A 102,484-nucleotide genomic window follows, 5' to 3' on the forward strand; every position below is an offset into this window, starting at 1 on the left:
TCGTATAAGGAGGTGATCCAGCGCCAGGTTCCCCTAGCGCTACCTTGTTACGACTTCACCCCAGTCATGAACCACAAAGTGGTAAGCGTCCCCCCGAAGGTTAAACTACCTACTTCTTTTGCAGCCCACTCCCATGGTGTGACGGGCGGTGTGTACAAGGCCCGGGAACGTATTCACCGTGGCATTCTGATCCACGATTACTAGCGATTCCGACTTCATGGAGTCGAGTTGCAGACTCCAATCCGGACTACGACGCACTTTTTGGGATTCGCTCACTTTCGCAAGTTGGCCGCCCTCTGTATGCGCCATTGTAGCACGTGTGTAGCCCTACTCGTAAGGGCCATGATGACTTGACGTCGTCCCCACCTTCCTCCGGTTTATCACCGGCAGTCTCCCTGGAGTTCCCGACATTACTCGCTGGCAAACAAGGATAAGGGTTGCGCTCGTTGCGGGACTTAACCCAACATTTCACAACACGAGCTGACGACAGCCATGCAGCACCTGTCTCAGAGTTCCCGAAGGCACTCTAGCGTCTCCGCCAGATTCTCTGGATGTCAAGAGTAGGTAAGGTTCTTCGCGTTGCATCGAATTAAACCACATGCTCCACCGCTTGTGCGGGCCCCCGTCAATTCATTTGAGTTTTAATCTTGCGACCGTACTCCCCAGGCGGTCTACTTAACGCGTTAGCTCCGAAAGCCACGGCTCAAGGCCACAACCTCCAAGTAGACATCGTTTACGGCGTGGACTACCAGGGTATCTAATCCTGTTTGCTCCCCACGCTTTCGCATCTGAGTGTCAGTATCTGTCCAGGGGGCCGCCTTCGCCACCGGTATTCCTTCAGATCTCTACGCATTTCACCGCTACACCTGAAATTCTACCCCCCTCTACAGTACTCTAGTCTGCCAGTTTCAAATGCTATTCCGAGGTTGAGCCCCGGGCTTTCACATCTGACTTAACAAACCACCTGCATGCGCTTTACGCCCAGTAATTCCGATTAACGCTCGCACCCTCCGTATTACCGCGGCTGCTGGCACGGAGTTAGCCGGTGCTTCTTCTGTCGCTAACGTCAAATAATGCATCTATTAAACACACTACCTTCCTCACGACTGAAAGTGCTTTACAACCCGAAGGCCTTCTTCACACACGCGGCATGGCTGCATCAGGCTTGCGCCCATTGTGCAATATTCCCCACTGCTGCCTCCCGTAGGAGTCTGGACCGTGTCTCAGTTCCAGTGTGGCTGATCATCCTCTCAGACCAGCTAGGGATCGTCGCCTTGGTGAGCCCTTACCTCACCAACTAGCTAATCCCACCTAGGCATATCCTGACGCGAGAGGCCCGAAGGTCCCCCTCTTTGGCCCGAAGGCATCATGCGGTATTAGCCATCGTTTCCAATGGTTATCCCCCACATCAGGGCAATTTCCTAGGCATTACTCACCCGTCCGCCGCTCGCCGCCCAACAAATCCCCCGAAGGTTCAATGTTGTCGCTGCCGCTCGACTTGCATGTGTTAGGCCTGCCGCCAGCGTTCAATCTGAGCCATGATCAAACTCTTCAATTTAAGATTTTGTCGGCTCAATGAATACTGAACATTACATAAGTAATGTTTGAATTGACTGTGCTGAATCTTGCGATTCAATGGTCACTTCGTATCATTGAAACCTAATTTGAAACCGAAGTTTCTAATTGGATTATCATCAACGAGTGCCCACACAGATTGATAGGTTTATATTGTTAAAGAGCTTGCTTTTCGAGAAGTTTTCCTCTCAAAGCGGAGGTGCATTCTAGCGATTTGATTGAGAGTGTCAAACACTTTTTTCAACTTATTTGCGTAGAAGCTTTTCACCTCTCCGACCCTGCTGAAGCCTTATCGCGTCTGCCGTGTCGGTGGATGCGCATTATAGGGAGAAGAATTTCTTTGGCAATACTAAAAACGCATTTTTTCTAAAAAAACATGCCAAACGGACAATTTCCATCCAGCCTTAAAATTACCCCAAAATAACACTCAGGATTTCTACATAATACTCACAAAACCCTGTGGATAACTAACCGTCACTCTCAAAAAAATATGATATCCGTGAGCGTGGATTAAGATACTCTTTTATCTTCTCCGGCAATTTGGATGGATGAATTGCATTTATAATCCTTAAGTCTTTCGACTCTAGGTCAATGATTGGAGCTTGAGTTCTCGGTACTGATGGGTCGTAAACCAAAACATTTGGGAATAGTAGATTCGAGGCATTTACAGAAATGACTAATCCAACCATATTGTTGGATAGCTGTACGACCGTCCCTGGAGGAAACACCCCCATAAACTTAATCAAGATATTAAGGTCTTCTTCTTTATATAGGTGTTGGCAGTTTTTATATAGATGAGAGAGCGCTGTATGCGGAATCTTTTGTTCTGCTGCAACTTGCGTATGGCACAAGTTATCAAACGCATTAGCCACAATAATGACTTGTGCAAACTCATTTATCTCATCCCCTTGCAACCCTTTCGGGTAGCCTGACCCGTCTCTTAACTCATGATGTTGAGCAATCACTACCTTAGCCGTTTCAGGGAAGTCCTCTATTTGATTGGCCAGATCCAAGCCATACTTAGTATGTAACTTTAAATAGTTTGCTTCGGGCTCTGTCAGGGGCACTTGTTTTCTTAAAATCGCCGTTGGGATTTTCACCTTCCCCATATCGTGAAAAAGTGCAGCGAAAGATAACTCCTTTAACTGCTCTGCAGAGTAACCTTTTGCACGGCCGATCATCATCGCAATGACAGCAACGTTAAGAGAATGAAAATAGATATCCTCAAATTCGTTTTTGCCATTCATCAAATGCAACGTGACATTGTCGTCACACATTAGTTTATCGACGATATCTTCTGTTAATTGCTTGGCTTCATTTACCGCGGCCGCTGGTCGATTACGAATCTTCATCATCACAGAACGCATACGAGCCAGTGAACGCTCAAACTCTTTTTCACATTGAATGACTCTGCGTCGGTAAGCACTCAGCCTTTCTATACGTTTCTCCTTCTCCTGCCACAACTTTTGCGTTTCTAGATCTAACGTCCCGTCATTCTTGACTGTATCGACATTATCCAAATTGAAAGGAAGCGGAGAAACTTCACTTTGTTCAGGATTATAGTACACAAACTTAACGCCGAGGTGACGAATCATCTCAACCTGTTCTTGGTCTTTAATTTTAAAGCTATTGAGTAGGAAGGGGTGCTCGTTCCACTTTAAGGGTAAGCGAATATGTAACCCCGGCTGGATACGATCCACGGTAAGTTTAATTGCTGCCACAGCTCACTACTAATTGAATTCTAACGACAAACCTCGAATATTAGTAAATTTTGATAACGAATTCATCAATAAGAACAAAAAACTACGAGGCGCGTATCGTCTAGAAGTTATGTATCTGCTTTAGACATTACAGTTTTTGCGTGTAAAGAGAAAAAAGACAAACGGGAATGCCAATAAACGAAGCGTTCAGTCACAGTTCAGCAGTCGATTAAATCGAAATCCCACACAGCCATTTGTCGTTCAGTTTAAGCGATGCATAATTAAATCTGGAATTCTTTCTTACGTTAACTCGGAGACACAAAATGAAAGTGCTTGTTACGGGTGCCAGCAGTGGTATTGGGTTTGAACTGGTAAAACAACTATGTGCTGAGCAGCATGACGTTTTTGCCACTGGCAGAAATCAAAATAAGTTAAGCGAATTACACAACATCACCGGATGTAAGTTTGGCGCTTATGACCTCGCTGACTCACAACAAGTGATAGATATGTTCAACCAAGCGATTGATGAACTCGGCGGATTGGACGTTCTGGTTAATAACGCTGGCCTGAACACTCGTAAGTGTACAGTTGATGAATTCTCTTTAGAAGAGTTCGACCAACAATATGCCATCAATTTAAGAGCTCCAGCGATTCTGTGCAGAGAAGCACTTTCAATTATGAAAGTACAAAAGTCGGGATACATCATTAATGTCACCAGCACAGTTGCCAAGCGCGCGAGTGAAACCATGGCGGTTTACACAGCGATGAAGCAAGGGCTATCTGGTTTTACGGGCGTACTAATGAAAGAAGCCCAACCTCATGGAATAAAAGTGACTAACCTATTACCAGGCGGTACCGACACCAACTTTAGAACCGCCAGTCGTCCTGAGTACATGCAACCCGAAAGCGTGGCTCGCACTATATTAGGGTTGCTAAAGCTGCCTGCAGATGTTGTGGTTCATGAAATGGTGTTTAGACCACCAGTGGAGCTTGAGTAGACAAACTTTTAGGACACAAGCAATAACGTAAAGAATTAAACAGCCAAACCGAGCTGTTAATACTACAAGGTCTACATCCTAGAAAACGACGAGTCAGTCACTTCTGAGCTGACTCACCTTTACTTCATTTCTTATTTCAATAATTTGACCTCTAAACCGACTAGAGAGTCACTTTGCATATTTTCCTAATGCCATAAAATAAAAATACTGATACATGCACTCGACTCAACAATTCAGCAAATACATGCGATATACAACTCCTCAATTTCTTGCGGTGTTGGTTGACGAGGATTACCGCCTAAACAGGGATCGGCTAACACTTTGTCTATCCAGTTTTTGCAATCGTCGTGACTAATTCCTAAGGTTTTGAAGCCCTCAGGGATGCCAACTCGCTTAGATAGTTGTCGAATTAAGTCGACAGCCAATTCAGCTGATTGTTTATCATCTAGACCTTCAATCTTCCCCCCCATGGCCTGTGCAATATCACGGAATCTCTCTGGATGCTCTTCTGCGTTAAAGGCACACACTTCCGGAAGCAAAATCGCGTTACACACACCATGAGGTAGGTTATGTGTCGCACCAGGCTGGTGAGCCATTGCGTGTACTAACCCTAAACCAGCACTATTGAAGGCCATTCCTGCAAGGAACTGTGCGTTGGCTAGCTCTTCGCGTGCTTTGATGTTTTGACCATCTTCAACCGCTACGGGTAGCCACTGGGTAATTAGGCGAATCGCTTCTAAAGCCATTGGTTTAGTCAAAGTGTGAGCGCCTGGCGTCACGTACGCTTCTATTGCGTGAGTCAGCGCATCCATACCCGTAGCTGCCGTGACATGGCTAGGTAAATTAATCATCAGAGTAGGATCATTAACCGCGATATCAGGGATTTGTTTTGAGTCAATAATGACCATCTTCACTTGTCTTTCTTCGTCGGTAATGACTGAGTTTGATGTCATTTCAGCAGCGGTACCCGCTGTGGTATTAATGGCAATGAAAAAATCGCCATCAATCTTCACCTTGCCAATGCCGTCAAAATCGACGATATCTCCGAGGTTTGACGCAACAATTCTAATTGCTTTCGCGCAATCTACCGGACTACCACCTCCAACCGCGATAAAACAATCACACCCCGTATCAACATACGTTTCCAAACCTTCACGCACGAGCGATGCCGTAGGGTTAGGCGTCACTCGATCAAACAACACATAGTCGATAGAAGCTTTATCGAGCAGTGCAAAGAGGTGATCTAAGATTCCCAACTCCACCAGATTTGCGTCGGTTACGATCAATGCCCGTTGAATTGGCTGCTGGCTCAACGTAGAAATAGCGTCATCAACTGCACCAACGCCTGAGTAACTCAGTTTTGGAAGGTTTAATGCAAAGGCCATTTTATTTACTCCTAATTACTTCTCAATTCGTAAGCCATATGACTTGAATTTTTCCAGAACAACTTGCATAGACTCGTCATCCAGCGTAGGAACCTCTGGGTTAACCGCTAAGGCTTTAAGATAAAGCTCTGCCAATACTTCGACTTCATGCGCTAACCAAAGTGCTTTGTCTAAGTTCACTTCTCCGGCGATCAAGCCATGGTGCTGAAGCAAGATTGCCTTGCTTTTTGAGATGCCTTCTTCCACGTACTTCGCTAACTGAGGGCTGCCAAAAGTAGCGTAAGGTACACAAGGAATTTCAGTCGTTCCCGATGCAGCGATCATGTAGTGAATAGCAGGGATTGATTTGTTCATAATAGAGACCGCAGCGCAGTTGATCGCATGATTATGTACCACGGCGTTCATGTCTGGACGATGATGATAGCAAGTCAGGTGGAACAACCATTCAGACGAAGGAAGTTTACCGTCTTCAAAAGTGCCATCTTCCGCAACATAGACAATATGGTCAGGAGTCAGTTGTTCGTAAGGAATACCTGTTGGTGTGATTAGCATGCCGTTATCAAAACGCACACTGACGTTACCAGCAGTGCCTTGATTTAAACCTAAACGGGTCATTTCTAAACAGGTATCAATAATTTGTTGGGAAAGTTCTATTCGGTTCATTTCGTTAATCCTTAAAATTAAATGCTTGTTACGCCCTTTTTGAGAATAATATTGCCGTATTTCGCGGTTTCTCCTGTGAGTACCACGGCGTAGCACTGTTTTACACGCTCATAGAACGCATAACGTTCCAGTCTTTCTATGTGTTTGCTGGTTACTTCTTCAGCCGACATGGCGTGGCAGTATTTCTCTTCTACCGTTGGGTCCAATTCATCCCCGTCAACGGCCTGCATCATCACAAGTGGTTGTGGTACGTATTGGTCTAACTCAAATAGTGGAATGACACCGGTTAATAGCGTGTCCACTCCAACGCCGTCGCATCGAATCACATGGTTGCTGAACGTGTGAGCAGGAAAATGTGCATCAGCAAACAGGATCTCGTCGCCATGCCCCATTTCAGAAAGTGTCGCCAGTAGCGTTGGCGAAATTGCAGGGTGAATACCTTTAAGCATGGCTGTGCTCCTGTTTTATTTGATTTAAGACTGATGTTGCTTCTGGATAGACCACACGCAATTGAGGACGCATGTTTTGTTGAGATTCATCTATAGAGCGGTATAAACCCACGCCGTAAAAGGCGAACATCGCGGCACCGATTACTGTCGCTTCGGCCTGCTCTACGATATGGAGCGGTCGTTGCAACGCGTTGGCGCGCAATTGATTCCAAAGCTGATTTTTAGTGCCACCACCCACAACAACGATTGGATCATCGCTTAATTGACACAATTGATTCAGATACATAAAACGTTGTTTAAGCTGCAGACTTAAACCTTCGAATACCGCTCGTGCGATCTGACCGCGCGAGGTATGAATGGAAAGACCTTCTATTGATCCTTGACCAATACCACCTTCATCAACAGATAGATTTGGCTTAAATACCACACCACCAGCCCCAGACCCGGCTGCTTCAGCTTCATTTATCATGGTGGTGTACAAATCGTTCGAGTGCTTTTCTGCACTGTAAAATTGCGTCACAACCCATTCAACGACCGCACTAGAGAGCCACTGTATAGCTGGGTTGTACAACCCCTTTAATGAGTCGAGCTCTACGGTTACTCCGTTATCCAACGCTTGCTGATTGAGTGCAGGCCGCAGGCTACGCGCCATTAATATTTCCCAGGTGCCTGAGCTCAAAAACGCTTGGTTCTCTTTCGCTCCTGATCCCACTAAGGCAAACTGAGTGTCGTGCCCTGCGGAAATAACTGGTGTTCCACTAACAAGCCCTAATTGTTTGGCGATGTTTTCTGAAACATATCCCACCTTTTCACCGGCCATCACAAGCCTAGGGAAGTGATTCGATGTCAGGCCAAGGTAATGCAACGCTTTATCATTCCAGCCGCAGGTTTCCACACTGGTCAGCATGGATGTGCCAGCCATTGTGTAATCGGCCGTCATTTCGCCAGTAAGCCTGTGGGTGATCATTGACGAAATGAAGACAAATTTATCCATCTTTGCGTACACTTCAGGCTCGTTCTCTTTGAGCCAACGCAATTTGTAAAGCGTGTTAAAGCTGTAGTCTCCAATCCCGTTGTTGCGGTAGAGATCCAGACGATCAACCTCTTCTTCTACCTTTCTCATTACCGGTATGGTTCTCGGGCATTTCCAAGAGATAATTGGGTAAATCTGATTTCCGTCGCTATCAAACGGGGCACCATCAACGCCAAATGTCGTTACAGTTACACCCAGAATATTTTGCGCTCCGACTTGATTCACAACGTACTGACCACACTCAAGGAGTTTTTGCCAGATCTCTTCGAAATCCCACACATAATAACTTGGGTTTTGCGCATCACATTTGGTCGAGTTTTTTATGAAATGAGACGCCACGATCGTGCCTTTTTGGTCAATCGCAATGGCACGTAAGTTGGTCGCACCACAATCTAAAACAATCACTACAGACATGGGGGCTCCTAAAAGGGGCGGAGTAACCCCGCCCGTGAAGATTACTTGTATAAAGGACCAAAGTTTTCGCAAGCGCGGTAGTCTTGCCCTTCTTTATCCTGACCAAATGCAGTCCATGTGTGAGGGCGGAATATGTCTTGCTCTTCGATGTTGTGCATTGCCACTGGAATACGCAACATGGAAGCAAGCGTGATCAAGTCAGCACCAACGTGACCGTAAGAGATAACACAGTGGTTCGCGCCCCAATTTGCCATGACTGAATACACATCTTTAAACGCACCTTCACCCGTCAGGCGTGGAGCAAACCAAGTGGTTGGCCATGTAGGGTTTGTACGCTCATTAAGTGTTTCATGCACCTCGGCAGGTAGCGTCACCGAATGACCTTCTGCGATTTGCAGTACCGGACCAATGCCCTTAATGATGTTGATACGATGCATCGTAAATGGCATACCACCATGAGTCAGGAAGTTAGATGAGAAACCACCGCCACGGAAATATTCAACATCTGCAGGTGGCCATTGGGTCGCAGCCAGACACGCTTCTGCATCCTGTGCATTCATATTCCAATGAGGTTTAAATACAGGTTGACCTTGCTCATCACGAGCTTCCCCACAGCCATCCAGCGCCGCTGAACCTGAGTTAATAAGGTGAATCAATCCAGACTCTGGGCGGAAGCCACTGACACGCTCTACTGAATCTTGAGACCAGTAAGTACGAACATCACAGAATACTTGCGCTTGGCCTGTCAGCATTTTTCCGAACAGCATATTTACGCCGTTTAAGCAGTCGTTTTCTGTCGCAATAGCAAAAGGTTCACGGATTCCGTTCCAGTCAAATGACGAGTTCAGGACAGCCTCGCTAAAGTCTCCATTCGGTAAGTGATCCGTCCAATGACGTTGACCTTGGAAACCGCCTGCAACAGCGTTGTGCCCCATTGCTTCTTCCGCGTAGCCCATTTCTGCTAGTTTTGGGTTACCAATCATCAGATCGCGCATGATCATCGTCATCTTAACCACGGTTTCCCAATCTTCCGTTTTACGCTCTTCGGTCATTGGAACTCGGTTGTAATCTTTACCTTCTTTGCAATGTTCTTTTGTCCACGACAACGCCAGTTCAAACTCTTCTTTATCGAAGATTTCTCGGTCTAGACGACGTTTAATTTCAGTCATGTCAACATACTCGTTGCGCATGCCTAAGTAGTGTTGGAAGAACGGCTGGTCTACGATAGAACCCGCAATCCCCATTGAGACCGAGCCCATAGATAGATAGGATTTACCGCGAATAGAAGCAACAGTTAAACCTGCGCGGCAGAAACGAAGGATCTTATCTTGAACATCGCTAGGAATAGACGTGTCATCTTTATCCTGAACTTCTTCTCCATAGATAGAAAACGCAGGTAAACCAAGTTGAGAGTGACCTGCCATTGCTGCGGCTAGATATACAGCCCCAGGACGTTCGGTACCGTTGAAGCCCCAAATAGCTTTTGGCAGATGTGGATCCATATCCAACGTTTGAGTACCGTAACACCAGCAAGGGGTAACGGTAATAGACACACCAACGTTCTCACGTTTGAATTTTTCTGCGCAAGCTGATGCTTCCGCTACGCCGCCAATTGTCGTATCTGCGATAACACATTCAATAGCTTCACCGCTAACGTGACGTACATTTTCAGTAATAAACTTGGCTAGGTTGTTAGCCATGTTCATAGTTTGATCTTCAAGAGATTCACGAACACCAAGACGACGACCATCGATTGTTGGACGAATACCGATTTTTACTAAGTTTTTCATTTTTCGATTCTCTATTTCACATTAACGTGGGATTAATTTTTAATTTGGTAGCCTTTAAGGCCAAAGAATACTAAGTAGACAAAGCCAATCAGCGGGATAATGAAAGCAGCCTGGATGCCCATCGAGTCAGACAATTGCCCCATGATTGCGGTTAACACAGCGCCGCCAAGAATGGCCATAATCAAGCAACTGCCACCGAATTTAGAATCACTGCCAAGGTCGCGTAGTGATAAGCCGAAGATAGTTGGGAACATCAGTGACATACAGGCAGAGATACCAACCAAAGCGTATGCTCCCGTTGTACCGCCAATGGTCATTAGAACCAGTACTAGCAGCGCGGCAATCAAGGCCAGTGCAGCAAGAAGTTTTTCAGGGGCAATGAATTTCATTAACCCTACACAGATGAAGCGGAAAGCGCTGAAGACGATAATTGAAGCAAGTAGGAAGTTAGAAGCTTCCGCTTCTGTACCACCGACTTGAGTCATCACATAGCGGATAGTCCAAGACCAACAACCAATCTGCGCACCGACGTAGAAGAACTGGCCGATAACACCGAGAACAAAGTGCTTTTTCTTCAGTAAACGACCAAACGTTGCACGTAAAGACTGATCGATGTCAGTTGTTGCTACAACCTCACGAACATTTGGCATTTTGGTAAATGCAATGGCGAGCCATACCACAATGATGACCGCAGCAACGGCGAGATAAGGCATCATAACTGCGTTAAGTTCCGCCGTTTGGATGATGTCGAGTTGCTCACTTGACATTGCCGCGCGTTCCGAATCTGTCGCAGGGTGAAGCTGTGAAAGGATATAAATCTTACCGATAAGTACGCCTGTAATAGAGCCCACCGGGTTAAAAGCTTGGGCGATATTCAAACGGCGAGTCGCAGTTGACTCAGGACCCATTGCAATAATGTATGGGTTAGCACTTGTTTCTAAAATTGACAGACCACCAGCGAGTACAAAAAGCGCCATCAGAAATGGTAAGTACTCCATCGCCTGTGCTGCGGGATAGAAAAGTAGTGCACCAGAGGCGAACAGACCAAGTCCAAGCAATACGCCTGCTTTATAGCTATAGCGCTGAATAAATATCGCAGCAGGTAAAGCCAACACAAAATACGCGCCATAAAAGGCCGTTTGTACTAAACCTGACTGCATGTCTGTTAGAGTAAATACCTTACGAAACTGAGCAATCAGTACATCGGTCATATTATTTGCAAGGCCCCACAGGGAAAAGCAAGCAGTAAGTAATATAAAAGGTATTAGTATTGATTTGGGTATTACTTCAATTGTGTCTTTTTTAGAACTTATTGGATTAGTGGATGATAAAACGTCCGTCATTTTAATTTCCTTCAAGTGCCACTATTCCTTCCATATGACAGGAATAGTTTTTACATTATTTAAAATTAATTAGAACTATGTATTAATATCAGCATTAGATATTAAAATATCTATTTCATCGAAGTCGCAGACCTTTAATAGACTTTTTTTCTTATATTTGCTCTTATCAGCTAAGAGGATTACTTTTTCTGACACATTAATGAACATTTGCTTTATTTCATAGTTGTATTCATTGGAGTCCCATACTCCTGATAACTCATCGAACCCAACACATGATATAACACTGACATCAAGTGACATTTCAGCTAAGGTTTTTCTCGCAATAAGGCCATAGAAAGCTTTGTACTTTTCGGAAAAAGAACCACCCAAACTAATTATTGAAATGTTATTTTTACCACTTAACACATTTATATTGTTAATAGAGTTGGTTACTACCGTACACTTCATATTAGGAAGAGCTTGGGCCACAAGCCAACTAGAGGAACTTGCATCTAGCCCAACAACTGAACCTTCGTAAATATTGGAAATGACTTGATCAACTAAATCCATTTTATCGTTAACATTGCGATTCGCTCTGTTATTGAAAGATGTTCCTTCATCTTTATAGTTTTTACATATCGCGCCTCCATGAACTCGAATCAGCTCTCCTTTCTTACCTAGAACTTTCAGGTCTCTTCGTATCGTCTCTACTGAAACGTCTAAGTCATTAGCCAAATCAGTAACTGACGCCTTTCCAGACTTATTAACAACATTCAAAATATAGTTGGTTCTAGATATAGACTTCATTGTTCATCTTCTGAATTTCCTTTACATGCCGCTGATAATAACTTTTCTATTGCTTTATTTTGCGGGAGTGTTCACGTATTGATTTGGATTTGAAGCATATTGACCGTAATATAGAACGATCACACAAAAAAACGGGCATAATCAACGAAATTCGGTCATGACAAACAATTATTTAAAGAAAGTTTTACAACTAATTAAAATCATCAAAAACAAGAAAACAACCATCTATCAATAAATATATAATGAATTGGTAAAGTATTTATACAAAAAATTTATTTAAAAATAAAATTCATTTAATATCATTATTCCTAGAATTTATTTCTGGATTACATTCGTTTAATTTATTCTAAAATTTACACTTACTTATTATAACGCACTGATTAATAAATTTTTCAAATCTCTATAGAAAGCATTTTGACTCAACTACTTTCCCAGCTTGTCAGCATCCAAGGAAAAAAACTCAGTCTATTAAAGTGGAGGAATCGAGCGGCAAAACCTTCCAGCTACGTTTTTGCTTCGCTAACGGTGGATTTTACACTTGAGGGATTAGTTTTTAAGGTGTTTAGGAAAGTGGAGGTGAGTCGTTGTGATTTACCCGTTGTAACTTCCTGAATGAAAGAGAGCATTCAGGAAGTTAGTAGTGGTTTGATAATCGAGGTTAATACCAAGTTAGCTATTGGTTACCGTTTCAGGTTTACGAGTTTTTTTGCTTGCCCAATACCCCGCTAACAGAGAGCCTGAAATATTGTGCCAAACTGAGAATATTGTGCCTGCAATCGCCGATGCAGGTGAGAAGAACTTCATTGCCAGTGCTGTTGCTAAACCTGAATTCTGCAACCCCACTTCAAATGCAATCGTCCGGCATGTAGATTCATTGAAGCCAAGCAGACGGCAGCAGTAGTAACCCGCAGTCAGCCCTAAGCCATTGTGTAAAATGACCGCCAACGCAACTAAAGGCCCAACCGTATTGAGGTTTTCAGCGTTTAAGGCAACGACAATCGCGATAATAAGTACAATCGCAGCCATTGATACTAAAGGCAAGATAGCGTTTACCTCAACAACCACTTTAGGAATGAATGTGTTGATGATTACGCCAATCGAGACAGGAAGTAAAACGATCTTAACTAGGCTCATCAACATCCCTGAGACAGGAACATCAACACTTTGACCAATCAGTCCCTCGACAAGTAATGGCGTTAAAATTACGCCTAACAAGGTAGATATAGCCGTCATCGAAATGGAAAGTGCAACGTCACCTTTGGCCAGAAATACCATTACGTTCGATGACGTACCACCAGCAACACTGCCAACAAGTACCATACCTACCGTAAGTTCGGTGCTAAAACCTAATAAAAAGCTAATGAGTAGGGCCGTAAGAGGCATAATTAAAAATTGGAGAAATACGCCAACTCCCACGGCTTTTTTATGCTTAAGAACATTGAGAAAATCACTTGGTGATAAGCTTATTCCCATGGCGAGCATAATGATGGTAAGTAGCGGTACTATTTGAGATTTTAAATCGACAAAGAGACTAGGTGAAAAGTAAGCAGTTAAGGCGAATATAACAGCCCAAACAGGGAACAGCTGGGTTAATCTCCCTATCATTTAAATTATCCTTTTCTTTTAATGGTGAAGTTGGCATCCCGTTAAACTTTGCTTTTTCGTAACAAAGTTGAAGGTGCCACAATGTAGATAGTTAAGACGGGCATCTTTTCACATATCTCAGTATCAAAAAAGGCAACCATACAAATACAGTTTGATATTTCATCATTAAACTTAGGGAGCCAATCATCGCACCAAAATAGTGAAAACCATCAGCCTAAAGTAGGCAAACTTCCAAACCATACTAGTGAATAATACTTTCACGACAAAAGACGACCTTGTTTTTCCTCCACCTTCAACATGTTACCGCCAAAAGTCCCCTACTCTTGAAAAAATATATGGCGCACTTATCTCCACACCAAACTAGCGCAAAGAATTGACAATCGATGAACCAAATATGGAGCAACGACTAGGTTTCGAAATCGAAAAAGTGAAAGGGTAAGAAAGAGTAAGGGTGAAGAAGTTATAGATAAAAGCGAGCAAACCTAGAATGTTCAAAGGCTATAAACGACGAAAGGCCGCTATAAAAGCGACCTTTCTATGTATGGTACCGGTGGGCGGACTTGAACCGCCACGCCCGAAGGCAACGGATTTTGAATCCGTCGTGTATACCAATTTCACCACACCGGCATCATTAGGCTTTTGCCCTTTGATGGTTGGCATTATACGTAAGCTTTTGACCTGCGCAAGCAGAAAAACCTTAAATAACTATCGTTTGCTGATAATTTCGCCACAATGTGTGACAAAGGAGAGTTCTAGCACCTATATCTTGTCAACAGCCCTTCGTTTTACAGCCATCTTCCCAATATCAATGGCGTTTATAAACGATTAACCGTGATATCAGAAACGTAGCCATTACCTATGCTCGACAGAGCATCATGAATCATTTGGGCTGCATCTTCAGACTGCATAAAGCTACTAGTATCCAATGACTTTCCACTAGATTCCCAAAACTCTGTCGCCATGCCCCCCGGGTAAACGGCGATTATTTTCATCGGCTTACCTTTTAGCTCTAAACGAACCGATTCAATTAAGCCTTTTACTGCCCATTTAACCGCGCAGTAAGTAGACTCCTGAGCTTTTGGTTGTTGTGCTGCTGTAGACATAATCATAACAACATTTACCGGATGGTCTTTGTATCGCTTAACCAACTCCCTCAACACATTAATCGCAGAATTGAGGTTGTTATTTATTAAGGTTTGAATGTGTTCTGGGTCTTGCTCTTCTAACAACCCAAAATAACCACTTCCCGCACTATGAATCACTGTTCTAGGGGGCTGTTCTAACGATTCAAATAATTGTTCAACGTCTTTATATAATGCGAGATCGCAGGCTTTGTAGCCGACATTATGAGGCAGTTTAGATGTGATTGCGGAGAGCTTACTCTCGCTTCTTCCTGTAAGGTACGTGGGTTTACCTTCCCCATCGTAAAGCTTCGCCAGTTGCGCGCCAAGTCCGCTGCTTGCGCCTGTAATGACAATCATATTCTACCTCTCTTAATTCCTAGGCTCAGTTTAAACGCAAGAGTAACGGAATACTCAACAGTTAACACTTTGCTCAAGCGATTATTTGAAGTTGCCTGCTTAGGCTCCTTTCTGAAGGCTTAATTATCAACGATAAAGTCGCGAAGATTTCACCACAATTAGAGAGTCTGTGCGTTGGGTCTCTTTTCACAAGAGAAGGGAATCTATATTCTGACCCACAATTTTTAAGGTAAGTGATGGAATTATGACTACTTCTACAACTCTTCCTCCAGCAGGACTATTTCGTCGATTAGCTGCTTTGTTCTATGACTCGTTGATTATCATTGCCATAGAAATGATGGCGGCTGGTGTGGTTATAGCAATTATTTTTGCACTCAATGCAGCAGGGTTACTCAGCTATGGGGAATATGTGGATGCAGCGGATATGCTCTCAAAGCATCCGGTAATAAGCCCGATATTTACGCTCTATTTAGCGGTGGTATGGATCTATTTCTTTGTTTTCTTCTGGACCCGTGCTGGTCAAACATTAGGGATGCGTGCCTGGAAGCTTCAAGTGCGTAACGCAGCCGATGGCTCACCGATTACTGTCACTCAAGCGTTGATTCGTCTGGGAACTTCTGGATTTGGTTTAGCTAACCTGACAGTGCCAATCGATCCAAAGAAACGCGGCTTCCACGATATATGGGCAAAAACTCAAGTCGTTGTATTACCTAAAGCGAAATAGGTAATCAGAATTAAAAAAGGAAGGCATTAGCCTTCCTTTTTGGTTTTTGTTTTAAAGCTTTCTTCTGAGCAAAGAAACAGCGATAGCCAAGAACACTAAACTAGGTGCTAACGCGCCAAATACTGGTGGAATACCGTATACCAACGTTAAAGGCCCGAAGAACTCACTTGAGATATAGAAAGTAAAGCCAGCGACCACGCCAGATAACACCCTCGCCCCCATAGTCACACTGCGTAATGGCCCAAATACAAACGACAATGCCATCAGCATCATAACCGCGATAGAAAGAGGCTGGCTCAGCTTGCGCCAAAACGCCAACTCATAACGAGACGCGTCTTGCTCGGATGATTTAAGGTAACTCACGTAATCGTAGAGACCACTTAGAGAAAGCTCTTCAGGCTTAACGGTCACTACTGCAAGCTTGTCCGGAGCCAGCGAGGTGTGCCATTCCATTTGTTCGACATTTTGCTTGGAGACAACGGTTTCGTCTTGCATGTCAGTGATTTGCACATCTCGCATTAACCAGTTGTTATCTTGATCGTAATCCACTTCTTCAGCAAAGATCACTTTCTGTAAGTTTTTATCATCATCAAAGCGCCACATGTTCAAAGCATACAGCTTGTCATCTTCTACTTTGCCGATAAAGATAAAGTCATTCGAATCACGCGCCCAAACTCCAGCTCTAACCGATACAATACTGCCGCCCGACATCGCAAAGGAACGTAAGTCTCGAGCCATCTTTTGAGCTTCGGGTGCACCCCACTGACCCAATGCCATCACAATCAGCATAAGAGGAACCGCTGTTTTCAGCACTGACAAACCGATATCTAATTTAGAGAAACCTGCAGCCTGCATTACCACCAGTTCAGAACTTGATGCCAACATCCCTAAACCAATCAAAGCACCAAGAAGAGCCGCCATCGGGAAAAACATTTCAATATCACGCGGAACGCTCAGCAACACAAAATATAGCGCGTGCGTAAGATCGTAGACTCCACGTCCAACTTTACGCAGCTGCTCTACGTATTTGATGATGCCAGATAGGCCAACGAAGGTTGCCAAAACCAAGGCAGTGGTAGAAATGATGGTTCTACCGATATAAAGGTCTAAGATTTTGAACACAGCTTACGCGAGCCTCTTCTTACGGAATTTTTCTTTCATTCGTCGAGCTGGAACACTGTCCATCATATTGGCCAGAACCGCCACTATCAGCAACATCGCATTAATAGGCCACATGCCAACGGTCGCCGGTATTGACCCATCTTCCAACGCTGATTTTGTCGCGCTGATTGCAAGGAAATAAGCCAAATAAATCAGTATTGCCGGGCCCATTTTAGCGAAACGGCCTTGGCGCGGGTTAACCGCAGACAACGGAATCACCAACATAGTAAGCAGTGGAATACACACAAATAGTGAGATACGCCATTGCAGCTCTGCTTGGGCTTCAGGATCGGGGTGACCAATCAAATCTACCGTTGGATAAGCTTCCCAGTCTCTGCCTTTCTTCTTAACTTCGCGCTGCCCGATGACGCCTTCATATTGATCAAACTTAGTGATCATATACTCAACGCGAGTTGGAATACCTTCGTAACGCGTTCCTTCTTTCATTGTGATGATCTGGCGACCATCCGATAGCTCTTGTACTTCGCCAGAAGAAGAGAACATCACACTAGGAAGAACCGAATCTCGTGGGCGCATCTGTGCGACAAACACATTACTTAATTTGCTGTCTTTTATGTCGTCAATGAATACCACTGAAGAACCATCCGGCGTGCCTTGGAATTGTCCTTTCTGCAATAGGTCTACACTGTTTTCCGCCGCAACTTGTTCGTAAAGCTGTTCTACTTTTTCTTGCGACCACGGGGACAACCACAAAGCGTTAAATGCCGCGACACCAGATGTGATCAGCGCCAAGTAAAGCGCAGCCTGCACCAGAAACTTGTTTCCGATACCTGTTGCGTTCATGACGACAATTTCGCTCTCCGCATACAAACGACCAAAAGTGATCAATATGCCGATATACAAACTTAACGGCAGCATCAATAACCCCATTGCTGGCATGTTCAAACCAACAATAGAGAAGATCAATCCAGCCGGAATATCCCCGTCAGAAGCGTCAGCGAGAACACTGATGAACTTCTGGCTCACAAACACCAAAAAAAGTACGAAAAAGATCGCAAATTGACTCTTGAGTGTTTCGCGGATCAAATATCTAACAATAATCACGCTGAAATTACCTATACAAAACTTGTTTTTTTGGTCGAATCACTATAGTTTCCCGTTGAACCATTTATTTTTTTAAAAATTATAAACTAAATGTTAGTCGCTTAATTAGCTCTGCGTGTAAGCCAAGAGCTAAAATTCAACAAGTAAGCGATCATTATCTAACATTTAGAGCAATTTGTCTTCAGGATGTAGGAGTACGCATGGAGTTCAGTGTAAAAAGTGGCAGTCCAGAGAAACAACGCAGCGCATGTATCGTTGTTGGTGTGTTTGAACCACGTCGCCTTTCTCCAGTAGCCGAACAACTTGATAAAATCAGTGACGGTTACATCAGTTCACTACTTCGCCGTGGTGATCTAGAGGGTAAACCTGGTCAGATGCTACTACTGCATCAAGTACCAGGAGTTTTGTCTGAGCGCGTTTTACTTGTTGGTTGTGGTAAAGAACGTGAGCTTGGCGAGCGCCAGTACAAGGAAATCATTCAAAAGACGATCAGCACACTTAACGAAACTGGCTCTATGGAAGCAGTATGTTTCCTGACTGAACTACACGTTAAAGGCCGTGATACTTACTGGAAAGTTCGCCAGGCAGTAGAAGCGACTAAAGATGGTCTGTACACATTTAACCAATTCAAGAGCGTTAAACCTGAAACTCGCCGCCCACTGCGTAAGCTTGTTTTCAACGTACCTACACGCCGTGAATTAAGCTTGGGTGAAAAAGCGATCACTCATGGTCTTGCTATCTCTTCTGGCGTAAAAGCGTCAAAAGACCTAGGCAACATGCCACCAAACGTAGCAAACCCAGCTTACCTTGCTTCACAAGCTCGTCGCCTGGCAGACGACTACGAGACAGTAACCACCAAGATCATTGGTGAGCAAGAGATGGAAAAACTGGGTATGACCTCATACCTGGCAGTAGGTCGTGGTTCGAAAAACGAATCTATGATGTCTATCATCGAGTACAAAGGTAACCCTGATTCAGAAGCAAAACCTATCGTACTGGTTGGTAAAGGCCTAACCTTCGATTCAGGCGGTATCTCTCTAAAACCTGGTGAAGGTATGGATGAGATGAAGTACGACATGTGTGGTGCAGCGTCTGTATTCGGTACAATGAAAGCGCTGGCGAAGCTAAATCTGCCAATCAACGTAATTGGTGTTCTTGCTGGTTGTGAAAACATGCCTGGCAGCAACGCTTACCGTCCGGGCGACATTCTAACAACGATGTCAGGTCAAACGGTTGAAGTACTAAATACGGATGCAGAAGGCCGATTAGTACTGTGTGACGCGCTGACTTATGTAGAGCGTTTCGAACCAGACTGTGTCGTTGACGTAGCAACACTAACGGGCGCTTGTGTCATTGCACTTGGTCACCACATCAGCGGCGTCCTTTCAAACCATAACCCACTTGCTCATGAGCTTGTAAACGCATCTGAGCAATCGAGTGATCGCGCATGGCGTCTACCAATGGCTGACGAATACCATGAGCAGCTGAAGAGCCCATTTGCTGATATGGCAAACATTGGCGGCCGTCCAGGCGGCACTATCACTGCGGGTTGTTTCTTGTCTAAGTTTGCGAAAAAGTACAACTGGGCACACATTGATATCGCTGGTACAGCATGGAAATCTGGTGCAGCCAAAGGCTCGACAGGTCGTCCTGTCTCAATGCTTGTCCAATTCCTTTTGAACCGCAGCGGCCAAGAGACAGAAGAATAATTTCTGAACAAAATCGAAAAGGGCCGCAAGGCCCTTTTTTATTATCTCCCGACTCTTTATAAAAGAGTTATGAAGATAAAGGTTTCAGCAAGAGACCAAACCAAGTGAGAGAATGATGCAAACAGCGACTTTCTACATCATTAAAGAAGATAGCCCACAAGCTCAAACTGCTGGCTTTGAAGAGTACGTTGTGTTTTTGGCTCAACACTTTGCCCGCCAAGGCGCTAAAGTTTATCTGAACTGCCATGACAAAGCGCATGCCGAACAACTGGCAGAAACCTTCTGGCAAATTGATGCAGACAAGTTCATGGCACATAATCTCGTTGGTGAAGGGCCGAAATACGCTACCAATATTGAAATTGGCCATAATGGGGTAAAACCATCCTGGAACCGTCAATTAGTAATTAATTTGGCGGAAAATGAGACAACCTTTGCGAACAAGTTTGCTCAAGTGGTAGACTTCGTGCCCTGCGAAGAAAAAGCTAAACAGCTCGCAAGAGAAAGATATAAAATTTACCGTCAAGCAGGTTACCAACTGCAAACGATCGAAATTCAGTATCCTTAACGGTCAATCCTTATAGTTAAGCTCTCTCTTTAGAGAGTTCACTTATAGAGATTGACTAAGATTTACCATTAACCAGAATCGAACCTCTAAATAGTTGGGCTTAGAGCAAGGCAACAAACGAGTAAATCCCTATGAACATACACGCGGTATTTGATTAGGGTTTACGAATGCAGTTAACGCCGCTATCAGCCCAAATATGACGAGGAAAAATGAGCGCTATGGAAAAGACATACAACCCAACTTCAATCGAACAAGCTCTGTATCAGACTTGGGAAGAGAAAGGCTACTTTAAGCCACACGGTGACACTACTAAAGAATCATACAGCATCATGATCCCGCCACCGAACGTCACTGGTAGCCTACATATGGGCCACGCGTTCCAAGATACGATCATGGATACGCTTATCCGCTGTGAACGTATGAAGGGTAAAAACACCCTTTGGCAAGTAGGTACTGACCACGCTGGTATCGCAACTCAGATGGTTGTTGAGCGTAAAATCGCTGCAGAAGAAGGCAAAACTAAGAACGATTACGGTCGTGAAGCTTTCATTGACAAAATCTGGGAATGGAAAGGCGAATCTGGCGGCACCATCACTAAGCAGCTACGTCGTCTTGGCGCATCAGTAGACTGGGATCGTGAACGCTTTACGATGGACGATGGTCTGTCTAACGCAGTTCAGGAAGTATTCGTACGTCTATACGAAGATGATCTTATCTACCGTGGCAAGCGTCTTGTTAACTGGGATCCAAAACTACACACTGCGATCTCAGATCTGGAAGTAGAAAACAAAGACACTAAAGGCAACATGTGGCACTTCCGCTACCCACTAGCCGATGGTGTAAAAACTGCTGATGGTAAAGACTACATCGTTGTAGCAACAACGCGTCCAGAGACCGTGCTGGGTGATACTGGTGTTGCTGTGAACCCAGAAGATCCACGTTACAAAGATCTTATTGGTAAAGAAATCATCCTTCCTCTCGTTGACCGTCGCATCCCTATCTTAGGCGATGAACACGCAGATATGGAAAAAGGTACTGGCTGTGTGAAAATCACACCTGCGCACGACTTCAATGACTACGAAGTGGGCAAGCGCCACCAGCTACCAATGATCAACATTCTGACTTTTGACGCGAACATCCGTGATGCGGCTGAAGTATTCAACACAAACGGCGAAGCAAGCGACGCATACAGCGCTGAACTTCCAGCGAAATACCACGGTATGGAGCGTTTTGCTGCACGTAAAGCTATCGTTGCAGATTTCGACGAGCTAGGTCTGCTTGAAGAAGTGAAAGATCACGATCTACAAGTTCCTTACGGCGATCGTGGTGGCGTGGTTATCGAACCAATGCTGACTGACCAATGGTACGTACGTACTGCGCCTTTGGCGAAAACAGCGGTTGAAGCCGTTGAAAACGGTGACATCCAGTTCGTTCCTAAGCAATACGAAAACATGTACTTCTCTTGGATGCGTGACGTTCAAGACTGGTGTATCTCTCGTCAGCTATGGTGGGGTCACCGCATCCCGGCTTGGTACGACAACCAAGGCAACGTTTATGTAGGTCGTAACGAAGAAGAAGTTCGTAACAACAACAACCTAGAATCAGTAATCGAACTGCACCAAGACGAAGACGTGCTGGATACATGGTTCTCTTCTGCTCTGTGGACGTTCGGTACTCAAGGTTGGCCAGAGCAAACTGACGATCTGAAAGTGTTCCACCCTTCAGACGTGCTAGTAACTGGTTTCGACATCATCTTCTTCTGGGTTGCACGCATGATCATGATGACCATGTACTTCGTGAAAGATGAAGACGGCAAGCCACAAGTACCATTCAAGACGGTTTACGTTACTGGTCTAATCCGTGACGAAAACGGCGACAAGATGTCTAAATCGAAAGGTAACGTACTTGATCCTATCGACATGATCGATGGTATCGACCTGGAGTCTCTGGTTGAGAAACGCACTGGCAACATGATGCAGCCTCAGCTAGCGAAGAAGATCGAGAAGAACACACGTAAGACGTTTGAAAACGGTATCGAAGCATACGGTACAGACGCACTGCGTTTCACTCTTGCAGCAATGGCTTCAACAGGTCGCGATATCAACTGGGATATGAAGCGTCTGGAAGGTTACCGTAACTTCTGTAACAAACTATGGAACGCAAGCCGTTACGTAATGATGAATACAGAAGAGCAAGATTGTGGCTTCAACGGTGGTGAGATCGAATACTCCTTAGCGGACAAGTGGATCGAATCTCAGTTTGAACTGGCTGCGAAAGCGTTTAACAACCATATCGACAACTTCCGTCTGGATATGGCGTCTAACACGCTTTATGAGTTCATCTGGAACCAATTCTGTGACTGGTACCTGGAGCTGACTAAACCTGTTCTATGGAAAGGTACTGAAGCGCAGCAACGTGGTACTCGTCGTACGCTAATCACGGTTCTTGAGAAGACGCTACGTCTGGCTCACCCAGTGATTCCTTACATCACTGAAACTATCTGGCAAAGCATCAAGCCTCTGGTTGACGGTGTGGAAGGTGAGACAATCATGCTGCAAGCCCTGCCTCAATTCGACGAAGCGAACTTCCACCAAGAAGCGCTAGACGACATCGAGTGGGTGAAAGCGTTCATCACGAGCATCCGTAACCTACGTGCTGAGTACGACATCAACCCGGGTAAACCGCTTGATGTGATGCTAAAATCAGCAAGCGAAGAAGACGCCGTTCGTCTGGAAGCGAACAAGCAAGTACTAATGTCTCTGGCGAAGCTAGAAGCGGTACGCGTTCTTGAGGCTGGCGAAGAAACTCCGGCATGTGCAACTGCACTGGTTGGTAAATCTGAGCTTATGATCCCGATGGCAGGCCTGATCGACAAAGACGCAGAGCTTGCTCGTCTGGATGGCGAAATTCAGAAAACTCATGGCGAGATCAAGCGTATCGAAGGCAAACTAGGTAACGAAGGCTTCGTAGCGAAAGCACCTGAAGCGGTTGTTGCTAAAGAACGTGAGAAGCTTGATGGCTACAAAGAGACACTGGCTAAGCTAGAAGAGCAAAAGAAAACCATCGCGGCACTTTAATCGCTAGCGTTGAATTAGAAGCCAAAAGCTTCTGCTCTTAAAATCAGAAAGGTTGGTCATTATGGCCAACCTTTTTTGTATCAGCTAATTTGTATCAGTTAGCCCAGCAAAAACCTTTCAATCGATAGCTTTTCCCTATCAAATTAATACTCACCACCCATTAGCGCTAATGAGAATTATTATTGATAATCTATTCATCGAAACAAACACGATTGAGTAATTATCATGAAAAAGACACTAACCTTCGCAGCGCTACATTTTACTATCGCCTTTAGTGTCGCTTATGTGCTTACTGGAGACATTCTAATTGGTAGTTTAATTGCCATGATCGAGCCATCGGTAAACACAGTCGCTTTTTACTTTCATGAAAAAGCTTGGACAAGTGTTCCGGCACTTAAAGCTCGTCAAACAATGACCAAACTAAAAACCGCAAGCTTTGCTACCGTGCACTTTAACGTCGCCTTCACCGTGGTGTATTTGTTAACTGGTGACGCGTTTATCGGTGGTGTAATGGCGATGTTGGAGCCGTCATTGAACACTGTGGTGTACTACTTCCACGAGAAAGTTTGGCTACGTAAATCGGTAAGCCAAACATCATTGCCTCACTTTGGATTGCATCGACATAGCTAACCGCAATATATTGAGCCTCTAAAAATTCATATATTAGGCTCAAAATGGAACAGATTGCAGACTTTACTCTTCGACTTATTTCTCCTCAAGACAATCCATCGATTGCCAACGTCATTCGCCAAGTCTCGGCAGAGTATGGACTCACCGCAGACAAAGGGTATGGAGTGGCAGACCCAACGCTTGATGACATGTACTCCGTATATGACCAACAAGGCGCCTCCTATTGGGTGATTGAATATAACGGCGAAATTGTTGGCGGCGGTGGCTTTGCACCTCTGGCAGGAGAACCCAGTGTCTGCGAACTACAAAAGATGTACTTCCTTCCGCAAACCCGGGGACACGGTTTGGCTAAACGCATTGTGTCTCTTAGTCTTCAACAGGCGAAAGAGCTTGGCTATACCCAATGTTATCTAGAGACGACAGAGTGCTTAAAAGAAGCAATTGGTTTATACGAGAAACTAGGATTTGAGCATCTAGACGCCCCGCTTGGACAAACAGGGCATGATGCGTGTGAAGTAGTGATGCTCAAATCGCTGTAGGGATTAAATCACTCCAAATTTTAAAGTACTAGGTGGGTAACACAGAGCTCTTGGCTTAATGCCACTGAAAAATCCTGACGTTGCCCGTCCAGCTCAACTGCCAATTGATAGAGATCGTTTGGATCAGGATCGTTGAGATCCGCGTATTTGGGCGCTTCAATCTGAAACAGCGCACTGGCATTATCAACACGTACATCAATTGGAATATGGTAAGTCATGCCATTAAATTTAACTGATGCGGAGACCAAACCTGGAGCAAATGTCTGATAATAAAGGTCAACTTTAAACTCACAACCACCACCGTGGTGCCAGATCTGCTCAGTCGCAACTCGCTCCAAACGAACATTGCGAATAAATTGCAGGTAAGGCTCTTGCCATACGCCCATTCGATCGTCGCTTTTCTTGTATTCTCGATTGGTAAGAGTGCACAGTTCCGGTAAATCTTCCTCTAGGAGTAGATCTTCTTCTTCCTCTAGGAATAAAATCTCGAAACGGTTACGTCCCATTTGCATGAATGGACGAATGTCTTTCTTATACACACTCTGGGAGCCATCACAGTCAAACAGCGCGACGCCATTCAAACGAACTTCAGCATGATAGTCCACACCACCTAATACCATTTCTACCGCAGGGAATGCCAACATGGACTCATCCACTTCGATATCATGCATCAGATGCCATTCTTGCTGACGAATCTCCTCTTCGGTCAACTCATTAGGGAGCACCTGACTCAGAGGAGCAGGAAAAGTGATGTCATCTTGAGGGATGGAGAGGTCCGTCAGTGGAGAGACTTGCCATAAGCCGGCGAGTGATTGTTGCATATACACCTTGAGCTAGATCAATTTTCAAGCATTATAGAGAAAGTACTCTCACAAACTCAATGCTAATTGCTTACTAAACTCATGGTTATCATTTTCTGAACATAAAAAAACCAGCGTCATCCGCTGGTTTTCTTAATAATTTATCGACTACTCTTCATCTTCGTCTTCTTCGTCAGGGTAAAGCGCGTCTTCGCCTTCGTAGTATGTACCCCAACCGTCATAAATGATGTCGTACTTCTCAGCAAGGTGAACCAGCTTTTCAACTTGAGCATCAATCGCTTCTGCATCCAGTGCCGATTCCATTGTCGCATCACAGCAAAGTAGTTTGTTGCCGTCTTCGTCTTCTGTTTCTTCTGCTTCAAGCACTTCAAAGCCCATCTTAAATGCTTCAACAACCGCTTTTTCTAGGGTGTCAAAATCTTCCGCAAACAGGTGGTGCTCGATTTCATAGAGTGAATCTGGATCGCTGCCATCTTCGAGTAATGCAGCAATGATATCGCGAGTCTCTTCCTTTTGAATCTCAATTAATTCTTCTACTGATAGATATTCATCTTCATGAGACATGTTTTGGCTCCAGATTAGTTACTTGATGGAAACATTATTGATCCGGTGAAATATGGCATGGATTGCGATGAAAAGCCACTAACAAACGCCAAACCAAGGAGATTGTTGTCAATTATTCCTTGATAAATATTAAACCCCTCTCACAAGGTCACAAAAAGTTAACAAGAAAGTGGATTCTGTAATATTCAGAAGATCCTAATTGGCACAATTGCTGCGTAACACCGCTCTCAATGCGTGTTTATGACCCTTTACTGAATACAGAAACGCCTTATTTAAGGTTATCAACGAATAAAGAAAACCAAAAAATGCATAATTTAGAATATGTATGCACGATTTATGCACTAAGCATGTAATTTACTTAATTCCGGCTAAAAGAATAAAAACTCACTTTATCCAAAAGCACAAAAACAGAATAAAAACCCATCAATATCCAGATGAACTTAGTTAAATGACATTTTTAATTAAATTTAAAACATTTAACAATACTTTATCAAAGTTAACCAACTTGCATCTTATCCATAAGATTGTCATAAATAGCGTCTGGAAAATCTGTAAGGATACAATATGAGTAAGCTGTACGTAGGATCAGAAGTTGGTCAACTTAGACGAGTTCTATTAAATCGCCCTGAGCGCGCCCTAACCCACTTAACACCATCAAACTGTCATGAGCTGTTGTTTGATGATGTTCTTGCGGTAGAAGCGGCAGGAGAAGAGCACGATGCTTTCGCTCGTACTTTACGCGACCAAGATGTAGAAGTACTCCTACTTCACGATTTACTAGTCGAAACCCTAGCAGTTCCAGAAGCGAAGAAGTGGCTATTGGATACTCAGATTTCTGATTTCCGCTACGGGCCAACCTTTGCTCGTGACCTACGCGTTTATTTCTCAGAGATGGACAATGAGCACCTTGCATCTGTGCTGTTAGGAGGCTTGGCCTACTCTGAGTTGCCTATCAAATCATCTTCTATGCTACCGAAGATGAGACGTCCCCTGGACTTTGTGATTGAGCCTCTGCCAAACCATTTATTTACCCGTGATACGTCATGTTGGGTATACGGCGGTGTTTCTCTGAATCCTATGATGATGCCGGCACGTCAACGTGAAACGAACCACCTACGTGCAATTTATCGCTGGCACCCAATATTCGCAGGCCAAGACTTCATTAAATACTTTGGTGATGAAGATCTTCACTACGACAATGCAAACGTTGAAGGTGGTGACGTTCTGGTTATCGGTAAAGGTGCAGTACTGATTGGTATGTCAGAGCGTACTACACCGCAAGGTGTAGAGAACCTGGCAGCCAACCTGTTTAAAGCAGGTCAGGCAACAGAAGTGATTGCGATTGATCTTCCAAAGCACCGTTCATGTATGCACCTTGATACGGTGATGACCCACATGGATGTTGATACCTTCTCTGTCTATCCAGAAATCATGCGCAAAGATCTGGATACATGGCGCCTGACACCAAAAGGCACGAATGGTGAGATGAATGTTGAAGCCTCACATAACTATCTGCATGCCATTGAGTCGGCGCTTGGCTTAGATCAGCTAAAAATCATCACTACCGGTGGTGATAGCTATGAAGCAGAGCGTGAGCAGTGGAACGATGCGAATAACGTACTGACAGTAAAACCAGGTGTGGTAATTGGTTACGAACGTAATGTCTACACCAACGAGAAGTACGATAAAGCGGGTATTAAAGTATTAACCGTACCTGGTAACGAGCTGGGTCGTGGTCGAGGTGGTGCTCGTTGTATGAGCTGTCCAATCGAGCGAGACGATATTTAATCTCTCTTTCCTATCCGGTGAATAAAAACTAAGGTTGATGTGAATACATCAACCTTTTTTAGCTTTTAATTAAAATAATTATTCACAATAAAAGCATTTATATGTTTTAATGCAGTGATTCAAAATCAATCACACGTACAAAGGGACGAGCTATGGCTTTCAATTTACGAAATCGCAACTTTCTGAAGCTGTTGGATTTCTCAACCAAAGAAATCCTGTTCTTGCTCGAACTGTCTGCAGAGCTTAAAAAAGCAAAATATGCAGGAACAGAGCAGAAGAAACTCCAAGGTAAAAATATCGCACTCATCTTTGAAAAATCTTCTACTCGGACTCGATGTGCGTTTGAAGTTGCGGCGTTTGATCAAGGAGCACAAGTCTCATATATCGGCCCTTCTGGCTCTCAAATCGGTCACAAAGAGTCAATGAAAGATACCGCCCGCGTACTGGGACGTATGTATGATGGCATCGAATACCGTGGTTTTGGTCAGGCAATCGTCGAAGATCTCGGCGCTTACGCTGGCGTTCCTGTCTGGAATGGTCTGACCGATGAATTCCATCCAACCCAAATACTTGCTGACTTCCTGACAATGCAGGAGCATGGACGCGGAAAACAGCTGCATGAAATCACCTTTGCATACTTAGGTGACGCTCGTAATAACATGGGGAACTCTCTCATGGTAGGCGCAGCGAAAATGGGCATGGATATTCGTTTAGTCGCCCCTAAAGCATTCTGGCCAGAAGAAGACCTTGTCGCTACATGTCAGGAAATTGCACAACAAACCGGTGCAAAAATCACTTTAACGGAAAGCGTTGAAGAAGGTGTGAAAGGTTGCGACTTCCTGTATACCGACGTTTGGGTATCAATGGGTGAATCAGCCGAAGCCTGGGATGAGCGCGTGGCTCTGATGAAACCTTACCAGGTCAACATGAATGTGATAAAGCAAACTGGCAATCCAAATGTAAAATTTATGCACTGTCTGCCTGCTTTCCATAACGATGAAACCACGGTCGGCAAAGAAGTCGCTGAAAAATACGGTATGAAAGGCCTGGAAGTCACTGGAGACGTCTTTGAGTCTGAATATTCCATTGTCTTTGATGAAGCAGAAAACCGCATGCACACAATTAAAGCGGTGATGGTAGCAACTCTAGGAAGTTAACCACTTTTAGTCGCAAAAACCATGATGTAATCGCTTGCACTAGACAAAGTTAGGCGTATAATGCTCGGCAATTTGTCTGAGGATTACGAAATGACCAAGCTGATTGCTGACGTAAAAACGCGATTTGCTCTAACTAAGCGACTACGCTTATGTGGTGTTATTTTCGTTAATTCTATCGTTTTTTAAACCTCCCCATTTGGGAGGTTTTTTTATGTCCAAAATTCCTCACGGTTAATTTTGGGGATAGTCATCACTGTTATAGGGAAGAAGATCATGGCGAACTCGCTTTACCAGAAGCACATCATCTCTATTCCAGAGCTTTCACGTGAAGAGCTGGAACTTATCGTCGAAACAGCAGGTAACCTGAAGAAGGAACCTCAACCAGAACTGATTAAAAATAAAGTCGTTGCGAGCTGTTTCTTTGAGCCATCAACGCGTACACGCTTGTCGTTTGAAACGGCAATTCAGCGTATTGGCGGAGATGTTATTGGCTTTGATAACGATGGTAATACTTCTCTGGCAAAGAAAGGTGAAACGCTTTCTGATTCTGTGCAAGTTATTTCTTCGTACGTAGACGCATTTGTTATGCGACACCCTCAGGAAGGTGCAGCTCGTCTTGCTTCTGAATTCTCAAACGGCGTTCCAGTGATTAACGCAGGCGACGGTGCAAACCAACATCCAACCCAAACTCTGCTAGACCTTTACACCATCTCAGAAACGCAGGGCCGCTTAGATAACCTCAATGTGGCATTCGTTGGTGATTTAAAATACGGTCGCACCGTTCACTCACTGACTCAAGCTCTGGCGAAATTCAATAATATCCGTTTCTTCTTTATCGCTCCTGAAGCACTGGCAATGCCAGATTACCTCTGTGAAGAACTGGATGAAGCGGGTATTGAGTACAGCCTGCATACAGAAATGGAAGCCGTAATTCCTGAACTTGATATCCTGTACATGACCCGCGTTCAGAAAGAGCGTTTTGATGAATCAGAATACGCACACCTCAAGTCGGCTTACATCCTGACAGCAGCACTGCTAGAAGGTGCACGTGAGAATCTTAAAGTACTGCACCCACTACCACGTGTGGACGAAATCACCACTGACGTTGATAAAACGCCGCACGCTTACTACTTCCAGCAAGCGCAAAATGGCGTGTATGCCCGTCAGGCACTGTTGGCTCTGGTTCTGAACGAAACACTGTAATCGAGGAGAAAAGACATGGCTAAAGAAACTCAATTGCAGGTAGAAGCAATTAAAAATGGTACCGTAATCGACCACATCCCAGCTCAAATCGGCATTAAAGTATTGAAGCTGTTTGATATGCATAACTCGTCTCAGCGTGTGACTATCGGCCTGAATTTACCGTCATCGGCACTCGGCCACAAAGACTTGCTAAAAATTGAGAATGTCTTCATTAATGAAGAACAAGCAAGCAAGCTGGCTCTGTATGCACCACATGCGACCGTGAACCAAATCGAGAACTACGAAGTCGTGAAGAAGCTTGCGCTAGAGCTACCAGAGCAAATTAACAATGTTTTTGAGTGCCCTAACACAAACTGTATCTCTCACAACGAGCCCGTCGAGAGCAGCTTCAAAGTATTTGAGAAGAAAGAAGAGATTCGTCTGAAGTGCAAATACTGCGAAAAAGTATACTCAAGAGAGATCGTTACAGAGAGATAATCAACAGAACATTTCAAACCTCTCATAAGTTCAAATGCCCTGTATTTACAGGGCATTTTGCTCTTTACCTGTTGCAGGTTTAGAGGCACACTGAGACTCTTTATTCGCTAAAACAGATGGAACAAATAAAATGACTAAAGTACTTCACACTGAGTCTGCACCAGCAGCAATCGGCCCTTACGTACAAGGCGTAGACCTAGGCAATATGGTTCTTACTTCTGGCCAAATCCCAGTTAATCCAGCGACAGGTGAAGTATCTGCAGATATCGCAGAACAAGCGCGTCAGTCTCTAGACAACGTAAAAGCTGTCGTAGAAGCTTCAGGTCTTCAAGTATCTGATATCGTGAAAATGACGGTTTTCGTTAAAGATCTGAACGACTTCGGCACAGTAAACGAAGTGTACGGCAAGTTCTTCGACGAGCATCAAGTAGCGAACTACCCTGCTCGCTCTTGTGTAGAAGTGGCTCGCCTACCAAAAGATGTTGGTATCGAAATTGAAGCAATCGCGGTTCGTAAGTAAGATCTCGAACCAGCGAGTTAACAAAAAAAGTAACTCGCCAAATACTACGATGCCACTTGCAGAAAAGCGAAGAGCCTAATCAAACCACTCCGTCATCCTGAACAGCGACGAAGGAGCGTGATTCAGGATCTGCTTACCGAGAGTGGCAATGTTGAAAGTGTTATTTCCAGCAACGAGTTTGATGTTAGTAGATTCCTGATGTCGCTAAGGCTCCTCGGAATGACACAGACAAAAAAATGGGTAGCCTGAGCTACCCATTTTTATTGTTATTAAGTCAGTAATATTACGCGGCGTTGCGCTGTTTTACTTCTTCGTCCAGCGCTTGTAGCTTCTCTTTCATTTGCTCGCGGCAAGTATTCGCCAACTCACGAATACCGTCTTTACTGTAACCTTCGGTACTCACTGGCGGTAGCATCTCGACAATCACATGACCGTTGTTCCAACGATTAAGTTTGAGTTTATCGGTTGAACTACAAACGATAGGAATGATTGGCACTTGAGCACCAATCGCGGCATGAAATGCACCCGTCTTAAATGGCAATAGACCACGACCACGTGAACGAGTGCCTTCCGGGAACATCCAAACCGACACATCACTCTTTTTCATGCTACTTACCACTTGATCGATGGTGCCTTTCGCTTTTGAACGGTTAGCACGGTCAATCAGAATATTGCCCGTCAACCAGTAAAGCTGACCAAACAGTGGCATCCACGCCAGGCTTTTTTTACCAACGGTAACCACCTTTGGTGTTACTGCCGCAGACACGGTGCACATGTCCCAGTTGTTTTGGTGGTTAGCAATATAAATGTGCTGACCACGAGAATACGCATCTTCAGGAAGGCGCAGTTCGAGCTTAATCCCACACACACGAGACATTTTGGCAAACAGGCGGCCAAAGGTGAATACGTGCTTAGGGTTTCGAGGACTTAGCAGACAATAACCACAACCACCAATAAACATCACAATAGCGAATATTGCGATAGCAAATACACGTAACAGTGCAATCATTCTTGTTCTCCAGAAACCGGCTTCTGCCAGATACAGCTATTAATTTCTCTATTTGCTATAGAAAAGAGAGTGATATAAAAAAGCCGAAACCTGAGTTTCGGCTCTTTATATCCAAATCATCTGCCGTGCAGTTTAACTTGCCTAGCTCACTCGCTCAATATTTGCGCCAAGTGCAGCCAGTTTATTTTCAATTTTGTCGTAACCACGGTCGATATGGTAGATACGATCAACGATAGTTTCGCCTTTTGCAATACAGCCTGCGATAACCAGACTTGCCGAAGCACGTAAGTCTGTTGCCATTACCTGTGCTCCGCTTAACGATTCAACATCACCACAGATAACCGTGTTACCTTCGATCTCGGCTTTCGCACCCATACGCATCAGCTCAGGTACGTGCATAAAGCGGTTTTCAAAGATGGTTTCAGTGATCACGCCACCGCCTTTCGCCATCATGTTCAACAGCGTAAATTGCGCTTGCATATCGGTTGGGAAGCCAGGGTGCGGAGCCGTGCGGATGCTGACCGCTTTTAACGGACGATCTGTCATATCAACAGAGATCCAGTCTTCACCGGTTTCCACTGCTGCTCCCGCTTCTTCAAGTTTCGATAACACCGCTTCAAGTAAATGCGCGTTCGTGTTGCGACAAACAACTTTGCCACCAGAGACCGCTGCCGCAACTAAAAATGTTCCGGTTTCGATGCGGTCTGCAACCACACTATGTTTACCGCCACCAAGACGCTCAACACCTTCAATAGTGATCGTGTCAGTGCCAGCACCAGAGATTTTCGCACCCAGCGTGTTCAGGAACTCTGCGGTGTCCACAATCTCAGGCTCACGTGCTGCGTTGTCTAATACTGTTTTGCCTTCAGCCAGTGTTGCTGCACACATCACTGTGATGGTCGCGCCTACACTGACTTTATCCATTACGATATGTGCGCCTTTCAGGCGACCATCAACTGTAGCTTTCACGTAACCATCTTCTAAAGTGATGGTCGCACCTAGTTGTTCCAGGCCAGTGATGTGCAAGTCAACCGGGCGAGCACCTATAGCACAGCCGCCAGGTAAAGAGACCTGACCTTGGCCAAAACGCGCAACTAAAGGACCTAAAGCCCAGATTGAGGCACGCATGGTTTTCACCAAGTCGTATGGAGCACAGTATTCATTGATGCTGCTTGGATCGACATGAACCGAACCGTTACGTTCTACTTTAGCACCTAGGCGCTTTAGCAGTTCCATGGTTGTATCAATATCGCGAAGGTGTGGCACATTCGCCACTTCTACTGGCTCTTCAGCCAAAATAGACGCAAATAAAATAGGCAGTGCTGCGTTTTTTGCACCAGAAATGGTCACTTCACCGACTAACGGCTTGTCAGACCCAATAACTCGAAACTTTTCCATCAATAAACCTTAAAGCGACATCAGTTTCTTATCACGAGCCCACTCTGCTGGTGTGAACGCTTTAATTGATACTGCGTGAATGTCGTTACGCTGGATGTATTCCATCAGAGGACCATAAATTAATTGTTGCTTCTTGACGCGGCTCATTCCATCAAAGCAAGCATCAACAGCAACCACTTCGTAGTGGCTACCTTCACCTTTTACATGCACTTCTTGAAGGTTTAGTGCCTCTTCTAATAACTGTTGTACTTTTGCGCTGTCCACAATTCTACCCCTGATAATTCTGTATGTGTTTGTCCACTAAGGATTCAACGTTGCTCAGTTGAAACAAAGTGCGCAGTTGCGCTGGCACGAAACTGAGCATTATATGACAGTTTTGCTTTTTTGCATGCTCTAATAAGTGAATTAACATCACCATCCCCGCAGAATCGACTCGTTCTACGTCTTGCAAAGAGCACTCAAGCTCAGCTTGAGCGGGTTGCCATTGTTGTGCGTATGCCCATAAAGAAGGCACAGAATCTCTATCTAAAGCGCCTGAAAGCTTTAGAATGTTCGCAGTTAAATTCCACTGAGCATGAGACTGAGCCATTATTTCTTCGCCTCAAAGCGAATAGGTTCCGCTGCCAGTTTTTCAAGATCTTGTGCTACAGACAAAATACCGTCTTGGCGAATCTTTGTATTCCACTCAGACTGCTTGCTTGATAACAGGCTAATACCTTCAGCAATCATATCGAATGCTTCCCACTCACCCGTTTTGTTATCTTTACGCAGTTTGAATTCAAGTTTGATATTGGGACGCGGTGCGTCAATGATATCGACTTTGACACTAGTAATACGATCAGATGGATCAAGTTTAGGTTCCGGACCAAACTCAATTTTTTGATCGCTATACTGTGTCAATACTTGAGCATAAGACGCGATCAGATAACCGCGAAAAGCATCGATAAACTCAAGCACATCCTCACGTTTCGTGCCTTTCAGGTTTGGGCCTAACAGTTTTAACGCAGCGTAGCGGTAGTTGACGTAAGGCATCAACTCGTCTTCCACAACCTCTTTAAGGTGGTTGGGATCTTGTTTAATTTTTGGCTGCTCCGCTTTCAGGCGATCAAATGTAACCTCTGCTACCTGCTTCATCATTTCATAAGGCTGAGATTTATCAACCTCTGCAGCGTTCAAGCCAAAAGCTGTAAAAACTGTGAAAACAGAAAGTAGTAATCTAGAAAACATAGTTATTCCTTACTTGAATCGTCTGAACCACCCACGCTGTAAAGTACCTGACCAATTAAGTCTTCAAGTACTAAAGCAGATTTCGTGTCTTCGATGGTGTCACCGTCGGCTAACATCACTTCGTCATCAAAAACGAAACCAGGTACTAAGCCAATGTATTGCTCGCCAATCAATCCTGATGTCAGAATCTGTACGCTAGAGGTTTCCGGGAACTGGTTGTATTGGCTATTGATCGATAAGCTTACTTCTGGCAACAGGTTGTCTGGGTTTAGAGTAATATTACTTACTCGACCGATAACCACACCACCCACCTTTACAGGAGAGCGAACTTTCAAACTACCAATATTATCAAACTCGGCTTTAAGGGTGTAAGTATCACCAGAGCCCATACTTTTTACGTCAGCAACTTGAAAAATCATCACAAGAATCGCGCAAATTCCCGCTAATACAAAGCTGCCAACCCATAATTCTGTTTTACGTGTTTGTTGCATGATTAATTCCCAAACATCAATGCTGTCAGTACAAAGTCTAGCCCCAGTACTGCTAAAGAAGAATGCACCACAGTGCGTGTAGTTGCTCGGCTGATCCCTTCAGAGGTAGGGATAGCATCATAGCCATTAAACAGAGCGACCCAAGTAACGGTAATAGCAAACGCAAAGCATTTGATCATACTGTTGCCAATGTCCTGCCCTAGCTCGACAGAAGATTGCATCGCAGCCCAAAAACTGCCGTGATCAACCCCTTTCCAATCAACCCCAACGAGCTGAGCTCCCCAGATACCTACCGCCATAAAGATCATAGCGAGCAGAGGCATAGAGATCGCACCAGCCCAAAAACGCGGTGCAATGACTCGCTTCAAAGGATCGACAGCCATCATCTCTAAGCTAGATAGCTGCTCGGTCGCTTTCATCAAACCGATTTCTGCGGTTAAAGCAGAACCCGCACGTCCGGCAAACAGCAGAGCAGTAACCACAGGTCCAAGTTCACGCAACAAAGACAGCGCAACCATCTGACCTAAACTGCCTTCTGCGCCATAATCCACCAATACAACATAGCCTTGCAGGCTAAGTACCATACCGATAAATAAACCAGATACGACGATAATCGCAAGAGATTGAACACCAACGGAATAGAGCTGTTTAACGAGCAAAGGGAAACTTTTGGTCGGTTGAGGCTTTGCTAACAGAGCGCCCAAAAGCATCAAAGTGGCACGGCCAAAAGCTTCACAGATGGATAATGTGCGACTCCCTAATGAAGCGACAAATTTAATAAAGCTATCGACCATCAAATAAATCCTTTTCGATACTTTGAGAAGGGTAGCTAAATGGCACCGGGCCATCCGCATCGCCTTGTAAGAACTGCTGTACACGAGGGTCAGGATTCTGTCTAAGCTCCTCTGGTGTACCAAAAGCGATTATTTTGCCGTTCGCAAGCAAGTAAACCCAGTCAGCAATGCTCATGACTTCCGGCACATCGTGAGAAACGACGATGGAAGTCAAACCAAGAGCCTGGTTTAAATTACTGATAAGTTCGACCAATACCCCCATCGTAATAGGGTCTTGTCCCACAAACGGTTCGTCGTACATGATCAAATCAGGGTCGAGTGCAATTGCCCGAGCCAACGCCGCGCGACGTGCCATTCCTCCAGATAATTCACTCGGCATCAACTGAGCGGCACCACGCAAGCCAACCGCTTCCAGCTTAAGCAGTACCATAGTTCGAATTAAATCTTCTGAAAGCTCAGTGTGTTCACGCAAAGGAAAAGCAACGTTATCAAAAACGTTCAAATCCGTGAACAATGCTCCGGATTGAAACAGCATGCTCATCTTTTTACGAGCATGGTATAGCTTTTTACGCGAGAGGGTTGGAATGTTGTCACCATCAAACCAAATCTCCCCTTGTTCGGGATACAGCTGGCCGCCTATCAAGCGCAACAGCGTCGTCTTACCGATACCCGATGGTCCCATAATCGCGGTCACTTTACCTTCGGGTACGTGCAGATCAATACCATCAAAGATCGTGCGATTTCCTCGTGAAAAAGTGAGATTGTTCACGGTGACTAAATCGTTGTTCGACATATCATCTCTTCTACTGTCGGAGCGTTGGAACTCGCAGTCTCATCAAGCCAACTCACGTCCGAATGTTTTAACCTTAAGCGTTATAGAAACTTTAAAGCGACTTCGGTTCATTAATCAGGGTGCAATCATAAGCACATTAGCAGCGAATTAAAAGCACTGTTCGATTAAATAAGGCCGGCTAAATTCAATCGAATTCTGCATATTAATAGATAAATCTCAACGTACTATTTACACCTTAATGCAGAATCATTGTTTAAATAGTAGTGATTGAACGAACAACAACTAAACACAATTTCGTTACTAACCTTTAATTTATTCGTTGTTTATCTTCCATTTTCCGCAGCAAAAGGTCAAAATTAGCGGTTATTCATTTCGCTCAATTAATAGTTAGGAATTATCATGCTCGAAGCAGTCGCGTTGCTTATCGTCGGTCTTGTTTTACTCGTTTGGAGTGCAGATAAACTTGTTTTTGGCTCTGCTGCCATTGCCCGCAACGTTGGCATTTCACCGCTTGTAATTGGTATGACAATTCTGGCTATGGGTTCATCTGCACCCGAAATGATGGTATCCGCAACAGCGGCATTGGATGGTAAAACTGACACTGCTGTAGGGAACGTTCTGGGTTCTAATATCGCGAATATAGCGTTGATCCTGGGTATCACTGCACTGATCAAGCCTCTTTCGATCAGCTCTGGTGTAATTCGTCGCGAATTGCCATTGATGATAGCAGTCACGTTGCTCGCTGGTGCAATACTTTGGAATAATCACCTTGGTTTCTATGAAGGTACTTTGCTGTTTGTCTTATTCGGCGCATTTTTATTTGTGATGTTACAAATCAGCCGCAAAGAGCAAAAGTCAGGCGATGCCTTTCTTGATGATCAAGAGTCAGAAATCCCTGAAGGCGTGAGTAATATAAAAGCCATCCTGTGGGTGGTATTTGGTTTAATACTCCTTCCTTTAGCAGCAAATATACTGGTTGATAACGCCGTTATCATCGCCAAACATTTCGGTATGAGTGATCTTGTGATCGGTTTGACCATCATCGCTATCGGTACCAGTTTACCAGAGCTCGCTGCGTCACTCGCTGGTGTGCTAAAAGGTGAAGATGACATGGCGGTGGGTAACATTATCGGCTCGAACGTATTTAATATTCTGGCCGTAATGGGGATTCCAGGTATCATCAACCCATCAGTGCTAAGCGAATACGCAATGCAACGTGACTTTTGGGTAATGCTTGGTGTCTCCCTCCTGCTTGTAGCAATGTGTTTAGGTAAATCACGCAGCATTAACCGTCTCGAAGGTGCCATTCTGTTTGTGTGCTTCATAGGATACCAAGTTTACTTGTTTGCAAACATGGCCGCTTAACCCCACTTAATTGGAAATAGAAACACATTGGAGCACTGATATGTCCAACCTATTTGATTTTCGCGCTGCTGCTAAGCAAGTTCTTGATATCGAAGTTGCCGCTCTGCAAGAGCTGGGTAAATACTTTGATGAACAATTTGAGCAAGCTTGCGAATTGATACTCTCCAATAAGGGCAAAGTTGTTGTGATGGGTATGGGTAAATCAGGCCATATTGGTAATAAGATTGCCGCAACCTTAGCAAGCACTGGGACGTCTGCTTTTTTCGTGCATCCAGGAGAAGCAGCACACGGCGACTTGGGAATGATAAGTGCCGGAGACATTGTTATTGCAATTTCCAACTCTGGTGAATCACATGAGATCTTGTCTCTATTTCCAGTATTGAAGCGCCTGAACATTAAAATTATCAGCATGACTGGTAACCCTGAATCAAACATGGCGCAACTTTCGGATTTGCACTTGCAGATCACGGTGCCACAAGAGGCCTGCCCTCTTGGCTTGGCTCCAACCAGCAGTACAACAGCGACCTTGGTCATGGGTGATGCCTTAGCGGTCGCACTGCTTCAGGCCAGAGGTTTCTCTGCTGAAGATTTTGCACTATCACATCCAGGTGGTGCGTTAGGAAGAAAATTGCTGCTTAAGTTGTCTGATATTATGCACTTTGGCAATTCACTTCCAAAAGTCTCGCCAGATGCACTGATTCGCGATGCACTTCTTGAGATCTCTGAAAAAGGTCTGGGAATGACCGCTATTGTGGATGAACACGATGCTATGCTTGGTATATTCACAGATGGCGATTTGCGTCGGACATTAGACAAACGCATTGATATTCATACGACTGCCATCGGCGAAGTGATGACCAAAAGCCCGACAACAGCACAGCCGGAGATGCTTGCCGTTGAAGGCTTGAACTTAATGCAAAGCAAAAACATCAACGCTCTGATTCTATGTAAGAACAATAAAGTTGTTGGTGCACTGAACATGCATGATTTACTAAAAGCTGGTGTGATGTAATATCATCACAGAACCTAAACAACTTAAGATTAAGGCAATGGTCAGGGAAGTACTGAGCTAAACGATAGGCCTTTATTATATGAGTTTTACTCGCCTTTGTTATGTGCTCTTGATTTTCGTAATAGCATGGTGCACCTACTATTTAGTGACACCGAAAAGCAAAGATACGATTCAGGTAGCACCAAATTCCGAACTGCCTATGTTCAGTGGTACTGGACTGGAAAACATCACCTATGGTGAAGATGGTGTCCGCAGTTACATCATCCGCTCCAACAACTTAGATTATTACGCTAAGAGTGGAGAAACGATTTTTAACAACCCGACATTGATGGTTTACCGTGAAGGTAGCGTTGTTGAGTGGAAGGTAACAGCAATAAGAGCTGTGTTAGATAAAAACCATACGCTGACCTTGTATGACAAGGTGTTAATGCAGAACCTATTACCAGAAGCCGGCTTTGATACTATGGCAACTGATAAACTGGTCATTAATCTAACTAATCGTGATTTTAAAGCTGATCAGCAGGTAATGTTGGTCGGGCCACAATTTGAAACTACCGGAGGCGCAATGCAAGGTAACTTGAAACAGCAAACTGCGACTCTGACAGATAAAGTTCAAGGTCGATATGAAACCGTTACACCTTAGCCTACTGGCACTGGTTCTGGCGGCGCCTCACGCGCTGGCACTAAAGTCGGATACTCAACAGCCGGTTTACATTAACTCTGATACCCAACAAGTGGATATGAAGAGTAACCAGGTTATTTTCAGTGGCGACGTATCTCTTAAGCAAGGCAGTATCAATATTGATGCTGATAAAATCGTGGTCACTCGCGATGCAAAGACTGAAACGATCAGCCAAATTCAGGCCTTTGGTAAACCAGCTAAGTTTTCGCAACTGATGGACGATGGTAAAACGTTGAGTGGTCAAGCGACTGAGTTGGATTATCGTATTTCAACTGACGAATTGACCATGAAAGGTCAAGCTCAGCTAGCTCAAGACGGTAACACCATTAAAGGTTCTTCTATTCGTTACCAAATTGGTCAACAAAAACTGGTGGCAGACAGCTCTGAAAACGAACGAGTCACAACCATTTTGCAACCTAATCAGCTAGAGAACTAATATGGCGGTACTAAGTGCAAAAAACCTGGCGAAAAGCTACAAAAAGCGCAAGGTAGTAACCGATGTTAGCTTAGAAGTAGAATCTGGTCAGATTGTAGGTTTATTAGGACCAAACGGTGCGGGTAAAACCACGTCGTTCTATATGATCGTTGGATTAGTGCCTCGTGATGAAGGCGTCATCACTATCGATGATAAAGACATCAGCATATTACCAATGCACAGTCGTTCACGTCTTGGCATTGGTTACCTTCCACAAGAAGCGTCTATCTTCCGTAAACTGTCTGTTGAAGACAACATCATGGCCGTTTTGGAAACTCGTCAGGAAATGACCAGAGAAGAGCGCCAGGACAAATTAGAAGATTTGTTGGAAGAATTCCACATACAGCATATCCGTACCAGCGCAGGCATGGCACTATCGGGTGGCGAGCGACGCCGAGTTGAAATTGCTCGTGCTTTAGCAGCGAATCCTCAGTTCATTTTGCTGGACGAACCTTTTGCGGGCGTTGACCCAATTTCAGTAGGTGATATCAAAAAAATCATTGAACATCTGCGCGATCGTGGCCTTGGTGTCTTGATAACTGACCATAACGTACGCGAAACACTGGACGTATGTGAAAAAGCCTATATCGTAAGTCAAGGACACCTAATTGCATCGGGAACTCCGGACGAAGTTCTCAACAATGAACAGGTGAAACAAGTTTATCTCGGCGAACAATTCCGTCTATGATTATTCATTTCCGTCTATGATTATAGGTAGGAACGGTAAGATTCTGAGCATTACAAGGTAAGTAACACTGAATGAAACCTTCATTACAACTTAAGCTAGGTCAGCAGTTAGCCATGACGCCTCAGCTGCAACAGGCGATTCGTTTATTGCAGTTGTCGACACTCGATCTTCAACAGGAAATTCAAGAAGCATTGGATTCAAATCCACTACTGGAAATTGAAGATGGCCAAGATGAGCCACTAGCTAACAGTGAAGATAAATCAGAGTTGGATGCGTCTGATAATAGCAACAGTGCTAACGAACCTACTGAAGTTGATGTTCCTGACAGTTCCGAAGTGATTGAAAAATCGGAAATCAGCTCTGAACTGGAAATCGACACCACTTGGGATGATGTTTACAGTGCAAACACGGGTAGCACAGGTCTTGCTCTGGATGATGAAATGCCAGTCTACCAAGGTGAAACCACAGAATCGTTATACGATTACCTGATGTGGCAATTGGATTTAACCCCGTTCAGTGAAACAGACCGTACCATCGCAATTGCCATCATAGATGCGATTGACGAGTACGGCTATTTAACCCTTTCTCCGGAAGACATTCACGAAAGCTTCGATAATGAAGATATTGATCTTGAAGAAGTAGAAGCGGTTCGTAAGCGAATTCAACAGTTTGACCCTCTTGGTGTTGCGTCACGAAATCTGCAAGAGTGTTTACTTCTCCAGTTAGCGACGTTTCCAGAGGATACGCCGTGGCTTGCAGAAGCCAGAATGGTTCTAACACATCATATTGATCATCTGGGTAACCGTGATTACAAGCTGATCATTAAAGAAACTAAACTAAAAGAATCCGATCTTCGTGAAATTCTAACGTTAATCCAACAGCTGGATCCTCGTCCGGGTAGTCGCATTACTCCAGACGATACCGAATACGTCATTCCGGACGTATCCGTATTTAAAGACAATGGGAAATGGACGGTTTCCATAAACCCTGACAGCATTCCAAAGTTAAAAGTTAATCAACAGTATGCCCAACTTGGCAAAGGCAATAGTGCTGATAGCCAGTACATTCGTAGCAATTTGCAAGAGGCAAAGTGGTTAATTAAGAGTTTAGAGAGCAGAAACGAGACGCTACTCAAAGTTGCAAGATGTATTGTTGAACATCAACAAGATTTCTTCGAGTATGGTGAGGAAGCCATGAAGCCAATGGTATTAAATGATGTAGCCTTGGCGGTCGATATGCATGAATCCACAATTTCTCGTGTTACAACACAAAAGTTCATGCATACACCACGTGGTATTTTTGAATTGAAGTACTTCTTCTCCAGCCATGTTAGTACAGATAATGGCGGAGAATGTTCGTCAACAGCAATTCGCGCACTCATTAAGAAACTGGTCGCGGCAGAGAATACTGCAAAACCACTTAGTGACAGCAAGATTGCTGCTCTTCTGGCTGACCAAGGGATTCAAGTCGCAAGACGTACGATAGCGAAATATCGTGAATCCTTGGGTATCGCCCCTTCAAGTCAGCGTAAACGCCTACTTTAGGCACTAACTGAAAAGGAAAGTCTATGCAAATCAATATTCAAGGCCATCACGTTGATCTTACCGATTCAATGCAAGACTATGTTCAATCTAAGTTTCAGAAGCTCGAAAGATTCTTCGACCATATAAATCAGGTCCAAGTTGTACTAAAAGTTGAAAAATTAACTCAAATCGCGGAAGCTACGCTCCACGTAAACCACGGCGAAATCCATGCGTCATCCGATGACGAGAATATGTATGCGGCGATCGATTCGCTGGTAGATAAACTGGTTCGTCAACTTAACAAGCATAAAGAAAAACTAAACAGTCATTAATCATGCAACTGAGCGAAATACTGTCATTGGACTGCACAAAAAGTGCAGTCCACTGTACGAGTAAAAAACGCGCCCTGGAATTGATCAGCCGTATTGTTGCGGATCATACGGGCCAAGACTCTAACGAGCTGTTTGAGTGTATGCTCAACAGAGAAAAAATGGGCAGTACTGGCATTGGAAATGGTATTGCTATTCCGCACGCCAGAATGCAATCGAGCGATAAAGCTATCGCTGTGCTTCTTCAATGTGATGAAGCGATTGAATTTGACGCGATCGATAATCGTCCTGTCGACCTTCTTTTTGCGCTCCTCGTACCAGAAGAGCAGTGCAAAGAGCATCTCAAGACTCTAGCCTCTATGGCAGAGCGTCTGAGTGACAAGCAAGTATTAAAACTACTGCGTAATGCTCAAAGTGATCAAGAACTCTACGACATCATGATTCACCAATAAGCAAGGCGAACACCATGCGATTAATCGTTGTTAGCGGGCACTCTGGAGCCGGAAAGAGTATTGCACTGCGTGTACTGGAAGACTTAGGTTACTACTGTGTTGATAACCTGCCAGTAAACCTGCTTGACGCATTTGTTCAGTCCGTCGCTGACAGCAAACAGAACGTTGCCGTAAGCATCGATATTCGCAATATTCCTAAAAAGCTCAAAGAGTTCACAGTGACGCTGGAAAAGCTGAAAAAAGAGCTGGACGTCACCATGCTATTTTTGGATGCGGATAAGGAAACGTTACTTAAACGCTACAGCGAAACCAGACGAATTCACCCGCTATCACTTGGCGGTCAATCCCTGTCTCTTGATCAGGCCATCGAGCGTGAGAGAGAGATTTTGAGACCTCTCAAAGCTCACGCCGACTTAGTACTCAACAGTAGTGGACAATCTCTACATGAGTTGAGTGAGACCGTACGTACGCGAATAGAGGCACGTGACCGCAAAGGACTGGTAATGGTCTTTGAATCATTCGGCTTCAAATACGGACTGCCATCCGATGCAGACTACGTATTTGATGTGCGATTCTTACCAAATCCACACTGGGAACCTGGATTGCGCCCATTTACCGGGCTAGATGCACCAGTTGCTGCATTTTTAGAACAACACCAATCCGTACTCACTCTGAAGTATCAGATTGAGAGTTTTATTGAGACTTGGCTCCCTCTGCTTGAAACAAACAACCGCAGCTACCTCACCGTGGCAATAGGCTGTACTGGTGGTAAACATCGCTCGGTATATCTGACACAAAAAATTGGTGAGTACTTCGCGGAAAAGGGACATCAGGTTCAGATTCGTCATACCTCGCTAGAAAAGAACGCTAAGGATAAGGAGTAACGGTGGAATTAAGTCGTAAGGTATTAATCCAAAACCGTCTAGGTCTTCATGCACGCGCCGCAGTGAAGTTAGTGGAGTTGGCACAAAGCTTTGAGGCCGTCATCACCATAGATAATGAAGAAGATATAACCGCCACAGCAGATAGCGTGATGGGATTACTTATGCTCGAGTCAGCTCAAGGGCAATACGTCACGATTCATGCTACTGGTGACCAAGCCGAACAAGCGCTAGATGCGGTATGCTCGCTCATTGAAGATAAGTTTGAAGAAGGTGAGTAGGGAAAGATCCTAGGTAAAGATCGTTGGGATTACGGATAATTTTTCAACCACCCAATCACACTGTCAAATACTTACTAAGATCCTAGGTTCTAGGATCCTAGGCCCTAGAGGGAGCTGGTTGGGATTACGAATACAAAAATATACTTTTCAGTACTCTGTAATCCGTATTCCAAAACAACAAGCACCTGAGCTTCCATTTTTAACTGAACTTACCACAGACACTCCTAGAACCTAGGATCCTAGCAATCTAGGACCTCCCATCCCCCTCCATAAATAATTTTGTTGAGTTTCACAAGTTGTTATTAAAAGGCGCCTAGAATTAAGTTATTATTCAACGCATTGTAAACATCAGGAATTAGGAGGAACGAATGGCAGAGCAAATAGAATTCGACCAAGCTCACCAAGCCCTCCAAGAAGTCACAGAAGCGTTAGAAAATGGCCGCTTCGTCCATGTTCGTCGTCAACTTCAGGACATGGAACCTGAGGATATCGCTCATCTTTTAGAAGCTGCACCACGCAAAAGCCGTGACGTGCTTTGGCAACTCACCGACCCTGAAGACTACGGTGAGATTCTTGACGAACTGAACGAAGACGTTAAAGACAACCTCGTGTCCAAAATGGCTCCCGAAGCGCTTGCAGAAGCGACTGAAGGCATGGATACCGATGACGTTGCTTACGTACTCCGTAGCTTGCCAGACGATCTCTCACGTGAAGTTCTGTCGCAAATGGACTCTGCAGACCGTGCTCGAGTCGAGACTGCACTGTCCTACCCAGAAGATACCGCGGGTGGAATAATGAACACCGACGTTATCACCATTCGTGGTGACGTCGATGTGGATGTGGTCTTGCGATACTTGCGTATGAAAGGTGAACTGCCAGAAGCCACCGACGCCCTTTATGTGATTGATGATGAAAGTAAATTGATTGGCGAACTGCCGCTCACCACGCTTATTACGGCTCAGCCTGACATCAAAATCATCGATATTATGGAAGATGCCGACGAAGCGATCACGGTGGATACCAGTGATTCTGATGTTGCCAGCCTGTTCGAACGTCGTAACTGGGTATCTGCGCCGGTCGTGGATGAAAACCAACACTTGGTTGGCCGTATCACTATCGATGACGTGGTTGACGTTATCCGTGAAGACGCTGAGCACTCAATGATGAGTATGGCGGGTATGGATGACGACGAAGATACCTTCGCACCTGTGGTCAAATCTGCGCGTAAACGCAGTATCTGGTTAGGCGCGAACGTACTTGCTGCGCTGGCTGCAGCATCCGTCTCAAACATGTTTGAAGCCACATTGGATCAGATGGCGGCTATCGCCGTCTTAATGACTATCGTGCCATCAATGGGCGGGGTTGCCGGAAACCAAACGGTAGCACTGGTCATTCGTGGTCTTGCTCTCGGTCATATCGGTGATGCAAACAAGCGCGAGCTGTTGATGAAAGAAGCGGCGATCGGTTTGCTTAACGGCATCATGTGGGCGCTGATCATCGGTGGTATCGTCGTGGCATGGAAAGGCAGCTGGATGCTGGGGGGAATTATCTCCGCCGCGATGCTCACCAATTTACTAGTTGCTGGGATCGCTGGGGTAAGTATTCCTATCTTCCTAAAAAAGATGAATATCGACCCTGCTCTGGCTGGTGGTATGGCCTTAACAACCGTCACTGATGTGATTGGCCTATCGGTGTTCCTAGGTCTCGCGACTATTATGATTTAAGGAAAAGATCCTAGGTTCTAGGGGGCTAGGGCCTAGGTGTGTATTCGGTAAGTTCAGATGCTTGTTACTTTGGAATACTGATTACGGAATACAGGTAAAGAAAGGTCCTAGGTGGCTAGGATCCTAGGTTCTAGGAGTGTCTGTGGTAAGTTCAGTTAAAAATGGGAGCTCAGGTGCTTGTTGTTTTGGAATACGGATTACAGAGTACTGAAAAGTATATTTTTGTATTCGTAATCCCAACCAGCTCCCTCTAGGGCCTAGGATCCTAGAACCAGCTCCCTCTAGGGCCTAGGATCCTAGAACCTAGGCCCTTCTAACACTACTCGCCAGCGACTTTCATCGTATCAAGTAAAATAGAGCCAGTCTGGATCTGGGAGCGAGTCTCTACGTCACTGCCCACGGCAACGATCTTGTTGAACATATCTTTTAAGTTACCAGCAATAGTAATCTCAGAGACCGGGAACTTAATTTCACCATTTTCAACCCAGAAACCTGCAGCGCCGCGGGAGTAATCACCAGTCACGACATTCACGCCCTGTCCCATCACTTCAGTCACCAGTAAGCCAGTACCAAGCTCTTTCAACATCTGCTCAAAGTTCTGGCCTGTCGATTTCACATACCAGTTATGAATACCACCAGCATGGCCAGTTGGTTCCATTTTCATTTTACGCGCCGCGTAGCTGGTCAAGAGATACGTAGCCAACACGCCATCGGTAATGATTTCACGGTCTTGTGTGTAGACGCCTTCGCTGTCAAACGGACTTGATGCCAATCCGCGCAGCACGTGTGGGCGTTCAGAAATGTTGAACCATTCAGGCAGAATTTGCTTACCAAGATGGTCAAGAAGGAATGAAGATTGACGATAAAGGTTGCCGCCGCTGATAGCCATCACTAAGTGGCCAATTAAGCCTGTCGCAACGTCTGCGGCAAACATAATCGGATATTGACCCGTTTTTAGTCTCTGCGCGTCCAGTCGGTTGATGGTGTTCTCTGCAGCTTTACGACCAACAACCTCAGGCGTCCAAAGATCGTCACGGTGACGTGCAACGGTATAGCTGTAATCCCGCTCCATTTCACCATTTTTACCAAGACCGATCACGCAACAACTGGTGCTGTGGCGACTTGAAGCGTAGCTGGCTAGCAGACCATGACTGTTACCATAGACCTTCACACCGTAATGGCTATCGTAACTTGCGCCGTCACTTTGCTTAATCGCACTATCGTAGCTAAGCGCTTCTTTCTCAGCCGCAATCGCTACTTTCGCTGCATAATCAGGATCAGGGGCATCAGGGTGGAACAGATCCAAATCAGGGATCGATTCAACCATGTACTCTTTCGCGGCAGGACCCGCGTATGGATCTTCGGATGTGTAGTTAGCAATGTCCAATGCAGCCATGACAGTTTGTTCAATCGCGGCCTCGCTCAGATCAGATGTGGACGCACTGCCTTTACGTTGACCTCGGTAAACGGTAATGCCAAGTGCACCATCGCTATTGAATTCAACATTTTCTACATCCCCCATTCGGGTGGAAACACTTAATCCAGTGCTTTTAGTAATTGCGACTTCTGCGGCATCAGATTTCGCTGCGGCAAGCTTTAGCGCTCTCTCCACAGCTTGTTCTAGCTCGGTACGTTGCTCAGCAACCTGCTGTTTAATATCCATTGTCTTTCACATCTTGAATTCGATGTACAATAGAATAACAAGAATTTCGCTTTCTCCCCACGATTCTTGTTAAAATAGTCATAATATTAATCAAAACACAGGCAACTGAAATGGCACGTAAGAATCAAAAAGCGCCATGGGAACCAGAAGAAGAGATCATCTGGGTAAGTAAATCCGAGATGAAGCGAGACATGGAAGAGTTACAAAAGCTCGGCGAGGAACTAGTAAGCCTCAAGCCAGCGGTTCTGGAAAAGTTTCCATTAAGCGATGAAATGCGCAAAGCGATTACCGATGCACAACGTTTTAAAAACGAAGCGCGTCGTCGCCAGCTGCAATACATTGGTAAGATCATGCGTCACGAAGATCCAGAGCCAATCCAAGCGGCACTGGACAAGATACGCAATAAGCACTCACAGGCAACGGCAGCACTGCATAAATTGGAAACTCTGCGTGATCGCGTAGTAGAAGAAGGTGATAAAGCGATTGATGACGTGGTGGAACTTTATCCTGAAGCGGATCGTCAACGCCTTCGCCAGCTTGCTCGTCAGGCAGCGAAAGAGAAAACGTCTGGTAAACCAGCTAAAGCTTACCGTGAGATTTTCCAAATCCTTAAAGCGCTGAGCGAAGAAGAAATCTAATTCGTCGCAAATAAACGATAAAAAGCAGACATCATCGTCTGCTTTTTTATTCTTATTTTTTAGACTAAACGGTTCACGCGTTCTCCACGCTCAAACGCATTAAGATTTTCAATCAAAATTTCGGCCAAGCGCTGTATAGAAGAATCACTACCCCACGCTACGTGAGGCGTAAGCAGGAGATTCGGCATAGTCATATTCGCAATTAGCGGATTAGTTTCATCTGCTGGTTCTTGAGTGAATACATCGAACCCCGCAGCAGAAATTTCTCCATTTTTTAGCGCGTTAACCACAGCCACTTCATCAACCAGACCACCACGTCCCGTATTGATCAGAACGGCGGTAGGTTTCATTTGTTGTAATTCAGTTTGGCCAATAAGATTACGCGTATGCTCGTTCAATGGACAATGCAGTGAAATCGCATCCGATTGCTTAAGAACTTCTTCAAATGGAACATAACCCGGACGGCAGTCTGTCGCACCTTTTCGTTCTGCGAACAATACTGTCATTCCAAGAGCTTGCGCTAATTGAGCGGTCGCCTGCCCTAATGTACCACTGCCAATCACACCTAATGTACTGCCACCAATATCACCAATGGAATGAGTAAAAAAACAGAACTGCTTGTTTCGTTGCCATTCACCTGCCGCGATATCCTGATGATATCCAAATAGGTTGCGGCGCAATGCGAACAACATGGCAATCACATGCTCAGGAACAGAACGCGTCGCATACCCTTGCACATTTGCAACTGCAATATTGTGGTTGGCACAATAATCCACATCGACATTGTTAAAGCCAGTTGCCGCCACAGCCACCATGCGTAGTTTAGGTAATTGACTAAGCACTTGCTGATCAAGAATGACTTTATTACTGATGACAATATCTGCATCAATCAGTCGCTCAACGACTTGCTCAGATGAAGTAAGACCATACTCCACCCACTCATGCGCAAAGTCAGGACGCGGCACCTGAATATGGACAGGAATGGTTGCTCGGTCTAGAAAGACCACTTTAGGCAGTGACATAAAGGCTCCTTTTTCACTGCCTTAGAAGAAATTTATGGGCGTGGCAGTGTTTTGTAATCTGGTAATTTACGCTCTGGGTCGAAATAGTCAAAGATCATCTCTTCCGCTTCAGGGTAAAAGTCACAAGGCACAAAAATACTGCGCAACCAATGACTTTTTGGATGGTAAAAGCTCAGCTCCGCAGCGTGCAATTCGAGACGGTCTGAAAATGCTTTCGCCTCCTCCGCTGCGTAGAACTCATCACCAACAATTGGGTGACCGAGTGCTTGCATGTGAACTCGTAGCTGATGAGAACGACCTGTAATTGGTAACAGACGCACAATCGTCGTCTTTGCACCATTTGCATGCTCTTCTAACTTGGCAACCTGAAAGAGTGTTTTTGATGGTTTGCCATCGTCAAAACAAACTTTCTGCAATGGACGATTCGGCCAGTCACAGATTAAAGGCAAATCTATCTCACCCTCTTGCTGCTCAATATGTCCCCAAACACGGGCATAGTAGATCTTATGCGTTAAACGAAACTGGAACTGCTTTTTTAATGCACTTTCCGCACGCTTATTCTTCGCAAAGACCATCAGGCCCGAAGTAGACATATCTAGGCGATGTACCACTTGAATATCAGGGTATTGTTCTTGTAGACGGCTCCACATACTGTCGTGATGCTCGACAAGACGTCCCGGTACAGATAACAGACCAGATGGCTTGTTCACAGCCAAGATATGCTCATCCTCGAAAACGATGTCAATCCAAGGGTCTGTTGGGGGCGTGTATTCAAGCATAGCCATGATGGGTTCTCTAGAAAATTAAAACGCCGCGATTATAGCGAGGCCTTGTCAAAAACGCATTTTATTTGAAATTTCAACCTAACAAATTAAAAAGAAAACCAAAGTCAATAACCCTACCAAATGTAGGAAACATCAGCATGTAAATATAGTTTGACAAGGCAAGCAATATGTTTATAGAGTGCTAGAGAAGACCTGCTACTCCTGACGCTTCATATCCTTGAAGCCTCATCATTAGACATACAAAAATAAATACATTCAGGTTCAAACACATCATTTTAAAAACATTACCGCTGCGCTTAACGTCATTACTTCTCCGTTCACCCGAAATAATGCTGTGAGGTGCTCACCCAAGATCACTTGGGAACAAATAAAAATACAAGGACAAGAAGCATGGACTCTGCCATAACAACACCACCCCCATCTAAAATATCCGCACTATTTCGATCGCTTGGCCCCGGCATTCTTATGGCTTCGGCAGCCGTGGGAGGTTCTCACCTCGTTGCATCAACCAAAGCTGGTGCGATCTATGGATGGCAACTCGCCGCACTTATCCTGCTTGTAAACTTATTCAAATACCCATTTTTCCGAGCAGGCGTGCAATACACCATGGGCACAGGCAATACCTTGGTTGAAGGTTACGCGAAGCTAGGTCGCCCTTACCTGTGGGTATTTCTGTTCTTAAGTGTGGTATCAGCGGTCATCAATACCGCTGCTCTTTTGATGTTCAGTGCCAGCCTTCTTGGCTATTTCATTCCATTTTCGTTATCAATGACTTCTCTGAGCATCATCGTGCTCGCGACGTGTCTCATCATTCTTTTTGCAGGCCACTACAAAGCGTTAGACACTCTTTCTAAAGTGATCATGTCAGTACTGACGATTGCAACGTTACTCGCTGTCGCTATTGCTTTTGGTAATCCGGTTGAGCAAGTGGCGAACTTCGAGCCACCTTCACCTTGGACTATTGCTGCTATCGGTTTTATCGTTGTGACGATGGGCTGGATGCCAGCTCCTATCGAAATCTCGTGTTTAACTTCTGCCTGGTTAAAACGTCAAGCCAGTGTACAAGAGGTTACCCCACGCTCTGCTCTGTTTGATTTTAACGTCGGCTACATCGGCACCGCGATTCTTGCGATTGTCTTTTTAGCGCTGGGCTCGCTGATGCTGCATGGCTCTGGTGTTGAGCTAAAAAGTTCTGGTGTGGGCTTCTCCCACCAACTTGTTGGCTTGTATGCGTCAACCATTGGTGAGTGGTCTCGTTACCTAATTGCAGTGATTGCGTTCTTCTGTATTTTCGGCAGTACGATCACCGTTATTGATGGTTACTCTCGTGTTATTTCAGACTCTCAACGCCTGCTGCGTTCACAAGCAGACACAAACCCGAAAGCGACATCCGCTATCATGCTGGTGGTTTCTTTAGTTGCACTAGGTATTGTGATCTTCTGGGCTTCGGCACTTTTGCCAATGCTGAACTTTGCGATGATTCTGGCGTTCATGACTACACCATTCTTTGCGCTACTGAACTACATATTGGTGAGTAAAACAGATTTGCCTAAGCCATTAGCTGTCGGACGTAAATTGAAGTGGTTATCCATTGCTGGTTTGATTTACCTGTTCGGCTTCCTGGCGCTGTTTATCTGGTGGAAGTGGCTAATGTAATTTGCAGCCAAGTATATGAAAAACAAAAAGGCCTTCAATCGAAGGCCTTTTGTTGTTTATGCTGAACACTCGTTATTAGTTGTGGCTGACCACAATCAGACGCAGTGAATCCAGCTGAACCTGAGCTTGGTTGATGTAACCCGTTAACTCCTTGATCTGCTCTTCAATCGCTTCAATCTCTTCATCACGAATGTTCGGGTTGACCGCTTTCAGTGCTTGTAGACGTTCAAGCTCTGAATTTAGGCTTTGCTGCATATCTTGCTGAGCCTGTTTACGCACCTCTGCCACTTTCTGTTCAATCAGCACATCACCCGACTCTATCAGACGGTGCACCTCTTTTTGCACTGACGTCACCAGCTTGCTGCCAAGGTGGCGGTTTACCGGACTAAGCTGACGGTTGAAGCTTTCAAACTCAACTTGCGAAGATAAGTCGTTACCACGAGCATCCATCATCAGACGAATTGGCGTTCTCGGCAGGAAGCGAGTGATACCACTGCGTTTTGGTGCCTGAGCATCCACAGCGTAAATCAACTCAAGCAAAATGGTACCTACCGGCAACGCCTTGTTTTTCAGCAACGAAACCGCTGATGTACCGACACCTTCACTCATCAGAAGATCGATACCGCCCTGAATCATTGGGTGCTCCCAACTGATAAAGTGCATATCTTCACGAGACAGTGCTGTTTCGCGATCAAACGTGATGGTTGCGCCTTCATAAGGCAGCCCCGGATAACTCGGCACCATCATGTGTTCAGACGGTGTCACAACCAGCGCATTTTCACCTTTATCGTCCTGATTCAAACCAATCGTATCGAACAGTGACAGAGCAAACGTCACCAGATTGGTATCACCATCAGTAGAGGAAATCTTGTCAACGATTTGCAGTGCTTTGTCACCACCGTTTGAGTGCATTTCCAACAGACGGTCACGGCCTTGTTCCAATTGAGACTTCAGCTGTTTGTTCATTTTCGCTGATTCTTCAATGATGTCATCCAGTTCACTGGTGTCACCGGATGCCAGAATCTCAATCAAAGCGTCTGAGTACTTATCGTAAACCGCACGGCCAGTAGGACAGGTTTCGGCAAAAGCATTCAAACCTTCATCGAACCAACGTGCAAGAATCGCTTGTGAAGTGCCCTTCAGGTAAGGGACATGAATATCGATGTCGCGGTTTTGGCCGATACGGTCTAAACGGCCAATACGCTGTTCAAGCAAATCAGGGTTGAACGGCAAATCGAACATCACTAACTGGTTAGCAAACTGGAAGTTACGACCTTCTGAGCCGATTTCGCTACAGATAAGAACCTGTGCGCCGCCCTCTTCTTGCGCGAAGTAAGCGGCTGCTTTATCACGCTCAATAATTGACATGCCTTCGTGGAAAACTGTCGCACGGATGCCTTCACGTTCACGCAATGCCTGCTCTAGTTGCAGAGCCGTACTCGCGCGAGAGGCAATCACCAGAATCTTATCACTGCGTTTCTCTTTTACTTTTTCAAGTAGCCAGTTCACGCGAGAGTCGAATTGCCACCAGCTTGAATCATCACCTTCAAACTCCTGGAAGATTTCTTCTGGGTAAAGGTTTTTCATCGCACGCGCTTCAGAGCTCATCTTGCCGCCAATCATACCGGCAACACGCATTGACGTGCTGTACTGCGGTGGTATATCCATTGGCATTAAGTGCACATTACGCACAGGGAAGCCCTTGATTGCAGCACGTGTGTTACGGAACAGAACACGGCCAGTACCATGACGGTCCATCAGATTGTCGATAAGCTCCTGACGTGCAGACGCTTTCGACTCTTCGTCGCTGTCGCTTTCGATAATACGGAAAAGTGGCTCAACATCCTGCTCAGACAACAGTTCAGTGATCTGGTTTTTAGCTTCATTAGGCAGTTTTTCGCCAGAGAACAGTGCCGTAATCGCATCGGCAACCGGAGCGTATTGCTCTTCTTCCTCAACGAACGCTTCGTAATCGTAGAAACGATCCGGATCAAGCAGGCGCAAACGAGCGAAGTGGCTCTCTCGACCTAACTGTTCAGGCGTCGCGGTTAGCAGCAATACGCCAGCTGTACGTTCCGCCAAACCTTCAACCACCTGGTATTCGCGGCTCGGCTTGTCCTGACTCCACTCTAGATGGTGTGCCTCGTCGACAACCAACAGATCCCACTCGCCTTCCAGAGCTTGCTCAAAACGCTTACGGCTCTTACGTAGGAAATCCAATGAACACAGGACATACTGCTGCGTATCAAATGGGTTTTCTGCATCCGCGAATGCTTCGATACAACGCTCTTCATCAAAGATGGAGAAGTGAAGGTTGAAGCGACGCATCATCTCTACCAGCCATTGGTGTTGCAGTGTTTCTGGCACCACGATCAGAATACGCTCGGCACGACCTGACAGCACCTGTTGGTGAATGATCATGCCCGCTTCGATGGTTTTACCCAGACCTACTTCATCAGCCAATAGCACACGTGGTGCGTGGCGACGCCCAACTTCATGGGCAATGTAAAGCTGGTGAGGGATCAAGCCCGCACGCATGCCACACAATCCACGCATTGGGCTCTTGTGTTGTTCAAACTGATTGGTTAACGCACGGTAACGCAGAACGAAGTTGTCCATACGGTCGATTTGACCTGCATACAACTTATCTTGAGGTTTGTTGAAACGAATGTGGTTACTGAGGAAGATTTCACGCAGCACCACTGCCGTTTCTTGTGTATCTTCACGAGTACCGAAGTAGGTATAAAGACCTTCATCTTCGAGCACTTCTTCGACTTTCAGAGACCAACCTTCCTGGCAATCGATAACATCACCAACGTTAAACGTGACTCGGGTAACAGGTGCATCATTACGTGCGTAAACTCGGTTTTCCTCTGATGCTGCGAACATCAATGTCACAGTACGAGCATCCATCGCGACTACCGTACCTAAACCTAAATCGCTTTCCGTATCGCTAATCCAGCGCTGCCCCAAAGCAAATGTCATGAATTGACTACCTCGTTATTAATTCTTGATTCGTATTTCTTGTTGGTCTACTCATGCCCGTGGGCATGGATAATAGTTTAGATCTGATTCTGGCTTCTGCTACGCCTATCAAACTTGTCATGCCACTTATAGCTGAACAATTTTAAGCTAGCTCAACATGATAAATCGGCCTTAGCCTATGCCCAGAAAAGGTCGCTAATATTACTTTAAGCTGTGATTTAGGTCACGCCGAAACCGCGCCAAGCGGAAACTTTTTTTCCCAAATTTATGCTGCAATCAAATTGTAAAAAACTCGTGGCAATTATTAAGTTGCCACAGGCAAATATTACGTATACTTTTCATTAGGAGCGTTTAAATTAATTGCATATACAATTGCATGTAAATTAGACGCGTAGGTACACGATTAGGATCAACACGGGTTTGCATAAGTTGTCTTGCTACTCGGTTGCGCACTAACCGACGATAGTCCGACAACCTCTATTGCAAGCAATCAGAGTTAAGCCATTTCACCCTTTACATGGCATAACAATTCGCAAGCAAAGCCACTTTTTGGCAAGGAGACGCTATGGGCGATACCGATCGGAAACTGTTTGTACTTGATACCAATATCCTTCTTCACGAACCCTTCGCTATATTCTCTTTCAAAGAACACGATGTCGTCATACCTATGACCGTTTTGGAAGAACTCGACCGAATTAAAGACAGCAAACGCGATGTTGCACGAGACGCTCGTGTTGCAATTCGCGCTATGGAAGACATGTTTAAAGATGCCACGCCGGATGAAATTTCAGAAGGCATTCCGGTATCGAAAGACAATCCAGAACAAGGTTCTATTTCCATTTTGGCGGACTTCGAATTGCAGGAAACCGTCAAAGCCTTCGCCGACAAAGCCGGTGATAACCGCATTCTCAATGCAGTGCTTTATCTGCAAAACAAACGTGCCCCACGTGAAGTGGTGCTGGTTACTAAAGACATCAACATGCGTCTTCGTGCCAAAGGAGCTGGTGTACGCTATGTTGAAGATTACCGAACAGACCAACTGATTGATGATGTTCAATACCTAACCAAAGGCTTTCAGCTACGAGAAGGTGATTTCTGGAGTGGTATTGACGAGGTCGACAGCTATGCTCTGGGCGGAAAAACCTACCACAAACTTAGCCGTGAACCGTTTGACCCAACATTCCTTAACCAGTATGTGATTGATGAAGATAGCGACTTTGCAGCCCGCGTTGAAACCATCAATGACGATAAGCTAACTCTACTTGATCTCAGCCGTGAACGCATGATGCACCGTCGCGCCTGGGATATTACCCCGAAAAACATCTATCAGGCGATGGCGTTAGATGCGTTGCTCGACCCTGATATTGACTTGGTCATTCTCACAGGTGCTGCAGGTAGTGGTAAAACACTGTTAGCCATGGCAGCAGCACTGGAGCAAACCATCGAGAAGAAGATGTTCGATAAAATTATCGTAACGCGCAATACACCAGATATTGGCGAATCCATTGGCTTCCTACCTGGCACTGAAGAGGAGAAAATGATGCCGTGGTTGGCAGCGGTTACCGATACGCTGGAAGCGCTGCATAAAAATGACCACTGTACAGAAGGCTCAATGAAGTACATTTGCGATAAAGCCAACATTCAGTTTAAGTCGATAAACTTTATGCGTGGCCGTTCGATTCAAAATGCATTCGTACTTCTCGATGAGTGTCAGAACTTAACCGCTTCGCAAATCAAGACCATCATCACCCGCTGTGGTGAAGGCACTAAGATTGTCTGTTCCGGTAACCTGGCGCAGATTGACTCTCACTACCTCACACCTGTGACTTCAGGCTTGACCTACATGGTTGAACGCTTCAAGAACTTTGAAGGCAGTGCAAACATTCACCTTAACGGCGTGGTTCGTAGCCGTCTGGCAGAGTTTGCTGAAGAGAATATGTAAACTGAAGATCCTAGGTTCTAGGTAACTAGGGCCTAGGAAAAGACTGGACGCTTCGCTTAAGAAAGCTCCTAGGTTCTAGGTGACTAGGTCCTAGGAAAAAACTGGACACGTCGCTTAAAAAGATCCTAGGTTCTAGGTGACTAGGTTCTAGGAAAAAACTGGACGCGTCGCGTAAAGAAGATCCTAGGTTCTAGATGACTAGGTCCTAGGAAAAAACTGGACGCTTCGCTTACGGATTACAGAATACAGGCTACGGAGTAACGTTGCCCTATACTCCGTATTCCGTATTCTGTAATCCCAACAAGCCCCCTCTAGGACCTATAACCTAGGATCCTAGAACCTTGTCTATTCCGTACCACCGACCGTTAGCGAGTCCAGCTTCAACGTAGGCTGACCTACGCCTACAGGGACACTTTGCCCTGCTTTACCACACACGCCCACGCCTTTGTCGATTCTTAGGTCATTACCAACCATTGAAACTTGCTGCATTGCCTCAATACCTGAACCAATGAGCGTAGCACCTTTCACCGGACGCGTAATTTTACCATCTTCGATCAAGTAAGCTTCGGATGCCGAGAACACAAACTTACCAGAGGTGATGTCGACCTGACCACCGCCAAAGTTTGGTGCATACAAACCCTTCTTCACTGTCGAGATAATCTCTTCAGGCGTGTGTTGACCCGGCAGCATGTAAGTGTTGGTCATGCGCGGCATTGGCAGGTGCGCGTAAGACTCACGACGGCCGTTACCTGTAGGCTTCACACCCATCAAACGTGCGTTCAGCTTGTCTTGCATGTAGCCTTTCAACACACCATTTTCGATAAGCGTATTGTACTGACCATTCACACCTTCATCGTCCACGTTCAATGAACCACGCAGATCTTTCAGTGTGCCATCGTCAACGATGGTACAAAGTGATGATGTGACTTGCTGACCGATTTTGCCCGAAAATACCGACGACTCCTTCCGGTTGAAGTCACCTTCCAGACCGTGACCTACCGCTTCGTGCAGCAGCACTCCTGGCCAACCAGAGCCAAGTACCACTGGCATCATTCCCGCCGGAGCCGCTTCTGCTTCTAAATTAACCAAAGCCATGCGAATGGCTTCATCTGCATAGTGGAACGCCTGCTTCACGCCATCAGTTTCAGAGAGGAAGAAATCGTAACCAAAACGACCACCGCCACCTGCGCTACCGCGTTCGCGGCGATCACCTTTCTGTGCCAATACGCTAATAGAAAGACGCACTAACGGACGGATATCTCCAGCGTAAGTACCGTCAGTCGCTGCGACTAACATTTGTTCGTGCACACCACTGATGCTGATAGACACTTCTTTGATCAGCGGTTCTTTAGTACGGATATAGGCATCGAGAGATTTGAGTAACTCTGTTTTTTGCTGCTTTTCCCAGCCTGTCAGCGGGTTAACCGCCGCATAGTAAGTTTGGTTATCAGTGCGTTTAAATGCCTGAACCTTACCATTTTGTCCTTGTTGGGCAATGCCGCGCGCTGCGATAGCACTTTGCTTAAGACCATCCAGATTAATCTGGTCTGAGTAAGCGAAGCCTGTTTTCTCACCAGTCACAGCCCGGACACCGACACCACAATCAATATTAAAAGAGCCGTCTTTGATGATGCTGTCTTCTAGAACCAGAGACTCATGCCAGCTGGACTGGAAGTAAATGTCCGCATAATCGATCTGGCGGGTTGCAATACTCGCTAATGTGTCAGCAATGTCTTGCTCTGTCAGACCGTTTTGGGCGATGAGTGCCTGTTCTATTTGGTTTGTGCTCATAGTTAGCTCTTTTATTTCCGTCTCAATTCATTTTGAAAGCGACTGTGTTGAGTCAGCGGCATATTTTGCCTTACTTGCTGGCTTTGTGACAAATCTATCTCAGCCACCAATAATCCTACCTGGCCGTGAAGTTGTTTATGTATTCGGCCCCAAGGGTCAACGACCATAGAATGTCCCCACGTTTTGCGACCACCAGGATGCGTGCCGGTTTGGTTACAGGCAAGAATCCAGCACTGGGTCTCTATAGCGCGAGCGCGTAACAATATCTCCCAGTGAGCTTCACCGGTAACGGCAGTAAAGGCAGCGGGGACGACAATAATCTCAGCACCAGCCAAACGCAGCTCTTTGTATAATTCAGGAAAACGCACGTCATAGCAAATACTCAGGCCAATACTGCCGATGTCCGTTTCCGCTACAACAATTTGATTGCCAGCCGTAAATGTATCGGATTCACGGTAACTACCATGCCCGTCTGCCACTTCAACGTCAAACATGTGCAGCTTGTCATAGTGGGCAATACACTTACCATGTGGCGGTAGAATCAACGTAGTGGTCGTGACACCACGAGCCCTTTGAATAGGCATACTGCCAACAATCAGAGTCAGCTGGTTACGTTTGGCGATATCAGCCAGACGTTGTTGAATCGCGCCACTTCCCAGTGGCTCCGCGTATTGATGGTACTCTTCACGACTGGCAAACAACACACAATTTTCCGGCGTAAGCACGAGTTTTACACCCTGCTTTGCTGCCAGACCACACTGCTTGTCGATAAACTCCAGATTTTCTTCGATATCTGGACCCGAAGTCATTTGAATGATACCAACACGTTCCATGTGCTTCCTTTTCCTTACATTCATTAAATAAGCGTGATTATTTTGTCTGCTTTCGCAGTTTTTCAGGCAGCTTATATTCGCCCTTGCTGCGCGATATTTCTTTTACTGTCGGCGAATCGAGCGGCCCTTTTACTTCGTAATTCACTTGAGTAAATACCTCAACCACTGGTGAAATCACGGTGGAGATAGCCAGAACATACAAGGCCGTCTGAGGCGCTACCGCGAATGCTGTCAACATTGGTATCCCAGAGGTAATATCCGGAGTGAACTTTACTTCAGCGTCTACCATTCTGCTGCTGACATTTGCGATACCACGAATTTGCATTTCCCCCGCCAGCGCGTCCATCACTATATCATTGGTGATAAACACACCATCCTGAATTTTACCCGTGCCAGTGATCGAATTGAAAGCCATGCCTTTATCAAACACGTCGGTAAAATCGAGCTGCATCTTACGAATAATAGAATCAAGACTGAATAAACCTAGCAGACGCGCTGCACCGCTTACTTCACTGATCACCCCTTTTCCGAACTCTGTTGATACATCACCTTGTAATGTTTGAGTCTTCATAGACCAAGGGGCACCGTCCCATTCCATGTTGGCATTAATCTCGAAGGGAGCCTGCTGAATACCAGAAGTTATGCCAAAACGCTCCATAAGATCCGTGTTGTTATCACCCTTCATTTTCATGATCAGATTAGAATGACTGTGTTCATTATTCAGATCCCACCAGCCGCTCATATCAATACGGTTTTTCCCGCTACTGAAGGTGATATTTTTCCACTCCATACGGTCACCATGGCGCTGTAAGTCAACGTTAACTTTGCCAACTTTGTAACCTTGCAGCCAAAAATCATCAATCTTCAAGCTTAAGTTTGGCATCTCAGCATGAAACTGACGGTCAAAATCAGTGATTAGCGGTGCACTTTGATCTTCACGAGCAAAAATAGAGGTCCGCTCTTTTGCTATTTTCTCATAGTCCGGGATGTACAAATGAAGACGATCCAGTGACACCGACAAGTTATCAGGCGTAAGGTAATTCGCTTTTCCTTTCACTTCTTGGCTGTTCACCTGCATCTGCCAGCTTAAGTTCTTTTTGCTGGCACTGAAATCAACGTCATGAAATTCAATCTTGCCAAGCTTGACACTCTGCGCATTGAGTTCGATACGAGATGGCAAAGGGATAGTCGGCGTTTTCATATTAGAGAGCACAGAACGTGCATCACTGGTTGGCACTTTTGCCAGTTCCAGCCATTTATCCAGATCAATTTCATCGAGCCGGATCGAAGCATCATGCCCCGTAATTGGGCTCATTCTGAATCCGCTCTGCCCAAGCGCCAGGTGAGTGGCCGTTAAGACAGGGGCCTCACCGGAGATATCAATCTCAGTCTGATATTTTGCATTTGGGATTTCTAAGCGAGCCGAGATACTTTCCTGATTGCCTGATGCCTGCAACTTCGCCTGCCCTGATTTACCCTCTTTTTTCGCCAGAGGATATGGATACTGACTTGCCACACGATTTAGCTCAGCTAACACATCAACCTGATAAGTAAATCCAACATCATTGAGCTGCAAATCGATATCCATTTGCCATGGTGCATGACCAGAAACCAAGTTTAGCCAACGCTCCCCAAGGTAAGGTTTGAGTGGTTCAACGTCCCAATCGCCCAACGTATCAATGGTAACGTCATAGCCTTGGTCTGAGCTTTCACCGCGAAAATCCAGCGAAATAGGTTGCGTCAGCAACTCGGCCGCCAGTCCAGATGTCGTAACCACATCGTTATCAAAATTAATCCGTCCGGTCGCCTTCTCCAGCGTCATTGGCGGCGCTTCTATATCAACTCGATTATCTTTGAGATCGGCATAGCCCCACGCTCTGGCTTTGTTAGCGGTATTAAAAGGGATATTAAGCTGAAACTCGGAATAAACCGGACCACTGACTTGCAAAGCGGTCAATGCCGCGCCAACTGAATCAACCAATGGCGTTGCCATCATGTAGTCACGGACTTCGTTACCCGGTGCGCTGGCTTTGGCTTCAATTTCAATATGTCCGTCAGGAGCCAGTTTCGGAATTCGTCCAGTGATTCGTTTAGCGTCAACGCCGTCCAGTGTCGCTGATTTTGAGTCCAGATACATGGCATCATTTTCAAACAACAAATCCAACTGTAAATCAGTGATGGCTGGCCACGCAGTATCAAAACTGAATTTCGCGTCTTTTAGCCCAACCCACGCCTGAAACATGCCATTGTGTTCTTGATACGGGAAATCACCGAGTTCTCCGTACCACAACAACTTCGCGGTATTCACTTTACCGCCTTGAATCGCAGTAGAGAGATAATCGGTAAGATGTTGCCCTAAAGCTAAGGTTGGTAAGTAACGCCAGGTTTCACCCGCATTATAGAGATCCGCTTCGGCATAAAATGACAGGAATGGACTTTGGCCTTTCGGAAAATCTAAACGGAAAGCGCCCAACACCTGTAAATCTGGCGTGGCTGCAGTCACCTTATCTGCCCACAAGCGCCATCCTAGTTCATCTTTCTGCCAGACAATATCAACTTCGCCTTGTTTAATATTCAGTGGAGCCTGAAACACATCGCCATAAGGAAAGACATCGTCAATAACCGTTACCTTCGCTTTGGCCTGATTCACATCTCCAGACACGGTACCCTGAACATGTTGAAAACCGGGAAGTAACTTCCATTGCGTTAAGCCTAGTTCATCCAGTTCAGCGGAATAACGCAATGTGTCTAAGCCGCCGGTCATCGATAGGCGGATGTCTTCTACTAGTCCTTTCGGTTGTAACTGACTGATGAGTTCGCTGGTTGATTCAGACTCTGGCGCAAGCTTTATCAGCGGCGTGACAGACTCAATATCAATTTGAGACAGATTAAGCATCCACCCCGAAGGCTGCCAATCAAACGCCACATCCAGCTCTGGCCAAGATTTTTCATCAGTTCGGATTTGAAGTGAGTGACCATTTACTTTCCAGCCTTCTTTATCTGGTAACAGTTTAAAGAAACCTGATTCGATGAATAGCTGATGACTACCGTTTTCATTCCAGACTAACTCAGAAGGCTGCAATTCAACGTAAGCATCGCGGGGCTGGCTGTGCTTTAGGGTTAACCAGGTATTCAGGCTCACTTTACCCGACTCTACGCCTGACTCGGTCTGAATATATCTGGTCAGCCAAGGCGTCACAGAGACGTCTTGTGCGCTGATATAAAACTCCCCAGACACATCACGCAATGAACCATGATCTCTGAAGTTAGCATTTACTAACAGAGAATTGATTTTGGCATCTGAGATACTTACCGTACCTTCCGCCAAGTGGCGCTTACCCTGATTACTCCAGCGAAGTTGATCGATATCTAATCGTCTCGTTTCTCCGGAAACGGATTTGTACCAGATGCGAGAATCTGTGATTGTAAAGTCTTCAAACTGACGCAGCAGAAGGGAGTCTAATTGGTCGATCAGCTTAACTTCACTCTCTTCTGCCGTGAGGACGGGATATTGAGTTTCGGTATCGGGCAAAATGCTCACGCTGCGAATATCCAGTGCCAAATTGTGGATCGTGAGATCAGCGACAACGGGTTGGAATTGAAGGAAAGACTGGATTAAATCAAATTCAATCTGAATCTCATCCACCGCGAAGCGAGCATCCTGATTATTAGGCAGGTTGGCTTCCAGACCGAGTAAGTTAATGGATGGATGGCTGTTTCGCCAAGAACCAGCAACGCTGGAGATAGAAAAGTCAAAACCTGTCCCTTGTCTGACCCAGGTTTTGATCTCATCTTGGAAGTGGTCAAGTTGTGGTAATGTAACGCGAAGTGTCGTCACGACAATAGCGACTACAACCAAAATAGTGGCTAAGCTCCACGCACAAAAACGCCCCAAACGTTGAAAACCAGATTTCACAAATGTCCCAATTACATCATTACGACGTCAAACTGTTCCTGAATATACAGGGGCTCAGCCTGAATTCGAACTTGCTTACCAATAAAAACCTCGAGTTCTGCCAGCGCGTGCGACTCATCACCAAGTAGCGCTTCCGCAACAAATGGTGAAGCGTAAACAACAAAGTTGTCTGCATCGTATGCCCGGTTTACTCGAGTAATCTCACGCAGAATCTCAAAACACACGGTTTCTACCGTTTTAACCGTTCCGCGACCTTCACAAGTAGGACAACCGGAACAGAGAATATGTTCAATACTTTCGCGTGTACGCTTACGAGTCATCTCAACCAGACCCAGCTGAGTAAAGCCATTAATATTGGTTTTGACCCGGTCTTTTGATAGTGCGGCTTCCAGTGACGTAAGCACTCGCTTACGATGCTCTTCTGATGCCATATCGATAAAATCGATGATAATAATGCCACCGAGATTGCGTAAGCGCAGCTGACGAGCAATGGCTTGCGTTGCTTCAATATTGGTGTTGAAAATCGTCTCTTCTAAGTTACGACGACCCACAAACGCGCCAGTATTAATATCAATCGTCGTCATCGCTTCTGTTTGGTCGATGATCAGGTAACCACCAGATTTAAGCTCAACCTTACGCTCCAATGAACGTTGGATTTCATTCTCCGTATCGTACATATCGAAGATAGGCTTATCACCTTCATACAGCTCAAGTTTATCGGTAAGTTCTGGTACATATTCAGAAGTAAATTCTTGGAGGTTGTCAAATTCCAGACGTGAATCGACTAAAATCTTATCGAGTTCTGTTCCAACAAAATCACGCAAAATACGCTGAGCCAGACCCAGTTCACCGTAAAGCGTCGAACGTGTTTTGTATTTAGAACGACGCTCCATGACTTTAAGCCATAAGCGCTTCAAAAATGCCGCATCCTGAGAAAGCTCTTTCTCATCGGCACCTTCTGCCGCAGTACGAATGATGAAGCCACCATGTTCATCACAGTAGTGGTTAACAACTTTTTTCAGGCGTTCACGCTCAGCTTCACTCTCAATACGCTGAGATACACCCACGTGACTCGCACCCGGCATAAAAACAAGATAACGGGAAGGAAGCGTGATGTCGGTAGTCAGACGAGCGCCTTTAGTTCCAAGTGGGTCTTTAACCACTTGCACTACGATATCCTGTCCCTGACGGACCAACTCAGAAATATCGCGTACTTGAAACTGCTGTTTTTCGTTTTCTGCAACGCACTCTGTATGCGGTACGATATCAGACGCATGTAAAAACGCCGCTTTATCTAAACCAATATCAACGAAAGCCGCCTGCATACCTGGCAGTACGCGACTGACTTTGCCTTTATATATATTGCCTACGATACCGCGACGGGATTCGCGCTCGATATGAACTTCTTGTAGTACTCCACCCTCAATCATGGCCACACGAGTTTCACTCGGGGTCACGTTTAGCAGCAATTCTGCACTCATGTGCACACCTCAAAATAATTATAAAAATTCTTGAATTAGCTGATCGGTTTCGAACAAAGGTAAGCCTACTACAGCGTGATAACTGCCTTCGATTCGGGTGACAAAGCGCCCTCCGAGTCCCTGAATACCATAACTTCCAGCTTTATCGCATGGTTCCCCAGACTGCCAATATTGTTCGATTTCTTCGGGCGTCAATGGTTTGAACCATACGTCAGTGATGACGACCACTGACTGTTGTTGTTGTGTTGAAACGACACTCACCGCAGTCATCACCTGATGACGACGTCCGGATAAACGAGTGAGCATACGTTTCGCATCTTCAAAATTTTGGGGTTTCTCCAACACCTGGTCGTCGCATACGACAACCGTGTCAGAGCCCAATACAACGGAATCAGGCTTAGCCATCGCTAAGCCTGCCTGAGCTTTTTCCAAAGAAAGGCGCAGCACATAGTCACGTGCCTGCTCATGGGCCTGTTTGGCCTCTTCAACATCAGGTAAGACGATGTCAAAATCGTAACCCAATTGAGCAAGCAACTCTTTCCTTCTTGGAGAGCCCGAAGCGAGTACGAGTGATAAGCCTTTTTTCACGCTATTACCTGACGTGCCAAGCTCGACGCACTCGTCGCATTAGTAAAAACATCCATGGCCAAAGTATACAGTTTATTGCCGCCGTCCACAGAGATAATGGATTAAATACTACGTCCTGGTTCAAATATTCTCCACAGAATACCAACAGTTCCAGAAGCACAGTAAAAAAGGCAATCAAAATCGACTGTTGCCATAACGCCATGTTTCGGATCAGCAAGAAATTCAGAGCGACCAAATAGATGACTATCGACATCATCATGCCACGAATTCCTAGCGTCGAACCGACCAAGATGTCCCACACCAAACCCAGAATTAAAGCGGTACCGACATTGACTCGGTTTGGTAACGCTAATACCCAGTAACAGGTCACCAAAAACAGCCATGACGGACGAAATAGTTCCAGCATTCCCGGCCAGGGAATAGTCTGTAATACCAGCGCAATAAAGAAACTAACACCAATAACCATTCGGCTACGAAATACATTACTGGTCATCAGTTACCTCTTGTTGTTCTTGCTCTACTTCTTCATCCACGGCGGATTGCAGTACTTTGTGCTGACGATCTTCATTCGGCCAGATAAGTAGCAGGTATCTCAGACGATCAAACTCAACCACAGGTTCGGCTTTGATTGAAGCAAATTCCTGACGAGTGTCGTGATCCACTTTCGTGACATTGGCTACCGGATAACCTTCTGGGTAAATACCACCAAGTCCCGACGTTACCAACAGATCGCCCACCTGAATATCGGTACTGGTTGGAATATGTTCCAGTTGGATTTCGTCTATTTCACCATTACCCGACGCAATAACCCGGATATCATTACGAATCACCTGAACCGGAATCGCATTCTTGGCGTCAGTCAGCAACAATACGCGAGCATTATGCGCGGCAACAAATGTTACCTGACCGACAATGCCTTTTTCGTTGATAACTGGCTGACCAACGTAAACACCATCGATCTGACCTTTATCAATCACCACTTGATGGCGATAAGGTGAAGTATCGACTGCCATAACTTCCGTCACGACCTTCTTTTCATCACGGACGAATGAGGAACCTAAGAGCTTACGTAAACGTTGGTTTTCTTCTTTATACTGGTCAAGCAAGATCAGCTCGCTTTTCAGGCGTAGCACTTCTCGCTTTAAATTACGGTTGCCTTCAACCAATGTCTGGCGTGTATTAAAACGCTCGAATACACCATCGAACATACTGCGTGGTAAGTTAGCCGCATACTGAATCGGCGCAACCATACTGTTCAATAAATATCGGACGTTGGAAAACGTATCCAGACGACTATCAGCCAGCATTAAGCTCGCCGATACGATGACAGCTAAAAACAGACGTAATTGCAGAGACGGGCCTCTGCCAAAGATCGGTTTCATCTTGTTTTTGACCTGATTGCTTCCATAGCTATTGAGCCTTAATTGGCAACCTAAAATCTTTCATCGAATAGTTTCAGGTATGGAGCATGTTTGAATTACAGAGAGCAGAAATGAAGGTGAAGCTCACTTTGAGCTCCACCTAAACTTTTATTCTTCAGAAAATAGATCGCCACCGTGCATGTCGATCATTTCTAGTGCTTTACCGCCACCACGAGCCACACAAGTTAGTGGATCTTCTGCGATAACAACCGGAATACCCGTTTCTTCCATTAGTAGACGATCTAGATCTTTTAGTAGTGCACCACCACCTGTCAGAACCATACCATTCTCAGAAATATCAGAAGCCAGTTCTGGTGGGCACTGCTCTAGTGCAACCATTACTGCTGATACGATGCCAGATAGCGGCTCTTGTAGCGCTTCTAGAATCTCGTTTGAGTTCAGGCTAAAGCTGCGAGGCACACCTTCTGCAAGGTTACGGCCGCGAACTTCAATCTCTAGAACTTCATCACCTGGGTAAGCTGAACCAATCTCGTGTTTGATCTTTTCTGCTGTTGCTTCACCAATTAAGCTACCGTAGTTACGACGCACATAATTGATAACGGCTTCATCAAAGCGGTCACCACCGATACGAACAGAAGAGGAGTAAACCACACCGTTTAGTGAGATAACCGCAACTTCAGTTGTACCACCACCGATATCGACCACCATTGAACCCGTCGGTTCAGAGACACGCAGACCTGCACCGATTGCTGCCGCCATCGGCTCATCGATTAGGTAAACTTCACGAGCGCCCGCACCTAGAGCAGATTCACGAATCGCACGGCGTTCAACTTGAGTAGAACCACAAGGAACACAAACCAGTACACGTGGGCTTGGTTTTAAAATGCTGTTGTCGTGCACTTGCTTAATGAAGTGTTGCAGCATTTTTTCAGTCACGTAGAAGTCAGCAATTACGCCGTCTTTCATCGGACGAATAGCTGAAATGTTACCTGGTGTACGACCAAGCATTTGCTTTGCTGCATGACCAACTGCTGCAACGCTTTTTGCAGAACCTACACGATCTTGACGAATAGCAACTACAGAAGGTTCATCAAGGACAATACCTTGCCCTTTTACGTAAATTAGAGTGTTGGCTGTACCTAAATCGATAGATAAATCGTTAGAAAACATGCCACGAAGTTTCTTAAACATACTCTTCGTTCATCCTGCAAAAATATTAAAGACAAAAATTGTCCTAAATGTACCAACGCCTAGCTTTCACAGCAAGGTATTGGTACACAAACATGAGTGGAAAGCCTCAATTTCTTGCAGTTTCCTAACTTAAGGTCAAAAAACGGAGTTTGTTAATGTCCGGTTAATCCCGGCTCACCACGATAAATCACGCGATCGTTACCACGATGAATTCCAAAGGTGACCACTGAAGATGGATTTTCTTCACTGCCATCATTATCCCAGTCATATTTGAGCCAAGGTAAGCCATTTGCTGAATCCTCTAAGTCTAGCCAAACGCGAGTTTGTTGACGATACGCTTCTGCTTGCGTTGCAGTGACAGCACGAGAAGTGCCTGACACCACTTCACCACCAGCACCCAAAGTTACCGATTTTGGTGTAGCACCTTCACCAATTGGCCAGATATGTTGTTCCGCTGCGGTTACACCTTTCACTACCGTTTGGTTGTCATTGGCGTTCACAACAAATCGGCTACCATTCCAATATTCAACACGTAGAGGGACGCGTAAGGTTTCGCCTTGACGTCCACCTACATCATCAAGGTCAACACGACCAAAGCGAATGTCTGGTTGGATATTCAACACACCGTCATTTCCATCAACCAATACAGGATCAGCATTATCCGAGGAACTATAAATTGAAATATCGGTATCAACACCACTTTCATACTGATTCAGAGGACCATCAGGCTCATAAGTTGACGTATTTTTAGTCATCATCAGTCCATCACTCGCCGAACCAGTAAATCGACCAATACTCCTATTATCAACGTCTGTTAGCTGATGGTTTTGCCACTCGCCAGTATAGCTGCGTAGTGAACTGAACCTGGCTGCGTAACTGCTAGTATCAATCAGATTGAACTCCGCTTTCAGTGATTCATCAAACGACTTGTAATTGCTAACCCTCTCTTTGCTGGCATTTAAAGCTTCAACATAAAAGACTTCAGCACCAAAAGGCTGTCCCATATACGTAAAGCCCTGTCCAGTTGGGTATGCCCATTCGTTAGTGTTTATATCATCTGCATAAACACGGAAGTATTTAGGATAAAAGCGACCAATAGTACGTTCCCCACTAACGCCCTTCTCACCATCCACCTCAATTGATGAGTAAAAGACACCTTTTTCTGTTGCGCTTAGCTGAATACTGCCAACTTCATCATATGATAAGCCGGAGAAAATATACCCGCTATTCTCTTTATCAGATTCACTCACTTGACGCGTTAGCAATCCAGTTAAGTTACCCAAAACAGCATCTTGCGGTGTATCGAGACTATGCGACAGGTCAACGGCAGCTTCAGATAAAAAGTAGTTCTGTGTTAACTGCTCTGAAGTAGCACATTCACTACTGTTGAATATCAATGGCGCGACACGTACTGAGAAAGACTCTCCGGCTGCCACATATGCGTTTCCATCTTGACTTGTACCATCAGCGATTGCAGCTTTTCCACTTGAGTCGCGAGGACAAAGAGCGAATTTCCACGGGCGAGATTTCACACTGAACTCACCTTTTAAGACTCCACCATCAATAGGGCAATCAAGGTTTTCCCCCTCTTGCTCATAGGCACGACAGTCAAAATTAGCGTCTTCAACAGTCACCTTCGTTTGGCCTACATCCCGCCAAGTCACCGTTGCATCAGCATCACCATTTGTAAATTGCAGATCGGATACATTAAAGTCATAGAGCGAACCAGTACTAGGTTTTTCTAGCTCATAATTATTCGAACTCATTGCTAAGGACGAATTATAGTTCTTTACAACGGTCGTTTGATCACCATAGCAAGAAAGAGCTTGTACGCTTACCGAGGCATCTTTGCCAGCAATCATCTCCACAACAGAAGGCGTGGCGTGCAATTTATAAGGAACAAACTCTACGCTACCACCGGAATAACTTTCGTAATCATAGGTAGCGCCAATAGAATATTCGCCAATATCTTGTACTGAGATGTAAAGCGTTTTTTGCCCATTAACTAGGTTAGTGCCTCCAATGCCACAATTATCTCCTGTTTCTCCAGAACACCATGATGTCCCATTGCTAGGGGATACTAACGGCTTAAAGGAAGCATCAGTATCGACAAGCTGATTTTGTTCATTCACCAATTTAAAATCGACCGGAATACGCTCACACGTCAGGCCATACTTCCATTGCGGTTCAACAATAAACGTCCCCTCATCACTAACAGGAGGTAGTGGTGGTTCCGGAGGTTCTATAGTGCCAGAACATTCCAAAGGAAGATTCTCTTCGCCATAAATATATAGCTGTGGTTTATCTAACCCTGTAAGATCAGCATCGCGAGCTATTATAAATTTCCATTGGTTATTGACATAAAAATAATAGCTCAACACCCCTTTCTTGTTGTCCCCATGACTTGGATCTTCAGCTTCATATGTCAACCAAATATAATACGTTTTCTCTGGATATAAGGCAGGGTCATCCACAGTTAATTTATCTGTATCTCGAATTACTGTAGATGAAATAACTGTAGGATCATCGTTAGTCCATAACACCACTGGTATAGACTTCTTACGTGGGTTTTCTCGATTTACATAAATCGTTTCACGAGGGTCATTACCGGGGATTGGAGCGTAAATAGAAAAGTCATAACGAGAGTTCAAACCTGACTTACACAACCCCGACGAATAACTGCCACTCGCTAACGCAACAGCAGGCATTAGCAGATTTAACAAAACTAAAACTTTAACAAACTTCTTAAAATAGTTAGTCACGAACCCAAACCTCTTGCTGGCGCTGAACTTGTGATATGCCAGAGCCACAAATTGCTGTAGCTTGCACCTTGAATAGAGAGTGAGCTTCTGAGGTACCTTGATTAAGGGTACCAATTCGCGAACAAGTCATAGCATTAAGTCGACAGCTTGTCCCTTCTAAAATATTGGGAACCGCCCCACTCACCTCGTTAGCACATAGTGCCGCAACGTCCGGCACTGGTGTGTTTAATGGGTACAACTGCGTCAATGCCCATTCATTTGCAGACTGAGCAATAAACCACGCTTTCGTCCCTAGAAATTCTCGCGTTAGTCCACTTTGGTTCGACCAGCTAACTCGCATAAGAGAAGCGGCTAAATATCCCATCACGATGATGACGAACAGCACAACGATCAGTACATTTCCTCGAACGTTTCTTTTATGGGACATTGAGCACCTGCACATCTTGTTGGTACACACTACGTTCTCCATCCTGCAAAAACGCTAAGTTGATATGAACCAGACCACCGCGTTGTAACGTCGGCTCAAGGTAATGCATCCTGCTTGCTGAAGTATCGATATTCTCGGCCACAGTGATGCCATTACGAGTCACTTGATTGCTGTCGAAACAATACCGAACCGCAGAGTTGTCCTGAAAAATATAATGGCGGCTGGAGATAGAAGTTCCTCCAATCGAACTTGCAGCCCCGCTTACGACAAACCTGCCCTCACTTTTCGTTATGCCACTTACGTCAAGGCTTTGTAGTGAAGACGCGCTTAAGTCCTCATAACGGCTTGGATTGATGACCATTCTACGATTTTGGGGAATTTCGCTTCTGCTAGAATCCTTACCTAGCAAAAACTCCAAATAATCACCTGTCAGCGTATAAAAACCAGAGAATTCTATTGGTACAAACTCTAAGCAACTTGAGGCCCCCACGGGAACGTGAAAACTATTTGGTACCGCATGGCGAATTTCACGCGTCATTTTCTCTAATACAAATTGAGCTTGTGTCTGAATACGCTGGCGGTCGATAGTATCCGCATAGCCTTTCATTCCGAGCTGAATATAACTGGCAATACCAAGCATGATGATGCTGCCAATGACCACCGTAACGACCATCTCTATCAAGGTGAAACCGCGAGATTTCATCAGTAGTTCCCCCTAATAGCAGTCAAGGTAAGGGGCTGAATTGTTCCCGCAAAAATAGTGAGCGTCACTTTCTTATAATTGGTTGTGCCAGTTGGTCGAATCCCTGAAAGGTCATCATAAATAACATCAACTTCTACACGGAAGTTCTTGTATTGTTCTCGGCTATCAGAACCCAGTACGTCTTGGAGATTGCCTTTTACAGTCCCTGTACATTGAGCTGCTGTGCTCGGAGTACTCCAACAGCCGATGTAATCATCCACATCATTAAAGTCAGCAGGTACCGACTCGTCGCTATCAGCGCCGAGAAAATCAGGGTCAGTACAACTCACCGAATCCTCGCCGCAGCGAATGAATCCACCATCAAAATCACTCCATTGATCAAAGCTACGTGCAAGAATTTGCGACATAAAACTTTGCGCCAACGCTGCTGTGCGTGTTTGGTAATGAGGAATAGCTGAATCCCGGATTTGAGGAACAAGAAAAGAGGTAAATGCCACCATCGCTATGCCCATTAAAACAATCGCAATGATCATTTCAATGAGTGTCATGCCACGAACACTTCTCATGAACATGCCCCTTTAGAAACGTAACCCTGGCTATTTATTTCTACCGCGCATCGACTGCGACCGCTTTTATCTTCAATCAGAAGATAAACACCGCCACTTGCGGAATCCATTGGATTGCCTAACAAGTTGAAATTGATAGGGTTACTAACGCCATTCGTAATGGAAAATTTGGCAGACTGATCTAAAACGATATCGCTTCGGGTATCTCGTTGATTACCACTTAACGCACAAGCAGCAACAGAGCCAATGCATGTATCTGAAACCTGCAAACGAAAGTCATCACCTAAGCTCGATTCATCAATATTCGACTGCATACGGTTAACCTGTACCTGACGAATAACAGAAATGACTTGTTCCTGAAGCGCGAATGCAGAGAAACTGCCCTTGCCAATAAAACGGCTAGCGGCGAAAAGAGAAAGAATGGAGAGGAGAACGATCACTAAGATCAATTCCATCAAAGTAAACCCTAATGCAGAGCTGCGAATTTTCATTACCCAACCTTAGGTTTCATACAAACTAAACTATACGATAAGCAGAGAAGAATGGTCGATTGATACAGTGTTGAATCCGGCATAGCCACTTAAGCAAATCACGACCGGTTAATCACTGTCACGCTTTGAACGCCCAAGCTCTTGTTCAATCCGATCATAGGTCTCTTTATTACTCAGTGTTTCAGAAACCTGCTCCGCTTGTTGTTTGGTTTCTTCCCACTTGGTTTGGTAAGTCTCGGGTTCGAAGCTGATAAATCTTGGTAATACCACATAGCCGATCACACCTAAGATAATCAGTACAACCATAAACTCAATTGCACTAAGACCTGATGTTTTACGCATATAAAGCATTCCGGGATTCATCAAAGTGAAGAGATAAAGGCCAGACTAACTGGCCTTTCATTATAATCTCTGAACTAGAAGTTAGTTCCACAACCTTCGATAACTTCTGCTACTGCAGGAACATTTGCTCCTGTAGACGGAGTGTAGGAAACACAACGTTGGTTGTAACCATCATAACCAAACAAAATTGCCGCACCACTTTCCGCGTTTTCCCAGTCAGTTTCTAAACCATCAACAACTGCTTCTAGAGCAGCAAGGTCTGCTGGATAGCCGAAGTCGACATTAATAGTAGTATTACCTGCACTAATAGTTTGATTCTCTAGAGACTCGACGCCATCAATTGCAGCTTTACCATACGCAATACCTGCTGCACCTGTAATTGCACCTTTTAGGCCGTCAAGTGCAGAATTACGTGCATCATCTTGCAGGTTAAGAAAACGTGGAGCTGCCGTTACCGCTAGAATACCCAGAATTACGATAACCACGACTAGTTCGATAAGGGTAAAACCACCTTGTCTTTTCATTTTTTACTCTCTCTGTGTGTAAGCATGCAGTGAAACTGCAACGTATCAATTCGTTCACCCAATCATTTTGGATGCAATGAAAACTGTTTTTCCGTCTTGGAAGATTGACGATTCGTCATGTTTTAGTTGTAGATTTAATGCGCCAAATATGTCTTGGTTTACTTTTAATTACAACCATTTACTTATGAAGATACTGGTATTATACCGACTTTTATTTCCATGTGTAGTACTAAAGTGTCAAAAATATCACTCCGTCATTAAATTGACATTAACTATCAAATGATTAGCATCTGAAGTAATGGCGATCTTTTGACCACTTTTATAGCGATACTGGCAAACATAATGGTTACTTTTATTCATTCCGCTTACTTCTGATAGCTCACTGGCCATTATCTTATGTTGTGGGTAATGCACCGCCAGCCAATATGCACAATCTAATTTCCCTTGTTCAGTAAACGGAGATACCAATCCGTACTCCGTCATTCGGAGGCGAAAACCATCCATTTCCATGAAGCCAGGTTCACCTTGTACTAACCAAGCGTGACGGTAACGCTCAACACTGTCTAACATCCAGACCTTCGCCATTTTGGCACCTGTAGCCTGAGCTTCCTCGGTGACAGAGTGGGACTTAATCACCAGCCCCAGAAATAGAATGACGCCCAAACCACACAGAATCAGCCGTGCCCGGTTTTGATTTTCAACCACGCATTAGCCGCCTTTGATGATGTCCAGCATTCCCCACATTGGCAGGAAAATACCTAAGGCAAGCACCATCACCATGCCTGCAACAATCACCAAAAGTAACGGTTCAATTCTCGCCGTCAGTGTTTTCAAATCGTAATCGACTTCACGGTCATAATAGTCTGACACTTCAAGCAAGAGCTCATCGATACGACCGGTCTCCTCCCCTACGGCAATCATCTGGATAACCAATGGGGTAAAGATCTTGCTGTTGATAGCCGTCACCGAAATCGTGCTGCCAGCTTCGATAGCGGATTTCATCTCCAGAATACGGTTTTCTAAATAACGGTTACCTAACGCTTCCCCAGCAAGAGACAGGGATTGGTTAAGAGGCACACCAGACTTAAGCATGAGAGCGAAAGTTCGCGAGAAACGTGATAACTGAGCGCGATTGACAATGCCGCCAACGATAGGCAATCGTAAACGGAAGCGGTCAAAAGCCTCCCGTCCATCCGCCGTCGCGATCCAGGCCTTGAAGACAATAAATGCTCCGATCATCAGAACAATCAGTAACATCCAGGAATTGACGAAAAAGTTGGAGGTTGCAATCAAGACGCGTGTTGGCAGAGGCAGATCAACCCCAAACCGAGTGAACATTGAGGCAAACTCAGGAATCACCAGAATATTTAAAATAAACATAGCGATAGTAATAAAGACAATCACAAAGGTTGGATAGCGCATCGCGGCTTTGATTCGCTTGCGGGTTTCCAGCTCCTGCTCATAGTAGTTTGCCAGTTGCAGTAACGCCTGATCCAGTCGACCGGTATTCTCACCGACATTGATCATTGAAACAAACAGTGGACTAAAGACTTTACTGTGTTGCTGCATGGCTGATGACAGGCTTCGCCCGTTACTCAGTTCAGAGACCACATCCTCTAATGCTTCTTTGAGCTGCTTGTTTTCACAGTTTTGCAGCAGGCCTCGCATAGAGCGCAACAATGGCACGCCAGCTTTGGTCAAACTGAACAATTGACGGGAGAAAAGAATGATCACTTCCAGAGGAATAGCCGGCACCAAAAGCTTAGATAAACTAAACTGGCTTTTTATCGCCTCTTTCTCCAGACGGATGTTTAGCGGGATCACCCCTTTGTTCATCAGTGCTTCAGCAGCAGATTCAGAATTGACTGCTTCTATTCTGCCACTGGTTGACGAGCCTTCAAGAGTACGACCTTGATAACGAAAAGTTGGCATTCACTTACCTACATGAAAATTGGAGCAGTTTTACCGGAAGCATCCCCTTCGCCAAGGGCCATGACTTCATCCAAACTTACGGTGCCTTGCAGCGCCAACTCCATTGCCGAAGCCAGCAATGGTTTATAATTTTCCGAGCGACGAGCTGCCTGAGCAAAACCTACTGCGTCATTGGAACGCAGCTTATCCATCATCTCGTGCTCTAATTCGAGCATTTCAAACACACCAATTCGGCCTCGATAACCAGTCAGGTTGCAGTTTTGACAACCACTTCCTTTATGGAACTTTACCCCGACTTGATTAGGGAAACGCCCCGCTAACCACTGCTGACGGGATTCATCCAAGATATCTTCGGTTTTGCAGTCCGGACAAACGCGGCGAACTAGGCGCTGAGCAACAACGGCTCGAACCGCACTGGCAACCAGATAACCCGGAGCGCCCATGTCAATCATGCGAAGCGCACTATCAATAGCATCATTGGTATGGAGTGTACTCAGTACCAAGTGGCCAGTCAGAGCAGCACGCAAACCGATCTCCACTGTTTCTTGGTCACGCATCTCACCAACCAGAATGATGTCAGGGTCCTGACGCAAGAACGTACGTAACACACGAGAAAATGTCAGGTCGATTCGGCTGTTGATCTGAACCTGTGTAATACGCGGTAAGCGGTACTCCACCGGGTCTTCTGCTGTGATGATTTTCTTACCAGGCTCATTGAGCTCGCTCAGAGCCCCATAAAGCGTAGTGGTTTTACCTGAACCTGTCGGCCCTGTTACCAGAATCATCCCATGCGGACGAGCAAGCTGACGACGCAAACGCGTTAGTAGATCAGCAGGCAAGCCCGACTCTTCCAGAGGACGTAAACCTGCAGACTGGTTAAGAAGGCGCATTACCACCGACTCACCATATTGAGTTGGCATGGTCGACATCCGGATATCAATCGACTGTCCGCGTACTTTGACATTAAAACGGCCATCTTGCGGCAAGCGCTTTTCGGAAATATCTAACTGCGCCATCAACTTCAAACGAAGCACCAATGCTGATGCGATGTTGACTTCGTTCAGCAGGGTTTCATGCAAGACACCATCAATTCGCTGACGCAAGCGCAGCACTTTGTCATCAGGCTCAATATGAATATCCGACGCGCCAACTTGCACCGCGTCTTCAAACATAGAGTTGACCAGTTTTACGACAGTCACTTCCTCACTGTCAGTTTCATCAATACCGTAGTCAAAACTCTGCACATCTTGATGCTCTGCTTGCAGTTGCTCAGCAAATGAAGCAATTTCTTTGGTACGGCGGTAGTAGCGATCGAAGCTGTCGATCAACTGACGCTCTGACGCAATGATAAACTCGAGGCTGTATTCACCCAGCAGATTCATCAGAGATTCCTGCGTAAACAAGTCAGCAGGGTCACTCATCGCAACACGCAGCGTGTCTACATTACGGGCAACTACCATCGCACGCAGACGACGAGCATGAACCTCGGGCAGAAGCTGAACGGCATCAGGGTCAACCGGAGCACGGCCAAGATCAATCAGAGGCAAGCTTAATTGCTGCGACAAGAAATTGAGCATCTGCTTCTCGGTGATGAAACCAAGATCAATCAGTGCATCACCCAGTTTCTGCCCCGTACTGCGCTGCGAATTTAAGGCTTGTTGAATTTGTTCTTCTGAAACTATGCCTTCTTCAACCAGAAGATCGCCTAAGCGTTTTCTCAACTTAATTTTCATTGCGCCTTCTCCAGTTGCTTAAGCACTGTCAATCGATCGCGAATAAATGCCTGTGATTGGTTCGAGATCCCCACTTTACCCAACGCTTTGTTATAAGAGTGGATCGCCGAAGTAAACTGCAGCGCTCTCTCCTGCTGGATACCTAAACCTAACCACCAGCGAGCGTTTTCCGGATCTTGCTGAATAAGCAATTGATAGCTTTCCAGCGCGATTTCATTCTGCTTCTGTTTTTGTGCCAGAGCTGCACGCATCGCCAAATAATCTCGACTTGGCGCTGGCGGTAAATGGACTAACGGGCTCAGCGCGGCTTCAGGTTGATTTGCTTTGACCAGTAACTTAGATAAAGCCAGTCGAAGCGCTTGATTGTTGGTATCTAAATTGATGCCTTCCTGAATAATTTCATACGCTTTACGCGTATCACCCTTGCCAAAATACAGTGCTGCCAGTTTTTGGCGTGTGTCAGCATTAGCTGGCTCATAACGCAATGCCTCACTATAAGCAGAAAGCGCCGTTTGCATATCATTGGCATCCAATGCTTTTTCTGCTCGTCCAAGAGCGGTAGTCGCCAGTTGATGGTGGGTCAGTTCAACTTGTTCAATACTCATCGAACTATCAGCGACTGAGTTTGAGTGTGCATTTGATACATTCGATATTCGAGCGACAAGAATCGGTTCTTCCACAACTGAACTGACTTCCGCTCGTGGTGTGAAAACATCGACTTGTGGAACTGATGTTTCTAACACCACTCTTTCTTCTACCGGCTGTTTTTGAGTCGGTTTTGTGTATACCTGACGGCTTGTCTCTGGCGTGAGTTTACTGGTCGGTGAATAGACTGCTGGCTCAAAACCGGCAGTTTGGGCTTGCTGACCAACACTTGATTGATATTGCGCCATTTCACTAGAAGGTTCAGGGCCGAGAGATAGCGCCCAGCCACCAACAGCCATACTTAGCGAAAAGCCAGCTACCAGCCAAAGCCACGGTTTACTGCGAGACACTTTCGGAATATCTGCTCTGGTTAATGCGGAAGGTGATGTTTTTTCTGCAATTTCTGATAATGCTTTATTGATGGCACTCAAGGTTGACTCCATCCCCAAAATACGGGTGTTTTAAATTTTGGTTTACGGGCATCGAACGTATCGTGCATGGCCTCATAAACATGGTGATTTTTCAGTAAGGTACAACGTTCATTAAACGCCGCTAACAGGGCTTTATGGCTAATTTGATTCATCAGCCTTGGGATACCCATCGCCGAACGCCAAATCGCTTTTTTCTGCTCTAATGAGAATATTTGCGCGCCATTTCCTGCTATATCCAAACGATTATTTATGTAGGCAACACCCTCGTCGATTGAGAGTGGACGTAACTCACAGCTGAACGTAATACGCTGGCGAAACTGTCTCAGTTCATGAGTTGCTAATCTTTCATCAAGCTCCGGCTGACCAAACAACACAAGCTGAATCAGTTTATCCTGCTTAGTTTCTAAGTTGCCGAACAAGCGCAGTGTTTCCAACGCTTGAGGAGAAAGAACCTGCGCTTCATCCACGATCAGTACCGTTTTCTTTCCCGAAGAATGAAGGCGAATTAAATGCTCTTGAATAAGTGAAACGATACGTAAAGGATCGTCATCATCTATTCCCAACTCGCGAGCGACCGCCAATTGTAACTGCTCACCATTCAGGACTGGATTCGGCAAATAAACCAATTCAACTTGTGATTCAATCTGTTCAATCAGTTTACGGCAGACCATGGTTTTTCCGGTGCCGACCTCACCAGTCACCTTAATCACCCCCTCTCCCATCTGCACAGCTGCCAAAATGGTTTGGATCGCCTCATAGTGAGGGATTAACCCCAAAAACATCTCTGTATTGGGGGTTAGGGAAAAAGGCTGAACTCGGAAGCCAAAATGCGATAAATACATACTAGAATTACAAACGCTCTGAAAAAATTAGCGGTTCACAGCGCCTATTGCGCATCAGGGAACCACTCCTGGAGCAAATCACGAGAGCGCTCAAGCTCTTTTTGCCAAGAGTTCACGCCAACCACAGTCGGTTTAAGCAAAATCACCAGCTCAGTTTTTTGCGTTACGTTGTTCACGTTACGGAATAAGTGGCCCAGCGCAGGAATATCACCGAAGAAAGGCACTTTAGAGACTTGCTCTGACTTTTGCTGTTTCATCAAACCGCCAATCACGACGACATCGCCGTCTTTCGCACGGATAACAGAATCAGACTCACGAATCGAGCTTTTCGCCAATGGCAACTGAATATCTTCGAAGTCACCACCGAGGTTGAGTAATTTGGTCTCTTCTTCGACTTCAATAACAGCAGGATGCACGTGCAGGAAGACGTTACCTTTATTATCAATTTGCGGCGTCACATCCAGTGAGATGCCTGAAAAAAACGGCGTTAACTCAACTTCAGGCACCGCATTGGAGTTGTCGCTGCTGCCGACACTGCTGGATAGCTCAGTCACAAAATATTGGTCAGTACCGACTTTAATCACTGACTTTTGGTTATTGGCTGCGGTAACTCGCGGACTCGATAGCACATTCAAATCGCCCTGAGTTGACATAAAACTCAGTACCGCATCGAAGTTACCATCAGAAATGGTGACGTTTGTCTGGCCACCAAGCAAGGTACTAATCGCATCCAGGGCAGGTAATGTAGATCCAGGGCGATCAACGATGATGCTACCTGAGTTGCCAATAGACGCTGATAAGTTAGACCAGTTAATGCCCTGCTGATAGCCGTCACTCAAGGTAACTTCCAGAATTTTTGCTTCAAGAATCACCTGGCGTTGCATGCGCTCTTGAGAAACGCCCAAAAACTCACGAACTTGACGGATATCATCAGGGAATGCACGTACCGTAATCACCCCCGCCTGAGGTGTGACAACAACACTTTGCCCCTTACCCGATCCAATCAGGTTCGCGACAGCTTGTTCCAGCATTGGCCAGAAATCACTTTCAGTAACCGTCTCAATACGAGTACCCCCTGTTGGATAGCTCGAATTGTCATTACTATTGTTGTCATTCGACGAATCAGAGCTGTCGGAGCTTCCGCCAGAATTAGACGTTCCCGCAGAGGTGACCGATCCTGTACTGATGCTGGTTAGAGAGCGGCCCGTACGCTTAAACTGAAGATAATCAACTGGAATAGTAACGGTACGCATGCCCGCAGGATACACCTGAATCACCTTGCCTGATTTCATCACATCGTAGCCATACATATTTTGTACAACATTGAGTACCTCATCTAACGTTACGTCAGACAAGTTCACGGTAATATTGCCTTGTACAGCGGGATGAATCGCAACACTGTATTCCGTGCCTTTAACAAGTGAAGCAAAGAAACTTCTCGCCTCAACCTCATTCGCCTGGATACGAAAACGCTTGGATGTTGCTTGCTCCGAGGAAGAACTCGGATCTAAACTCGGCATCAAATCCGCCTCTACGGAAGATGGAATATCCTCTAAAACACGGCTGTTCGATTGATTAATAGATTCATTTAGAACTTGTTTTACTTCAACTGGGTCACGATGACCCATTGAACATCCCATTAAAGAGGCAACAACGATCCCTACAACTAATTTGTGCATATCTGAATAGGCTCTGGTTATTATTTTTTTAGGTTTACATCAAAAAGCGCGAGGTCCCACTGACGGTTACCACGCTTTAAAGTGACAAATTCACTGTTGATGCCAGCGATACGATATCCATTAAATAGCTCACCCTTTTCGACAAGCTTATTGTTCATCACCGCATGACACTGTTCATTACTTACGCATACAATACTATTTATTGTAGGCAATTGATATTTAGTTACTTTCTTCTCTTTCGATACGTCTATTACAGGCTTCTGCCAATCAAGAGGAGCCGTTGGATCCTGACTGGCCCAAGAGGCTCCGGCACCAAACATAACGACAAGTGAGACAACGAGTTTCTTAACCACCGATAAACTCCTCACGAGAACCTAATGTATACACTTCCAGAACTAATTTAGCCTTAGGGTACTCTTCAACTTTGTAACTAAAACTACGCCAATAATAACTGGCTGGCAGGCTTTCTAACTTACTCAGGTAGTCCGCAATCGCAAAATAATCACCCGTTAACTCCATTCGCACAGGGTGCACGTAGTATCCTGAATATTGCGATGCATCTGTATCTTCCGTAACCGGCTCTGATGGCAATGTCTGCAAAGCAAGCAGATGGATACCACTTTGCTGCTCTAACACTTTTTCGAGCAGCCCTGTCATTTGTGAAGGCGTAATCAGATGTTCAATGATCTCAGATAACTGCACGGAAAGACGCTGGCTTTCGGCAAGCAGGTTTGATACCTCCAAGTCTATTTCCGCATTTGGATCTTTCTTCAACTGGGCCTGAATACGCAAGATATCTATTTCAGTTTGTTGGTTGTTTTGCTTTAAATTACTCAGCTGCTTTTCATGCCCGCTGATCTGATTGAGCTTAGGTTCAAGCACTAAGGTGAACAACAGCATCACCACGGTCACTAACCCACACAATGCGACCAGCACTTTTTCACGCACACTCATTTCACCAAAGCGCTCTTCTAGAGAAAGCCATAACTCGTTCATTTCTTATTATCCTCGCGGGCTTTCAATTCAAACGTCACAATGCCTTGATCGTTGCGAGCTATCCTCACATCATCAAAGGTTCGGCCAACCAGGCTGATTTCATTTTTAAACTGATTAACCCAGCTTGGCACTGAACTTGGCGTTTTAGCTAAACCTTGCAAGTCTAATGTATTGTGTCCAATCCGAATTTCAGACAAAGAGATCTCGTTACTACCTAATTTGGCCAGAGATCGCATCACACTAGAGTATCCAATGCGCTGAGAATCATCGTACTTACCTACCGCTTTTAATGAATCACGCTTGGCTTTTATTTCACGCTCCAGACGTGCTTTGGCGGCTAATTTGTTGGTGTCAGGCTGATATTTACGTAGCTTAACCTGATAGCGTTCTAACTCAGACTTCATGATACTGCCCTTGCTTTTCACAATGGCAATCTCATCTTCTAAGCCCTGGCTCTGCCAAGTAACATAACCATAAGACATCAGAATCGCAGCCGCTGACACCCCCCAACAAATGACGGTGTTTTTTAAGGTCAGTAACTCTTTTTTCGGCTTTAAGTAATCGGGATATAGATTGATTCTCAGAGCACTTGACGCTGCCGCAGTGTTGGCAAGTACATGCCCAGATAGCTCATGCTCTTCCGGTAATAATGCAGAAACTTTGGTGCTCAAACGGTAATTCAGAGACTGAACTAACTCTTGCTCATCTTCTTCATCACAACACACTTTCAGTTGATGCAGTTGTACATGGCGTAATTGTGAAGACAGATAGTCGATAGAACGTTGCAACTCCAGTGACAAGCTGTCCATTTGTAGCTCACTGGATGGAACTCCGGTGAGTGGAGATGCCACGCTACGAATCGAGCGATGGAATGCAATCGTACGTTCGACAAAAGCACTGATACGGAAATGACCTCGGACGCTTCGCTGCAACAATAGAAAGTTACCAAGCTCACCAGCAGTATGCTCCCAAACAGCGTCTTCAGGCACAATAGCATCTAACGGCAGTTGAGCACGACTCGCAAGCAGCACAATTTTATCAAGTATTTTTCTTGATAAAACATAAGCTTGAACTTTATTGGAATTTGGAAGCTCAACAGCATCTGCGATGATATCTATTGCACGCTCCGAGATAAGCTCTTTCAACAAAAATGGCAATGCCGCCTGCCATTCATGACGAGGCATGGATGGTTTGTCGATTTGGTACATCTGGTAATAGTTGTGAGACAGTACTACCGTCAGTGAATCATAAGCGCTTGCCGCTACACTTAATGCTTGCTCAACCGCACGCTCCCAATTTGATTCGGAAATTTCAAACTTAGATGGTCGGGTACTGTTAACTGTTGTGGATAAATAGACTGCATCTGGCTGAATAACCAAAAAGCAAGTGCGACCACTGCTTGGTGGTCGCATAAACTTGTCAAATACTGCTTTAACATTCATGAATATTATCTTTGTTTTATTTTATTTTTTCCGCCAGCGATTTCGTCTCCCCGGCTTAACTTGCGGTTCTGACTGAGTAACCTGCGTCATCTGAGGACGGGGAAGGTACTGTCGCTCGGCTGAGAAATAGCGCCCTTGACCGCCGTAAACACCCAATTCAAGCAGTGTGTTTAACTCATGCCTATTCTCAATGCCCACAGCTATAATTTGAGTTTTGCTGCTTGCTGCTGCGCCCATCATACTGCGGACAAACAGTTGGTTTTCATGTCGCTGGTCTATCTTTGTGACTAGGCTGCGGTGAAGCTTAAGGTAGCGAATATCCACCTCTTTTAAATAATGGCTGCTAACGATGGTGCGTCCAGCTTGCCCTATCATGAGCTGACACCCTAAACCGGTGAGCATTTTAGCGACTGGCCGCATAAAGTCTAAGTGTCTTACAAATTGTGCTTCCACAAACTCAAAAATGAGACACTTCCTTTGCTCACGGGTCAGTTGTAACAGCTCATAGCGTATCCACTTGAAATACTCCCGGCTAGAAAATGCGGGCACATGCAAGTTTAGAGCGTAACAAATGCTGTTATCAAAATGCTCCTTGTAATGTCTTAAGAATTTATTGATAACGGCTCTATCCATCTGGGCTTCATAACCAACCTGCCTAACAGAAGAGATAAACCGTGACGCTTTAACTATCCCGTTTTCTGGATCGCGAATCCTGCATGTCAACGCTTCGTATAGTGGTTGCTTATTCGATATATCACTAATTACACGCACAGGTTGTGCATATATCAGCACGTTGTCAGAGGTTAACACCGAATCAAATAAGGTACGCCACCTGACGCTGCCCCGAACCTCTTCATCGTGATTCCATTTCTTAAAACGGCTCCAATTGTTGTTGTTTTGCAGCTGGGCACTACGCAATGCGGTTTCCGCTTCATCAATAATCTGGCTATGCCTTTCGCCTTCTTTGAACATGGTGATACCGATATGGCACCAATTGTCTGGATCCAAAGGTTCTGGAGGCGAGAGTTTCTCCATCTGACGAATACATTGCGAGGCGAGGTTAGCCACACCTTTGGCATCTTGCTGAGGTAAAAACAGCGCAAAATCAGAATCGTAATAACGAGAAAAGACCACATCCGGATAGCGCTGAACCAGATTAGATAACAGGCTGCCAACTTCGACAATAAACTCATCAGCAACTTGCTTGTCCAGCTCCTCTTTAGCCAACTTCCAGTCATGAATACGTACAAGTAACACCGCTCCTCGCGCGCCACTTTCTAACAACGCGGACTCCAATTTGCTGTCAAATAGCACTCGGTTTGCCGTGCCGGTTAACTTGTCGAGGAATGTTTGAGTACGAATGAAGGTATCGAACCGGCTGCGCTCCTGACGCGCGTCCTGCAACTCTTCGATGAGCACATCAAGAGCTTCACTTGCAGTGTAAGGCCATTCAGATTCATCTCCCTTGGCGTACTGTTCAACGCGACCAGCCAATATCATACGGCCACGCTCTTCGAGCATTTCTGAACCAGCCAACTGCTCCTTCAGCCAAGCCACACCGCGCATTAAGCAAAAAATGATCAGGATAACGGCCAGCGTAATAGACCACAGCGCTTGCATGGAGTAGCTATAGCCCAGATAGGGAGGAATAGCTTTGAAATGGATAACGTAATCTTGATTGTGAGTAAGTTGATAATCTTTCTCAAACAAGACGGATTCTTCCATTTTGTGGGATGTATCTTTAAAGCGATATACGACCGCATTATTGGTCGTTAATGTCATTTCGACAATGTTGCTGGCCTGCAGCATCTTTGGCATCCAGCGCTGCATAGAGTATGCCGCATCAGGATCTTCCATCTCCTTATCGACAACTTCAACGATCCCTTCTAAATAATGGGTAAGGTATTCCTGCCCAAGTCGTTTAAAAGAAAGGGTTGCGCCGACAAACAAGATAAACATTGCGCATATGACGATCATGGTGACAAAGGCCACCAGCCGAGTGCTTAACTTAAGAGTTGGGGTATACCTCATGAATGCTGAATTCCTTTTCTATTCACTATATACCTTATTGAAATCTTTATACTTGAACAGTGTTTAAGAAACAATCCGATTAGTCAGATTGTGAGAAGCGCGAGTATGTCATCATTACTTTCACTACTAAAGTATTAGATATCGACCACAAATAAAGAAACTCGAGCTTTTTAAATCAAATTTAAGAACGAAAAAAGCCGCGATGTTCGCGGCCTTTTGGTGTCCATCATGCAATCAGGATTAGAACGGAATGTCGTCGTCAAAATCCATTGGTGGCTCATTGTACTGCTGCTGAGGAGCCTGTTGTTGCTTAGGTGCGCTGTATTGCGGCTGAGCAGGTTGCTGAGGCTGACCCCAACCGCCTTGCTGAGGCTGTTGTTGACCACCCATCGCAGGTGCACCGCCTTGAGCTCGACCACCTAGCATTTGCATTACGCCATTAAAGCCCTGAACGACAACCTCGGTAGTGTACTGATCCTGACCCTGCTGATTTTGCCATTTACGGGTTTGAAGCTGCCCTTCAATGTAAACCTGAGAACCTTTGCGCAGGTACTCACCAGCTACTTCAGCAAGCTTGCCAAACAGCACTACTCGGTGCCATTCAGTTTTTTCGCGCTGTTCGCCAGTCGCTTTATCACGCCATGAATCAGAGGTCGCAATAGTGATGTTTGCTACTGCACCGCCGTTCGGCATATAACGAATTTCAGGGTCGTTACCTAGATTCCCCACCAAAATAACTTTGTTAATTCCACGGCTGGCCATGATCTGCTCCGTTTCACTCTGGATATATAAAATTTTAGCGCACTAGAATAGCACGCTTTAATGATCTGATTAAAGTCTAATACCATTGTGTTCTATAAAGCCCCTGTCTAGAACACAAAATATCTATTCAACTTCCCTGTGTAGCAATTTTGATTCGTGTTGCAGACAAAATAGCGCTTCCTTTGAATCTGAACGCATTTATTCACCAAACATATAGCTCTAACACGCCTTTAATGCCAATTTACCGCATTCACTGAACATAGGGAGATTTGACCTAGTGAGAAAGTCAGCCTACACCCGCAAGCTATTTCTGATTAGCATGGAAGATAACGCAGCCCAGAAGGTAGCCGCGCTGGAAAAGTACATCGAGATGAGTATTCCCGTGATCTCAACGGATGCTTTAATGGAGGCCATGCCCGAACATCGCAATAAGATTCTAATTATTGATTTCATTGAACATAAGTCTCTTGTTCAATCCATTAAGAATTTACCCTTGGTGTGGAAAAACTTTGAGACCGTTATTTTTAACGTCCCTAAGCGCCTTACCACAGATGAGCTGCTCTCTTTCGGCCAACTCAAAGGCGTGTTTTATGCTGAGGATTCGCTAAAACAAGTTGGTGAAGGACTCAAAGGTATTATCAACGGACAAAACTGGTTGCCACGAAATGTGTCTAGCCAGCTTTTGCACTACTACCGTAATGTCATCAATACTCATACCGCTCCTGCCACCGTTGATCTTACCATTCGTGAACTGCAAGTGTTGCGCTGCCTTCAAAATGGAGCATCGAACAGCCAAATGGCAGAGGAGTTGTTTGTCAGCGAATTTACGATTAAGTCGCATCTGTACCAAATATTCAAAAAGCTTTCCGTGAAGAACCGCGTGCAAGCCATTGCGTGGGCCGATCAGAATTTGATGTCTTAATTCATCTGAACGTAATGCACCTCAAATGCCACTCCTTCCTAGTGGCTCAGCCTTTTTCTACCCTTCAGCTCACACTTTTTCCTACTTTAATCATGATTCATACATACCTCTCGTGTTAAAGTGATGTGCAAATTCTTGATGATACTGACGAGAAAGGAAATTCCTCCAATGATAAAAAAATGTCTGTTCCCTGCTGCGGGCTATGGTACGCGCTTCCTACCTGCGACCAAGTCAATGCCAAAAGAGATGATGCCAGTTGTGAATAAACCTTTGATTGAGTACGGCGTTGAAGAGGCAATTCAGGCCGGAATGAATGGCATGTGTATTGTGACGGGGCGTGGCAAACACTCAATCATGGATCACTTTGACAAGAACTACGAACTGGAACACCAAATCAGCGGCACTAACAAAGAAGAGCTCCTAATAGACATTCGTGAAATCATTGAATCAGCGAACTTTACTTACATTCGTCAACGAGAAATGAAAGGACTTGGACACGCTATTCTGACTGGCCGTGAACTGGTCGGTGACGAACCATTTGCAGTGGTTTTGGCTGACGACCTTTGTGTGAGTGAAGGCGACGGTGTGCTGGCTCAAATGGTCGCTCTGTTCAAGCAGTTCCGCTGTTCAATCGTGGCAGTACAAGAAGTCCCTGAAGAAGAAACCCATAAATACGGCGTGATTTCTGGCGAAATGATCAAGGACGACATCTACCGTGTTGATGACATGGTCGAAAAACCTGATCCAGGGACAGCACCAAGCAATCTAGCAATCATTGGTCGCTACATTCTTACTCCAGATATTTTTGAATTAATCGAAAACACAGAGCCGGGTAAAGGTGGCGAGATCCAAATTACCGACGCCTTGTTGAAGCAAGCAAAAGCTGGTTGCGTACTAGCGTACAAATTTAAAGGCAAACGTTTTGACTGCGGTAGCGTAGAAGGTTACATCGAAGCAACGAATTACTGTTTCGAAAACCTATACCTCAAAGATGAGAAAAAGTCTGCACTAAGTAAGCACGTGACTAAAAAAGAAGTATAAACTTTTCAAACTTATTGATTAGTCTTAACTATATAAAGCCCGGTCACAAGCCGGGCTTTTGCTTACTGTTTTTTTGTCCAGTATTTCTTTGCACATTTCTCACACTATGTAATACTTGCCGAACTTGGTTATACATAGAGCAAAAACGATGGATAAAATAGAAGTTCGCGGTGCCCGAACCCATAACCTTAAAAACATTAACCTAACCATCCCTCGCGATAAACTGACGGTCATTACTGGATTAAGTGGGTCTGGTAAGTCTTCTCTCGCTTTCGACACCTTGTATGCAGAAGGCCAACGACGCTATGTTGAGTCTCTTTCCGCTTACGCGCGTCAGTTTTTGTCTCTTATGGAAAAGCCCGATGTCGATCATATTGAGGGTTTATCCCCAGCGATATCTATCGAACAGAAATCGACGTCTCATAACCCTCGCTCAACGGTAGGGACGATTACTGAAGTCTACGACTACCTGCGTCTGCTTTACGCCCGCGTCGGCGAACCTCGCTGCCCAACTCACCACGCTCCTCTTGCCGCTCAGACGATAAGCCAGATGGTGGACAAAGTTCTGGAATTGCCAGAAGGCAGTAAGATGATGCTGCTGGCACCCATCGTTAAGGAGCGTAAAGGCGAACACGTAAAGACCTTAGAAAATCTTGCTGCTCAAGGCTTTATCCGTGCTCGTATTGACGGTGAAACCTGCGATCTTTCTGATCCACCAACACTAGAATTACACAAAAAACATACGATCGAAGTTGTTGTCGATCGTTTTAAAGTTCGTCCGGATCTGCAGCAGCGATTAGCGGAATCGTTCGAGACAACACTGGAGCTTTCTGGTGGTATTGCTGTTGTGGCTCCGATGAACGGTGACGGCGAAGAAATTATCTTCTCGGCGAACTTTGCTTGTCCTCAATGTGGCTACAGTATGCAAGAGCTGGAGCCTAGGCTGTTCTCATTCAATAACCCGGCCGGTGCATGTGGTACTTGTGACGGACTCGGCGTACAGCAATATTTTGATCCAAGCCGAGTCATTCAGGATGATTCACTGAGTCTGGCACAAGGTGCGATTCGTGGTTGGGATCAAAAAAATTATTACTATTTCCAAATGCTCACCTCATTGGCTGATCACTACGATTTTGATCTTCATGCTCCGTTTAATTCTCTGCCAAAGAAGATGCAAGAGGTCATATTAAAAGGATCTGGCCGTACGGAAGTTGAATTTAAGTACATCAATGATCGTGGTGATATCCGGGTTAAACGCCACCCATTTGAAGGCATACTGAACACGCTTGAGCGTCGCTATCGTGATACTGAATCAAACTCTGTTCGTGAAGAGCTCGCTAAATATATTTCAACCAAGTCCTGCTCAAGTTGCGGAGGTACGCGTCTGCGTCTCGAAGCACGTAATGTGTTTATCGCTGACACCACCTTACCTGAAATTGTAGAGCTGAGCATTGCCGATGCCCTAGCTTTCTTTGAAACACTAAAACTGGAAGGTCAGCGTGCACAAATTGCAGAAAAGGTGATGAAAGAAATCAATGACCGACTGCAGTTCTTAGTCAATGTCGGCCTGAATTACCTTAACTTATCCCGCAGTGCTGAAACACTGTCTGGTGGTGAGGCACAGCGTATTCGTCTAGCAAGTCAAATTGGTGCAGGCCTGGTTGGGGTGATGTATGTGCTTGATGAACCGTCTATTGGACTCCACCAGCGTGATAATGAACGCCTGCTGAAAACGCTGACTCACCTGCGTGATTTGGGTAATACCGTGTTGGTCGTCGAACATGATGAAGATGCCATCCGTTGTGCAGACCATGTGATTGATATTGGTCCAGGCGCTGGTGTACACGGTGGTAACGTTGTAGCAGAAGGTACAATGGCAGAGATCATTGCTAACCCTAATTCTCTGACGGGTCAGTACTTAAGTGGTGTCAAAGAGATAGCAGTGCCAGAAGAACGTACACCTCGCGATCCAAAGAAAACCGTCGAGCTTATCGGTGCAACGGGTAACAACCTTAAAAACGTTAACTTGTCAGTGCCGGTTGGCCTGTTTAGTTGCATTACCGGTGTTTCTGGCTCGGGTAAGTCGACCCTTATAAACGATACCTTCTTTAAGATCGCTCATACCCAACTGAATGGTGCCACAACCGCGAACCCATCGCCTTACAAGTCGATCAAAGGCTTAGAGCACTTTGATAAAGTCATCGACATCGATCAAAGTCCAATCGGCAGAACACCTCGTTCTAATCCTGCAACCTACACAGGTATCTTTACGCCGATCCGTGAATTGTTTTCTGGCACACAGGAATCGCGTTCACGCGGTTACAAACCGGGACGTTTCAGTTTCAACGTGCGTGGCGGTCGCTGTGAAGCGTGTCAGGGCGATGGTGTAATTAAAGTTGAAATGCATTTCTTACCCGATGTTTATGTTCCATGTGATGTGTGTAAAGGAAAGCGTTATAACCGTGAGACATTAGAAGTACGTTACAAAGGCAAAACCATTGATGAAGTACTGGAAATGACGGTGGAAGACGCACGCGAGTTCTTTGAACCTGTACCTGCCATTGCTCGTAAATTACAAACATTAATGGATGTGGGTTTGTCTTACATTCGTCTTGGACAGGCCGCGACAACCCTGTCCGGGGGTGAAGCGCAGCGTGTGAAATTAGCAAGAGAGCTGTCAAAGCGCGATACGGGTAAAACGCTCTACATTCTGGATGAGCCAACCACTGGTCTGCACTTCCATGATATTCAACAACTACTGACGGTCTTACATCGTCTACGAGATCACGGTAATACGGTTGTCGTCATCGAACACAACCTGGATGTCATAAAAACAGCAGACTGGGTTATCGACTTGGGTCCGGAAGGCGGACAAGGCGGAGGTGAAATAATCGCGCAAGGCACACCTGAAGATGTGTCCCAGATCGAAGGATCGCACACAGCACGCTTCCTTAGTCCTATGTTGAAGTAAAAAAAACAGGTAAAGTACCAAGACCAGCCATTGCTGGTCTTTTTTCATTCAAAACAAAGCAATGTCTATGGCTACTATACATGTAAGTGGAACTAAACTTTCACCGGAAAAAGTTCAGGTACCTCTCAATCGCAAGTTTCTTATCGCGTTGGCTGTACTGTTTGTTCTGGCAATGCACTTTTTTATGCCTAACCCAGGCGGGTCAGGGTTAGCCCTGTCATTCAATGCGACAACGTGGATTGCTTTCAGCTTTGCGCTCGGTATTGGTTGCTATCAGATCGCGCGTAATCAAGCGTTAAGGTACTCCAAATTAACCATCGGGCTGTTTATCAGCGTCGTCATCATGACTGTACCGGTATTTTATCCAAATGCGAATGGTAGCTTGGCCGCTAACAAACTCATTGGGCTTTGGAGTGGCTTGCTGTTTTTCGTTGTCCTGCAGCAATTCCATTTTAGTAATAAGCACCGTCAACGGATCCTGTGGTTTATTGTGTTAGCGGTGGTGATCGAAGCTATTTTCGGCCTAATTCAATACCTGTACCTGAAGCCAGGCAACCCTTTCGGTTACAACACAATTGCCAATCGACCTTATGGCATATTCCAGCAACCCAATGTTATGGCAAGTTTCCTCGCGACAGGGCTTGTGATTGCCAGTTATTTATTGGCACGTCAGCCATATAAATACCATCGAAAACTCAGTGACATTTACTTGCTCTATGCCGTACCTGTATTAACTTTGCCTTTAATCGTAGCTCTTGCTTCACGCACAGGCTGGCTGGCTTCTCTGTTTGCAGTACTGTTGGTGATCCCATACATGTACCGCTACAACACCAGAAGACGCTTTACTCACTGGGTTATTTCTCTGGCGACAGGCTTGCTGCTCTCTGTCGTGGTCATGTTCATTGCTTTTCCTGATGGTAATGGCTTAGCGGCCGAGAAAGTGAATATGGCGTCGCCTCGCGCTTACACTTTCCCTCAGACCTTAGATATGGTGATTGAAAAGCCATTCACGGGATATGGATATGGAAAGTTTGAGTCCGAATACATGCTCTATACGGCTCGTCAACATGCGTTAAATGAAAAATATCCTGCTGGATTACCCGCAATGGATCACCCTCACAATGAGCTGCTGTATTGGGGCGTCGAAGGTGGGCTCTTACCTGTTTTGGGTATCTTTTTAGCCATGACATTAGTGCTGCGCAGAATCTATCAGTCGAAGCGAGGAACGCGTTTAGCGTTACTGGCTTTGTTTATCCCTATAGTTTTGCATTCTCAGCTTGAGTATCCTTTTTATCACTCTTTAGTTCACTGGGTGATCTTTATCATTCTGCTTTATTGGATAGATCAGCGAGTAGCGCGTTATCGCCAAGTAGGTTTTACGAAAATTACGAAAAGCTTGCTGCGTATATTTAGTTTAGTTCTGCCTGCTGTGTTTACGTTCTACATGGTGAGTGCTTTACATACCAACTACATACTGACGAAATTTGAAACAACGCGCCCAAGCGACCCGGACATTCTTAATCAAGTTAGTAACCCTGTGATGTGGAAAGACAGATTTGACTGGGATGTATATAGCACTTTCCTGAATATAGGCTTACACAAACAGGATCCGAGCTTAATTCAGCCTTATATCGACTGGTCGCTGAAAATTATTAAAGACAAGCCGCGTCCTGCTTTCTATAACAATTTGATCCTTGCGTATCAGGGATTAGATGACAGCAGTAAAGCTGAGCAAATCCGTGCTGAAGCGCAGTTCTTATTCCCTCGGGTAGATTTTACTCAAGTGAATTATCAGCCGCCATCAAGAGCACAATCCGCTTCACCTACGCTGTCAGCTGCAGAATAACTAAACAAAAATAGCGAAGGATATCCTTCGCTATTTTACTTTATTTTCAGACGGCACTACTCGGTCAGTGATTCTTCCAGCGCTTTCAAACAGAGTGCGACATTTTCAGGACGAGCACCGTACCCCATTAAACCGATACGCCACGCCTTTCCAGCCAATGCGCCAAGTCCAGCTCCAATTTCCAGGTTATACGTTTCTAAAAGATGCGCGCGAACTTTCGCTTCATCAATACCTTTTGGTACATAAATCGCGTTCAATTGAGGCAGGCGGTAGGCTTCTTCAACGACAAACTCAAAACCAAGTTTTTGTAGGCCTTCTTTTAGTTTTTCATGCATGAGTTGGTGACGAGCCCAGGCATTTTCCAGACCTTCACTTTTCAGAACCAATAATGCTTCATGCAAAGCATACAGGCTATTAACCGGCGCGGTATGGTGATAACTGCGCTTCCCTTCTCCACTCCAGTAACCTAACACTAAGCTCTGGTCGAGGAACCAGCTTTGCACAGGCGTCGTTCTTGATTGAATTCTATCAATCGCAGCCTGTGAAAACGTTACTGGTGACAAGCCAGGTACACAAGACAAACATTTTTGACTGCCTGAGTACACAGCATCCAATTGCCACTCATCGACTTTTAGAGGCACACCGCCTAATGACGTAACCGCATCAACAATGGATAACGCGTTGTACTGTTTAGCCAATTTACCCAGAGCTTGAGCGTCACTGACGGCACCAGTTGAGGTTTCTGCGTGAACGAAAGCTAAAATTTTGGTGTCTGGGTGTTGTTGCAGTGCTTGCTCAACTTTATCGACAGAAACTGGCGTTCCCCACTCATCGTCGACTACCACAACTTCACCACCAGCACGAACTACGTTTTCACGCATACGTTCACCAAAAACACCATTTCGGCATACGATAACTTTGTCACCTTTTTCAATCAGGTTGACGAAGCACGCTTCCATCCCCGCACTACCTGGTGCAGAAACCGCGATAGTAAAGTCATTTTCTGTCTGAAATGCGTATTTCAGCAGCTGTTTCAGCTCATCCATCATGGCGATAAATAGTGGGTCCAGGTGACCAACCGTTGGGCGGCTCAAGGCTTGTAGTACTTGAGGATAAATATCTGATGGACCAGGTCCCATTAGGATACGATGAGGAGGAATAAAACTTTGGATCGGCATGACAGCTCCTTGTTTGACGTTATTTCACCCGAGCAAGGTCGATTATTTTTAGAATTTGGATTAAGTCTCGGGAATCAGAGAACTCACACTAATGGATTTTGTACTACTCGGCAATTAGCCGTAAGTATTGAGTTCAAACCACTATCACAAATTCGTTAATAAAAAATATAAGATTAGCTGAAATATTGATTGACATTAGGGCCTCAAAACCGTTCAATGTTTGAGCTTTATGTGGAAGAGGAGCACTACCCAGGTAGATGATTTGTGGAACCGCAATTCCAAAACAAATTATTGAGGGGGAGTAGTGCCGAGGTAAGTCAAAATTGCAGGTTTTGGCTTGTCGGTTGACTTGGGTTGAGTCCCATCAACTGTCATCAGCACTGTCTGATGAAGAGCTTCTGAGGGTACATATTTCAAGTACATATCAAATACCTCTCTTTTTGCTCTTTTCCTTTCCTCACTAAATATCAGATATATATTTTTTTTAGGAAGTCGTGGGAGAACGCAGTGAGCGCACTTAACGTAGCAAAATTCGGTGGAACCAGTGTTGCCAATTTCGAGGCAATGAGCCGTTGTGCCGCCATTATAGAAAACAATCCAAATACTCGTCTTGTCGTTAGCAGCGCTTGCTCTGGTGTAACCAATCTACTGGTAGAACTTGCCAATGGTGTTCAGGATCAGGAGCAGCGTGCCGAGTTGCTACAAAAGTTAGCAGAAATTCATGATGCCATCCTAAATCAGTTAAGAGATGCAGCTGAAGCAACTGCAGAGGTATACGCTATTCTGGATACCGTAACCAGCCTTGCCGAAGCTGCGTCAATTCAAGCAAGTACTAAGCTGACTGACCATTTGGTAGCATGTGGTGAACTGATGTCTACCCATATTCTGGCTCAGCTTATGAGAGAACGAGGCATTAATGCGGTGCGTTTCGACATCCGTGAAGTGCTGAGAACCGATAATAACTTCGGTCGAGCAGAACCTGATGTCGAGGCTATCTACCAGCTCGCTCAAGAGAAACTCGTTCCGGTATGTCAACAGTCGGTCGTTGTAACTCAGGGCTTTATCGGCTCTGATGAGGAAGGCAATACAACCACATTAGGTCGTGGTGGTAGTGACTACAGTGCGGCACTTATCGCTGAAGGTGTTAAGGCTTCTGGCCTAGAGATTTGGACAGATGTCCCTGGTATCTATACTACCGATCCGCGTATTGCGCCGAAAGCGTCTCCAATTCCTGAAATCAGCTTTAGTGAAGCGTCAGAAATGGCGAACTTTGGTGCGAAGATCCTCCACCCTTCTACACTGGTTCCAGCCCTGCGTCATGATATCCCTGTCTTTGTGGGATCTTCAAAAGATCCAGAAGCGGGTGGCACATGGATACGCCATAAAGTAGAAAGCTCGCCGCTTTACCGTGCTCTAGCGTTGCGTTGCAACCAAACTATGGTAACTCTGCGCAGTGCAAACATGTTCCACGCATACGGCTTTCTGGCAAAAGTGTTCGAAATTCTGGCTAAACACAAAATTTCGGTTGACCTGATTACCACGTCAGAGATCAGTGTGTCATTAACCCTGGACCAAACTGATACTTCAGGTGGCGCGCCGAAATTGCCTCAAGCAGTTAGAGAAGAACTGGAAGAGCTGTGTAAAGTAGAAGTTGAACACGACCTATGTTTAGTTGCACTCATCGGTAACAACATGAGTGGCAGTAAAGGCTATGCGAAGCAAGTCTTCGGCACGCTGGAAGATTTTAACCTACGTATGATTTGCTACGGTGCTAGCCCACATAACTTGTGTTTCCTTCTGCACAAATCAGAATCTCAACAAGCGATTCAAAAGCTGCACGCAGAGTTGTTTGAACGATAATTACGATTTTATCGACATACAGAAAAACAAAGGGCTGCCCAGTAGGCAGCCCTTTCTCTTTTCGATGGATTAGCCGTTAATGTTCGGACCTAACCATTTTTCTGCTTCTAGCCTATCCCAGCCTTTACGCTGAGCATAGCTTTCGAGCTGATCTTCCTGAATCTGTGCGATCGCAAAGTAACGAGAGTCTGGGTGAGAAAAATACCAACCAGAAACGGAAGCGCCTGGATACATCGCATAACTAGAAGTGAGCGACATACCAATATTCTCTTCTACGTTTAGAAGCTCCCATAGTGGCCCTTTTTCAGTATGCTCTGGACATGCCGGGTAGCCTGGTGCAGGTCGAATACCTTGGTATTTTTCACGAATGAGGTCGTCGTTGGATAAATTCTCATCCTCAGCATAACCCCAGATTTCTTTACGTACACGTTGATGCAGATATTCCGCAAACGCTTCAGCCAAACGATCCGCTACAGCCTGGATCATAATCGCGTTGTAATCATCACCCTTAGCCTTATACTCGTCAGCCAGTTCACGCTCACCAATACCACCAGTTACCGCAAACGCGCCAACCCAGTCATGCTTACCTGACTCTTTTGGTGCGACGTAATCTGATAGGCAGTAGTTAAAGCCTTTTGGTTTCTCCGTCTGCTGACGCAGGTTACGCAGAACTTTCGCGACTTCGGTACGCGATTCATCAGTGTACACTTCAATGTCATCACCCACACTCGCGGCAGGGAACAGACCACACATGCCACGCGCTTGCATCAAACCTTCACGCTCGACACGGTCAAGTAGCTCATTCGCATCATGGAACAAACGTTGCGCCTCTTCACCAACTTCTTCATGCTGGAAAATCGTTGGATATTTACCAACCAGTGACCAGGTCATAAAGAATGGCGTCCAGTCGATGTACTTACGTAAAGTCGCGACATCAAAATCATCAAAGATATGAATCCCCGGCTGCTTTGGAACAGGAGGAGTATACGTATCCCAATCGATGGCTACTTTATTGGCACGAGCTTCCTCAAGAGTGACTGGCTTGGTTCTGGGCTTCTTACGATTGTGCTGATCACGTACGCGCTCATAATCTTCATTCAACTTTTCTACAAAAGCAGGACGACGTTCATCAGACAACAGGGAAGTACAAACACCTACCGCTCGTGATGCGTTGTTAACGTAAACCACCGGGTGTTTATAATTCTGTTCGATTTTAACTGCGGTATGCGCTTTCGAAGTTGTAGCGCCACCGATCAGAAGCGGAAGATTAAAATCAAGGCGCTCCATCTCTTTAGCCACATGAACCATTTCATCTAATGATGGGGTAATCAGACCCGACAAACCGATAATGTCGACGTTCTCTTCTTTGGCTACTTTTAGGATCTTTTCACACGGCACCATAACACCAAGATCGATGATCTCGTAGTTGTTACATTGCAAAACGACACCCACAATATTTTTTCCGATATCGTGCACATCGCCTTTCACTGTAGCGAGTAAGATCTTACCGTTAGTTTGACCGACCTGCTTCTCTGCATCGATAAATGGTTCTAAATGAGCTACCGCTTGTTTCATAACACGCGCTGACTTAACCACTTGAGGAAGGAACATCTTACCTTCACCAAACAAGTCGCCGACCACGTTCATTCCGTCCATTAACGGACCTTCAATCACTTCTAGTGGCTTAGAGGCGTTAACACGAGCTTCTTCTGTGTCTTCAACGATAAACTCGGTAATCCCTTTAACTAAAGCATGCTCTAAACGCTTTTCGACTGACCAAGTTCGCCACTCAAGTGCTGCGGCATCTTCTTCTTTACCGACGCCTTTATCTGCATATTCCGCAGCGATATCCAGTAGTCTTTCGGTAGCATCGTTACGACGGTTAAGAACGACATCTTCTACCGCTTCGCGCAGTTTTTCAGGTACGTTATCGTAGATCTCCAGCTGACCAGCATTAACGATGCCCATATCCATACCATTTTTAAAACAGTGGTAGAGGAATACTGCATGAATCGCTTCACGAACATAGTTATTGCCACGGAACGAGAAAGAAACATTAGACACACCGCCTGATATCATCGCATGCGGCAAGTCACGTTTGATGTCGCCCACCGCTTCAATAAAGTCAACGGCATAGTTGTTGTGTTCATCGATACCAGTGGCCACAGCAAAAATATTCGGGTCAAAAATAATGTCTTCTGGTGGGAAACCGACTTCATCAACCAAAATACGGTAAGCATTGGTACAAATTTCAATTTTGCGCTCGCGTGTATCAGCCTGACCAACTTCGTCAAATGCCATGACGATAACCGCAGCACCATAACGGCGAATCAGTTTAGCCTGCTCAACAAACTTCTCTTTACCTTCTTTTAGAGAAATAGAGTTCACAATGCCTTTACCCTGAATGCACTTCAGGCCAGCTTCGATGACTTCCCACTTGGAAGAGTCAACCATGATAGGCACTTTTGAAATTTCAGGCTCAGAAGCACACAGGTTCAAGAAGCGAACCATACAAGCCTGTGCATCCAACATGCCTTCATCCATGTTGATATCGATGATTTGCGCGCCATTCTCGACTTGCTGACGTGCAACATCGAGTGCTTCATCGTATAGCTCTTCTTTGATTAAGCGTTTAAATCGAGCAGAGCCAGTAACGTTAGTACGTTCACCAACGTTAATAAATAACGAGTCTTTTTCGATAGTCAAAGGCTCTAAACCAGACAGACGACAAGCCACTGGCAGTTCAGGCAATTCACGAGGCTTCACCTCTGCAACTACCTTTGCCATGTGACGAATGTGATCAGGTGTAGTGCCACAACAGCCACCAATCAGGTTCAAGAAACCACTTTCAGCCCACTCTTTTACATGCTTGGCCATATCCTCAGGGGATAAATCATATTCACCAAATGCATTCGGTAATCCTGCATTAGGGTGAGCAGACACAAAAGATTCTGATATGCGGGACAACTCCTCAACATATGGACGTAGTTCGTCTGGACCGAGCGCACAGTTCAGGCCAAAAGAAATTGGCTTCACATGACGCAATGAGTTGTAGAACGCTTCAGTTGTTTGTCCTGACAAAGTACGGCCAGAAGCATCGGTGATGGTGCCAGAGATCATCACAGGTAAAGCGATACCCAGTTCTTCAAAGACCGAATCAACCGCGAAAGCACACGCTTTAGCATTTAAGGTATCAAAAATGGTTTCGATGAGGATCAGATCTGAACCACCTTTAATCAGAGCACGAGTAGACTCTGAGTAGGCTTCAACCAACTGATCAAAACTGACGTTGCGGTACCCTGGGTCATTTACATCTGGAGAGATAGAACAGGTACGGTTTGTAGGACCAAGCACACCAGCTACAAATCGTGGCTTATCTGGCGTTTTTGCAGTCCATGCATCGGCAACTTCACGCGCTAACTTGGCAGCTGCAAAGTTTATCTCTTCGCTAAGGCTTTCCATCTCGTAGTCAGCCATCGCAATAGTCGTAGCATTAAAGGTGTTGGTTTCTAGAATATCCGCACCAGCTTCAAGATAAGCGCCATGTATTTCCTTGATCAACTGAGGCTGACTCAGTACCAACAAGTCGTTGTTACCCTTTAGATCGCATTGCCAATCTGCAAAGCGTTCTCCTCGATAATCTTGCTCTTCAAGTTTGTACCCCTGAATCATGGTTCCCATACCACCATCGATCAGAAGAATACGTTGCTTCAAATGAGCTTCAATCTGTTGTCTTACATTACTTCCCACAGTACAGCCTCGTTCCTTTATTTATGATTCCATCCTATCACACAAACTTCAGGAGTCTAGACGTCTAAATATGGAAATCATGATTATTTTATCGACTTCTTAACTTATCAAATAATCACGAAAAAATGTTTGCTATTTAAGCAGCATCAGCCGAGAATTCCATTCATAAAATGTTACAAACAGAGTGTTCTAATGTCGGTCTACCATACTTTATGTTTTCTCTCCGCTGCTGCGATGCTAATAGCCTTTGTAAACAGTAAGATCGGAAAGATGCAAACCACCATCGCCATTACCGCTGGCTCGATGGTACTTTCACTCCTTATCCTGATTGCAGGTCAAAACAACTGGTTCCATCTTACAGAAATAGCCACAGAGACAGTAACCAGCATCAACTTCGAAAATTTCTTGCTCAAAGGTATCCTAGGATTTCTGCTTTTTGCCGGTGGTCTGGGGATTAAACTACCTAACCTCAAAGATCAAAAGTGGGAAATTACGGTATTAGCGCTTGGAGCCACTCTGTTTTCGACTTTCTTTATCGGCTTTGTCCTCTACGGAATCTGCTTGTTGATTGGCATTCATTTTGACCTAGTTTACTGCTTGCTGTTTGGTGCATTGATTTCGCCTACTGACCCGATAGCGGTACTTGCTATTGTTAAAAAGTTAAACGCCCCAAAACGTATCTCGACACAAATCGAAGGTGAATCATTATTCAATGATGGCTTCGGTCTGGTTATTTTTGTCACCTTATTCACAATCGCATTTGGTACTGAAGCTCCTACGGTAGGGAGTGTAACCATGCTATTTATTCAAGAAGCGATTGGGGGTATTTTCTATGGCTTCTTGCTTGGTCTTCTCTTCCACTACTTAATCAGTGCAACAGATGATCACTCAATGGAGCTACTACTTACAATTGGCGTGCCTACCGCTGGTTACGCATTCGCAGAGTACATTCACGTATCAGGCCCATTAGCGATGGTTGTCTCAGGGATCATGATTGGTAACTGGACACGTTTCATCGGCTTTTCTAAAGAAAGTGAGGATCACCTAGACCACTTTTGGGAGTTGGTTGATGAGTTCCTGAATGGCGTACTATTCCTGTTAATCGGTATGTCGATGCTGTTATTTAAATTCCACCAAGAAGACTGGATGATGATGGCAATTGCGGTACCGCTGGTACTAGCATCTCGCTACCTAAGTGTATTCCTCTCCTACATTGGCTTTAAGCGTTACAGAAAATATAACCGTTGGTCAGTAAAAATTCTGACTTGGGGAGGCCTTCGTGGAGGGCTAGCTCTGGCAATGGCACTTTCTATTCCGTCTGGAATTTGGGTTGTTCAAGAAAAGCTCATTGATGTAAAAGAGATCATCCTAGTGATGACTTACGCGGTCGTTGTATTCTCTATTTTGATTCAGGGTTCCACAATTACTCCAATGATTGAAAAAGCCAAAGCAGAAGAGAAGAAGATGGAAGAAGAGCGTAACGCTTTATCCTCCTCCGAAATAAAAGAGCAGGAAGTGCCACAAGAGCAGAAAGAACAGCTTGAGTCTTGATATTTAGTTCTTTAGAAAGCAGCCAGATGGCTGCTTTTTTTATACGTAAATTTCCCTGACCTGCTAGATGAAATGACACCTCAGGAAACATATGATCTAATTAAGGCTATTCCATAACAGAACTTATTTGCTATGGATAGCCTGAACAATATCATCTTGAGAGCCACCCAAAACCGAGAACCGAACGGCCAGGATTCTTAACTTCTGAGCAAAGCGAACACAATTAAGCAAATACATAGAAGATGGGGCTCATGATACACAAGGCGGGTGGCCTATTGGTGCCCAGATCCACGCTTATATCGAAATAGAATGTGGCAACCACTATCACTCTTACCCCATCAATTATCGCTCACGAATATGGGCTTTCCGTGGAGAAACTCCCACCCTATTCTCCAGAGCTAAACCCCATAGAACAAGTATGGAGTTGGTTAAGACAACACTATCTCGCCAATCAGTCTTTTTCGGATTACGAAGACATTGTCTCCAAAGTGTGTAGGGCTTGGAATAGTTTTTTGGAATGTTCCATCAAAGTCACCAAGATGTGTTCGAGAAGATGGATAGACCTGACCAGTTAATTTTCCAGATTGGTATAAATGGGCCGGGCTTGCGTTCAATTGAACTCGCACAGGAGCGGGACTCGATTTCCCTGAAAGGGAAACTATACGTCATAAACGACAAAAGCCTAGTCTTTCGACTAGGCTTTCTAATAAATGGCGGAGTGGACGGGACTCGAACCCGCGACCCCCGGCGTGACAGGCCGGTATTCTAACCAACTGAACTACCACTCCGCAGTGGTATCACTCGCTTTAGCAAGTGTCCAAAATTTAAAGCCTGGCGA

The 102,484-nt window shown here is 45.2% G+C and carries 86 protein-coding genes, 2 tRNA genes, 1 rRNA gene, 1 pseudogene and 1 riboswitch; of the genes and pseudogenes, 33 read left to right on the forward strand and 57 right to left on the reverse strand.

Annotation, left to right across the window (positions count from 1 at the left end; translation table 11 throughout):
* Nucleotides 1-5 precede the first annotated feature (5 nt).
* Nucleotides 6-1,558: ribosomal RNA gene (locus tag WJM94_RS19195) — 16S ribosomal RNA — on the reverse strand.
* 484 nt (nt 1,559-2,042) lie between these two features.
* Nucleotides 2,043-3,296 (reverse strand): HD-GYP domain-containing protein, encoded by a 1,254-nt coding sequence (locus WJM94_RS19200; RefSeq protein ID WP_444495800.1) that lies wholly within the window; start codon nt 3,294-3,296, stop codon nt 2,043-2,045.
* A 302-nt stretch (nt 3,297-3,598) separates the two neighbouring features.
* Here WJM94_RS19200 and WJM94_RS19205 point away from each other — a divergent pair, with 302 nt between their 5' ends.
* Nucleotides 3,599-4,273, forward strand: coding sequence for an SDR family oxidoreductase (locus WJM94_RS19205; protein WP_444495801.1), 675 nt, complete (start codon nt 3,599-3,601; stop codon nt 4,271-4,273).
* Nucleotides 4,274-4,506: 233 nt separating this feature from the next.
* Here the strand turns inward: WJM94_RS19205 and fucO are convergent, their stop codons facing one another.
* The 10 genes from fucO to WJM94_RS19255 all read right to left on the reverse strand — a co-directional run bounded on the left by fucO (nt 4,507) and on the right by WJM94_RS19255 (nt 15,222).
* Entirely contained in the window at nt 4,507-5,658 is a 1,152-nt protein-coding gene (gene fucO, locus WJM94_RS19210) for a lactaldehyde reductase (protein WP_444495802.1), read from the reverse strand.
* A 15-nt stretch (nt 5,659-5,673) separates the two neighbouring features.
* Nucleotides 5,674-6,321, reverse strand: coding sequence for an L-fuculose-phosphate aldolase (gene fucA, locus WJM94_RS19215; protein ID WP_444495803.1), 648 nt, complete (start codon nt 6,319-6,321; stop codon nt 5,674-5,676).
* Nucleotides 6,322-6,338: 17 nt separating this feature from the next.
* Nucleotides 6,339-6,770 carry an L-fucose mutarotase gene (gene fucU, locus WJM94_RS19220; protein ID WP_444495804.1) on the reverse strand — a complete coding sequence of 144 codons (432 nt, stop codon included), beginning with the start codon at nt 6,768-6,770 and terminating at the stop codon, nt 6,339-6,341.
* Nucleotides 6,763-8,217 carry an L-fuculokinase gene (gene fucK / locus WJM94_RS19225; protein ID WP_444495805.1) on the reverse strand — a complete coding sequence of 485 codons (1,455 nt, stop codon included), beginning with the start codon at nt 8,215-8,217 and terminating at the stop codon, nt 6,763-6,765. The genes fucU and fucK overlap by 8 nt, the downstream gene beginning before the upstream one ends.
* Before the next feature lie 41 nt (nt 8,218-8,258).
* Entirely contained in the window at nt 8,259-10,007 is a 1,749-nt protein-coding gene (fucI, locus tag WJM94_RS19230) for an L-fucose isomerase (protein WP_444495806.1), read from the reverse strand.
* 32 nt (nt 10,008-10,039) lie between these two features.
* The gene (gene fucP / locus WJM94_RS19235) at nt 10,040-11,350 is read right to left on the reverse strand and encodes an L-fucose:H+ symporter permease (RefSeq protein WP_444495807.1); all 1,311 of its coding nucleotides are present in this window, start codon (nt 11,348-11,350) and stop codon (nt 10,040-10,042) included.
* 75 nt (nt 11,351-11,425) lie between these two features.
* Nucleotides 11,426-12,136 (reverse strand): DeoR/GlpR family DNA-binding transcription regulator, encoded by a 711-nt coding sequence (locus tag WJM94_RS19240; RefSeq protein WP_444495808.1) that lies wholly within the window; start codon nt 12,134-12,136, stop codon nt 11,426-11,428.
* Between the two features lie 669 nt (nt 12,137-12,805).
* Nucleotides 12,806-13,741 (reverse strand): bile acid:sodium symporter family protein, encoded by a 936-nt coding sequence (locus tag WJM94_RS19245; protein ID WP_444495809.1) that lies wholly within the window; start codon nt 13,739-13,741, stop codon nt 12,806-12,808.
* A 542-nt stretch (nt 13,742-14,283) separates the two neighbouring features.
* Nucleotides 14,284-14,368 (reverse strand) — tRNA-Leu (locus WJM94_RS19250).
* Nucleotides 14,369-14,556: 188 nt separating this feature from the next.
* Entirely contained in the window at nt 14,557-15,222 is a 666-nt protein-coding gene (locus WJM94_RS19255; protein ID WP_444495810.1) for an SDR family NAD(P)-dependent oxidoreductase, read from the reverse strand.
* 244 nt (nt 15,223-15,466) lie between these two features.
* Here WJM94_RS19255 and WJM94_RS19260 point away from each other — a divergent pair, with 244 nt between their 5' ends.
* Nucleotides 15,467-15,946: an RDD family protein gene (locus tag WJM94_RS19260; RefSeq protein WP_444495811.1), complete on the forward strand. Its 480-nt coding sequence runs from the start codon at nt 15,467-15,469 to the stop codon at nt 15,944-15,946.
* Between the two features lie 51 nt (nt 15,947-15,997).
* On the opposite strand, the gene lptG is transcribed toward WJM94_RS19260, so the two are convergent.
* Both lptG and lptF read right to left on the reverse strand, forming a co-directional pair.
* The gene (gene lptG / locus WJM94_RS19265) at nt 15,998-17,068 is read right to left on the reverse strand and encodes an LPS export ABC transporter permease LptG (RefSeq protein ID WP_444495812.1); all 1,071 of its coding nucleotides are present in this window, start codon (nt 17,066-17,068) and stop codon (nt 15,998-16,000) included.
* Nucleotides 17,069-17,071: 3 nt separating this feature from the next.
* Nucleotides 17,072-18,172, reverse strand: a complete 1,101-nt coding sequence (gene lptF, locus WJM94_RS19270; RefSeq protein ID WP_444495813.1) for an LPS export ABC transporter permease LptF — start codon at nt 18,170-18,172, stop codon at nt 17,072-17,074.
* A 200-nt stretch (nt 18,173-18,372) separates the two neighbouring features.
* Here lptF and pepA point away from each other — a divergent pair, with 200 nt between their 5' ends.
* The 5 genes and pseudogenes from pepA to WJM94_RS19295 form a co-directional block, all read left to right on the forward strand.
* Entirely contained in the window at nt 18,373-19,881 is a 1,509-nt protein-coding gene (gene pepA / locus WJM94_RS19275; RefSeq protein ID WP_444495814.1) for a leucyl aminopeptidase, read from the forward strand.
* Nucleotides 19,882-19,996: 115 nt separating this feature from the next.
* Nucleotides 19,997-20,446, forward strand: a complete 450-nt coding sequence (locus WJM94_RS19280; RefSeq protein ID WP_444495884.1) for a DNA polymerase III subunit chi — start codon at nt 19,997-19,999, stop codon at nt 20,444-20,446.
* A gap of 218 nt (nt 20,447-20,664) precedes the next feature.
* Complete coding sequence (locus WJM94_RS19285; protein ID WP_444495815.1) at nt 20,665-23,523, forward strand: valine--tRNA ligase; 2,859 nt, start codon at nt 20,665-20,667, stop codon at nt 23,521-23,523.
* 225 nt (nt 23,524-23,748) lie between these two features.
* Nucleotides 23,749-24,153, forward strand: a complete 405-nt coding sequence (locus WJM94_RS19290) for a DUF2061 domain-containing protein (protein ID WP_444495816.1) — start codon at nt 23,749-23,751, stop codon at nt 24,151-24,153.
* A 59-nt stretch (nt 24,154-24,212) separates the two neighbouring features.
* A pseudogene (locus WJM94_RS19295) lies at nt 24,213-24,692 on the forward strand (GNAT family N-acetyltransferase); the annotation flags it as partial.
* A gap of 20 nt (nt 24,693-24,712) precedes the next feature.
* Here WJM94_RS19295 and WJM94_RS19300 read toward each other — a convergent pair.
* Nucleotides 24,713-25,513 carry a glycosyl hydrolase 2 galactose-binding domain-containing protein gene (locus tag WJM94_RS19300; RefSeq protein ID WP_444495817.1) on the reverse strand — a complete coding sequence of 267 codons (801 nt, stop codon included), beginning with the start codon at nt 25,511-25,513 and terminating at the stop codon, nt 24,713-24,715.
* A 147-nt stretch (nt 25,514-25,660) separates the two neighbouring features.
* Nucleotides 25,661-26,077 carry a ribonuclease E inhibitor RraB gene (rraB, locus tag WJM94_RS19305; RefSeq protein WP_444495818.1) on the reverse strand — a complete coding sequence of 139 codons (417 nt, stop codon included), beginning with the start codon at nt 26,075-26,077 and terminating at the stop codon, nt 25,661-25,663.
* A gap of 564 nt (nt 26,078-26,641) precedes the next feature.
* On the opposite strand from rraB, the gene arcA reads away from it, so the two are divergent.
* The 5 genes from arcA (at nt 26,642) to WJM94_RS19330 (ending at nt 31,222) form a co-directional block, all read left to right on the forward strand.
* The gene (gene arcA, locus WJM94_RS19310; RefSeq protein ID WP_444495819.1) at nt 26,642-27,865 is read left to right on the forward strand and encodes an arginine deiminase; all 1,224 of its coding nucleotides are present in this window, start codon (nt 26,642-26,644) and stop codon (nt 27,863-27,865) included.
* A gap of 152 nt (nt 27,866-28,017) precedes the next feature.
* Complete coding sequence (locus tag WJM94_RS19315) at nt 28,018-29,022, forward strand: ornithine carbamoyltransferase (RefSeq protein WP_444495820.1); 1,005 nt, start codon at nt 28,018-28,020, stop codon at nt 29,020-29,022.
* A gap of 273 nt (nt 29,023-29,295) precedes the next feature.
* A complete protein-coding gene (gene pyrB / locus WJM94_RS19320) occupies nt 29,296-30,225 on the forward strand; it encodes an aspartate carbamoyltransferase (protein ID WP_444495821.1) in 930 nt (309 codons plus the stop codon).
* Nucleotides 30,226-30,240: 15 nt separating this feature from the next.
* A complete protein-coding gene (pyrI, locus tag WJM94_RS19325) occupies nt 30,241-30,702 on the forward strand; it encodes an aspartate carbamoyltransferase regulatory subunit (RefSeq protein ID WP_444495822.1) in 462 nt (153 codons plus the stop codon).
* A 130-nt stretch (nt 30,703-30,832) separates the two neighbouring features.
* Nucleotides 30,833-31,222, forward strand: a complete 390-nt coding sequence (locus WJM94_RS19330; protein ID WP_444495823.1) for a RidA family protein — start codon at nt 30,833-30,835, stop codon at nt 31,220-31,222.
* A 283-nt stretch (nt 31,223-31,505) separates the two neighbouring features.
* Here WJM94_RS19330 and WJM94_RS19335 read toward each other — a convergent pair whose 3' ends face one another.
* From WJM94_RS19335 to mlaF, 8 genes are all read right to left on the reverse strand, one after another.
* Nucleotides 31,506-32,231: a 1-acylglycerol-3-phosphate O-acyltransferase gene (locus tag WJM94_RS19335; RefSeq protein WP_444495824.1), complete on the reverse strand. Its 726-nt coding sequence runs from the start codon at nt 32,229-32,231 to the stop codon at nt 31,506-31,508.
* 141 nt (nt 32,232-32,372) lie between these two features.
* Nucleotides 32,373-33,629 carry a UDP-N-acetylglucosamine 1-carboxyvinyltransferase gene (gene murA, locus WJM94_RS19340; RefSeq protein WP_444495825.1) on the reverse strand — a complete coding sequence of 419 codons (1,257 nt, stop codon included), beginning with the start codon at nt 33,627-33,629 and terminating at the stop codon, nt 32,373-32,375.
* Nucleotides 33,630-33,638: 9 nt separating this feature from the next.
* Nucleotides 33,639-33,893 (reverse strand): BolA family iron metabolism protein IbaG, encoded by a 255-nt coding sequence (ibaG, locus tag WJM94_RS19345; RefSeq protein ID WP_444495826.1) that lies wholly within the window; start codon nt 33,891-33,893, stop codon nt 33,639-33,641.
* 4 nt (nt 33,894-33,897) lie between these two features.
* Complete coding sequence (locus WJM94_RS19350; protein WP_444495827.1) at nt 33,898-34,218, reverse strand: STAS domain-containing protein; 321 nt, start codon at nt 34,216-34,218, stop codon at nt 33,898-33,900.
* Nucleotides 34,218-34,856 (reverse strand): phospholipid-binding protein MlaC, encoded by a 639-nt coding sequence (gene mlaC / locus WJM94_RS19355; protein ID WP_444495828.1) that lies wholly within the window; start codon nt 34,854-34,856, stop codon nt 34,218-34,220. The genes WJM94_RS19350 and mlaC overlap by 1 nt, the downstream gene beginning before the upstream one ends.
* 2 nt (nt 34,857-34,858) lie before the next feature.
* Nucleotides 34,859-35,347, reverse strand: a complete 489-nt coding sequence (gene mlaD / locus WJM94_RS19360) for an outer membrane lipid asymmetry maintenance protein MlaD (RefSeq protein WP_444495829.1) — start codon at nt 35,345-35,347, stop codon at nt 34,859-34,861.
* A gap of 2 nt (nt 35,348-35,349) precedes the next feature.
* Nucleotides 35,350-36,141: a lipid asymmetry maintenance ABC transporter permease subunit MlaE gene (mlaE, locus tag WJM94_RS19365; RefSeq protein WP_444495830.1), complete on the reverse strand. Its 792-nt coding sequence runs from the start codon at nt 36,139-36,141 to the stop codon at nt 35,350-35,352.
* Complete coding sequence (mlaF, locus tag WJM94_RS19370) at nt 36,131-36,934, reverse strand: phospholipid ABC transporter ATP-binding protein MlaF (protein ID WP_444495831.1); 804 nt, start codon at nt 36,932-36,934, stop codon at nt 36,131-36,133. The genes mlaE and mlaF overlap by 11 nt, the downstream gene beginning before the upstream one ends.
* A gap of 399 nt (nt 36,935-37,333) precedes the next feature.
* On the opposite strand from mlaF, the gene WJM94_RS19375 reads away from it, so the two are divergent.
* The 11 genes from WJM94_RS19375 (at nt 37,334) to mgtE (ending at nt 46,346) form a co-directional block, all read left to right on the forward strand.
* Nucleotides 37,334-38,299 carry a calcium/sodium antiporter gene (locus tag WJM94_RS19375; RefSeq protein ID WP_444495832.1) on the forward strand — a complete coding sequence of 322 codons (966 nt, stop codon included), beginning with the start codon at nt 37,334-37,336 and terminating at the stop codon, nt 38,297-38,299.
* 40 nt (nt 38,300-38,339) lie between these two features.
* Complete coding sequence (kdsD, locus tag WJM94_RS19380; RefSeq protein WP_444495833.1) at nt 38,340-39,311, forward strand: arabinose-5-phosphate isomerase KdsD; 972 nt, start codon at nt 38,340-38,342, stop codon at nt 39,309-39,311.
* A 79-nt stretch (nt 39,312-39,390) separates the two neighbouring features.
* Nucleotides 39,391-39,954, forward strand: a complete 564-nt coding sequence (gene lptC / locus WJM94_RS19385; RefSeq protein WP_444495834.1) for an LPS export ABC transporter periplasmic protein LptC — start codon at nt 39,391-39,393, stop codon at nt 39,952-39,954.
* A complete protein-coding gene (gene lptA, locus WJM94_RS19390; RefSeq protein WP_444495835.1) occupies nt 39,935-40,429 on the forward strand; it encodes a lipopolysaccharide transport periplasmic protein LptA in 495 nt (164 codons plus the stop codon). The genes lptC and lptA overlap by 20 nt, the downstream gene beginning before the upstream one ends.
* A 1-nt stretch (nt 40,430) precedes the next feature.
* On the forward strand, nt 40,431-41,156 hold the full coding sequence (gene lptB, locus WJM94_RS19395) for an LPS export ABC transporter ATP-binding protein (RefSeq protein WP_444495836.1): 726 nt from the start codon (nt 40,431-40,433) through the stop codon (nt 41,154-41,156).
* 71 nt (nt 41,157-41,227) lie between these two features.
* On the forward strand, nt 41,228-42,700 hold the full coding sequence (locus WJM94_RS19400; RefSeq protein WP_444495837.1) for an RNA polymerase factor sigma-54: 1,473 nt from the start codon (nt 41,228-41,230) through the stop codon (nt 42,698-42,700).
* A gap of 23 nt (nt 42,701-42,723) precedes the next feature.
* On the forward strand, nt 42,724-43,011 hold the full coding sequence (gene hpf, locus WJM94_RS19405; protein WP_444495838.1) for a ribosome hibernation promoting factor: 288 nt from the start codon (nt 42,724-42,726) through the stop codon (nt 43,009-43,011).
* 2 nt (nt 43,012-43,013) lie between these two features.
* Nucleotides 43,014-43,460 (forward strand): PTS IIA-like nitrogen regulatory protein PtsN, encoded by a 447-nt coding sequence (ptsN, locus tag WJM94_RS19410; protein ID WP_444495839.1) that lies wholly within the window; start codon nt 43,014-43,016, stop codon nt 43,458-43,460.
* Between the two features lie 14 nt (nt 43,461-43,474).
* Nucleotides 43,475-44,344, forward strand: a complete 870-nt coding sequence (gene rapZ / locus WJM94_RS19415) for an RNase adapter RapZ (protein ID WP_444495840.1) — start codon at nt 43,475-43,477, stop codon at nt 44,342-44,344.
* Between the two features lie 2 nt (nt 44,345-44,346).
* Nucleotides 44,347-44,622, forward strand: a complete 276-nt coding sequence (locus tag WJM94_RS19420; protein ID WP_444495841.1) for an HPr family phosphocarrier protein — start codon at nt 44,347-44,349, stop codon at nt 44,620-44,622.
* 368 nt (nt 44,623-44,990) lie between these two features.
* Nucleotides 44,991-46,346 (forward strand): magnesium transporter, encoded by a 1,356-nt coding sequence (mgtE, locus tag WJM94_RS19425; protein ID WP_444495842.1) that lies wholly within the window; start codon nt 44,991-44,993, stop codon nt 46,344-46,346.
* A 319-nt stretch (nt 46,347-46,665) separates the two neighbouring features.
* Here mgtE and pmbA read toward each other — a convergent pair whose 3' ends face one another.
* Nucleotides 46,666-48,009: a metalloprotease PmbA gene (gene pmbA, locus WJM94_RS19430; protein ID WP_444495843.1), complete on the reverse strand. Its 1,344-nt coding sequence runs from the start codon at nt 48,007-48,009 to the stop codon at nt 46,666-46,668.
* 110 nt (nt 48,010-48,119) lie between these two features.
* Here pmbA and yjgA point away from each other — a divergent pair, with 110 nt between their 5' ends.
* The gene (gene yjgA / locus WJM94_RS19435) at nt 48,120-48,647 is read left to right on the forward strand and encodes a ribosome biogenesis factor YjgA (RefSeq protein WP_444495844.1); all 528 of its coding nucleotides are present in this window, start codon (nt 48,120-48,122) and stop codon (nt 48,645-48,647) included.
* A gap of 59 nt (nt 48,648-48,706) precedes the next feature.
* Here yjgA and WJM94_RS19440 read toward each other — a convergent pair whose 3' ends face one another.
* Both WJM94_RS19440 and rluA read right to left on the reverse strand, forming a co-directional pair.
* Nucleotides 48,707-49,669, reverse strand: a complete 963-nt coding sequence (locus WJM94_RS19440) for a D-2-hydroxyacid dehydrogenase (protein ID WP_444495845.1) — start codon at nt 49,667-49,669, stop codon at nt 48,707-48,709.
* A gap of 32 nt (nt 49,670-49,701) precedes the next feature.
* The gene (gene rluA, locus WJM94_RS19445; RefSeq protein WP_444495846.1) at nt 49,702-50,454 is read right to left on the reverse strand and encodes a bifunctional tRNA pseudouridine(32) synthase/23S rRNA pseudouridine(746) synthase RluA; all 753 of its coding nucleotides are present in this window, start codon (nt 50,452-50,454) and stop codon (nt 49,702-49,704) included.
* A gap of 390 nt (nt 50,455-50,844) precedes the next feature.
* On the opposite strand from rluA, the gene WJM94_RS19450 reads away from it, so the two are divergent.
* Entirely contained in the window at nt 50,845-52,110 is a 1,266-nt protein-coding gene (locus WJM94_RS19450; protein WP_444495847.1) for an NRAMP family divalent metal transporter, read from the forward strand.
* 75 nt (nt 52,111-52,185) lie between these two features.
* Here WJM94_RS19450 and rapA read toward each other — a convergent pair whose 3' ends face one another.
* Nucleotides 52,186-55,095, reverse strand: coding sequence for an RNA polymerase-associated protein RapA (gene rapA, locus WJM94_RS19455; protein ID WP_444495848.1), 2,910 nt, complete (start codon nt 55,093-55,095; stop codon nt 52,186-52,188).
* Nucleotides 55,096-55,660: 565 nt separating this feature from the next.
* On the opposite strand from rapA, the gene WJM94_RS19460 reads away from it, so the two are divergent.
* Nucleotides 55,661-57,037, forward strand: a complete 1,377-nt coding sequence (locus WJM94_RS19460; protein ID WP_444495849.1) for a PhoH family protein — start codon at nt 55,661-55,663, stop codon at nt 57,035-57,037.
* 345 nt (nt 57,038-57,382) lie between these two features.
* Here the strand turns inward: WJM94_RS19460 and tldD are convergent, their stop codons facing one another.
* The 26 genes from tldD to WJM94_RS19590 all read right to left on the reverse strand — a co-directional run bounded on the left by tldD (nt 57,383) and on the right by WJM94_RS19590 (nt 86,527).
* Nucleotides 57,383-58,828 (reverse strand): metalloprotease TldD, encoded by a 1,446-nt coding sequence (gene tldD / locus WJM94_RS19465; RefSeq protein WP_444495850.1) that lies wholly within the window; start codon nt 58,826-58,828, stop codon nt 57,383-57,385.
* 11 nt (nt 58,829-58,839) lie between these two features.
* On the reverse strand, nt 58,840-59,661 hold the full coding sequence (locus tag WJM94_RS19470) for a carbon-nitrogen hydrolase family protein (RefSeq protein ID WP_444495851.1): 822 nt from the start codon (nt 59,659-59,661) through the stop codon (nt 58,840-58,842).
* Nucleotides 59,662-59,698: 37 nt separating this feature from the next.
* Nucleotides 59,699-63,577 carry a YhdP family protein gene (locus tag WJM94_RS19475; protein ID WP_444495852.1) on the reverse strand — a complete coding sequence of 1,293 codons (3,879 nt, stop codon included), beginning with the start codon at nt 63,575-63,577 and terminating at the stop codon, nt 59,699-59,701.
* Nucleotides 63,578-63,588: 11 nt separating this feature from the next.
* Complete coding sequence (rng, locus tag WJM94_RS19480) at nt 63,589-65,058, reverse strand: ribonuclease G (protein WP_444495853.1); 1,470 nt, start codon at nt 65,056-65,058, stop codon at nt 63,589-63,591.
* 18 nt (nt 65,059-65,076) lie between these two features.
* Entirely contained in the window at nt 65,077-65,646 is a 570-nt protein-coding gene (locus tag WJM94_RS19485; RefSeq protein WP_444495854.1) for a Maf family protein, read from the reverse strand.
* A gap of 4 nt (nt 65,647-65,650) precedes the next feature.
* Nucleotides 65,651-66,139 (reverse strand): rod shape-determining protein MreD, encoded by a 489-nt coding sequence (gene mreD / locus WJM94_RS19490; protein WP_444495855.1) that lies wholly within the window; start codon nt 66,137-66,139, stop codon nt 65,651-65,653.
* Entirely contained in the window at nt 66,129-67,028 is a 900-nt protein-coding gene (mreC, locus tag WJM94_RS19495; protein WP_444495856.1) for a rod shape-determining protein MreC, read from the reverse strand. Before mreC ends, mreD begins: the two co-directional genes overlap by 11 nt.
* Nucleotides 67,029-67,175: 147 nt before the next feature.
* Nucleotides 67,176-68,219: a rod shape-determining protein gene (locus WJM94_RS19500; protein ID WP_014233099.1), complete on the reverse strand. Its 1,044-nt coding sequence runs from the start codon at nt 68,217-68,219 to the stop codon at nt 67,176-67,178.
* A gap of 152 nt (nt 68,220-68,371) precedes the next feature.
* Nucleotides 68,372-70,981: a DUF6701 domain-containing protein gene (locus tag WJM94_RS19505; RefSeq protein ID WP_444495857.1), complete on the reverse strand. Its 2,610-nt coding sequence runs from the start codon at nt 70,979-70,981 to the stop codon at nt 68,372-68,374.
* Complete coding sequence (locus WJM94_RS19510) at nt 70,974-71,408, reverse strand: MSHA biogenesis protein MshP (RefSeq protein ID WP_444495858.1); 435 nt, start codon at nt 71,406-71,408, stop codon at nt 70,974-70,976. Before WJM94_RS19510 ends, WJM94_RS19505 begins: the two co-directional genes overlap by 8 nt.
* Nucleotides 71,398-72,111 carry a PilW family protein gene (locus tag WJM94_RS19515; RefSeq protein ID WP_444495859.1) on the reverse strand — a complete coding sequence of 238 codons (714 nt, stop codon included), beginning with the start codon at nt 72,109-72,111 and terminating at the stop codon, nt 71,398-71,400. The genes WJM94_RS19510 and WJM94_RS19515 overlap by 11 nt, the downstream gene beginning before the upstream one ends.
* Nucleotides 72,111-72,677: a type IV pilus modification PilV family protein gene (locus WJM94_RS19520; protein ID WP_444495860.1), complete on the reverse strand. Its 567-nt coding sequence runs from the start codon at nt 72,675-72,677 to the stop codon at nt 72,111-72,113. The genes WJM94_RS19515 and WJM94_RS19520 overlap by 1 nt, the downstream gene beginning before the upstream one ends.
* Complete coding sequence (locus WJM94_RS19525; RefSeq protein ID WP_444495861.1) at nt 72,674-73,168, reverse strand: type II secretion system protein; 495 nt, start codon at nt 73,166-73,168, stop codon at nt 72,674-72,676. The genes WJM94_RS19520 and WJM94_RS19525 overlap by 4 nt, the downstream gene beginning before the upstream one ends.
* 108 nt (nt 73,169-73,276) lie before the next feature.
* Entirely contained in the window at nt 73,277-73,510 is a 234-nt protein-coding gene (locus WJM94_RS19530) for a type II secretion system protein (RefSeq protein WP_444495862.1), read from the reverse strand.
* A gap of 74 nt (nt 73,511-73,584) precedes the next feature.
* Nucleotides 73,585-74,034 carry a type II secretion system protein gene (locus tag WJM94_RS19535; protein ID WP_444495863.1) on the reverse strand — a complete coding sequence of 150 codons (450 nt, stop codon included), beginning with the start codon at nt 74,032-74,034 and terminating at the stop codon, nt 73,585-73,587.
* A gap of 246 nt (nt 74,035-74,280) precedes the next feature.
* Nucleotides 74,281-74,739 carry an MSHA biogenesis protein MshF gene (locus tag WJM94_RS19540; RefSeq protein WP_444495864.1) on the reverse strand — a complete coding sequence of 153 codons (459 nt, stop codon included), beginning with the start codon at nt 74,737-74,739 and terminating at the stop codon, nt 74,281-74,283.
* A 3-nt stretch (nt 74,740-74,742) separates the two neighbouring features.
* A complete protein-coding gene (locus WJM94_RS19545; RefSeq protein ID WP_444495865.1) occupies nt 74,743-75,966 on the reverse strand; it encodes a type II secretion system F family protein in 1,224 nt (407 codons plus the stop codon).
* 8 nt (nt 75,967-75,974) lie between these two features.
* Entirely contained in the window at nt 75,975-77,699 is a 1,725-nt protein-coding gene (locus WJM94_RS19550; protein ID WP_444495866.1) for a GspE/PulE family protein, read from the reverse strand.
* Nucleotides 77,696-78,775, reverse strand: a complete 1,080-nt coding sequence (locus WJM94_RS19555; RefSeq protein WP_444495867.1) for a tetratricopeptide repeat protein — start codon at nt 78,773-78,775, stop codon at nt 77,696-77,698. Before WJM94_RS19555 ends, WJM94_RS19550 begins: the two co-directional genes overlap by 4 nt.
* Nucleotides 78,772-79,617 (reverse strand): ExeA family protein, encoded by an 846-nt coding sequence (locus WJM94_RS19560; RefSeq protein ID WP_444495868.1) that lies wholly within the window; start codon nt 79,615-79,617, stop codon nt 78,772-78,774. The genes WJM94_RS19555 and WJM94_RS19560 overlap by 4 nt, the downstream gene beginning before the upstream one ends.
* A 44-nt stretch (nt 79,618-79,661) precedes the next feature.
* Nucleotides 79,662-81,296, reverse strand: a complete 1,635-nt coding sequence (gene mshL, locus WJM94_RS19565; protein ID WP_444495869.1) for a pilus (MSHA type) biogenesis protein MshL — start codon at nt 81,294-81,296, stop codon at nt 79,662-79,664.
* A 20-nt stretch (nt 81,297-81,316) separates the two neighbouring features.
* Nucleotides 81,317-81,649 carry an MSHA biogenesis protein MshK gene (locus WJM94_RS19570; RefSeq protein WP_444495870.1) on the reverse strand — a complete coding sequence of 111 codons (333 nt, stop codon included), beginning with the start codon at nt 81,647-81,649 and terminating at the stop codon, nt 81,317-81,319.
* The gene (gene gspM, locus WJM94_RS19575) at nt 81,642-82,292 is read right to left on the reverse strand and encodes a type II secretion system protein GspM (RefSeq protein WP_444495871.1); all 651 of its coding nucleotides are present in this window, start codon (nt 82,290-82,292) and stop codon (nt 81,642-81,644) included. The genes WJM94_RS19570 and gspM overlap by 8 nt, the downstream gene beginning before the upstream one ends.
* Nucleotides 82,289-83,734, reverse strand: a complete 1,446-nt coding sequence (locus WJM94_RS19580) for an MSHA biogenesis protein MshI (RefSeq protein WP_444495872.1) — start codon at nt 83,732-83,734, stop codon at nt 82,289-82,291. The genes gspM and WJM94_RS19580 overlap by 4 nt, the downstream gene beginning before the upstream one ends.
* 21 nt (nt 83,735-83,755) lie before the next feature.
* Complete coding sequence (csrD, locus tag WJM94_RS19585) at nt 83,756-85,765, reverse strand: RNase E specificity factor CsrD (protein WP_444495873.1); 2,010 nt, start codon at nt 85,763-85,765, stop codon at nt 83,756-83,758.
* A gap of 240 nt (nt 85,766-86,005) precedes the next feature.
* Entirely contained in the window at nt 86,006-86,527 is a 522-nt protein-coding gene (locus WJM94_RS19590; protein WP_444495874.1) for a single-stranded DNA-binding protein, read from the reverse strand.
* 277 nt (nt 86,528-86,804) lie between these two features.
* On the opposite strand from WJM94_RS19590, the gene WJM94_RS19595 reads away from it, so the two are divergent.
* The 4 genes from WJM94_RS19595 to WJM94_RS19610 all read left to right on the forward strand — a co-directional run bounded on the left by WJM94_RS19595 (nt 86,805) and on the right by WJM94_RS19610 (nt 93,307).
* Nucleotides 86,805-87,449 carry a LuxR C-terminal-related transcriptional regulator gene (locus WJM94_RS19595; protein WP_444495875.1) on the forward strand — a complete coding sequence of 215 codons (645 nt, stop codon included), beginning with the start codon at nt 86,805-86,807 and terminating at the stop codon, nt 87,447-87,449.
* 168 nt (nt 87,450-87,617) lie between these two features.
* A complete protein-coding gene (gene galU / locus WJM94_RS19600) occupies nt 87,618-88,490 on the forward strand; it encodes a UTP--glucose-1-phosphate uridylyltransferase GalU (protein ID WP_444495876.1) in 873 nt (290 codons plus the stop codon).
* 148 nt (nt 88,491-88,638) lie between these two features.
* Nucleotides 88,639-91,461 carry an excinuclease ABC subunit UvrA gene (uvrA, locus tag WJM94_RS19605; protein ID WP_444495877.1) on the forward strand — a complete coding sequence of 941 codons (2,823 nt, stop codon included), beginning with the start codon at nt 88,639-88,641 and terminating at the stop codon, nt 91,459-91,461.
* A 67-nt stretch (nt 91,462-91,528) separates the two neighbouring features.
* Nucleotides 91,529-93,307, forward strand: coding sequence for a PglL family O-oligosaccharyltransferase (locus tag WJM94_RS19610; RefSeq protein ID WP_444495878.1), 1,779 nt, complete (start codon nt 91,529-91,531; stop codon nt 93,305-93,307).
* Between the two features lie 56 nt (nt 93,308-93,363).
* Here WJM94_RS19610 and WJM94_RS19615 read toward each other — a convergent pair whose 3' ends face one another.
* Nucleotides 93,364-94,485: a pyridoxal-phosphate-dependent aminotransferase family protein gene (locus WJM94_RS19615; protein WP_444495879.1), complete on the reverse strand. Its 1,122-nt coding sequence runs from the start codon at nt 94,483-94,485 to the stop codon at nt 93,364-93,366.
* A 227-nt stretch (nt 94,486-94,712) separates the two neighbouring features.
* Nucleotides 94,713-94,891, forward strand: a riboswitch (Lysine riboswitch).
* 101 nt (nt 94,892-94,992) lie between these two features.
* On the opposite strand from WJM94_RS19615, the gene lysC reads away from it, so the two are divergent.
* Entirely contained in the window at nt 94,993-96,345 is a 1,353-nt protein-coding gene (gene lysC, locus WJM94_RS19620) for a lysine-sensitive aspartokinase 3 (protein ID WP_444495880.1), read from the forward strand.
* A gap of 69 nt (nt 96,346-96,414) precedes the next feature.
* On the opposite strand, the gene metH is transcribed toward lysC, so the two are convergent.
* On the reverse strand, nt 96,415-100,095 hold the full coding sequence (gene metH / locus WJM94_RS19625) for a methionine synthase (protein WP_444495881.1): 3,681 nt from the start codon (nt 100,093-100,095) through the stop codon (nt 96,415-96,417).
* Between the two features lie 192 nt (nt 100,096-100,287).
* Between metH and WJM94_RS19630 the strand changes: the two genes are divergently transcribed.
* Nucleotides 100,288-101,646, forward strand: coding sequence for a cation:proton antiporter (locus tag WJM94_RS19630; RefSeq protein ID WP_444495882.1), 1,359 nt, complete (start codon nt 100,288-100,290; stop codon nt 101,644-101,646).
* A 311-nt stretch (nt 101,647-101,957) separates the two neighbouring features.
* Nucleotides 101,958-102,221, forward strand: coding sequence for a transposase (locus tag WJM94_RS19635; RefSeq protein ID WP_444495883.1), 264 nt, complete (start codon nt 101,958-101,960; stop codon nt 102,219-102,221).
* Nucleotides 102,222-102,357: 136 nt separating this feature from the next.
* Here WJM94_RS19635 and WJM94_RS19640 read toward each other — a convergent pair.
* Nucleotides 102,358-102,434, reverse strand: a tRNA-Asp gene (locus WJM94_RS19640).
* Between the last annotated feature and the right edge of the window lie 50 nt (nt 102,435-102,484).

Origin of the sequence: Vibrio sp. YIC-376, from assembly GCF_052353105.1 — a bacterium.
Classification (GTDB): domain Bacteria; phylum Pseudomonadota; class Gammaproteobacteria; order Enterobacterales; family Vibrionaceae; genus Vibrio.

Coding starts and splice junctions, on each gene's coding strand:
- WJM94_RS19205 (WP_444495801.1), top strand. CDS start 3,599: ATGAAAGTGCTTGTTACGGGTGCCAGCAGTGGTATTGGGTTTGAACTG.
- fucO (WP_444495802.1), bottom strand. CDS start 5,658: ATGGCCTTTGCATTAAACCTTCCAAAACTGAGTTACTCAGGCGTTGGT.
- fucA (WP_444495803.1), bottom strand. CDS start 6,321: ATGAACCGAATAGAACTTTCCCAACAAATTATTGATACCTGTTTAGAA.
- fucU (WP_444495804.1), bottom strand. CDS start 6,770: ATGCTTAAAGGTATTCACCCTGCAATTTCGCCAACGCTACTGGCGACA.
- fucK (WP_444495805.1), bottom strand. CDS start 8,217: ATGTCTGTAGTGATTGTTTTAGATTGTGGTGCGACCAACTTACGTGCC.
- fucI (WP_444495806.1), bottom strand. CDS start 10,007: ATGAAAAACTTAGTAAAAATCGGTATTCGTCCAACAATCGATGGTCGT.
- fucP (WP_444495807.1), bottom strand. CDS start 11,350: ATGACGGACGTTTTATCATCCACTAATCCAATAAGTTCTAAAAAAGAC.
- WJM94_RS19240 (WP_444495808.1), bottom strand. CDS start 12,136: ATGAAGTCTATATCTAGAACCAACTATATTTTGAATGTTGTTAATAAG.
- WJM94_RS19245 (WP_444495809.1), bottom strand. CDS start 13,741: ATGATAGGGAGATTAACCCAGCTGTTCCCTGTTTGGGCTGTTATATTC.
- WJM94_RS19255 (WP_444495810.1), bottom strand. CDS start 15,222: ATGATTGTCATTACAGGCGCAAGCAGCGGACTTGGCGCGCAACTGGCG.
- WJM94_RS19260 (WP_444495811.1), top strand. CDS start 15,467: ATGACTACTTCTACAACTCTTCCTCCAGCAGGACTATTTCGTCGATTA.
- pepA (WP_444495814.1), top strand. CDS start 18,373: ATGGAGTTCAGTGTAAAAAGTGGCAGTCCAGAGAAACAACGCAGCGCA.
- WJM94_RS19280 (WP_444495884.1), top strand. CDS start 19,997: ATGCAAACAGCGACTTTCTACATCATTAAAGAAGATAGCCCACAAGCT.
- WJM94_RS19285 (WP_444495815.1), top strand. CDS start 20,665: ATGGAAAAGACATACAACCCAACTTCAATCGAACAAGCTCTGTATCAG.
- WJM94_RS19290 (WP_444495816.1), top strand. CDS start 23,749: ATGAAAAAGACACTAACCTTCGCAGCGCTACATTTTACTATCGCCTTT.
- WJM94_RS19300 (WP_444495817.1), bottom strand. CDS start 25,513: ATGCAACAATCACTCGCCGGCTTATGGCAAGTCTCTCCACTGACGGAC.
- rraB (WP_444495818.1), bottom strand. CDS start 26,077: ATGTCTCATGAAGATGAATATCTATCAGTAGAAGAATTAATTGAGATT.
- arcA (WP_444495819.1), top strand. CDS start 26,642: ATGAGTAAGCTGTACGTAGGATCAGAAGTTGGTCAACTTAGACGAGTT.
- WJM94_RS19315 (WP_444495820.1), top strand. CDS start 28,018: ATGGCTTTCAATTTACGAAATCGCAACTTTCTGAAGCTGTTGGATTTC.
- pyrB (WP_444495821.1), top strand. CDS start 29,296: ATGGCGAACTCGCTTTACCAGAAGCACATCATCTCTATTCCAGAGCTT.
- pyrI (WP_444495822.1), top strand. CDS start 30,241: ATGGCTAAAGAAACTCAATTGCAGGTAGAAGCAATTAAAAATGGTACC.
- WJM94_RS19330 (WP_444495823.1), top strand. CDS start 30,833: ATGACTAAAGTACTTCACACTGAGTCTGCACCAGCAGCAATCGGCCCT.
- WJM94_RS19335 (WP_444495824.1), bottom strand. CDS start 32,231: ATGATTGCACTGTTACGTGTATTTGCTATCGCAATATTCGCTATTGTG.
- murA (WP_444495825.1), bottom strand. CDS start 33,629: ATGGAAAAGTTTCGAGTTATTGGGTCTGACAAGCCGTTAGTCGGTGAA.
- WJM94_RS19350 (WP_444495827.1), bottom strand. CDS start 34,218: ATGGCTCAGTCTCATGCTCAGTGGAATTTAACTGCGAACATTCTAAAG.
- mlaC (WP_444495828.1), bottom strand. CDS start 34,856: ATGTTTTCTAGATTACTACTTTCTGTTTTCACAGTTTTTACAGCTTTT.
- mlaD (WP_444495829.1), bottom strand. CDS start 35,347: ATGCAACAAACACGTAAAACAGAATTATGGGTTGGCAGCTTTGTATTA.
- mlaE (WP_444495830.1), bottom strand. CDS start 36,141: ATGGTCGATAGCTTTATTAAATTTGTCGCTTCATTAGGGAGTCGCACA.
- mlaF (WP_444495831.1), bottom strand. CDS start 36,934: ATGTCGAACAACGATTTAGTCACCGTGAACAATCTCACTTTTTCACGA.
- WJM94_RS19375 (WP_444495832.1), top strand. CDS start 37,334: ATGCTCGAAGCAGTCGCGTTGCTTATCGTCGGTCTTGTTTTACTCGTT.
- kdsD (WP_444495833.1), top strand. CDS start 38,340: ATGTCCAACCTATTTGATTTTCGCGCTGCTGCTAAGCAAGTTCTTGAT.
- lptC (WP_444495834.1), top strand. CDS start 39,391: ATGAGTTTTACTCGCCTTTGTTATGTGCTCTTGATTTTCGTAATAGCA.
- lptA (WP_444495835.1), top strand. CDS start 39,935: ATGAAACCGTTACACCTTAGCCTACTGGCACTGGTTCTGGCGGCGCCT.
- lptB (WP_444495836.1), top strand. CDS start 40,431: ATGGCGGTACTAAGTGCAAAAAACCTGGCGAAAAGCTACAAAAAGCGC.
- WJM94_RS19400 (WP_444495837.1), top strand. CDS start 41,228: ATGAAACCTTCATTACAACTTAAGCTAGGTCAGCAGTTAGCCATGACG.
- hpf (WP_444495838.1), top strand. CDS start 42,724: ATGCAAATCAATATTCAAGGCCATCACGTTGATCTTACCGATTCAATG.
- ptsN (WP_444495839.1), top strand. CDS start 43,014: ATGCAACTGAGCGAAATACTGTCATTGGACTGCACAAAAAGTGCAGTC.
- rapZ (WP_444495840.1), top strand. CDS start 43,475: ATGCGATTAATCGTTGTTAGCGGGCACTCTGGAGCCGGAAAGAGTATT.
- mgtE (WP_444495842.1), top strand. CDS start 44,991: ATGGCAGAGCAAATAGAATTCGACCAAGCTCACCAAGCCCTCCAAGAA.
- pmbA (WP_444495843.1), bottom strand. CDS start 48,009: ATGGATATTAAACAGCAGGTTGCTGAGCAACGTACCGAGCTAGAACAA.
- yjgA (WP_444495844.1), top strand. CDS start 48,120: ATGGCACGTAAGAATCAAAAAGCGCCATGGGAACCAGAAGAAGAGATC.
- WJM94_RS19440 (WP_444495845.1), bottom strand. CDS start 49,669: ATGTCACTGCCTAAAGTGGTCTTTCTAGACCGAGCAACCATTCCTGTC.
- rluA (WP_444495846.1), bottom strand. CDS start 50,454: ATGGCTATGCTTGAATACACGCCCCCAACAGACCCTTGGATTGACATC.
- WJM94_RS19450 (WP_444495847.1), top strand. CDS start 50,845: ATGGACTCTGCCATAACAACACCACCCCCATCTAAAATATCCGCACTA.
- rapA (WP_444495848.1), bottom strand. CDS start 55,095: ATGACATTTGCTTTGGGGCAGCGCTGGATTAGCGATACGGAAAGCGAT.
- WJM94_RS19460 (WP_444495849.1), top strand. CDS start 55,661: ATGGGCGATACCGATCGGAAACTGTTTGTACTTGATACCAATATCCTT.
- tldD (WP_444495850.1), bottom strand. CDS start 58,828: ATGAGCACAAACCAAATAGAACAGGCACTCATCGCCCAAAACGGTCTG.
- WJM94_RS19470 (WP_444495851.1), bottom strand. CDS start 59,661: ATGGAACGTGTTGGTATCATTCAAATGACTTCGGGTCCAGATATCGAA.
- rng (WP_444495853.1), bottom strand. CDS start 65,058: ATGAGTGCAGAATTGCTGCTAAACGTGACCCCGAGTGAAACTCGTGTG.
- mreD (WP_444495855.1), bottom strand. CDS start 66,139: ATGACCAGTAATGTATTTCGTAGCCGAATGGTTATTGGTGTTAGTTTC.
- mreC (WP_444495856.1), bottom strand. CDS start 67,028: ATGAAACCGATCTTTGGCAGAGGCCCGTCTCTGCAATTACGTCTGTTT.
- WJM94_RS19500 (WP_014233099.1), bottom strand. CDS start 68,219: ATGTTTAAGAAACTTCGTGGCATGTTTTCTAACGATTTATCTATCGAT.
- WJM94_RS19510 (WP_444495858.1), bottom strand. CDS start 71,408: ATGTCCCATAAAAGAAACGTTCGAGGAAATGTACTGATCGTTGTGCTG.
- WJM94_RS19515 (WP_444495859.1), bottom strand. CDS start 72,111: ATGAAATCTCGCGGTTTCACCTTGATAGAGATGGTCGTTACGGTGGTC.
- WJM94_RS19520 (WP_444495860.1), bottom strand. CDS start 72,677: ATGAGAAGTGTTCGTGGCATGACACTCATTGAAATGATCATTGCGATT.
- WJM94_RS19525 (WP_444495861.1), bottom strand. CDS start 73,168: ATGAAAATTCGCAGCTCTGCATTAGGGTTTACTTTGATGGAATTGATC.
- WJM94_RS19530 (WP_444495862.1), bottom strand. CDS start 73,510: ATGCGTAAAACATCAGGTCTTAGTGCAATTGAGTTTATGGTTGTACTG.
- WJM94_RS19535 (WP_444495863.1), bottom strand. CDS start 74,034: ATGAAAAGACAAGGTGGTTTTACCCTTATCGAACTAGTCGTGGTTATC.
- WJM94_RS19545 (WP_444495865.1), bottom strand. CDS start 75,966: ATGCCAACTTTTCGTTATCAAGGTCGTACTCTTGAAGGCTCGTCAACC.
- WJM94_RS19550 (WP_444495866.1), bottom strand. CDS start 77,699: ATGAAAATTAAGTTGAGAAAACGCTTAGGCGATCTTCTGGTTGAAGAA.
- WJM94_RS19560 (WP_444495868.1), bottom strand. CDS start 79,617: ATGTATTTATCGCATTTTGGCTTCCGAGTTCAGCCTTTTTCCCTAACC.
- mshL (WP_444495869.1), bottom strand. CDS start 81,296: ATGCACAAATTAGTTGTAGGGATCGTTGTTGCCTCTTTAATGGGATGT.
- gspM (WP_444495871.1), bottom strand. CDS start 82,292: ATGAACGAGTTATGGCTTTCTCTAGAAGAGCGCTTTGGTGAAATGAGT.
- WJM94_RS19580 (WP_444495872.1), bottom strand. CDS start 83,734: ATGAATGTTAAAGCAGTATTTGACAAGTTTATGCGACCACCAAGCAGT.
- csrD (WP_444495873.1), bottom strand. CDS start 85,765: ATGAGGTATACCCCAACTCTTAAGTTAAGCACTCGGCTGGTGGCCTTT.
- WJM94_RS19590 (WP_444495874.1), bottom strand. CDS start 86,527: ATGGCCAGCCGTGGAATTAACAAAGTTATTTTGGTGGGGAATCTAGGT.
- galU (WP_444495876.1), top strand. CDS start 87,618: ATGATAAAAAAATGTCTGTTCCCTGCTGCGGGCTATGGTACGCGCTTC.
- uvrA (WP_444495877.1), top strand. CDS start 88,639: ATGGATAAAATAGAAGTTCGCGGTGCCCGAACCCATAACCTTAAAAAC.
- WJM94_RS19610 (WP_444495878.1), top strand. CDS start 91,529: ATGGCTACTATACATGTAAGTGGAACTAAACTTTCACCGGAAAAAGTT.
- WJM94_RS19615 (WP_444495879.1), bottom strand. CDS start 94,485: ATGCCGATCCAAAGTTTTATTCCTCCTCATCGTATCCTAATGGGACCT.
- WJM94_RS19630 (WP_444495882.1), top strand. CDS start 100,288: ATGTCGGTCTACCATACTTTATGTTTTCTCTCCGCTGCTGCGATGCTA.